Here is a 115,343-nt window from a genome sequence, read left to right as displayed (position 1 = left end):
GGCGGGCAGTTTCACCCGTTGCGTGCCGAAGGTGTCCTGAATCTCCAGTTCGCCGCCGTCGTAGTCCTCGGGTTCACTGAAAAACAGCGTGGCCGACAGATCGGTGCGCACCCGCTCGATGCTGCCTTTGGGCTGACGCACGGCGTTGTCGATGTGAAAGTCGAAACTGCCGCCCGCCGTGTAGCAGTTGAGTAACGGCGGGAATACTTTGTGCGGCAGCGCGGCGGACATGAACAGCGGATTTTTCCACAGCCGCTCGAGCATCGCTGCACCGATTTCCTTGGCCAGCGGATGGCCTTCCGGCAGTTGCAGATTGTGTTTGGCCTTGGCCGACTGATAGCCGGCGGTGATTTTGCCATCGGCCCAGTCCGCCTGCTCCAGCGCCTCGCGGATGCGCTGCACTTCTTCTTTGCCGAACAGGCCGGGGATGTGCAGCAGCATGGCGATCGTACCTGATGGTAAAGGGGTGCCAATGGTATTGATTCTTATTGGCTGTGTAAAACCCATGTGACGGATGAACCGCCAAAAACCGTAAGGTTAAATTGTAAAGAATGTAAATTCGTCTCGAATAACAATGTTTCGCAATTGATACGAATACCCGTTTACCCTATATTCCGCGACCTCAAATCCTTGGGGAGGGGAATAAAAATGTCACGTCAACACGCACAATTGCCGGTCAGTTCACCACGTTTGCTTGCTTCGGCCATTGGTGTCGCCATCACCGCCGGCTCTGCTGGGCACATGGTCTTCGCCGCGGAAAAGACCGACAGCAAAGCTTCCGGCAATGCCATCGCCCTGGACGCTACCGCCATCACCGGCGAAGCGCAGGACTCGACGTCCTACCAGGTCGAAAAAGCCTCCTCGCCCAAGTACACCGCGCCGCTGGTCGATACCCCGCGCTCGGTCACCGTCATCCCGCAACAGGTGCTCAAAGACACCGGCGCCCTGAACATGCAGGACGCGCTACGCACCGTTCCGGGCATCACCTTCGGTGCCGGTGAAGGTGGCAACCCGCAGGGTGACCGTCCGTTCATCCGCGGCTTCGACGCTCAAGGCGACACCTATCTCGACGGCGTGCGCGACACCGGTTCGCAGAGCCGCGAAATCTTCGCTGTGGAAAACATTGAAGTCAGCAAAGGCCCGAACTCGGCCATCGGCGGTCGTGGCGCAGCCGGCGGCAGCATCAACCTGGTGAGCAAGAAAGCGCATCTGGGCAACTCGTTCGACGGTGGTTTCACCTGGGGCTCCGACCAGACCCAGCGTTACACCCTGGACGGCAATTACCAGTTCAGCGACACCGCTGCCGGCCGCCTGAACCTGATGAGCCACGAGAGCAATGTCGCCGGTCGCGACAAGGTCGACTACGACCGTTGGGGTATCGCGCCGTCCCTGGCGTTTGGTCTGGGCACCGACACCCGGGTCAACCTCGACTACTACCATCTGGAAAGCAACGACACCCCGGACTCGGGCATTCCTTACACCATTCCGGCCGGTGGTTCGGCGGCACGTACCAAGTCCAACCCGGACAAGCCGTACGCCGGTGGCGATCACAGCAACTTCTACGGTCTGGATCGCGACTTCCGCAAGGGCCGCACCGACACCGCGACTTTCGCCATCGAGCATGACCTGAGCGACTCGCTGACCATCAAGAACACCCTGCGCCACGGCACCAGCATGCAGGATTACATCCTGACTCAGCCGGACGACAGCAAGGGCAACGTCAACAATGGCAGCGTCTGGCGTCGTGCGAACACGCGGGTCAGCAACACCGAGACCACCACCAACCAGACTGATCTGTTCGGCAATTTCTACGTCGCCGGTTTCAAGAACAGCTTCTCCACCGGTGTCGAATACACCCGCGAGGAAGGCCAGAAATCCTCGTACAACGTCAACACCGACACCACGCCGCGCACCAGCGCCGCGACCACCAATTGCACCCCGTCGATGATTGGCGCATCGAGCGGCTACAACTGCACCTCGCTGTCGAATCCGAACCCGAACGATCCGTGGAACGGCGCGATCTCGCGCAACTACGCCGGTACCGACACCAAGGCCAACACCTACGCGCTGTATGCGTTCGACACCCTGGAATTGTCCGAGCAGTGGCTGGTGAACATGGGCCTGCGTTACGACCACTTCGACACCGACTACAAGACCTACAACAACGCCGGCACCACCACCTCCAAAGGGGATGACACCAGCGAATTCGTCACCGGTCAGTTCGGCGTGGTCTACAAACCGGCACCGAACGGCAGCATCTACGCCTCCTACGCAACCTCCGCGACGCCTCCGGGCAACACCCTCGGCGAAGGCCAGGAAGGCAACCCGCTGGGCGGCACTCCGGACCGCAATGGCAACCTGCTCAAGAGCGACATGGAGCCGGAAACCACCAAGAACTACGAAATCGGTACCAAGTGGGATCTGCTGAACGATCGTCTGTCGCTGACCGCTGACATCTTCCGCACCGAGAAAGAAAACGCTCGCGTGCAAGTCGACACCACCTCTTACGAGAACGCCGGCAAGACCCGCGTGCAAGGTATCGAGCTGTCGGCCAGCGGCAAGATCACCGACAAGTGGCAAGTGTTCGCCGGTTACGCCTACATGGACAGCGAACAGGTGGACGGTGGTGACCTGCCGGCCAACAAGGCCAACAACGGTAACGAGTTGCCCAACACGCCGAAAAACAGCGCCAGCCTGTGGACCACTTATCAGGTCACGCCGAAGCTGACCCTCGGTGGCGGCGCGTTCTACGTCGACGACGTCTACGGCAGCGTGGCTAACACCACGATGGTCGATTCCTATGTCCGTTACGACGCGATGGCCGCCTACAAGCTGAGCAAGAACGTCGACCTGCAACTCAACGTGCAGAACCTGACCAACGAGGTCTACTACGACAAAGCCTTCTCGACGCACTTCGCCAATCAGGCGGCGGGCCGCACGGCATTGTTGAGCACCAACTTCCACTTCTGACCGATGTGGAAACCTGTGGGAGCGAGCCTGCTCGCGAAAGCGGTGGGTCAGTCAAGTAGAGGCTGACTGACACGACGCCTTCGCGAGCAGGCTCGCTCCCACACGGTCTGCGCCGCAAGGCTTGGCCCCGTTCATTCATGTGAACGGGGTTTTGTGCGTAATCAAAGAAGCTCTCGACAACCCACGGCATAATGCGCGCCGTGATGACAATTTTCGAACGGACAAGGCGAGCGACGTGTTGAAGAAAACCCTGTTCCAGTTGCACTGGTTTTTCGGCATCACTGCCGGGCTGGTGCTGGCCCTGATGGGCATTACCGGTGCCGCCTATTCGTTCCAGGACGAAATCCTGCGGGCGCTGAACCCGTCGGTGTTGCAGGTGGAAAAACAGGTCGCTGGCGTCCTGCCTCCAGTCGAGCTGGTGGAACACATCGAAGCGAACTCCGGCAAGAAAGTCGGCATGCTCTGGGTCGAGACCGACAGCGGCAACGCCGCACGCGTCTACTTCACCCCGCCCAAAGGCGAACGTCGCGGCGAGATGCGCTACTTCGATCCGTACACCGGCGAGTTCATGGGCGACGCGGTGGGCCAGGACTTTTTCGGTCTGATGCTGCAACTGCACCGCTTCCTCGCCATGGGCGATACCGGCCGCAACATCACCGGCGCCTGCACCCTGATCCTGCTGTTCTTCTGCCTCTCCGGGCTGTACCTGCGCTGGCCGCGCCAGTGGAACAGCTGGCGCGTGTGGCTGACCCTCGACTGGCAGAAAAAGGGCCGCAGCTTCAACTGGGATCTGCACTCGGTGGCCGGCACCTGGTGTCTGCTGGTGTATCTGCTGCTGGCGTTGACCGGGTTGTCCTGGTCGTACGAGTGGTACAACAAAGGTCTGACCAGACTGCTTTCCGATGCGCCGCAAAACGAGCGCATGCGCGGCGGTCGTGGCCCGGCGCCGGAAGGCCCGGCTCCCAGCGCTGACTACGCGGCGATGTGGAGCAGCATCTACAGCGCTGCCGGCCCGGGCCTGTCGGCGTATAACATCCGCATGCCGCCAATGGCCGGGCAACCGGCGACCGTGTTCTACCTGCTCGACAGTTCGCCGCATGATCGCGCGCTGAACCAGATCACCCTCGACCCGGCCACCGGCATCGTCAAACGTGTCGACCGCTACGCCGACAAGAGCTTCAAGGCACAGCTGTTGACCAGCATTTACGCACTGCACGTCGGCAGCTATTTCGGTCTGGCCGGACGGATCATCGTCACCCTCGCGGCGGTGTGCATGCCGCTGTTTTTCATCACCGGATGGCTGCTGTATCTGGACCGCCGGCGCAAGAAAAAACAGATTCAGGACGCACGCAAAGGTCTTCAGGCACCGGCCGGTGATGCACCGGCATGGCTGGTGGGTTTCGCCACTCAGAGTGGTTTCGCCGAACAACTGGCGTGGCAAACCGCCGGGCAATTACAGGCCGCCGGGTTGCCGGTGAAGGTGCAGCCGCTGGCGGACATCACCGCCGAGGAGCTGCGCGAATCGAGCAATGCGTTGTTCGTGGTCAGCACGTTCGGCGACGGCGAAGCACCGGACAGCGCACGCGGTTTCGAACGCAAAGTGCTGCGCAACGCTGCCAGCTTCGACGGCCTGAACTATGCGATGCTGGGCCTCGGCGATCGCCAGTACCCACACTTCTGCGGCTTCGCCCGACGCCTGCATCAGTGGCTCGGCGATCACGGCGGCAAGACCCTGTTCGCTCCGGTCGAAGTCGACAGCGGCGACCCGTACGCCCTGCGTCACTGGCAGACGCAGCTCGGCCTGATCACCGGACAAGCGCCGGTCGACACCTGGCAAGCGCCGAGCTACGACAACTGGACGCTGGTCAGCCGCGAACTGATGAACCCCGACAGCAGCGGCGCGCCGATTTACCTGTTGGGCCTGAAGGCGCCGAGTACCAGCAGCTGGCTGGCCGGGGATCTGGTAGAGGTGCTGCCACGCAATTGCGCGTGGGCGGTCGAACATTTCCTCGACGGCCTCGGCATTCGCGGCGAAACCCGCGTGACGATCAACGGCCTGGAAGAGCCGCTGGAAGTCGCCCTCGCCTCGCGCCAACTGCCCGAGCATCGCGCGCATCTGGTTGGCCTGCATGCGCAAGCGCTGGTGGATGCGATGGTGCCGCTGGCGATGCGCGAGTACTCGATTGCCTCGATTGCCGCTGACGGTGTGCTGGAGTTGATCGTGCGCCAGGAACAACACAGCGATGGCAACCTGGGCATCGGTTCCGGTTGGCTGACCGAACATGCCCCGGTCGGCGGCAGCATCAGCCTGCGCGTGCGGCGCAACAGTGGCTTCCACCTGCCAAACGAACCGGTGCCGATGATTCTGCTGGGCAACGGCACCGGCCTCGCCGGGCTGCGCAGCCTGCTCAAGGCACGCATCGCCGACGGTCAGCAGCGTCACTGGCTGCTGTTCGGCGAGCGCAATCGCGAGCACGATTTCCTCTGCCGCGCGGAGCTGGAAGAGTGGTTGATCAATGGCGATCTGGCGCGACTGGATCTGGCGTTTTCGCGGGATCAGGCGCAAAAGATTTACGTGCAGGATCGCCTGCGCGAATCCGCTGACGAACTGAAGAAATGGCTGGCTGACGGTGCGGTGATCTACATCTGCGGCAGCCTGCAGGGCATGGCCGCCGGCGTCGATCAGGCACTCAACGACATCCTCGGTACCACCGAAGTCGAACGTCTGATCGAACAGGGCCGCTATCGCCGCGACGTTTATTGACTCAGCCAAAGAGCCCCTCACCCTAACCCTCTCCCGGAGGGAGAGGGGACTGATTGGGGGATGCCGGATAAATACGCCGACCTGAAGGTGATGTACCGAATCCGTAATCGACTCGGTCTTTCAGGTCGATGTACAACTCGATACAACTCCGTAGGCTCCCTCTCCCCGAAAAAGAGGGGGCTGATTGGGGATGCCGAATTACGCCGCTATGAAGGTGATTCACCGAATCCATAATCGACTCGGTCTTTCAGGTCGATGTACAACTCGATACAACTCCGTAGGCTCCCTCTCCCTCCGGGAGAGGGCTGGGGTGAGGGTCCTCGTCTACAGTGAGATTTCCAGCCACTTCACAAGGATCGTGAAGCATGCAAAATCGCCTCACTCTCGCTCAGTTCGCCCGCCAGTTACGCAGCAGCCAAACCGATTGCGAACAATTACTCTGGCAAAAGCTTCGTTCACGCCAAGTCGCCAATCTGAAATTCCGCAGGCAGTTTCCATGTCCGCCCTATGTCCTGGATTTTTACTGCGTAGAGCTGAAACTGGCGATTGAGCTGGATGGGGGTCAACACTATGAAATAGCGGGCTTGATCCACGATCAACGTCGGACGCTTTTCCTGGAACGTCAGGGCATTGAAGTTGTGCGATTCAGTAATCTCGAAGTAATGCAGCAGATGGATGATGTACTGGAGCAAATCACAAGAATTGCCGCGAATCGAAAAACACCCTCACCCTCCAAGCGGTCCGACATTTCGGGAGGGCCGGGGTGAGGGTTGTTTTTGATCTTCAAACTGGCTGCAATTTCTGCTCGAAAACCGCTACCCCATTCAAATCTCGCAACACCACACTCATCTCCCCGCTCTGCCCTTCGATGTTCACCTCGCCAAAGAACTGAAACCCGGCAAACGGTGAAGCGTTCTGCGTCGGTGGTGCTTTCTGGAACACCACTTCCGGGCCAAAGGTCTTGTCCAGCGGATTAGGCCCGAAACTGCCGGCATTCAGCGGCCCGGCGACAAATTCCCAGAACGGTTCGAAATCCTGAAACGCCGCGCGATCCGGGTGGTAATGATGCGCCGCGCAGTAATGCACGTCCGCGGTCAGAAACACGAAATTGCGCACATGCTGCGCCCGCAGAAAACCGAGCAGTTCGGCGACTTCCAGCTCTCGTCCCTGAGCCGGGCCGGGATCACCGTTGGCCACCGCTTCCCAGCGTGCGACGCCCGGGCTGACCTCGCCGTCTGGAACGCCGAGGCCGATCGGCATGTCGGCGGCGATCACCTTCCACTGTGCCTTGGAGTGCTTCAAGCCACGCTTGAGCCAGTCCAGTTGTTCACGTCCCAAAAACGGTTTGGCCGCGCCAAGGTTGTCGTCGTTGGCCCCGCGATAGCTGCGCATGTCGAGCACGAACACGTCGAGCATCGGCCCGTAGCTGAGCTTGCGATAAATCCGCCCGCCGCCATCGGCCGCCTGCAAACGCATCGGCGAATATTCCAGCCAGGCCTTGCGCGCACGGCCGACCAGGGTGTGGATATCTTTCTCTTGATAACGCTCGTCAAGCTGCTTGCCCGGCGACCAGTTGTTGACCACTTCGTGGTCGTCCCACTGCCAGATCTGCGGTACTTCGGCGTTGAAGCGGCGAATGTTTTCATCCATCAGGTTGTAGCGGTAATTGCCGCGATAGTCGTCGAGGGTCTGCGCCACTTTGCTCTTGGCCTCGGTGGTGAGGTTGCGCCAGATCCGCCCGCCTTCGGTGGTCACTTGCGCCGGCACCGGGCCGTCGGCGTAGATGGTGTCGCCGCTGTGGATAAAGAAGTCCGGCAGGCGCAAGCGCATGGATTCGTAGATACGCATGCCACCGATGTCCGGGTTGATGCCAAAGCCCTGGCCGACGGTGTCACCGCTCCAGACGAAACGGATGTTGCGTCGCGCCTTCGGTGCGCTGCGCAAATGGCCGAGCCACGGCTCGCTGGCGACGCCGGATTGTGCGTCCTTGAAATACACCCGATAGAAAATCGCCTGATCGGCGGGCAGCCCGGTCAGTTCGACACGGGCAGTAAAGTCGGTGCGCGCATCGGCCAGCGTCGAGACGACACGGCGCGGGTGGCGAAACTGGCTGCGCGTGTCCCACTCGACCACCATCCGCGCCGGACGGTCGCTGCGGCTCCAGATCATCGCGCGGTCGCCTTGCAGGTCGCCGGACTGCACGCCGTCGGTGAGTTGCGGCCGATCCTTGACCGACGCGATCACTGCCGGCGCCAGCCCCGGCATCAGCAGCCCGGCACCGACAACCTGCATGACCCGTCGGCGACCAATGTTGAAATCGCTCATGCGTGTTCTCCCTGAAAAAAGGAAAACTTAAGCACGGCTATATGAACTCGCCATGACACCACTAACCATTGTGGGAGCGAGCCTGCTCGCGAAAGCGGTGTGCCAGTCAACATACATGTCGCTGGCAGATTGCATTCGCGAGCAGGCTCGCTCCCACAGGGAAATTTGCGTTGCCCGTCAAGCCTTCGCCGGTTCCAGCGCCAACTCAACGGCTTCCGGACGCTTGACCGTCGCATAGACAACAGCCGTCAACACACTCCCCGCAACAATCGCCAGCAGATACAACAACGCATGATTGATCGCATTCGGAATCGCCAGCACAAACAAGCCACCGTGCGGCGCCATCAGTTTGCAGCCGAAGTACATCGACAACGCGCCGGTCAATGCACCGCCGGCGATGCTCGCCGGAATCACCCGCAACGGGTCTTTGGCGGCAAACGGAATTGCCCCTTCAGAGATAAAGCACAGCCCCAGCACCAGCGCCGCTTTACCGGCCTCGCGCTCGGTCTGGGCGAACTTGCGGCGGGCGATGAAGGTGGCGATGCCAAGCCCAATGGGCGGCACCATGCCGGCAGCCATGGTTGCGGCCATCGGTGCATAACTCTGCGAAGCCAGCAGCCCCACCGAAAACGCATACGCGGCTTTGTTGATCGGCCCGCCGAGGTCGACGCACATCATGCCGCCGAGCAACACGCCGAGCAGAATCGCGTTGGTGGTGCCCATGCTGTCGAGGAAATGCGTCAGCGCCGCGAGCATCCCGGCGACCGGTTTACCCACCACGTAGATCATCACCAGACCGGTGAACAGGCTGGCGAACAACGGGATGATCAGAATCGGTTTCAGCGCTTCCAGACTCTGCGGCAACGCCACATAACGACTGATGGCCTTGGCCGCATAACCGGCGATGAAACCGGCGACGATCCCGCCGATGAACCCGGCGCCCAACGTGCTGGCGAGCAAACCACCAATCATCCCCGGTGCCAGGCCCGGACGGTCGGCGATCGAGTAGGCGATGTAACCGGCGAGCAGCGGCACCATCAGTTTGAACGCGGTCTCGCCGCCGATCTGCATCAGCGCTGCCGCCAGCGTGCCTTCTTCCTTGAACGCGGTGATGCCGAAGACGAAAGACAGCGCGATCATCAACCCACCGGCCACCACCATCGGCAGCATGAACGACACGCCCGTCAGCAGGTGTTTGTAAACGCCGGTTTTCTCTTGCTTGGCCGGCGCCTTGCCGTCGCTCGCAGCGCTCTCCACCTGAGCTTCGGCGAGGGCTTTTTTCAGCGTCGCTTCGGACTGTTTGAGGGCAATGCCGGTGCCGCAGCGATAGATTTTCTTGCCGGCAAAACGCTCGGTGGCGACTTCGATGTCCGCCGCCAACAACACCACGTCAGCCTCGGCAATCGCCCTCGCGCTGAGCGGGGTTTTCGCGCCCACCGAACCCTGGGTTTCGACGTGCAGTTCATAGCCCAGACGCTTGGCCGTCTGCTGCAACGCCTCGGCCGCCATGAAGGTGTGGGCAACCCCGGTCGGGCACGCAGTGATGGCGACGATGCGTGGCGCACGTGGCGCAGCGGCAACCGGGACGGCTTCGCTGGCGAGGTAAACTTCAGCCTCTTGCGCACCGCGACGCAGCACCGCTTCGACATCTTGCAGCGCTTGCGCCGGGGCGATGCGGAACACGCGCTTGCCGACGAAACGCGTCATGTCGATGTCACCAGTGGCCACCAGCAGCACCCACTCCGCCGCCTCAATGGTGGCGGCCGACAATTCACGTTCCGGGTGCGCCGCATCGACCACTTCAACGCTGGTGCTCCAGCCCTGACGCTGGGCCGCCGCGTCGAGCAGACGGGCGCACAGCACACTGGTGACCATGCCGTTCGGGCAGGCCGTGACAATGGCTAATTTCATGACAAACCCTCTTATTGTTCTGTCAGGGGACGCACGCGCACGCCCTGTTCGAGCCGCGCCAGTTGCGCCGCATCGTTGATGCCGAAGCCGATTTGCGTCACCGCCATCGCGGCAATCGCCGTGGCCGTGCGCAGGGTCTGCTCGGGCGTGTCGGCACTAAGCAGACCGTGGAGCATGCCGGCCAGCAGCGAATCGCCGGCCCCTACCGTGCTGGCGACCGTAACCTTCGGCGGCGTGGCATGCAGCGCCGAGCCGACACTGAACCAGTTCACACCGTCGGCACCGTGGGAGATCACCACGTGCTCGATGCCTTTGGCATGCAGGCACGCTGCAGCCTGGGCTTCGGCGGCGTGGGAGACCACATCGCAATCGAGCGCATCGGCGAGTTCTTCGGTGTTCGGTTTGATCAGCCACGGGCGTGCTTCAATGGCGGCGCGCAAGGCTTCGCCACTGCTGTCGAGGGCGACGTTCAGGCCGAGGCCGTTCAGGTGTTCGATCAACTCGCGCAACCACTGCGCACTGACGCCACGCGGCAGACTGCCGGCGACCACCACCGCATCATGCCCCGGAGCGATCCGCAGCAGACGCTCAAGCAACGCCTGCTGCGCCGCCGCATCGACCACTGGCCCCGGACCGTTGATGTCGGTGATGCGCCCGTCGTGCTCGGCGACCTTGATGTTGCTGCGCGTCTCCCCCGGCACACGGATGAAGGCGTCGACAAAACCGCGCTTGGCAAACAGGGTTTCGAAGGCTTGCAGATTGTCTTCGCCGAGAAAGCCGCTGACCGTCAGTTGATGCCCGAGGTCTGCGAGTACCTGGGCGACGTTCACGCCCTTGCCGGCGGCATGGGTGTGCATCTCGTCGCTGCGGTTGACCTGACCGGCCTCCAGGCGTGGCAACTCGACCGTGAGGTCCAGCGCCGGGTTGAGGGTCAGGGTGAGAATCTTGGCCATTACAGGGCCTCCACTAATGCACGCACTTCGTTTGCGCTGCCCACGGTGAGGGCTTGTTGAGCAAGGGTTTGCGCCTGGGGCAGGCTGAGTTCGCGGATGCGCGCCTTGACCTCGGCGATGCTGCGCCCGGACACGCTCAGCTCATCAACGCCGAGGCCGACCAGCACCGGCACCGCCAGCGGATCCGCCGCCAGCTCGCCGCACACACCGACCCATTTGCCATGGGCATGCGCAGCGCGCACGGTGATGTCGATCAGTTGCAGCACCGCCGGGTGCAGGCCGTCAGCCTGGGCCGAAAGCGTCGGGTGACCACGGTCGATGGCCAGGGTGTATTGCGTGAGGTCGTTGGTGCCGACGCTGAAAAAGTCGACTTCCTTGGCCAGCACCGGCGCCAGCAACGCAGCGGACGGCACCTCGATCATGATCCCCAGTTGCAAGTCCGCGACCGGGATCTCCGCACGCAGGCGTTCGGTCATGTCGCGGGCCTGACGCCACTCTTCAACGCTGCCGACCATCGGGAACATGATCCGCAACGGCCGGTTGTCCGCCGAACGCAGCAAGGCGCGCAACTGCGCTTCCATGACCTGCGGACGCTGCAGCGTCAGGCGAATGCCACGCACGCCGAGGAACGGGTTTTCTTCCTTGGCGATCGGCCAATACGGCAGTGGTTTGTCGCCACCGACATCAAGGGTGCGCACCACCAGCGGCCGACCGGCGAGGCCATCGAGAACGCGGCGGTATTCGGCTTCCTGAGTGGCTTCGTCCGGCGCCTGCGGGTGGGCCATGAAAATCAGTTCGGTGCGCAGCAGACCGATGCCTTCCGCGCCCTGCTCGACCGCAGCAGTGACACCGGCGCTTTCACCGATGTTGGCGAACACTTCCACGGCGTGACCGTCGCTGGTGTGCGCCGGTTGATGACGTTGCTCGGCGGCAGCCTTGAGGCGCTGCTCACGGGTGTCGCGTTCCTCGGCGGCACGTTGCAGGGTCGCGGCATCGGCGTCGACGTGCAGGCGACCGCGCTGGCCGTCGAGAAGCAACGGCGTGCCCGGTTCCAGCAGCAGCACCGCTGCGCCCGCACCGACCAGCGCCGGAATTCCGAGAGCACGGGCGACGATTGCACTGTGCGCGGTGGCGCCGCCGCGCGCGGTAAGAATCCCCGCTACCCGCGCCGGATCCAGCCGCGCCACGTCCGACGGGCCGACTTCGTCCATCACCAGAATGTACGGCTGCTCCGGCTCGTTCGGTGTCTGCACGCCGCAAAGTTGCGCCAGCACCCGGCGACCGATGTCCCGCAGATCCGCCGCCCGCTCGGCGAGCAACGCGTCCTGCAGCGATTCCTGTTGTCTGGCTGCCGCTTCGATCACCGCCATCCACGCCGCTTCGGCGCTTTCGCCCTGCTTGAGGCGAGTGTCGACTTCGTCGGTCAGTTCCGGGTCGTCGAGCATTTCCTGGTGAGTGATAAAGATCTCGCGGATGGCTTTGGCCTTGCTGCGTTCGATCAGGCCCTGAATGTCACGGCGCACATCGTTCAGCGCTTGCTTGAGACGTTCGCGCTCGATGGCGGCGGACTCGCCGCGCAACGGGTAATCAATGGCTTGCTGCACCTGAATGTGCGCCGGTCCAATGGCGATGCCCGGCGCGGCAGGGATCGCCTGCAACTGCGCACCGGACGCCGGGGCGATCAGCACCTCGGCAATATCGGTGATGACTTCGCGTTGCTGACTCACGGCCGGCAGCGGTTCGACTTCTTCACCGAGGCCTTCTTCGATAGCGGCCAGCAATGCAGGCAAGGCATCGGCGGCGATGCTCGGCTCGGCGATCAACTCCAGCACCTGACCACGCCGCGCACCGAGGCTCAGCAGTTTGCTCAGGCTTTTCACCGACACGGCGCTGTCCGCGCTGTCGACGATGCGCACACGGATTTCGCCGTCAAAACTCTTCGCCAGTTGCGCAAGGATCTTCGCCGGACGTGCATGCAGACCGTGGGCATTCGCCAGGGCAATACGCGCGCTCGGCCAGTCGGCGGGCAGTTCGCCACCGAGCACTTCGAGGACTTTGCGGCTGCTGGTAGCACGACCCAGTTCATGGCCGCGACCTTCAATCAACAACGCGCACAGACGTTCGAGCAGCGCCTGATGCGCCTCGCCCAAACTGGCCAGGCAGAACAGACCGCTGAGCGGCTGGCCGAGGTAACGCATCGGTTTGTCCGGGGTGACGAACGCCAGGCCCGGGCGCTTCACGGTTTGCTCGCTGTGCAGCCACCACAGGCCATCACCCAGCGGCAGCGCTTCGACTTGTTGCAGCACACCGGCAAAACCGTTGCTCACACAATCGGCCTGCCGCAGCAGTCGTGCGCCACGCCAGACCAGTTCTTCGAAATCGTCAGCCGACACGCCGAGGCCGATCATCTGCGCATCCAGCGCCAATTCCTGCGGCGCACCTTGCAGCAGTTTCAGCAGCGCTTCCGGCGAGCTGGCGCGGCGCAGGGCCTGGCCCAGATCGGTCTCGCCGAGGGCGCGGGTCAGCAGTTGCAGCAGGCGCAGGTGTTCGTCGGATTTGGCGGCGATGCCGATCGCCAGATACACGATCTGGCCATCACCCCAATCCACGCCCTCGGGAAACTGCATCAGCCGCACGCCAGTGGCGAACACCTGATCGCGGGTCTCGGGCGTACCGTGGGGGATGGCAATACCCTGGCCGAGAAAGGTCGAGCCCTGGGCTTCCCGGGCCTGCAAGCCGGCGAGGTAACCGTCGGCGACCAGGCCATCGGCCACCAGATGATTGGCGAGCAATTGCAGGGCGGCGGGTTTATCCACAGCCGATTGGCCCATGGATATCTGCTCTATAGTGAGCTCGAGCATGCGATCTCCTTTTTGGCACATGGATGCGCCAGGATATTGTTTTGAATGGTCACAGCTTAGGCGCTGGTCAGCCTGCTTTTCAGCGGCCGTTTTGGCGGTTTCACGGCAGAACCGGCCAAAGGCGTCTAAAACGTAGAAAATACGCTTGCTGAAACGTTTAATCTAGATTGATCGGCACGTTACTCGATAATGTCTCATCCTTGAAGTCCAACTTGTCGGATGCGCTGCGACAATAGTCGTCTGCCTGAATCGGGTAGGATTGGCGAAAATGTCGCGGCAAGCTCGAAAAAACAAGGAAATACCGGGTTGAAACTCAGTGATATCGCGCGGTTGGCCGGAGTGTCCGTGACCACCGCCAGCTACGTCATCAACGGCAAGGCCGAACAGCAACGCATCAGCAACGCCACGGTCGAGCGGGTGCGTGCGGTCGTCGAACAGCACGGCTTCACCCCCAATCCACAAGCGGCCGGGTTGCGCAGTCGGCACACCCGCACGTTGGGCTTTATTCTGCCGGATCTGGAAAACCCCAGTTATGCGCGGATCGCCAAACTGCTCGAGCAAGGCGCGCGGGCGCGGGGTTATCAGTTGCTGATCGCCAGCTCCGACGATGCGCCGGACAGCGAGCGCCAGTTGCTGCAACTGTTCAAGGCGCGCCGCTGCGATGCGCTGATCGTCGCCAGTTGCCTGCCGGCCGGTGACGACAGCTATCGCCAGTTGCAGGCCAAGGGTCTGCCGATCATCGCCATCGACCGGGTCATGGAACCCGAGCACTTCTGCTCGGTGATCAGTGACGACCGCGAAGCCAGCCTGCACCTGACTCAGAGCCTGCTCGATCCGCAGCCGAAACAGATCGTGCTGCTCGGTGCGCGCCCGGAGCTGAGCATCAGTCAGGAACGTGCGGCCGGCTTCAAGCAGGCACTGCTCGACTTCAAAGGCGAAGTGCTGATCGAGCACGCCGAGTCCTTCAGCCGCGAATGCGGCAAGCAACTGATGGAAGAACTCCTGCAACGTCTGGGGCATTTGCCGGATGCGCTGGTGACCACCTCCTACGTGCTGCTGCAGGGCGTGTTCGATGCGCTGCATGACTTCCCGCTCAAATCCCGTCCGCTGCGCCTGGGCACCTTCGGTGACACGCAGTTGCTGGACTTCCTGCCATTGCCGGTCAACGCCATGGCCCAGCAGCACCAGTTGATCGCCGACAAGGCGCTGGAGCTGGCGTTGGCTGCGGTTGAGCAAGCCGAATACAAGCCTGGCGTGCAGGCCATCGCGCGGACCTTCAAGCAGCGTATTCACCGGGACTGAGCCGTGGAGCTGATCGACAGCCACACCCACCTCGACTTCCCCGACTTCGACGCCGATCGCGCGGCGTTGCTCGCCGAAAGCCGCGCTCTCGGCGTGCGGCGGATGGTGCTGCTGGGGGTTTATCAGGGCAATTGGCAACGGCTGTGGGATCTGGTGCAGAGCGATGCCGACTTGTATGCAGCGTTCGGTCTGCATCCGGTGTACCTCGATCAGCATCGCCCCGAAGACCTGCGCGCACTCGGCGACTGGCTGACGCGGCTGCGCGGCCATCGGCAACTGTGTGCGGTGGGCGAGATCGGTCTGGATTACTTCATCGAAACCCTCGACCGCGAACGCCAGCAAGCGCTGTTCGAGGCGCAGCTGCAACTGGCGGCAGACTTCGATTTGCCGGCGCTGATCCACGTCCGCCGCAGCCACGCAGCCGTAATCGCCACGCTCAAGCGCTTCAAGCTCAAACGCGCCGGGATCATCCACGCCTTCGCCGGCAGCCGCGAAGAGGCACGCGAATACATCAAACTCGGGTTCAAACTGGGTCTGGGCGGCGCGCCAACCTGGCCGCAGGCGTTGCGCATGCATCGCGTGCTGGCGGAGTTGCCGCTGGCGTCGATCGTGCTGGAAACCGACTCACCGGACATGGCACCGGCGATGTTTCCCGGCGTACGCAATACACCGGCACACTTGCCGGCGATCTGTGCGGCGCTCGCCGAGTTGATGAACATCAGCCTGGAACAACTGGCCGCTGCCAGCACTGCCAACAGCTGCGAAGTATTCGGTTGGTAACACGCCTTCTGTAGGAGCTGCGGCACGCTGCGATCTTTTGCTCCTCGCCCTTAAACAAGATCAAAAGATCGCAGCCTCGTTTCACTCGGCAGCTCCTACAGTCGGTTCGCATGAGCTCTGACTGCGTCGAGGATCAGGGTCATGTGCTGACGGTGGTGAAAAAAACGCAGCAGCGCGAAGTACGCGAAAAGCACGATCAGTGAAGCGTTCAGTTGCTCAGTCACACTGAGCAAGCCGATCCATTCCATGACCAGCGCCACCAGCAATGCGGTGCACACGGTTACCGAAGCGCTGAAGCGCAGCAATCCCAGCGAATCGAGGGACTTGAAGCGTTTGATCTGTTTCGGGCAACGCAACTCCAGAGTTTTCTGGCAGTGCGCGCAAGTGAACGGTTCGTTGATTGCGATGGCGTTGAGCTGCCATGGCTTGAGTAACTGCGTGGTCTGGCAATGAGCACAACGGCCCTGGACTCCCAGGGTTGCAACGGACATGAGCGGCCTCCTCGACGCCATCAGCGGAACACGGATACTGGCTCATTAATGACGAAAAGCCAGCCGTCGGAAGAAAACAGGAATTGGCTTACGCACGTAAGTATCAATGCATTACAAAATGTTCTGACATCTGCCCTGCTCCCCCTGTTGGAATGAGCATGTAGTGAGGGGATTCATCCCCGATGGACTGCGCAGCAGTCCCTGATCACTTGCAGGCATGGGGGCGCGGCAGGATTCAGACGCGGAACGCACTGATCAGCTGTTTGAGTTCCACCACCTGCGCCGACAATGCCCGGCTGGCGTCCTCGGTCTGATGCGCACCTTGGGCCGTGCGTTCACCGGCGCGGTTGATCTCGACGATGTTCTGGTCGATGTCATGCGCGACGGCGGTCTGCTGCTCCACGGCAGCGGCGATCTGCTGGTTCTGATCGACGATCATGCCTACCGCACCCAAGATATTTTCCAACGCCTGCTGGACCTTTTCCGACTGCCCGACCGTGCCGTTGGCCATCTGATGGCTGACGCCCATGGCTTTCACCGCCGCACCCACGCCGCCATGCAGTTTGGCGATCATCTGTTCGATTTCCTCGGTCGATTGCTGAGTGCGTTTGGCCAACGTACGCACTTCGTCCGCCACCACCGCAAATCCTCGGCCCTGCTCGCCGGCACGGGCGGCTTCGATGGCCGCGTTAAGCGCCAGCAGATTGGTCTGCTCGGCAATGCTCTTGATCACTTCCAGCACGCGGCTGATCGACTGGCTGTCGCTGGCCAACTGATTGATCACCAGCACCGATTGGTCGATCTCGCTGGCCAGCGCAGCAATGCTGCCCTGCTGCGACTCCACCAGTGTGCGACCGCTGACGGTTTCATCGTTGACGCTGTGCGCGCTGCTCACCGCTGCCGCCGCGCTGCGTGCGACTTCCAGCGAGGTCGCCGACATCTGATTCATCGCGGTCGCGACTTGCTCGATCTGCGTGCGCTGCCCGGCCACCGCCTGATTGCTTTGCGCGGAGACGTTTTCCACCTGCCCGGCCTGGCGCTCGACCTCGGCCACGGTATGGCCGACCCGTTCGATCAAGTCGTGGATCTTCCTTACGGTGCCGTTGAACACCTCGCCCAGCTCGCCGAGTTCATCGCGGCTGCTGGCCTTGAAATTGACCGTCATGTCACCGGCCGCGACCTTGTCCATCATCGCGCCCAAACGCTTGAGCGTGGTGCGGGTCGAGGCGTAGAAACCCGCGTAGAGATAGAAAATCAGCACGAACACCACCGCCAGCGCCACCGCCTGCAACACCATGTGCGTGCGGTTTTGCGCCAGGCGCTGCTGCAGTTGGGTATCGAGAAATTTCAAGGTCGCGTCATTGAGCTGGTAGGTCTGCGCCATCAGCCCGGTGACTTGGTCGTAAAACACCTGCCACGGAGTATCGAGGGTCTCGGCCACCACGACTTTCGCTTCAAACAGTTCACTGGCCTGTTTGAGCGAGGTCTTGCTGCTGTCGGACGGCGCGCTGAGGCTGGCGCGCGCGGCGTTGCTGGAATCGAGGGCATCCTGCAATTTCAGTGCGTATTCGGCCTGGAGCTTTTCGATCTGCGCCAGCAACTCGTCGAAGCGGGTACTCGACGAGCTGTTGAGAAAGCCCTGCCCCAACGAATACGAGCCAATGGCCCGACCTTCGCCGAGGGTTTGGGTGACGCCCGGGGTAATGTTGGTGAGCAACTCGCTGAGCTGGCGGATGTCGCTCTGGTTGTCACGGCTCAAACCGGCCTGACTGGCGATGATCTGGCTGAAAATCTGCGCGTTGCCGAGCAGCTTGCCGATCATTGCGCTTTTGCTTTGCAGGGAGCTTTCCACCTGTTGGACCTTGAACGCGCTGATCATCTCATCGCGTTTGCCGTCGAACAGTTTGATCTGTTCGGGATCGTCAGTCATCGCCTGCAGACCTTGCAAGCGCGCCAGCACGGCTTGCTCCAGGCTGCTGATCTGCGCCTCGAGGTTGTCGGCCTTGCCCGACTGCCCGAGGACGACGTTGATCTGTACCAGATTGTTCAGGGTTTCCAGATCCCGGCGCAGGCTCAGGCTGCTGCCCAGCAGATCGAGGCTCTGCAATTCGACCCGGGTGCCCTGGAATTCGCGGTAGGAATCGCGCACCAGATAGAAATTGGTCACCAGCATCGGCACCAGGAACAGCACGCTGATCAGGCTGAACTTCATGCCGAAGCTCAGACGGTTCATCAGCGAGACGGCGGGATAGAGCAAGCTCTTCACTGGAAGTCTCCCTTGGTTTTTCTTGTTTTTATTGGCAGGCGCGGGGCGACAGCAGATAGCCACTATCGGGCGCTGTCTCTGTATAGCTCAAATCGGCGGGAGGTTTTGTAACTTAAGGTTAACGACTTCAGGGCGAGACAAAGACCACTGTGGCGAGGGAGCTTGCTCCCGCTGGGTGGCGAAGCCACCCTCGCTGTTCATCACTCACAACGTGTTTGTATGATTTGCGACTGCTGCGCAGCCGAGCGGGAGCAAGCTCCCTCGCCACAAAGTGTTTACTTGGATTTCTTAGTGAATCAGCACCGTCCACAAGGCAAACCCGGCATACCACAGCACCGCCGCGCGCAGCAGCAGTTCCCACAGGCAATCGAGGGTGTTGATACCTTCAGGGCCGACCACCGGCGGCGGGATCTCGCCTGCTGCCAGGCCGACCTTGTTGATCAGATGCGCGGCGCTGATGTTCCAGTTCAACAGCTCGTGCAACATCACCCGGCTGACCGCGACGAAGTTGCCGACCAGTGCAAGGCTGGCAGCCAGCAGGCGCACCGGCAACCAGTCAAAGGCGTGACGTAACTGGCCGGCACGTTCGGCGAGCGCCGGGTTCTGGCTGTTTTCTTCCGCCAATGCCAGCAAGCGATAAGCCAGCGCCGCGACCGGACCGAGCACGAAGTACCAGAAAATCACCGCGAAGAAGCTCTGATAGGCCTGCCACAGCAGGTGACGCTGGACCTGTTCCAGCAATTGCTCACCGCTGTCGGCACAGATATCCAGATCACGCTTGGCCACATGCGCGGCCGCTTGCAGGTCTTCACGCCGCCAGGCGTCACGGAACGGCCCGAGTCCTCCGAGCAGATCACCGCGGCCCAAGGCGTAAATCACTACCACCAAATGCACCGGCAAGGCCAGCAAGCCGTATGCGACGGGTTCCAGTACCAGCAGCAACAAGCCGAGCAGCGCCACCGGCAGCAACACCAGAATGGTCAGCACCAGCCACGGTCGATTCGATAATCGTGGGCTGCTTTCGAGTTTGTGCAGCTCGCGGATCCATCCGCCATCGCGTTGAACCCGATGGCGCAAGGCCGAGAACTTCTCGATCCAGACCGCCAGCAGTAACACCAGAAAACTCATTGTCCTTCCTCTTGTGCCAGGGCTGCGCGGTAACGCGCCCAGTCGAATGCCGGGCCAGGATCGGTCTTGCGCCCGGGTGCGATGTCGCTGTGCCCGCAGATACGGGCGCCGGTGATGGCCGGAAATGCGGTTTGCAGCTGACGCGTCAGCGTGATCAGCGCCTGATACTGCGCATCGGTAAAGGGCAGATCATCGGTGCCTTCGAGTTCGATGCCCACGGAAAAATCGTTACAGGTTTCCCGGCCTTCAAACTTCGACACGCCCGCATGCCACGCCCGCTCAAGACAGGAGACAAACTGGGTGACAGTGCCGTCACGTTCGATCAGAAAATGCGCCGAGACGCGCAAGTCGGCAATCCCTGCAAAATAGGGATGCTCGGTGACATCCAGACGATTCTGGAAAAATTCCTGCACCTTGCCGGTGGCGAACTGCGCCGGCGGCAGGCTGATGTTGTGGATCACCAACAGGGAGATTTCGCCCGCAGGGCGTTCATTGAAGTTGGGCGATGGGCAGACCTGCACCCCGTGACACCACCCGCTAACGGGATCCAACTGCATACCGATTCCTTCAACGCCGACTGTGTTGGCGCCCAGTATGCCGTGATCGGCCCCCGGCGCGCGATCACTTGCCGCGATTGAGGCGCCGCAGATTGCCGAGCACCGACTCCAGCGCCCGATCAAACAGCAAGGTGTCATCCAGCGCCCGCACCGCGCCCCGGCGGAATTCAAGGGCCAGGTCGATGCGGCTGCGCTCCAGCACTTTCATCCCGGTACGGTCGACAAACACGTATTTGCCGGTGGCTTCGATGACCGCCGCGAGCTTGCAGCGCAGGCTGTGCTCGTCGTCTTCCTGGAAGGCGACCCAACTGCCCAGACGCAGTTGCTCCACCTGACGCAGGCCGGGGTCGTCGTGCGCCAGGCCACTGGCATTCAGGCCGATCGCGCCCTCATCAGCGGCGCGCAGGGTAATGTGCTGCGACACTTCAACCAGCGCCGGCGCATCGGCCGGTGGCGGCTCGGATGAGGGCTCAAGCACCCGCACATGCAACGCTTCCAGCTCGCTGAAAAATTCGCTGGTGGCAAAGGGGTCGAACGCCGAACTGCTCAGGCCATCACGCAATGATTTGAGCAAACCGGGCACCAGCGCCAGCAATCGCAGACCGGCGTCCGCCTCATCATGACGCTGCACGCTCCAGATCAATTGTTCCATGGTCTGCACATCGGCCTGCCATTCAGCCGACTGGTCGCCATGCTTGAGGCACGTCAGCAGCAGCACTTTGCTCCACGCATCACGCACGAACATTACCACCGAAGGCGGCAGGACTTTCCCCAGCAGCGCCAGATTCAACACCTGCTCGACCCGCTGCCGGGCCAACTCGGTTTTCGCTCGCCCTTCCTCGGCGTCGCGCAAACGCTGCTCAAGCAATTCGCTGCGCCGCCGCTCATCGCTGGTGAAGGCGAGGAAGTCTGCGAGCAATTCGGAGAAGATCGCCGGGTCGTCAACGAACTCGGTGAGCAGGCGCTGCACCACTTGTTCGATGCGCAGATACAGGCTGTCACGCGCCTCGCCGCTGCAATCGCCCCAGCCCATGGCGGCATCGGCGATTTCATTGAGCAGGCGTCGCGCCGGGTGGCTGCCTCGGCTGAAGAAGCTTTTGTCGAGCACCGCCACTTTGAGCATCGGAATCTGCAGACGGGCGATCAACGCCTTGAGCGAATCCGGCAGGTTAGGGTCTTCGAGGATGCAGTCGAAGACCATCGCAATCAGGTTGATCACGTCTTCATCCGCACCGTCGACGATGCGCGATTTGCCGCTCCTGACGCTGACCCGTGTCAGCAATTGTTCGAGCTGGTTGCGCAGGTCGAAGTCATCCTGCGCCGCCAGCGCCGGGACGTATTGCTGCAGATGCGAGAGCAGGCGCAACAGATCGCGGGTACTGATCGGCTGCGTCGCGACGCTCGGCTCCAGGGTCGGCGCGACGCTGCCGCGCACGTGCAGGAGCAACTCCTGCAACGCGGCGAAAACTTCCTGTACGCCTTCGTCGGCGGGAGCCGGCTCGTCGCTTTCTTCGCTGCTGATGCTCGCTGCCGCACGCTCGATCGCGCGACGCGCAGGTGCCGGTTTCAACTCGGGCAACACGCCAGTGGCGACCAGCAATTGATTGGCCTCGGCGTACAACGGCTCGGTGTCGGCCAGTACGTAGCGTTCGAACAGTTTGAGCAAGATCAGCTTGACCTTGATCTCCACCCCCAGGTTGCGCCCGGCTTGCAGAAAAAACTCGCAGAGCATCGTCGGCCCGAGCGGGTTGTGCTGGTTGTCGAAATTCTTGCCCAGCAACACGTTGAGCCGCGCAGTCAGTTGATCGAGGGCAAAGCCGTCACGCTTGAGCACCCGACCGACCATGGTCTCGACCGCTACATTGCGCTCCATGTCGTCGGTGCGCGGTGCCGACTCTTCGAACATCAACGAATCGGGCAACGTGTGCTGAACGGGGTCGTACTGGATGAGGGCGACGAATGCTTCGAAAAATTGTTCGAGAAACCCGCGCTCGATGTTTTTGCGTTTGAGGCGCAGGTCGCGCATGGCTTCGAAAAAGATGTTCTGTTCGACATCGTTGCGCGCCCGGTCGGCCATTTCGAACAGGGTGTCGTCGGCGTTATCGAACAACTCCTGCAAACCATGGCGCAGTTGCTGGGCCGCCTTGTCGCGGACCTGAAGCAGAATCACAGGCAGGCGGGCGAGCGGCGAGTGATTCGCCTGATCGGTAGCGGCCTTGTGCAAAGGCACTACATTCCCGTCGTTGTGCATCCAAGCCTCCTGAAACGGTGATTCCACTGGGCAGTTACCGCGCAATTCCCTGTGGGAGCGGGCTTGCTCTCACATCAGCGTCAAAGCCATGACGTCAAATGCAAGGCGGATTATCTTGCAAAACTTGTCGCGGGCGCTATAGCCGTCAGGGTTTCCCCTATGCCTGCAACACCTTCCAGTGACCACGAGAAGCGCTGCTTTGCTCACAGAAAATCGACCAGTTGCAGTCTGCCACGCGCGTTCTCGCCTTGGGTTGGCTCTCGCCATGCCCCTATAATCGGCGCACTTAGTTTGTGGAGCCCGTTATGCCGAATCTACGTCTCGCCGATCTGACCGCCGAAATCGAAGCCAACGTGCGCCGCGCGTTGCTCGAAGACGTCGGCAGCGGCGACATCACCGCGCAACTGATCCCGGCCGAACGTCTGGCCAAAGCCACCATCATTACTCGTGACGACGCCGTCATCTGCGGCACGGCGTGGGTCGACACGGTGTTTCGCCAGCTCGATCCGCGCGTCGCGGTGCATTGGCAGGTGCGGGATGGCGAACGGGTCAAACCCAATCAGCCGCTGTTTCACCTGGAAGGCCCGGCGCGTTCGTTGCTGACGGGCGAGCGCAGCGCGCTGAACTTCCTGCAACTGCTGTCCGGCGTGGCGACGCGTGCGCAGTACCTGGCGGACTTCGTGGCGCAGACCCAGGTCAAGCTGCTGGATACCCGCAAGACCCTGCCGGGCCTGCGTCTGGCGCAGAAATACGCAGTGACCTGCGGCGGTTGCCACAACCACCGCATCGGCCTCTACGACGCGTTCCTGATCAAGGAAAACCACATCGCCGCCAGCGGCGGCATTGCGCAGGCCATCGCCGCCGCGCACAAGATCGCGCCGGGCAAACCGGTGGAAGTCGAAGTGGAAAGTCTGGAAGAGCTGAAAGAAGCGCTGACAGCCGGCGCCGACATCATCATGCTCGACGAGTTGAGCCTGGACGACATGCGCGAAGCCGTGCGCCTGAACGGCGGCAAGGCCAAACTGGAAGCCAGTGGCGGCATCAACGAAAGCACGCTGCTGCCGATCGCCGAGACTGGAGTGGATTACATCTCGATCGGTGCGATGACCAAGGATGTAAAAGCGGTAGACCTGTCGATGCGCCTCAGCCTCTGAGGCCCTCACGCCATAAAAAACGCCAGCCCGGTTAAGGCTGGCGTTTTTGTTTCAGACCACCAGATTGTTCATCTCGCAGTACTCTTCCCAATCGACGCCCAACACTTCGGCCGCCTCCTTGTGCAGTTCCAGACGCTTGGCCTCAAACGCTTCAGGGGTGCTGGTGTACTTGAGCGTCAACTCCCACGGCTGCAAGCCCTGAGATTCGGCTTCGTCCTCGAATGCCCACTGGATCTGGTCTTTCTGATCATCAGGACTCAGGTCCTTGATCTCTTCTTTAAGGTCCGGGACGTCCTGAATGTATTTTTCCAGCGCTAGTGCGTGACGTTGCTCTTGAGTTAATTCGGTCATGGCGTTCTCGCTGATCGTAAGAATGGAGGATGGATCTGGATCATCTAGGATCTCTCTGACGCGGATTGTCCGGCCTTCGGAACCATTCGGGATCATCTGAAAACTGCTAAGCGATGCTCATGCAGGCACCGAATATAGGACGTTTGCATGACGAATTACACGGCTCTTTACATCTCTCGCACAAAAACCTTGACCGGCGAGACATAAATCGCGGGATTGCGCGAGGGGATGGTGCCCGAGACAGGAATCGAACCTGCGACCTTCGCGTTACGAGTGCGCTGCTCTACCGGCTGAGCTACACGGGCGGTGGGCTAAACCTAGCACCGGTCTCGGGCTGCGGCAAATTTGAGCGTGTTTCTGCTGATTATCACTTGTGGCGAGGGAGCTTGCTCCCGCTGGGTTGCGCAGCGACCCCAACCTTTCTGAGGCTGATGTTTTCTACGACTGCTGCGCAGCCGGGCGGGAGCAAGCTCCCTCGCCACAAATGCGTTTATGGCAGACAAAAAAATGCCCCGCCGTTTTCACGGCGGGGCATTTTCATTGCGCTAAGGCTGTGGGCTGATTAAACGCCCGAAGCCTTGGCCGCTGCCACGTCTTTGATGGACAGCTTGATACGGCCGCGGTTGTCCACGTCCAGTACCAGCACTTCCACTTCCTGACCTTCTTTCAGGATGTCGGTGACTTTCTCTACGCGAGCGTCGCTCAGCATCGAGATGTGCACCAGACCGTCCTTGCCCGGCAGGATGTTGACGAATGCGCCGAAGTCGACGATGCGCTCAACCTTGCCGACGTAGATCTTGCCGATCTCGGCTTCTGCAGTGATGCTCAGAACGCGCTGACGAGCAGCTTCTGCGGCATCCTTGGTTTCGCCGAAGATCTTGATCGAACCGTCGTCTTCGATGTCGATCGAAGCCTTGGTTTCTTCGCAGATCGCACGGATGGTCGCGCCACCTTTACCGATAACGTCACGAATCTTGTCGGTGTCGATCTTCATCGCGATCATGGTCGGCGCGTTGGCCGACAGTTCGGTACGCGACTGGCCGATGATCTGGTTCATCTGGCCGAGGATGTTCAGGCGCGCTTCCAGGGCTTGGCCCAGAGCGATTTCCATGATTTCTTCGGTGATGCCCTTGATCTTGATGTCCATCTGCAGCGCAGTAACGCCTTTGGCGGTACCGGCTACTTTGAAGTCCATGTCGCCCAGGTGGTCTTCGTCACCCAGGATGTCGGTCAGGACGGCGAACTTCTCGCCTTCTTTAACCAGACCCATGGCGATACCGGCAACCGGCGCCTTCATTGGCACACCAGCGTCCATCAGGGCCAGGGAAGCGCCGCAAACAGAAGCCATCGAGCTCGAACCGTTGGATTCGGTGATTTCCGAAACCACACGGATGGTGTACGGGAACACGTCAGCGGCTGGCAGCATGGCCGAAACCGAACGACGGGCCAGACGGCCGTGACCGATTTCACGACGACCAGCGCCACCCATGCGACCACACTCGCCCACCGAGAACGGAGGGAAGTTGTAGTGCAGCATGAACGGGTCTTTTTTCTCGCCTTCCAGGGTGTCCAGCAGCTGTGCGTCACGGGCGGTACCCAGCGTCGCGACTACCAGAGCCTGGGTTTCGCCACGGGTGAACAGCGCCGAACCGTGAGTCTTCGGCAGCACGCCGACTTCGATGTTCAGCGGACGTACGGTGCGGGTGTCGCGGCCGTCGATACGTGGCTTGCCGTTAACGATGTTTTCGCGAACGGTGCGATATTCGATTTCACCGAAAGCGGCTTTGACGTCGGCAGCCGAAGGCTGGCCTTCTTCGCCGGACAGCTTGGCCACAACCTGGTCTTTCAGCTCGCCCAGACGTGCATAGCGGTCAGCCTTGACGGTGATGGTGTAAGCCTGGGAGATCGCTTCGCCGAACTCGGCACGGATCGCGCCCAGCAGTTCGGTAGCTTCCGGAGCAGGCGCCCAGGTCCAGGTTGGCTTGGCGGCTTCAGCGGCCAGTTCTTTGACGGCGTTGATCACCACCTGGAACTCGTCGTGAGCAAACAGTACCGCGCCCAGCATCTGGTCTTCGGTCAGCTCTTTGGCTTCCGATTCAACCATCAGTACGGCGTCGGAGGTACCGGCAACGACCATGTCCAGGCTCGAAGCAGCTTGCTGCTCGTAGGTCGGGTTCAGCAGGTAGCCGGTGCTTTCGTGGAAAGCGACGCGAGCGGCGCCAATCGGGCCGTCGAACGGAATACCCGAGATGGCCAGGGCAGCCGAGGTACCGATCATCGCAGCGATGTCCGGATCGGTCTTCTTGCTGGTGGAAACGACGGTGCAGACAACCTGCACTTCGTTCATGAAGCCTTCCGGGAACAGCGGACGGATCGGACGGTCGATCAGTCGGGAAGTCAGGGTTTCTTTCTCGGAAGGACGGCCTTCACGCTTGAAGAAACCGCCAGGGATCTTACCGGCAGCGTAAGTCTTTTCCTGGTAGTGAACGGACAGAGGGAAGAAGCCCTTGCCTGGATCGGCTTGCTTGGCACCGACTACGGTCACCAATACGCTGACGTCGTCGTCAACGGTGACCAATACTGCGCCGGAGGCCTGACGGGCGATACGGCCAGTCTCGAGGGTAACGGTCGACTGACCGAACTGGAATTTTTTGATTACCGGGTTCACGGTGTCCTACCTTCTTTGTGGCTCTTGGGGGAACTGGTTTCTTGCGAAATTCTTGGGCAATGTCGGGAATCGGCCCGCTGACTGTCCGGGTAAAACGGTAGTGCAGATAAAACTTGAGGCTGGGAGCCTGCCAGCCACCAGCGGAAAACCGCTGATGCCTGACAGACAACCAACCTCATAGCGCAATCGCTGATTAGCGACGCAGACCCAGGCGGCCGATCAGAGCGCTGTAACGGCTCAGATCTTTGCCTTTCAGGTAATCCAGCAGCTTGCGACGCTGGTTTACCATGCGGATCAGACCACGACGGGAGTGGTGGTCTTTACCGTTGGCCTTGAAGTGACCTTGCAGTTTGTTGATGTTGGCGGTCAGCAGTGCAACTTGCACTTCTGGCGAACCAGTATCACCAACAGCTTGCTGGTAGTCGGCAACGATTTGAGCTTTTTCTTGAACGTCGAGAGCCATGAGGCAATCCTTTTATCAGGAAACTGTTTCAAAAACAGTTTCAACAGGCCAGGGACAAATCCCTGTATCTATAAATGAGTAGTGACCGTGCCTGTTAACAGCCACACTCGTTCGGTCATTCTGACCGAATCAGTCGACGCGGCGCGATGCGCCCGTCTTCGCTCACTTCACCGATACCGATGAAGCGACCATTGTGATCCTGTACCCGTACCATGCCGAACTTCGGAGCATCCGGGGCACGTACCGGCTGGCCGTTGAGCCAGTAGAACGCACTCGCTTCGGAGAAGTGCAGCAGCGGCCAATCCTGCAGGCCGCTGTCCGATGGCATCAGGAAGCGGTCGACCGCTTCGTTGCCGCCTTCGGCATGTACCGCTTCCAGCTCTTCGAGGGTCACGGTCTGCGCCAGGGTGAAAGGCCCGGCCTGGGTACGCCGCAGTTCCGCGACGTACGCACCACAACCGAGTTGCTCACCGATATCCTCCACCAGGGTGCGGATATAGGTGCCCTTGCTGCAATCCACCGCAAGACGCGCAGTATCGCCTTCGAAGGCCAGCAATTCCAAGCGCGCAATAGTAACAGAACGCGGTTCGCGCTCCACTACTTCGCCTGCACGAGCCAGCTTGTACAACGGCTGACCGTCACGCTTGAGTGCCGAGTACATCGGCGGTATCTGACTGATTTGCCCGCGAAATTTCGGCAGAACCGCTTCGACATCGGCGCGACCAACGGTCACCGGGCGCTCCTGCAAAACCTCACCCTCGGCGTCCGCCGTGGTGGTGGTCTTGCCCAGTTGCGCCAGGGTTTCGTAACCCTTGTCGGAATCGAGCAGGTATTGCGAGAACTTCGTTGCCTCACCAAAGCACAGCGGCAAGACACCGGTGGCCAACGGGTCGAGGCTGCCGGTGTGACCGGCCTTCTCGGCGTTGAGCAACCAGCGAACCTTCTGCAACGCGGCGTTGGAGGTGAACCCCAGCGGCTTGTCGAGCAGGATGATACCGCTGACGTTACGACGGATACGTTTGACCTGAGCCACCGAATTACTCCTTGGTGTCTTCAGGTGCAGCAGCCACGTGCTGATTGTCCTCAGCCACGGCGCGCTCGATCAGGGCCGACAGGTGCGCGCCACGCACGACGCTTTCGTCGTAGTGGAAATGCAATTGCGGCACGCTGCGCAGCTTCATTTCACGGGCCAGTTGCATGCGCAGGAAGCCTGCGGCAGCGTTGAGCACCTTGATGCTTTGCGCGATGTCTTCGGCGTTGTCCTGACCCATCACGGTGATGAAGATCTTCGCGTGACCGACGTCACGACTGACTTCTACAGCGGTAATGGTGACCAGGCCGACGCGCGGGTCTTTGACTTCACGACGGATCAGTTGGGCCAGCTCACGCTGCATCTGATCGCCGATACGTTGGGTACGGCTGTATTCTTTTGCCATGATTTTGTTACCTGTTACTGCCCCACGGTGAAACCCGCAAGGTCTGAAAGCGGCAAACGCCCGGCCTGACAAAAGCCAGACCGGGCGTTGCGTTTAGAGTCCTGACGCCGTGGCGCGCATCTGCATGCGGCTCGGCGTGGCCCTTGAAGTGCGCGAGTCAGAGGCTGCGAGCAACCTGAACCTTCTCGAAGACTTCGATCTTGTCACCGACTTTGACGTCGTTGTAGCTCTTCACGCCGATACCGCATTCCATGCCGGCACGTACTTCCGAAGCGTCATCCTTGAAGCGGCGCAGGGATTCCAGCTCGCCTTCGAAGATAACGATGTCTTCACGCAGTACACGGATCGGACGGTTACGGTGCACAACACCTTCGATCACCATGCAACCGGCGATCGCGCCAAACTTCGGCGAACGGAACACGTCACGCACTTCGGCCACACCCAGGATGTTCTCGCGAACATCGCTGCCGAGCATGCCGGTCAGGGCTTTCTTGACGTCTTCGATGATGTCGTAGATCACGTTGTAGTAACGCATGTCCAGACCTTCCTGCTCGACGATCTTCCGTGCGCCAGCATCGGCACGCACGTTGAAGCCGAACAGTACAGCGTTGGAAGCCAGTGCCAGGTTGGCGTCGGACTCGGTGATACCACCGACACCGCCACCGACTACGCGCACTTGCACTTCGTCGTTGCCCAGGCCGTTCAGAGCGCCCTGCAAAGCTTCCAGCGAACCACGGACGTCGGATTTGAGGACGATGTTGAGCGTCTTCTTCTCTTCCTGGCCCATGTTTTCGAAGATATTTTCCAGCTTGCCGGCGTGAGCGCGAGCCAGTTTGACTTCGCGGAACTTGCCTTGACGGAACAGAGCCACTTCACGGGCTTTCTTCTCGTCGGCAACCACGCTCATCTCGTCGCCAGCGTCTGGCGTACCGTCAAGACCCAGGATTTCGACCGGAATGGCCGGACCTGCTTCCTTGATCGGCTTGCCGTTCTCGTCGAGCATGGCGCGCACGCGGCCATAGTTCGAGCCGACCAGCACCATGTCGCCTTGACGCAGCGTACCGTCCTGAACCAGCACGGTGGCCACCGGGCCACGGCCCTTGTCCAGACGCGATTCAACGACAACACCACGGCCAGGAGCCGATGGCGTCGCGGTCAGTTCGAGCACTTCGGCCTGCAGCAGAACGGCTTCGAGCAGTTCGTCAACGCCGGTACCCATTTTCGCCGAAACCGGTACGAATGGCGTGTCGCCGCCCCAGTCTTCGGAAGTCACGCCGTGAACCGACAGTTCGCTACGGATGCGATCGAGGTCGGCACCCGGCTTGTCGATCTTGTTCACCGCAACCACCAGAGGAACGCCAGCCGCCTGAGCGTGCTGAACAGCCTCGATGGTTTGCGGCATCACGCCGTCGTCCGCCGCAACCACCAGGATCACGATGTCGGTCGCCTTGGCACCACGGGCACGCATGGCGGTAAACGCCGCGTGACCCGGGGTGTCGAGGAACGTCACCATGCCACGGTCAGTTTCAACGTGGTATGCACCGATGTGCTGGGTAATGCCGCCGGCTTCGCCCGCTGCTACCTTGGCACGACGGATGTAGTCGAGCAGGGAAGTCTTACCGTGGTCAACGTGGCCCATTACGGTCACGACTGGCGCACGGGAAACTGCCTCGCCTTCAAACTTCAGGGACTCGGCCAGGGAGTCTTCCAGGGCGGTGTCGCTGACCAGGGTCACTTTGTGGCCCAGCTCTTCAGCGACCAGTTGAGCAGTTTCCTGATCGAGTACCTGGTTGATGGTCGCTGGAGTGCCCAGTTTGAACATGAACTTGATGATTTCAGCAGCCTTGACCGACATCTGCTGAGCGAGATCGCCAACAGTGATGGTTTCGCCGATCTTCACTTCACGCACGACAGGACCGGTAGGGTTCTGGAAACCGTGAGCGTTGCGTTTCTTCAGCTTGGCCTTGCCGCGACCACCACGACGGAAGCCGTCGCTTTCTTCGTCGGTTGTGCGTGGCGCCACACGTGGAGCCGGCGCTTTTTCTTTGACCGATGCGCGATGCGGAGCGTTTTTGCGCTCGCCGTCGCCGCCGCCACGACGACTGTTATCGTCGGCACGTGGCTTGTCCGGACGGCGCTGTTCGTCACGCTTGCGCGTGTCGGCAGCTGGCGCAGCAGCGACAACCGGTGCGGCTTCGCGCACAGGTTCAGCGACTGGCGCAGGTGCTGCAACAGCTTCGGCAGGAGCGCTCGGCGCAGCAGCAGGCTGGCGACGCGCTTCTTCTTCAGCGCGCTGCTTGGCTTCTTCTTCAGCCTTCTGACGGGCAGCATTTTCCACTGCGCGACGCTCTTCCAGTTCACGCTGGCGCTCGGCTTCGATTTCTTCCGGGCTACGCTGTACGAAAACCTTCTTCTTGCGAACTTCTACGCTGATGCTCTTGCTACCAGCCACACGCAGGGTGCTGGTGGTTTTACGCTGCAGCGTGATTTTGCGTGGTTCTTCCACTTTCGCCTTGTGGCTGCTTTTCAAGTGAGTCAGCAGGGATTGCTTCTCACTGTCAGTCACATGTTCTTCGGCGGCGGTGTGCGGCAGACCTGCCTCACGCATCTGCTGCAACAGGCGCTCTACCGGTGTTTTGACCTCATCGGCCAGTTGTTTCACCGTGACTTGCGTCATGCACTTCTCTCCTCAGGCCGCGCCTAATTACTCGAACCAGTGGGCTCGGGCGGCCATGATCAACTTGCCGGCACGATCATCGTCAATGCCGTCGATGTCGAGCAGGTCGTCAATAGACTGCTCGGCCAGGTCTTCGCGGGTAATTACGCCGCGCACCGCCAGTTCCATCGCCAAATCCTTGTCCATACCCTCAAGCGAGAGCAGGTCTTCGGCCGGATGGGCGTCTGCCAGCTTTTCCTCAGTAGCGATGGCTTTGGTCAACAAACGATCCTTGGCACGAGCGCGAAGCTCGTTGACGATGTCTTCGTCAAAGCCGTCGATGTTGAGCATTTCTTCCAACGGTACGTAGGCAATCTCTTCCAGGCTGGTGAAGCCTTCATCTACCAGCACCTGAGCCAGCTCCTCGTCGACTTCCAGCTCGTCGATGAAGTTGCGCAGGATGTCGCCGGTTTCTGCTTGTTGCTTAGCCTGGATGTCCGATTCGGTCATCACGTTCAGGGTCCAGCCTGTCAACTGGCTCGCCAGACGCACGTTCTGACCACCACGACCGATGGCCTGAGCCAGATTGTCTGCGCCAACGGCGATGTCCATGGCATGGGCATCTTCGTCAACGATAATGGCCGCCACTTCTGCCGGCGACATGGCATTGATCACGAACTGCGCCGGGTTATCGTCCCACAGGACGATGTCGACACGCTCGCCACCCAACTCGCCCGACACGGCCTGGACGCGCGAACCGCGCATACCGATGCACGCGCCCTGCGGGTCGATGCGTTTGTCCTTGGAGCGGACAGCGATCTTGGCACGCGAACCCGGATCACGGGACGCCGCCATGACTTCGATCAGGCCTTCGGCGATCTCCGGCACTTCGATGCGGAACAACTCGATCAGCATTTCCGGCGCGGTACGCGACAGGATCAGCTGCGGGCCGCGGTTCTCGGTGCGGATTTCCTTGAGCAGTGCACGCAGGCGCACACCGACACGGAAGGTTTCGCGAGAAATGATGTCTTCACGGGCCAGCAACGCTTCGGCGTTGTTGCCCAGATCGACGATCACGTTGTCGCGGGTGACTTTCTTCACGGTGCCGGAGATGATTTCTCCCAGGCGCTCGCGATAGGCGTCGACCACTTGAGCGCGCTCGGCTTCACGGACTTTCTGCACGATGACCTGTTTGGCGGTCTGTGCAGCAATGCGGCCGAACTCGATGGATTCGATCTTTTCTTCGACGACGTCGCCGACCTTGGCGCCCGGATGCGTTTCGGCAACCTTGCTTGGCCAGGTTTCGATCGCAGGATCGTCGAGATCATTTTCTTCGACGACTGTCCAGCGACGGAAAGTCTCGTAGGAACCGGTGTGGCGGTTAATTTCCACACGCAGGTCAACTTCGTCTTCAAAACGCTTTTTGGTAGCAGTGGCCAGAGCCAGCTCCAGCGCTTCAAAAATCACGCTTGCCGGTACGCCCTTTTCATTGGATACCGACTCAACAACCAGCAGTACTTCTTTGCTCATCGTACGCCTCGCCTTTCGCAAGCCATTGGATCCGCGGGATCCGCGTCTCAGTCAAAACTGGGAATAATGTTGGCCTTGTCGATCATATCGATCGGCAACAGGAACTCATGGTCTTCTACCTGCACCACGACGTCCTGTTCTTCTACACCGCGCAGAAGGCCCTGAAAGTTGCGTCGACCTTCAAAAGGCGAGCGCAGCTTGATCTTCACTTGTTCACCGGCAAATTTTGCAAACTGCTCAAGAGTGAACAGTGGGCGTTCCATGCCAGGCGAGGAAACTTCGAGGGTGTATTCAACGGAGATCGGATCTTCAACATCCAGGACACCGCTGATCTGACGGCTGACAATGGCGCAATCGTCCACCAGCACGCCACCCTCTTTATCGATATAAACACGCAACATCGAGTGACGACCCTGAGCCGAAAACTCGATACCCCAGCATTCATAGCCTAGGGCCACGACCACCGGGGCCAACAAGGCCTGCAACTCTTCTAGCTTGCTCGACACCTGAACCCCCTCGTGCATGTAAATGCATGCGCTGCAAAATAAAAAAATGGGCGAAACGCCCATCCTTGAAACGCCGTCGAACAGCGGCGCAGAAAGTATCCAGCTAACAAAAAGCCCCTGAAAAGGGGCTCCTTAAACTGGTTGCGGGGGCCGGATTTGAACCGACGACCTTCGGGTTATGAGCCCGACGAGCTACCAGACTGCTCCACCCCGCGACAAAGCTGGGGCGGAAGTATACGACCGATCCCTTATAGGGTCAATGTAACCTTCCACCTGCAAGAAAGCCCGCAACAGCGGGCTCTCCTGACTAATTGGTACCGAGAAGGGGACTCGAACCCCTACACCCTATGGGCACAACCACCTCAAGGTTGCGTGTCTACCAATTCCACCACCTCGGCAAAACTACGTTTGAAACTCTTCTTACTTCTGCTCTTGAGCTGGAGGTACGTCAGTCGCTGGAGTAGCCGACTTTTGCTCTTGAAGCACCGGGACATCATCAGAAGCCGGTTGTTGTTGCTTAGGTACTTCCAACACTGCTGGATCTGGCAAACCTGCTTGAGTCAGCTGATGAGCCTTCTCTTTAGCAAAGTAACCTAACCCCAAGCTGGTTATGAAGAAACCGGCGGCAAGTATAGCAGTAAACTTACTAAGAAAGGTAGAGGAACCTTGGCTTCCGAACACAGTATTTGAAGCACCTGCTCCGAAAGACGCGCCAGCGTCCGCACCCTTACCCTGCTGCAGCAAAACCAGAGCAACTACGCCCAATGCACCCAGCAGATGAAAAACGACTACGACTGTTTCCAGCATTTTTTCAGTTTCCCGCGGCGCGACAAATCGCACCGAACTCATCTGCATTCAGGGAAGCTCCACCAATGAGCCCCCCATCGATATCCGGCATGCCGAACAGTTCGACCGCATTGGCCGCCTTCACGCTGCCGCCGTATAGAAGCCGCACACCTCGCGCGACTTCAGAATTCTCTGCCGCCAACTGCTCACGAATGGCTTTATGCACATCCTGAGCCTGTTGCGGCGTTGCAGTCAGTCCGGTACCAATGGCCCAGACAGGCTCGTAAGCAATGACTGCCTTGGCAAAGGCACCAACACCCAGCTCCTCGATGATGCTGCCCAGCTGACGCCCGACAACCTCAAGAGTTTTTCCGCCTTCGCGCTGTTCGAGGGTCTCCCCTACACACAACACCGGAATCAAGCCACATGCCTGTGCCGCTGCGAACTTGCGATTCAGCATCCCGTCTCGCTCGCCCATTATCTGGCGGCGTTCGGAGTGCCCGACAAGCACCAGGGAACAACCTGCATCCACCAACTGACTAGGCGCAATCTCGCCAGTCAACGCACCTTGCATGGATTCCACCGCAGAATTCTGCGCACCGACCGAAATCGATTTACCTTTCAAGCCATCAATCACTTGATTGATATGCAAGCAAGGCGGGAATACCGCGACATCAACACCGCTTGGCAAGGCCAGATGACGAAGGCCGTTGATCAGCTCAGCGACGCTGGCGCGGGTACCGTGCATCTTCCAGTTACCAGCTACCATAGGGCGACGCATGCTGTACCTCGTCGGTCAAAGTGGGCGCAGATGTTACCCAACACAATCATGGCTGGCAAGCCGAATCAGGCAGAAACTTCAGTTACCAGTTTTGCCAGTTCTTCGGCGTAGCTGCGAACCTGAGTTTCGTCCTCGCCTTCGACCATCACACGCACCAATGGCTCTGTGCCGGACTTGCGCAGAAGCACCCGGCCACGACCCGCCATTGCCTCGGTTACACGCGCACTGGCTTCCTTGACAGCCGGATGCTCAAGCGGACTTTCGCCACCACCGAAGCGCACATTGATCAGTACCTGAGGGCACTTGCGCAAAGCCTGACGCGTTTGGGCAAGGCCTTCATTGCGGGTTTTCAGTGCCATCAGCACCTGCAACGCAGCAATGATTGCATCACCTGTAGTGGTGTGATTGAAGCAAACGACATGCCCCGAGTTCTCACCACCAACCAGCCAGTTACGCTCCAGCAACTCGGCGATCACATAACGGTCACCGACATTGGCTCGAATGAACGGTATCGAAAGATCCGCCAGTGCGAGCTCAAGCCCCAAATTACTCATCAGGGTACCGACTACCCCACCCTGCAACTTGCCACGCTCGTGCAAGTCACGCGCAATGATGAACAGCAGCTCGTCGCCATCGACAATGGCGCCCGTGTGATCGACCATCAACACCCGGTCACCGTCACCATCAAAGGCGACCCCCAGATCAGCGTGCTCGGCGAGAACAGCGGCCTGCAGCGGCCCCATATGGGTCGAACCGCAATTGTCATTGATGTTCAGACCATTGGGCTGAGCCGACAGCACGACCACTTCAGCGCCCAACTCACGAAAGACACTTGGAGCAACCTTGTAGGTCGCTCCGTGTGCGCAGTCGATCACAATTTTCAAACCGGAAAAGCTGGTACCGGTAGGCACACTGCTTTTACAGAATTCGATGTAGCGACCCGAAGCGTCGTTGATACGCGACACCTTGCCAATTTTGCTCGACTCAACCACGGTCATCGGGGTATCGAGCAATTCTTCGATCATCAGCTCCAACTCGTCAGGCAGCTTGGTGCCTTTACCCGAGAAGAACTTGATGCCGTTATCGTCATGCGGGTTATGTGAAGCACTGATCACGATCCCGGCTTCGGCTTGAAACGTGCGCGACAGATAGGCAATGGCGGGCGTCGGCATCGGACCGAGCAACATCACATCGGCGCCCGCCGACGTCAAACCTGCCTCAAGCGCCGATTCGAACATGTAGCCAGAGATTCGCGTGTCCTTGCCAACCAGCACCTTGCACGCGCCCATCTTGCGAAAGGCCATACCGGCCGCCCAGCCGAGCTTGAGCATGAAGTCCGGAGTGATCGGATATTCACCGACACGACCACGAATACCGTCAGTACCAAAGTATTTCTTGCTCATAAGTGCTCCATCATTCTTATTCGGCTGATTCCACGGCCGCGAGCATGCGCACCACGTCTACCGTTTCCGCCACATCATGGACGCGCAATATACGCGCTCCTTTAACCGACGCGAGTGCTGCGAGAGCCAGACCACCATAAAGACGCTCACCCACGGGGCGGTTCAATGCGTGGCCGATCATGCTTTTGCGTGAGACACCGACCAATAGCGGACGCCCCAGCGCATGCAGGGCTTCCATATGCTTGAACAAGCTTAGATTGTGCTGCAGGGTTTTCGCGAAACCGAAACCGGGATCAAGAATGATCCGTTCGGCAGGAATGCCCGCAGCCGCACATTGAGTCATGCGCTCTGCCAGAAACTCACCCACTTCCCGGGTAACGTCCTGATAATGCGGATTGTCCTGCATGTCACCCGGCTCGCCGAGCATGTGCATCAGGCAGACCGGCAACCCGGTCGCGGCTGCGGCATCCAGCGCGCCATCGCGGCGCAGCGAGCGCACATCATTGATCAACCCGGCACCCAGGCGCGCCGTTTCACGCATCACCGCTGGCGTCGAAGTATCGACCGAGATGACCACATCCAGCTCGCGATTGATCAACTCCACGATCGGAGCTACGCGCTCCAACTCTTCCAACGGCGAAACCGCTCGAGCGCCAGGCCGGGTCGATTCGCCGCCGACATCGATCAGCGTCGCACCAGCAGCCACCATGGCCTCGGCGTGACGCAAGGCCACGTCGAGCTGGTTGTACCGGCCACCGTCGGAAAAGGAATCGGGAGTGACATTGAGAATACCCATGACATGCGTCTGGGCCAAATCAAGAACCCGGTTGCCGCAAGGCAACCGGGTCAGGGACTGTACAGAAGTCATTTCAAACCTTAAACGTCAGCAGCCGGACCGCCGATCGGTGTTTCCGGACGCTCATCCTGAATCACCGGAGGCGGAGGCGTACCCGTGCCACCTGTCCAGTCACGCGGCTCACGTGGCGTACGACCCGCCATGATGTCGTCGATCTGCTCGGCATCAATGGTTTCGTACTTCATCAGCGCATCAGCCATGGCATCCAGCTTGTCACGGTTGTCCGTGAGGATCTGCTTGGCCGTGCCGTAACACTGGTCGATGATGCTGCGCACTTCGGAGTCGATAAGTTTGGCTGTCTCACCGGAGAAGCTGGCATTCTGACCACCACCACCGCGACCGAGGAACACTTCGCCCTCTTCTTCGGCGTACATCAGCGGACCGAGTTTTTCCGAAAGGCCCCACTTGGTCACCATGTTCCGCGCAATCTGACTGGCACGCATGATGTCGTTGGAAGCGCCGGTGGTCACACCATCGAAACCAAGGGTCATCTCTTCGGCGATACGGCCACCGTACAGCGAACAGATCTGGCTGATCAGCGCACGCTTGGACAGGCTGTAACGATCCTCTTCAGGCAGGAACATGGTCACGCCCAGCGCGCGACCACGGGGAATGATCGAAACCTTGTAGACCGGATCATGCTCAGGCACGACGCGACCAACGATCGCATGGCCTGCCTCGTGATAAGCGGTGTTCTGTTTCTCTTTCTCGGACATGACCATGGATTTGCGCTCGGCGCCCATCATGATCTTGTCTTTGGCCAATTCGAACTCTTTCATTTCAACGATGCGCTTGCCGCTACGTGCCGCGAACAGCGACGCTTCGTTGACCAGGTTGGCCAGATCCGCACCGGAGAAGCCCGGGGTACCACGCGCGATAACGGCCGGAGCCACATCATCACCCATTGGCACTTTACGCATGTGAACCTTGAGGATCTGCTCGCGACCGCGGATATCCGGCAAACCGACAACGACCTGACGGTCGAAACGGCCCGGACGCAGCAGCGCAGGGTCAAGTACGTCAGGACGGTTGGTGGCAGCGATCACAATGATGCCGTCATTCATTTCGAAGCCGTCCATCTCTACCAGCAACTGGTTGAGGGTCTGCTCACGCTCGTCGTGACCGCCGCCCATGCCGGCGCCACGGTGGCGACCGACGGCGTCGATTTCGTCAATGAAGATGATGCACGGCGCGTGCTTCTTGGCCTGCTCGAACATGTCGCGAACGCGGCTTGCACCGACACCCACAAACATTTCAACGAAGTCGGAACCGGAGATGGTGAAGAACGGCACTTTCGCTTCGCCGGCAATCGCCTTGGCCAGCAAGGTTTTACCGGTACCTGGAGGGCCGACCATCAATACGCCGCGAGGAATACGACCGCCGAGGCGCTGGAACTTGCCCGGATCACGCAGGAACTCAACCAGCTCACCAACTTCTTCCTTGGCTTCGTCGCAACCAGCAACGTCAGCCAGCGTGGTCTTCACCTGATCTTCGGAGAGCAGGCGTGCCTTGCTCTTGCCAAAGCTCATCGGTCCGCCCTTGCCGCCGGCACCGCCCTGCATCTGGCGCATGAAGAACATGAACACCGCGATGATCACCAGGATCGGGAAACTGGCCACCAGGAGTTGAGTCCAGATGCTTTGCTGTTCAGGCTGCTTGCCCTCAACCACAACGTGGTTGTCGACCAGGTCGCCGATCAGGCCATTGTCCTGGATCGCCGGACGAATGGTCTTGAAGCTGTCGCCATCGTTGCGCTTGCCGGTAATCACATAGCCGTCAACGGCTACGCGCTCGACCTTGCCATCCTTGACCTGCTGGATGAAGTCGGAATAGTTGAGGGTCTGCGGCTCGTTAGGGCTGGAGAAGTTGTTCATCACCGTCACGAGGACTGCCGCGATGATCAACCACAGGATCAGATTCTTTGCCATATCGTTCAATTAACTACCCTCTGAAGCAAGCTCCGCTACTGGCGCGCGCTTCGCATGATATTCACCGGCCTAACTTACTACATTACCTACAACTCTGGCAGGCGCCGTCTGTAACCCTTTGTGAAACACTTTCTACACAATATTCGCTTATGCACGCGGGGCAAAATACGAAAAACCTATCACCCTGCCAAAAAACCTCGTTTTACTCATTACCTCCACGGTAGCCCCAAGCCAGCATGTATTGCTCGCGGGAGCTGCCACGGGAGGAATCCGGCTTGATCATCTGGATCTTGTCGAACTTTTTCCGAGCATCCTTCAGGTAGACATCAAAACCTTCGCCCTGAAAGATCTTGATCACGAAATTGCCACCCGGCTTGAGTATCCGTTCCGCCAGATCAAGCGCCAGCTCACAAAGGAACATGGCTTTGGGCATGTCCACTTCAGGCGTACCACTCATATTGGGGGCCATATCGGAAATCACAAGGTCCACCTGTGAATTACCCACGGCTTCAAGGATTCGCGCGAGCACTTCGTCCTCGGTGAAGTCACCCTGAATGAAGGTCACGTCAGGGATGCTGTCCATCTTCAGGATGTCCGAAGCGATCAGTCGCCCCTGACCACCGATCAGTCGGCTGGTGACCTGTGACCAGCCGCCGGGCGCCGCGCCCAGGTCGACAACGCTCATGCCGGAACGGATCAGCTTGTATTTCTCCTGGATCTCCAGAAGCTTGTAACTCGCACGCGAGCGGTAGCCATCCTTCTGTGCCTGCTTCACATAAGGATCGTTGACATGTCGTTTCAGCCAACCAAGGCTTGTCTTGGAACGCGCCATTGGGCACCTCGATGATTAGGGTCGTGATTAATTGGGCGGATCCACGAACCCTCGGGTAAAATGGCCGCCATTTTACAGAATCCAGACGAAAGGGTCAGATTATGCCGCTCACTCCAGAGCAGAAGAAACAGTACAAATCCATTGGCCACCACCTGAAGCCGGTTTTGACGGTGGCGGACAACGGTCTGACTGAAGGTGTATTAGCCGAACTTGAACGCGCCTTGGCGGATCACGAGCTGATCAAGATCAAGCTCAACATCCTCGACCGCGAGTCGCGCCTGGCGCACATTGCAGAGTTGTGCAAGGTCGGCAAGGCTGACCTGGTGCAGGTCATCGGCAAGATGGCACTGGTTTATCGCAAGAACTTCAGCGTCAACAAGCAGCTGTCGAACGTTCATCGCTTCAAGTGATGACAAGGGTCAAGGGTGTGCTTCGCGCACCCTGCCACTCCATCCCGGTAGCGGCTGCAACACCAGCACCAGTCCAGAAAAGCCCAACAGCAGAAAACTGAATGCCTGCCAGCGCTGCGCTTGCGGCCAGCCGACATGCACGGCGACAAACATCGCACACGCATACAGTGCCATCAACAACACCTGCCCGCGAAAATCCCGCCACAGACTGGCAAGGCCCTCGGCCCGTACCAGCACCAAAGCCTGAAAAATCACGCAGGCAGCGGCAAAAATCACCACCGACACTTCGAACGCATCGGCAATCTCATCGATCAGCAACGGTGCCAGACCAATCTTGCCCAGCACCGGTCGCAAACCGAGGTGAATCAACCAGAAGCCGCCGACCCACAACATCTGGGTCAGCTGCCAAAGCATGGCGCCCGCACGTAGCGGGCGCCAGCCTTCAGATGTGACGGACTTCGACAATCTCGTACTCGATAACGCCACTCGGCGTTTTCACGGCGACCACGTCACCCTCTTCCTTGCCGATCAAGGCACGAGCCAAGGGCGAGCCGACCGAAATCTTTCCGAGTTTGAAGTCAGCCTCATCCTCACCCACGATGTGGTAAGCGACGCTTTCATCCGTCTCGACGTTGGCGATTTCGACAGTGGTACCGAAGATCACTTTGCCGGTGTGCGGAATGGTCGTGACATCGATGATGACCTGATTCTGGATCCGGCCTTCGATATCACGGATCCGCGCCTCGACCATGCCCTGCTGTTCGCGGGCGGCATGGTATTCAGCGTTTTCCTTCAGATCACCCAGCTCGCGAGCCGTACCGATGTCCTGGCTGAGCTTCGGACGAACGACCTTGGTCAGGTGAGCGTGTTCTTCTTCCAGGGCTTTTGCGCCCTGGACGGTCATTGGGTACTTGATCATGCCTTCAATCCTGCGTGTAGATCCTGCAAGCGGCGTACGGTCTTCTCGGGACCGAACTTCAGCGCTTCACAGATAGCCTCGCCCGCAGCAATGGTGGTGGTGCAGTAGATCTTGTGCTGCAGGGCATTACGACGAATGGAGTAGGAATCAGCGATCGACTGACGGCCTTCGGTGGTGTTGATGATCAGGGTGACTTCGTCATTCTTGATCATGTCGACCACGTGCGGACGACCCTCGGTCACCTTGTTCACGCGGCGCACTTTCAGGCCTGCAGCTTCGATCAGCTTGGCAGTACCGGCAGTGGCGACCACTTCGAAGCCCAAGTTGATCAGATCACGGGCCACGCCTGCAACCAGCGGCTTGTCATCGTCACGCACACTGATGAACGCGGTACCGCCGGTCGGCAGCACTTCGCTGGCGCCCATCTGGGCCTTGGCGAATGCTTCACCGAAAGTGTCGCCGACGCCCATCACTTCACCGGTGGACTTCATCTCCGGGCCGAGGATCGGGTCAACGCCAGGGAATTTGGCGAACGGGAACACCGCCTCTTTCACGCTGTAGAAGTTCGGGATGATTTCCTTGGTGAAGCCGATTTCCTTCAGCGTCTTACCGGCCATCACGCGAGCAGCGATCATTGCCAGGGAAACACCGATGCACTTGGACACGAACGGTACGGTACGGGAAGCGCGCGGGTTGACTTCGATGACGTAGATGTCCTCGCCCTGCAGCGCCAGTTGCACGTTCATCAGACCGACAACACCCAGTTCCAGGGCCATTTTCTTGACCTGTTCGCGCATCTCGTCCTGGATGTGCGCCGGCAGCGAGTACGGCGGCAGCGAGCACGCGGAGTCACCGGAGTGAACGCCTGCCTGCTCGATGTGCTGCATGATCGCGCCGATTACCACGTCTTTGCCGTCGCAGACCGCATCCACGTCCATCTCGATGGCGCAGTTGAGGAAGTGGTCGAGCAGCACCGGGCTGTCGTTGGACACTTGCACCGCATCACGCAGGTAGCGCTTGAGTTCATCTTCCTTGTAGACGATTTCCATCGCGCGGCCGCCCAGTACGTAGGACGGGCGCACCACCAGCGGATAACCGATTTTCGCGGCAGCGCGAACGGCTTCGTCTTCGCTGCGCACGGTGGCGTTTGGCGGCTGACGCAGGTTCAGGCGCTCAACCATTTGCTGGAAGCGCTCACGGTCTTCGGCACGGTCGATGGCATCAGGGCTGGTACCGATGATCGGCACGCCAGCGGCTTCGAGGGCACGCGCCAGTTTCAGCGGAGTCTGACCGCCGTACTGGACGATCACGCCTTTCGGCTTCTCGACGCGGCAGATTTCCAGCACGTCTTCCAGGGTTACCGGCTCGAAGTACAGACGGTCGGACGTGTCGTAGTCGGTGGAAACGGTTTCCGGGTTGCAGTTGACCATGATGGTTTCATAGCCGTCTTCGCGCAGTGCGAGGGCGGCGTGTACGCAGCAATAGTCGAACTCGATACCTTGGCCGATACGGTTCGGACCGCCACCCAGAATCATGATCTTGTCGCGACCGGACGGCGCGGCTTCGCACTCTTCCTCGTACGTCGAGTAGAGGTAAGCGGTGTCGGTGGCGAACTCGGCGGCGCACGTGTCAACGCGCTTGTAGACCGGGAACACTTCCAGTTTTTGACGGTGCGTACGCAGGTTCTTCTCGGTCACACCCAGCAGTTTGGCCAGACGCTGATCGGAGAAGCCTTTGCGCTTGAGCTTGAACATCAGGTCGCGGTCGATAGCGGACAGACCGAGGGTCTTGACCTTCTCTTCTTCCTTGATCAGATCTTCGATCTGCACCAGGAACCACGGGTCGATCATGTTCATGCCGAAAATGTCTTCGACGGTCATGCCGGCGCGGAATGCGTCCGCCACGTACCAGATACGCTCGGCGCCCGGCACGGTCAGCTCGCGCTTGAGGATGCTCATGCTTTCCGGGTTGCTCAGGTCGAGCTTCTCGTCCAGCCCGCAAACGCCCACTTCCAGACCGCGCAGGGCTTTCTGCAGGGATTCCTGGAAGGTGCGGCCGATGGCCATGACTTCACCGACCGACTTCATTTGCGTGGTCAGGCGTGCGTCAGCCTTGGCGAATTTCTCGAAGGCGAAACGTGGCAGCTTGGTCACAACGTAGTCGATCGACGGCTCGAAGGACGCCGGAGTCTTGCCGCCGGTGATGTCGTTCGACAGTTCGTCGAGGGTGTAGCCCACAGCCAGTTTGGCCGCGACCTTGGCAATCGGGAAACCGGTGGCTTTCGAAGCCAGTGCCGAGGAACGCGATACGCGCGGGTTCATCTCGATCACGACCATGCGGCCAGTGTCCGGGCAGATACCGAATTGCACGTTGGAGCCGCCGGTCTCGACGCCGATCTCGCGCAGTACCGCCAGCGAGGCGTTACGAAGGATCTGATATTCCTTGTCGGTCAGGGTCTGTGCCGGAGCAACGGTGATCGAGTCACCGGTGTGCACGCCCATCGGGTCGAAGTTCTCGATCGAGCAGACGATGATGCAGTTGTCCTTTTTGTCGCGGACAACTTCCATCTCATATTCTTTCCAGCCGATCAGCGATTCGTCGATCAGCAGCTCTTTGGTCGGCGACAGGTCCAGACCGCGGGCGCAGATTTCTTCGAACTCTTCACGGTTGTAGGCGATACCGCCGCCAGTACCACCCATGGTGAAGGACGGACGGATGATGCACGGGAAGCCCAGACGCTCGAGGACGGCGTTGGCTTCTTCCATGCTGTGGGCGATACCGGAACGCGGGCATTCCAGACCGATGGATTTCATGGCCTTGTCGAAACGCGAACGGTCTTCAGCCTTGTCGATGGTGTCGGCGTTTGCACCGATCATTTCCACGCCGAACTTTTCCAGAACGCCTTCGCGCTCCAGATCCAGGGCGCAGTTCAGTGCAGTCTGGCCGCCCATGGTTGGCAGCACCGCGTCAGGGCGCTCTTTTTCGATGATCTTGGCCACGGTCTGCCACTTGATCGGCTCGATGTACGTGGCGTCGGCCATGTCCGGGTCGGTCATGATGGTGGCCGGGTTGGAGTTCACCAGGATGACGCGGTAACCCTCTTCGCGCAGGGCTTTGCAGGCCTGGGCGCCGGAGTAGTCGAATTCACAGGCCTGGCCGATAACGATCGGGCCGGCGCCGAGAATCAGGATGCTTTTAATGTCTGTACGTTTTGGCATGGGTTTGTCACTCAAATCCGCAGGTCAGTCGGCAAGCCGTCTTGATCGATTTCTGAAGCCCTGAGGGGCGCCACCGGCGTCGGGGCCGCCCTCGAGGGCTTCTCGCTACAGTCTCAAGGCGAACGCTTAGCGTCGCTTGGCCATCTCGTTGATGAAGCGGTCGAACAGGGGCGCCACATCGTTCGGGCCCGGGCTCGCTTCAGGGTGGCCCTGGAAGCTGAACGCGCTCTTGTCGGTGCGCTCGATGCCTTGCAGGGTGCCGTCGAACAGCGATTTGTGGATCGCACGCACGTTGGCCGGCAGGGTCGCTTCGTCAACCGCGAAACCGTGGTTCTGGCTGGTGATCATCACGACGCCAGTGTCCAGATCCTGTACCGGGTGGTTGGCACCGTGGTGGCCATGGCCCATTTTCAGGGTCTTGGCGCCGGAGGCCAGAGCCAGCAGTTGGTGACCGAGGCAGATACCGAAGACCGGAATTTCGGTTTCCAGCACTTCCTTGATCGCTTTGATCGCGTAGTCGCAAGGTTCCGGGTCACCAGGGCCGTTGGACAGAAACACGCCGTCCGGCTTGAGTGCCAGCACGTCGGCAGCCGGGGTTTGCGCCGGCACCACGGTCACGCGGCAGCCGCGCTCGACCAGCATGCGCAGGATGTTCAGTTTGACGCCGTAGTCGTAGGCAACCACGTGATATGGCAGCTCGGACGCTTCGAGGGTCGCGTGGCTGTCAGTCTTCAAATCCCAGACAGTGGAGCGCCATTCGTACTTTTCCTTGGTGCTGACGACTTTCGCCAGATCCATGCCCTTCAGACCTGGAAAGCCCTGCGCGGCGGCAATTGCAGCTTCTTCGGAGATGTTGTCGCCGGCCATGATGCAGCCGTTCTGTGCGCCTTTTTCACGCAGGATGCGGGTCAGGCGGCGGGTGTCGATACCGGCGATTGCCACAACGTTGTTGGCTTTCAGGTAGTCGGACAGGGACATCGTGTTACGCCAGTTGCTCGCTACCAGCGGCAGGTCACGGATGACCAGGCCAGCGGACCATACGCGGTCGGACTCGGCATCTTCCGGCGTGGTGCCAGTGTTGCCGATGTGCGGGTAAGTCAGGGTAACGATCTGTTGGGCGTAGGAAGGATCGGTAAGGATTTCCTGATAGCCGGTCATTGCGGTGTTGAACACCACCTCACCAACGGTTTGACCGTCGGCTCCAATGGCTTCGCCGCGAAAAATGCTGCCATCAGCAAGGGCGAGTATGGCTGGCTTAGTCAAGAAGACCTCCCGTAAATAACGCATGAAAGGGCAATCGCAGGTTGTAAAAAAGCGGAGTGACGTATGGACACGTCACCCCGCTTCTTCACTGAATTATTCTGCGCGCTTTTAGTGGACACACTAAAGCTGTAGCTTACAGAAAAAGGCTTTTTTGGTCCACCGCTAAAGAGCCTAAAAGGCCGGAGAATGCGACAGGGCGTCGCGCGATGCAGAAAAACCAGCGCAAACCGGGCGTTTGCGCTGGGTAAAACCGTCAATCAATGCAGGTCGAGCACGTCTTGCATGTCATACAGACCCGGCTCGCGGCCATCCAGCCACAACGCCGCACGCACCGCACCCTTGGCGAATGTCATGCGACTGGAAGCCTTGTGCGTGATCTCCAGGCGCTCGCCTTCGCAGGCAAACAGCACGGTGTGATCACCGACCACGTCACCACCGCGAACGGTGGCGAAACCAATGGTTTCCCGCTCGCGCGCACCGGTGTGACCTTCACGACCATAGACCGCGACTTTCTGCAGATCACGATCCAGCGCATCGGCAATCACTTCACCCATGCGCAGCGCCGTGCCCGAAGGCGCGTCAATCTTGTGCCGGTGATGCGCTTCGATGATTTCGATGTCGGCATCGTCGCCCAACACCCGGGCAGTCATTTCGAGCAGCTTCAACGACAGGTTGACCCCGACGCTGAAGTTGGCCGCGAACACGATCGGAATATCCTTGCCCGCCTCGGCCAGCAGCTGCTTTTGCGCAGCGTCGAGCCCGGTGGTGCCGATGACCATGGCCTTGCCGGCCTTGCGACAGAACGCGAGGTTTTTCAACATCACTTCCGGCAGGGTGAAATCGATCAGCACGTCGAACTCTTCGGCCACCGATTCGAGGTTGCCGGACAACGGCACACCGATACGACCCAGCGAAGCCAGCTCACCGGCGTCCACCCCAATCAGCGTACTGCCGGGACGAACGATCGCCGCGGTCAGGCCGGTCAGCGGCGCGCGCTGTTGCACGGCCTCGACCAGAATCTTGCCCATGCGCCCGGCGGCGCCCATCACAGCTATACGTCGCATGCCGACTCCTTACAGATCGCCGAAGAAGCGCTTCACACCATCGAACCAACCAGTGGTTTTCGGCGAGTGGCTGTTGTCGTCCGCCAGCGAGCTGCGGAATTCCTCGAGCAATTCGCGCTGACGACGATTCAGATTGACCGGGGTCTCGACCGCTACACGGCACATCAAGTCGCCCGCACCACCGCCACGCACCGGCGCAACGCCTTTACCGCGCACGCGGAACTGCTTGCCGGTTTGGGTGCCTTCAGGGATTTTCAGTTTGACGCGACCGTCGAGGGTCGGGATTTCCAGCTCGCCGCCGAGCGCCGCATCAACAAAGCTGATCGGCACTTCGCAGAACAGGTGTTTGCCATCGCGCTGGAAGATGTCGTGCTCGCGCACGTTGATCACCACGTACAGGTCGCCGGTCGGGCCACCCTGGGTCCCCGCCTCGCCTTCGCCGGACAGACGAATGCGGTCGCCGGTGTCAACACCAGCCGGCACCTTGACCGACAGGGTCTTGTATTCTTCGACGCGACCGTCGCCGTGGCAGGAATCGCACGGATCGGAAATGATCTTGCCCTGGCCATGGCAGCGCGGGCAGGTCTGCTGCACCGAGAAGAAGCCCTGCTGCATGCGCACCTGACCAATGCCGCCGCAGGTCGGGCAGGTCGATGGCGACGAGCCTTTCTTCGCGCCGGAACCATCGCATGGCTTGCAATTGACCAGCGTCGGAACGCGGATATTCACGGTAGTGCCGCGCACCGCTTCTTCCAGATTCAGCTCCAGGGTGTAGCGCAGATCGCTGCCACGCTGAGCGCCACCACGGGAACCGCCGCGACCACCACCGAAGAAGTCACTGAAGACATCGCCAAAGATGTCCGAGAAATTCTGCCCGCCGAAACCGGCGCCACCGCCACCCATGCTTGGGTCGACGCCAGCATGACCGTACTGGTCGTACGCCGCGCGCTTGCTCGAATCGGACAATACTTCGTAGGCCTCGTTGGCCTCTTTGAACAGTTCTTCCGACGCTTTGTCATCGGGATTACGGTCCGGGTGGTGCTTCATCGCCAGGCGACGATAGGCCTTTTTCAGGTCTGCATCGCTTGAACCACGCTCTACACCCAATACTTCGTAATAGTCACGCTTTGCCATAAGTCTTTTGCACTCTTGAGGACGTTCGGCAAACCCCTCCTGAGGATGGCCAAACTCGTTGAGCCCCAATACAGGCCCGGACCCAACTCACGTCAATTCAACGATCCTGGTCTTTGTTTCTTGTGGTACTTGCGGCACGAAAAGCAGGAGCATTCCCGGCCATACCAACAGCACGCAAGGCTTGTCGCATGCTGTAAAAATTCACGTATTCCAGATACGCCAACGCGGGAGCAAGCTCCCGCGCGGCGACATCCTACCAGTCACCGCCGCAAGGCAGTCAACCGGCCGACCAACAACTTACTTGTGGTCTTTGACTTCTTCGAACTCGGCATCGACAACATCGTCAGCCTTTTCAGCTTTCTCGTCGTGCGGTGCCGCGCCTTCAGCAGGCTGAGCCTGTTCGGCGTACATCTTCTGGGCAACCGGAGCCGAGACTTTCGACAGCTCTTCGATCTTCGCTTCGATGGCAGCCTTGTCGTCGCCTTTCACAGCGGCTTCCAGTGCAACCACGGCAGCTTCGATCGCGGTCTTCTCTTCGGCGCTGACCTTGTCGCCCGCTTCGGTGACCATTTTGCGAGTCGAGTGAACCAGTGCGTCACCCTTGTTACGGGATTCAGCCAGCTCAGCGAACTTGCGGTCTTCCTCGGCGTTCAGCTCGGCGTCGCGAACCATCTTCTGAATTTCTTCATCCGACAGACCGGAGTTGGCCTTGATGGTGATCTTCTGCTCTTTACCGGTCGCCTTGTCTTTCGCGCCAACGTGCAGGATGCCGTTTGCGTCGATGTCGAAGGTCACTTCGATCTGCGGCACGCCACGTGGAGCTGGTGGAATGTCGGCCAGGTCGAATTTGCCCAGCGACTTGTTCTGCGCAGCTTGCTTACGCTCACCTTGCAGGACGTGAATGGTCACGGCGCCCTGGTTGTCGTCGGCAGTGGAGAACACTTGCGATTTCTTGGTAGGAATCGTGGTGTTTTTCTCGATCAGCGCGGTCATCACGCCACCCATGGTTTCGATACCCAGGGTCAGCGGGCTGACGTCGAGCAGCAGAACGTCTTTCACGTCACCGGCCAGAACGGCGCCCTGAATCGCAGCACCCATGGCAACCGCTTCGTCCGGGTTCACGTCTTTACGTGCTTCTTTACCGAAGAAGTCGGTCACCAGCTTCTGTACCAGCGGCATACGGGTCTGACCGCCGACCAGAATCACGTCGTTGATCGCGCCAACGTCGATACCGGCGTCTTTCATGGCGATGCGGCAAGGTTCGATGGTGCGCTGAACCAGGTCTTCAACCAGTGCTTCGAGCTTGGCACGCGAAATCTTCACGTTCAGGTGCTTAGGACCGGTGGCGTCTGCAGTGATGTACGGCAGGTTGACGTCGGTCGACTGCGCGGACGACAGCTCGATCTTGGCTTTCTCAGCGGCTTCTTTCAGGCGCTGCATGGCCAGCGGGTCACCTTTGAGGTTCATGCCGCTTTCTTTCTTGAATTCGTCAACGAGGTAGTCGATCAGACGAATGTCGAAGTCTTCACCGCCGAGGAAGGTGTCACCGTTGGTGGCCAACACTTCAAACTGGTGCTCGCCGTCAACTTCAGCGATCTCGATCACGGAAACGTCGAAAGTACCGCCACCCAGGTCATAAACGATCACGGTGTGATCGCCCTTGGCCTTGTCCATACCGTAAGCCAGAGCAGCCGCGGTTGGTTCGTTGATGATACGTTTAACGTCCAGACCGGCAATGCGGCCGGCGTCTTTGGTCGCCTGACGCTGGCTGTCGTTGAAGTAGGCCGGAACGGTGATCACCGCCTCGGTCACAGGCTCGCCGAGGTAGTCTTCGGCGGTCTTCTTCATCTTCTTCAGGATTTCAGCCGAGATTTGTGGCGGCGCCATTTTCTGGCCGTTCACTTCAACCCAGGCGTCGCCGTTGTCAGCCTTGGCGATTTTGTACGGGACCATCTTGATGTCTTTCTGTACGACTTCTTCGTCGAACTTGCGACCGATCAGACGCTTCACCGCGTACAGGGTGTTGTGCGGGTTGGTCACTGCCTGACGCTTGGCCGACTGACCAACGAGGATTTCACCATCGTTGGCGTAAGCGATGATCGACGGCGTGGTACGCGCGCCTTCGGCGTTTTCGATAACTTTGGCTACGCCGTTTTCCAGCACGGAGACGCAGGAGTTGGTAGTCCCCAGGTCGATACCGATAATTTTGCCCATGTTCACTCTCCCGAAACTTTGGATTTTGTTGCCGCAGCAGTGGTGGCTAACTGCGGTAATACTTAAACGCTTGACTTCTAAATGGGGGCCTTGCGGCTAATTTCAAGCCTTCTCGTCAATCGAAGGCGAAATTGGCGCCGGAGCCTTGCTGACCACAACCATGGCCGGACGCAACAGGCGACCGTTGAGCTGGTAGCCCTTCTGGAACACCTTCAGAACGCTGTTCGGTTCGACGTCGGCGCTTTCCTGCATGGCCATCGCCTGATGGTGAACGGCATTGAACGGTTCGCCATGCGGATCGATCGCTTCAAGCTGGTAACGCTTGAGGGTGTCGTGGAACATTTTCAGGGTCAGCTCGATGCCTTCGCGCATCGGACGGATGCTTTCGTCGTCCGGGCTCGACAGTTCGAGGCCGCGCTCCAGGCTGTCAACGATCGGCAGCAAGTCACCGGCGAACTTTTCCAGCGCAAACTTGTGCGCCTTCTCGACATCCTGCTCGGCACGACGGCGGACGTTCTGCAGATCGGCAGCTACGCGCAGCGACTGATCCTGCGCGGCGGCCAACTGCTCTTCGAGCACTTGTACACGGGTCGCCAGGTCGTCACCCGAAGTTTCGGGCGCCTGATTGGCTTCTGGATTTTGCGTATCTACTGTCTGTTCGTCAGCCATAGAATTCTCCTTTCAATTACGTCCGCGAGCTGTACTCGCGCTTCTGCCCCGATATATGGGGCCGCAAAATCAGGCTTCAAGGGCCTGCAATGATTAACCCTACAAAAAAGTGCTGCATTGTCATTCCTGCTCGGACTAAGCATTTGATCGGATCAAGCTAATCGAGCTAAGCGAGGGCATTGTCAGGCCGAAACAAAACACTGTATAAATAACCAGACCTAAAGCCTGGGAGCGGCCTTTATGCTGGTGCACCTGTCCGTACATAACTACGCCATCGTTGAACATCTCGATCTCGAACTTGATCGCGGGATGAGCGTGATCACAGGGGAAACCGGCGCCGGCAAGTCGATCATGCTCGACGCCCTGGGCCTGACCCTTGGCGACCGCGCCGACAGCGGCGTGGTTCGCCCGGGCGCCGACAAGGCCGACATTCTGGCCACCTTCGACCTGGTCGACATTCCCGAAGCCCATGCCTGGCTGGCCGAGCGCGACCTCGAAAACGACGGCCCTTGCATCCTGCGCCGGGTGATCACCGCCGAAGGCCGTTCGCGCGGCTATATCAATGGCACACCCTGCCCGCTCGGTGATCTCAAGGCCCTCGGCGAACTGCTGATCGATATCCACAGCCAGCACGAACACCAGTCCCTGCTGAAAACCGACACTCACCGACGCCTGCTTGACGAATATGCCGGCGCTACCGATCTGGCCCGTCAGGTGCAACTCGCCGCGCAGCGCTGGCGCCAGACCCGCCTGGAACTGGAGCGCCTCTCCAACTCGGGTGACGAGCAACGCGCGCGTCACCAATTGCTCAGCTACCAGCTCGAAGAACTGGAGAACCTCGGCCTCGGCGAAAACGAGCTGGAACAGCTAGAGCAGGAACACAAGAACCTGACCAACGCCGAAACCCTGCTTGGCATTTGTCGACAGGTGGTCGAGCAGTGCAGCGAAAGCGATTCCGGCAATGTACTGAATGCGCTGACCGCCAGCCTCAACCGCCTGTCGAGCGTGAACAGCTCGGTTGGCGCACTGGGCGAAGCCAGCAGCCTGCTGACCAGCGCGCAGATCCAGGTCGAAGAAGCCGTGGGCGAGCTCAACCGCTTCCTCGACAACTTCGATGCCGATCCGGCGCGCCTGCAGTATCTGGAAGAACGCCTCGACGCGATTTACACCCTGGCGCGCAAGCACCGGATCCAGCCAACCGAAGTCGCCGAGATGCAGCAGAAATTGCTCGATGAAATCGAGACATTGAATGCCAACGACGAATCCATCGAACGCCTGGGTGATGAACTGGCCTCTTATGCCCGCCATTATCAAGAGAAGGCCCGGGAGCTGAGCGACTTGCGCCATCAGGCCGCCAGCAGCCTCGCCAGCGCCGTGGAGCAAGAGATCCAGCGCTTGGGCATGCCGGGCGGACGCTTTACCATCGAGTTGCGCGCCAACACCAGCGACGAACTACAGCCCAACGGCCTGGAACAAGTCGAACTGCTGGTCAGCGCCAACCCCGGCCAGCCGCTCAAGGCGCTGGCCAAAGTAGCCTCCGGTGGCGAGCTGTCGCGGATCAGCCTGGCGATTCAGGTGATCACTGCGCAGACCTCACGGGTGCCAACCTTGGTATTCGACGAAGTGGACGTAGGCATCGGCGGGCCGACCGCCGAAATCGTTGGTCAGTTGTTGCGGCGTCTTGGCGATCGCGGCCAGGTGCTGACCGTGACGCATTTGCCGCAAGTGGCGGCGCAGGGTCATCAGCATTTATTTGTGCACAAGGTTCGCGGTGAACAGGCTACCCACACCGCCGTGTCCAAACTGAGCAAGAACGACCGTATAGAAGAAGTGGCGCGGATGCTGGGCGGCATCGACTTGACCAAAGAGTCCTTGGCTCACGCGAAAAAAATGGTCGTCACGGCAAAGGTTTAAGAACGGTAGAAAGCACGAAGGCGACCCTTGGGTCGCCTTCGTTCGTTTCGCGAACTTGAAATTCGCGCGACATGCTTACTTTTTCTTGCGTACGTACAGCACCAGATTGTGATCTACCAGATCAACACCGTGCTCCTCGGCAATTGCCTTCTGGAGCTTTTCGATTTCCGGACTGACGAATTCGACGACTTCACCGGTTTCCACGTTGACCATATGGTCGTGGTGGCCACCGTCGGCCAATTCGAATACCGCGTGGCCACCGTCGAAGTTGTGACGGACCACGAGGCCAGCAGCTTCGAACTGGGTCAGAACACGGTAAACCGTGGCCAGACCGACGTCCTCGCCTGCTTCCATCAACGCCTTGTAGACGTCTTCGGCACTCATGTGACGCTGCTCGGTAGAATCGAGCATTTGCAGGATCTTGACCCGTGGCAGGGTCACTTTGAGGCCGGCTTTGCGTAGTTCGCTATTTTCAACCATGGTCAGCTTTCTCGCGATGCTGCTTCGCAGCTTCTCTTAATGCGGGTATGATCGGCGTTTACGTTGTCCCAGCCAAGATAGTGGAAGTCGCCCACCGATGCAAAACACCAAGCTCTTGCTAACCAGTTTCACCTTTGTGGGACTGCTCGCACTCGCCGGTTGTTCATTCCCCGGGGTTTACAAAATCGACATCCAGCAGGGCAATGTCGTCACGCAGGACATGATAGACCAGTTACGCCCGGGAATGACCCGTCGGCAAGTACGGTTTATCATGGGTAACCCTCTGCTGACCGACACGTTCCATGCCGATCGCTGGGATTATCTGTACAGCCTGCAACCTGGTGGCGGTGAACGCCAGCAGGAGCGCGTGAGTGTCAACTTCAACTCCAACGACCAGCTTGTCAGCCTCTCCGGTGACTTCATGCCGGGCGTAAGCCGTGACGAAGCCATTCTCGGCAAGGACAGTGGCACCAGCGTGACCGCCCCTGCCGAAAACGCCGAGAAGCCGAAGCCGGAACAACCCGCCAAACCAGGCTCCTTGCTGGATTCGATCCAGAAGGACGTGGACGGTGTTGAAACCGTTCCGGTTCCGACGCCTGAGCCGCTGGACACCTCCCCGCAGTAATGCGCGAGGCAATAAAAAACCCGGAATTTCCGGGTTTTTTATTGCCTGCGATCTGGGCAGACTACTGATTTCGCGCTTTGGCCTCGGCAGCCTTGGCCGCCCGCAGGCGTCGCACCTCTTTCGGATCCGCCAGCAACGGCCGGTAGATCTCGATGCGCTCCCCCGCCTGAATCAAGCGACCCTGTGGATCAGCCACCACCTTGCCGAAGATCCCCAGCGGACAATCACTCAGATCCAGCTCCGGGAATTCATCGCCGATACCTGACTTGAGCACCGCCTCACGCACTGTCGTCCCTTCAGGGACGCGCAAACTGCGCAGAAGCTGACGATCCACGGCGGCATACACCACTTCAATCTCGATCACCGGATCAACCATGCATCTGCTTGGCACGCTGGCAGAACGCATCCACCAACGTATTCGCCGCCTGATTGAACAGCGGGCCGAGCGTCGCGCGCACCAGCGGGCCGGCGTAGTCGAAAGACAGGTCAAGACTGATCTTGCAGGCCTTCTCGTTCAACACCTTGAAGACCCAGACGCCATGCAGCTGATTGAACGGGCCTTCTTCCAGGTTCATCTCGATCGACTGCCCCGGCACCAGCGTATTGCGCGTGACGAAGTGCTGACTGAGGCCGCCCTTGGCCACGCCAACGCTGGCGCGCATGTGCTCGGGCGAGCTTTCCAGCACTTCGGCGGACGAGCACCATGGCAAGAATTCCGGGTAACGCGCGACGTCGTTGACCAGGTCGTAGAGGAATTGCGCCGGGTAGGGCAGCAACGCCGAACGTTGAATATGTGTCGTCATGTAAGCGTTACTTCCAGAGCTGAGCGGCAAACACTACAAGAATGCCGATAGGCGCCACGTAGCGCATCAAGAACAAGGACAGGGCAAACAGCGCCGGGTTACGAATCGACAACTCGTCACGCACCGCCTCACGCCCCATCACCCAACCGGCAAACAGCACGAAGCACAGGCCACCGAGCGGCAACATGATCCGCGAGGTGAAGAAGTCGATCACGCCGAAGAAGTCCAGACCGCCCGTCGCACCCCATTGATAGAGATGGAACAGCCCGCCTTCGTTCACGAAAAATTTGGCTTCCTTCCAGATATTGAAGGAGAAAACCGTACCCAGACCGACGAACCAGCAGATGAACGCCAGCCAGAAAGTCACCCAGCCACGGCTGATTTTCGTGCGTTCAACCAGATAGGCAACCATCGGTTCAAGCAAGGAAATCGCCGAGCTCCAGGCGGCAATCGCCACCAGCACAAAGAACACCACGCCCATCAACTGGCCGAAAACCACGTTACCGAAGGCAAATGGCAGACTGACAAACATCAGGCCCGGGCCTTCGCTAGGGTTCAAGCCGCCGGCGAACACAATCGGAAACAATGCCAGACCAGCCACCAGCGATACAAAGGTATCCAGCAGCGCGACACCGACCACGGTGCCAGAGAGCGAGGCTTCCTTGGTCATGTAAGCGCCGTAAATCATGATCGAACCCACACCCACGCTCAGGGAAAAGAACGCATGGCCCATGGCGGGCAGCAAGCCGTCGAGGACTTTTTCCGGATGGAAGTCGAACATGAAATGCACGCCTTCCATGAAATGCCCGGTAGTCATGCTGTAACCCAGCAATACCAACACCATGACGAACAGCAGCGGCATCATGATCCGCAGGCTGCGCTCCAGCCCGGCAACCACGCCTTTGGCGATCACTACGGCCGACAACAGCATGAAAACCGTGTGCCAAAGTGTCAGACGCCAGGGATCGGAGATCACATTGCCAAAATAAGCGCCGACCTGCTCCGCCGTAGCGCCCTGGAAGTCGCCGCGCCCCATGTCGATGATGTAATCCAGCGACCAGCCGCCGACCACACTATAGAAAGACAAGATCAGCAGCGCCGTGATCATCCCGGCAAACGCGCCCCATGACCACTTGCCCGAATGCCCGGCCTCCCGCGCCAACACCTTCAAGGCGTTCGCCGGACTCTGCCGTGCGCGACGGCCGATCAGGGTTTCAGCCAGCATGACCGGGATCCCGATCAATGCGATGCAGGCGAGAAACATCAGCACGAAGGCGCCGCCGCCGTAGACCCCGACCATGTAGGGGAATTTCCAGATGCTGCCCAGTCCCACGGCCGAACCGGTCGCGGCGAATATGAAAACCCAGCGGCTAGCCCAACTGCCGTGGACAGAAACCTTGTCTGTCGACATTGAATATCACGCCCAAGCGTTAGAAAAAGAGGCCGCATTGTCCGGGATTCACTCAACCTGCTCAAGCACGCAGCATCACCGTAGCCGAGGATCATTTATCTCCATATAATGCCGCCCCTATGGCTAAACAGAAGAAACACCCAACAGGGACCATCGCGCAGAACAAAAAGGCGCGACACGATTACTTCATCGAACATCGTTTCGAGGCTGGTCTGGTCCTGGCCGGCTGGGAAGTAAAAAGTCTGCGGGCAAGCAAGCTGCAACTGGTCGACAGTTACGTGCTGCTCAAGGACGGCGAAGCCTGGCTTCTCGGCAGTCACATCACGCCGTTGATGACCGCGAGCACCCACGTCATCGCCGATCCGACCCGCACCCGCAAACTGCTGCTGAACAAACGCGAGCTGGAAAAACTCGCCGCTGCCGTGCAACAGAAAGGCTACGCCTGCGTGTGCCTGTCCTTCTACTGGAGCAAGCACATGGTCAAGTGCGAGATTGCTCTGGGCAAGGGCAAGAAGGAATACGACAAGCGTGACACCGAGCGCGAACGCGACGCCGGACGAGAGCTGCAGCGCGCTGTGCGCAACAAGGGCAAGGAAGAATAATTTCTTCTGCCTGAAAAGATCGCAGCCTGCGGCAGCTCCTACAGGGAAAGACACATTCCTGTGTAGGAGCTGCCGAAGGCTGCGATCTTTTTGCTTCTAAAAGCTACATTCCCTTGCGCCGCTCCGCCCGAGCCATGCGCTGAACCTCCTGCCGCACCTCTTCCAGCACTTCCTGCACATACAGAATGTGTCGACTGGAAACCTCCCGCGCCTGCTCCGCCCGACCTTCGATAATCGCCAGATACAGCTCCCGGTGCTGAGAGATCAGCATGTCGCGGGTTTCCGTGCGCTGTTTGTACATGCCACCGATGTTGGTCACCACGTTGCGCTTGAGCAAATCGAAAAGCCCGCGAATGGTGTGCAGCAGCACCGCGTTGTGGCTGGCTTCGGCAATCGCCAGGTGAAACTTCGCGTCCGCCGCGCCCTCTTCCACCCGACTCACTTCGTCATGCCGGGTGTAGCAATCCTGCAGCTCGTTGAACGCTGCGGTCAGGCGCTCACGATCCACATCCGTAGCGCGCAATGCTGCGTAATAGGCACACGATGCCTCCAGAGTATGCCGAAACTCCAGCAAGTCGCGCTGCGCCTCGGGGTTGCTCTCCAGCAGCAATAGCAGGGGATCGCTGAAAGTCGATCCGAGGGTTTCCACCACGTAATTGCCGCCGCCCTGGCGACTGACCAGCAAACCTTTGGCCGCCAGTTTCTGAATCGCTTCGCGCAACGACGGACGCGATACGCCGAACTGCTCGGCCAAGGCGCGCTCGGCCGGAAGCCGTTCGCCGGACTTCAGCGTGCCCTCGAGGATCATCCCCTCGAGGCGCTCGACAATATCGTCAGACAAACGGCGCTGACGAATCTGATCAAACCCCATAACTCATTTCTCCACGATCCCGACCGCTCGCCGGGCTCTCTATTCTGGCCTATCGGCGCCCCGCCGACACCTGTCAGAGCACATTTTCCCGAGCGGATCAGATGCCTTCTGCACCGCTTATTCGACAAAAGTTTCAGGGCGACAAATTGACACACCGACATCAAGGCTTTTACCCTAGCCAACAGCGATTGTAAATTGGTATTACCAATTAACCAAGAACGCTGACAGTGCCTGACCAACAACAATTAGGGGCCACCCCATATGCAAACCTGGCAACAGCTCTATACCCCGCTCGGCAGTCTCGGCGTCTCCGCACTCGCGGCCGTCATTCCCATCGTTTTCTTCTTCCTGGCTCTGGCGGTGTTCCGCCTCAAGGGTCATGTGGCCGGCAGCATCACGCTCGCCCTGTCGATTGCCGTGGCGATTTTCGCCTTCCACATGCCGGTCGACATGGCTTTCGCCGCTGCCGGATACGGCTTTGCCTATGGTCTGTGGCCGATTGCCTGGATCATCGTCGCGGCGGTGTTCCTCTACAAACTGACGGTCAAGAGTGGTCAGTTCGAGGTCATTCGCAGCTCGGTGCTATCGATCACCGACGACCAGCGCTTGCAGGTGCTGCTGATCGGCTTCTGCTTCGGTGCGTTCCTCGAAGGTGCCGCCGGTTTCGGCGCGCCAGTGGCCATTACCGCCGCGCTGCTGGTCGGCCTCGGGTTCAATCCGCTGTACGCCGCCGGCCTGTGCCTGATTGCCAACACCGCGCCGGTCGCCTTCGGCGCCCTTGGGATTCCGATCATCGTGGCCGGCCAGGTCACCGGTATCGACGCGTTCAAGATCGGCGCAATGACCGGCCGCCAGCTACCACTGCTGTCGCTTTTCGTGCCGTTCTGGCTGGTGTTCATGATGGACGGCCTGCGTGGCGTGCGTGAAACCTGGCCGGCAGCACTGGTTGCAGGCCTGAGCTTCGCCGTGACCCAGTACTTCACCTCGAACTTCATCGGCCCGGAACTGCCGGACATCACCTCGGCCCTGGCCAGCCTGATTTCCCTGACCCTGTTCCTCAAAGTCTGGCAGCCAAAACGCGCCGCCGGTCAGCACATCGCCGGCGCCGTGTCGGCCTCGGTGGTAACCGCCAGCGCAGGCGGTTTCGGCCAGAAGCGCAGCACCGTGGCGTCGCCTTACAGCCTCTGGGAAATTTTCATCGCCTGGTCGCCGTTCCTGATCCTTACCGTGCTGGTAACCATCTGGACGCTGAAACCCTTCAAAGCCATGTTCGCCGCTGGCGGTTCGATGTACGCCTGGGTATTCAACTTCGCCATCCCGCACCTGGATCAACTGGTGATCAAGACCGCGCCGATCGTGGCCACGCCGACTGCGATTCCGGCGGTGTTCAAACTCGACCCGATTTCCGCGACCGGCACAGCGATCTTCTTCTCGGCATTGATCTCGATGCTGGTGCTGAAGATCAACTTCAAAACTGGTCTGACCACTTTGAAAGAGACCTTTTACGAACTGCGCTGGCCTATTCTGTCGATCGGCATGGTGCTGGCCTTCGCCTTCGTCACCAACTACTCCGGGATGTCTTCGACCATGGCGCTGGTCCTGGCCGCGACCGGCGCAGCCTTCCCGTTCTTCTCGCCGTTCCTCGGCTGGCTGGGCGTGTTCCTCACCGGCTCGGATACCTCGTCCAACGCCCTGTTCAGTTCGCTGCAGGCGACCACCGCACACCAGATCGGCGTCAACGACACCTTGCTGGTGGCGGCCAACACCAGCGGCGGCGTGACCGGCAAGATGATCTCGCCACAATCGATTGCCGTCGCCTGCGCTGCGACCGGGCTGGTGGGCAAGGAGTCGGATCTGTTCCGCTTCACCCTCAAGCACAGCCTATTCTTTGCGACGATTGTCGGCCTGATCACTTTGGCCCAGGCCTACTGGTTCACCGGCATGCTGGTGCACTAAACCTATAAACAAAACGGAAATAACCGACGCCGGCTGGTGATTCCGGCGTCAGCAATTCACCACCCGGTCTGTAAGGCTGCTGAAAGCAAGGCGCTTTATATTCAGCAGCCGCCACAGACGGATAACCGGGCCCACCCGGAGACACGCCTGATGAGCGAGCTTTTTTACAACGCAGTGCCCAACGCCACTCGCGTCGCACCGCCACTGCCCGAACCTCGGCAATACCCCAGCGAGAAACCGTCGCGGGTCTATCTGTTCGGCACGTGTGTGGTCGACCTGTTCTATCCCGAAGCCGGGATGGACGCAATCCACTTGCTGGAGCGTGAAGGGATCAAGGTCGAGTACCCGCAAGGGCAAAGCTGCTGCGGGCAACCGGCCTACACCTCGGGTTACACCGAGCAGGCGCGGTCGGTCGCGCGCGCGCAACTGGCGTTGTTTGCCGGGGATTATCCGGTGGTGGTGCCGTCGGGTTCCTGCGCGGGCATGCTGCGCGAGCATTACGCGGACTTGTTCAAGGACGAGCCGCAAACGTTGAAACAGGTACAGGCCCTCGCGGCCCGCACTTATGAACTGGCTGAGTTTCTGCTGTTTGTCTGCAAGGTGCAGCTCAAGGACAGCGGCGAACCGGTCAAAGTGGCGCTGCACACTTCGTGTTCGGCACGTCGCGAAATGAATACCCACCTGCACGGCCGCGAGCTGTTGGCGCAGTTGAGCAACGTGGAACGGGTCAACCATGACCACGAAAGCGAATGCTGTGGCTTCGGTGGGACATTCAGCGTCCGTATGCCAGACATTTCCGGCGCGATGGTGGCTGACAAGACCAAAGCGTTGAAGGATTCCGGCGCACACAAAGTGTTGAGCGCCGACTGTGGCTGTTTGATGAACATCAACGGCGCATTGGAGAAACAAAAGGAAGCGCTGCGCGGGCAACATCTCGCCAGCTTTCTGTGGCAACGAACCGGAGGTGCGCAATGAGCACCTCGACGATTATTCCTACGGTTGCCGTAGAAGAAGACTTCCGCACCCGGGCGCACAACGCCTTGGGTGATCAGCAGTTACGGAACAACTTCCGTACTGCCATGGATTCACTGATGACCAAGCGGGCAGCGGCGTTCAGCGATGCCCACGAAAGAGAACACTTGCGCGCCCTGGGCAACTCGATCAGGGCGCGTGCGCTCTCCAAGTTGCCCGACCTGCTCGAGCAACTGGAACAGAACCTGACCCGCAACGGTGTGACAGTGCACTGGGCGGAAACGGTGGACGAGGCCAATGGCATCGTCCTTTCGATCATCCGCGCTCACGAGGCGCGGCAAGTGATCAAGGGCAAATCGATGGTCAGCGAAGAGATGGAGATGAACCATTTCCTCGAGGCTCAAGGTGTTGAATGCCTGGAGTCCGACATGGGGGAATACATCGTCCAGCTCGACCACGAAAAGCCTTCACACATCATTATGCCGGCGATCCACAAGAATGCCGGTCAGGTCGCGTCCTTGTTCCACGACAAACTTGGCGTGGAGTACACCAAGGACGTTGACCAACTCATTCAGATCGGTCGCAGAGTCCTGCGGCAGAAATTCTTCGAAGCGGACATCGGCGTTTCCGGCGTCAACTTCGCCGTGGCCGAAACCGGCACCCTGCTGCTGGTGGAAAACGAAGGCAACGGGCGCATGACCACCACCGTGCCGCCGGTGCACATCGCGGTCACCGGCATCGAAAAGGTCGTGGAAAACCTGCGCGACGTGGTGCCGCTGTTGTCGCTGCTGACCCGCTCGGCGCTGGGCATTCCGATCACCACTTACGTCAACATGATCTCCGGCCCGCGCAAGGAACATGAACTCGATGGCCCGCAGGAAGTGCACCTGGTGCTGCTCGACAACGGTCGCAGCCAGGCCTTCGCCGACAGCGAACTGCGCCAGACCCTGAACTGCATCCGCTGTGGCGCGTGCATGAACCATTGCCCGGTCTACACCCGCGTCGGTGGTCACACCTACGGCGAGGTGTACCCGGGACCGATCGGCAAAATCATCACCCCGCACATGGTCGGTCTGGCGAAAGTCCCGGATCACCCGAGCGCTTCGTCGTTGTGCGGTGCCTGCGGTGAAGTGTGCCCGGTGAAAATTCCGATCCCTGCCCTGCTGCGGCGCCTGCGCGAAGAAAACGTCAAAGCCCCGGACAGTCCGCATCAAGTGATGCGCGGCCAAGGCAGCAAATATTCGCGCAAGGAACGTTTCATCTGGAACGCCTGGGCGAAACTCAACAGCTCGCCGACGCTGTATCGGTTGTTTGGTTTCTTCGCCACGCGCCTGCGTGCCCTGACCCCGAGCAATGTCGGCCCGTGGACGCAAAACCACAGCGCACCAAAACCCGCCGCCCGCTCACTGCACGACATGGCCCGCGAGCATCTGGCCAAACAGGGAGACCGCTGATGAGCGCCAAGCAAAATATCCTCGCCAAGCTGCGGAAAAGTCTGACCGGTGCCACACCGATTGCCGACGACTTCGACGTCGATCTGGTGACCCAGCCTTACACCTACAGCGCCGAGCAACGTATCCCGCAGCTGCGCAAACTGATGGAAGCGGTGCACACCGAAATCCATCTGACTACCGGCGCAGACTGGCCGGCGCTACTCGCGCAATTACTGCGTGACCGTCAGCTGCCGAGCCTGCTGATTGCACCGACGACGCCTCACGGGCAACGCGTCTCACAACACTGGGCGAACAATCCTGATCTGCCGACGCTGAAGTACTACAACCGGCCGATGGAGGAGTGGAAAGCCGAACTGTTCAACGACACTCCGGCCAGCCTGACCGGCACCCTCGGCGCCATCGCCGCCACCGGCAGCCTGATTCTCTGGCCAACCCGTGAAGAGCCGCGACTGATGAGCCTGGTGCCGCCGGTGCATTTCGCCCTGCTCAAGGCCAGCGAAATCCGCGACAACTTCTATCAGGTGCAACAGGAATTCGAGTGGGCCCAAGGCATGCCGACCAATGCGCTGCTGGTGTCCGGCCCGTCGAAAACCGCCGACATCGAACAAGTGTTGGCCTACGGCGCTCACGGCCCGAAAGACCTGGTGGTACTGATCCTGGAGGACCAATGACGCTTCCGGTGAATTTCCTGCGTGATGCGCAGCAACTGATTCCAGCGGAGCGCCGCTTCGACGATCCGCTGTCGACCTTGGCCTTCGGCACCGACGCCAGTTTTTATCGGCTGATTCCCAAACTGGTGATCCGCGTCGAGTCCGAAGATGAAGTGGTAGCGCTGCTGAAACTGGCCCAGCGCGATCAAGTCCCGGTGACCTTCCGCGCCGCCGGCACCAGTTTGTCCGGGCAAGCGATCAGCGATTCGGTGCTGATTGTGCTGGGGGATAACTGGAACGCTCGCGAGATTCGTGATCAAGGCCTGCAAATCCGCCTGCAGCCGGGCGTGATCGGCGCGCAGGCCAACGCGTGGCTGGCACCGTTCGGGCGCAAGATCGGCCCGGATCCGGCGTCAATCAACGCCTGCAAGATCGGCGGTATCGTCGCCAACAACGCCAGCGGCATGTGCTGCGGCACCGCGCAAAATACCTATCACACTCTCGCCGGAATTCGTCTGGTACTGGCCGACGGCAGCCGTCTCGACACCGAAGACGCCGCCAGCGTCGCCGCGTTTCGCGAAAGCCATGGCGATCTGCTGGAGCGCTTGGCGACGTTGGGCCGCGAGACCCGCGCCAATGCCGAACTGGCGGCGAAAATCCGCCACAAATACCGTCTGAAAAATACCACCGGCCTGTCACTCAACGCCTTGGTGGATTTCGACGAGCCTGTGGATATCTTGAGCCACCTGCTGGTCGGCTCCGAAGGCACGCTCGGTTTCATCAGTGCGGTGACCTACGACACGGTGATCGACCACCCGAACAAGGCCTCGGCGCTGATCGTGTTCCCGGATGTGGAAACCTGCTGCAACGCGGTCACCGTGCTGAAAAGCCAACCGGTGTCAGCGGTGGAACTGCTGGACCGACGCAGCCTGCGCTCGGTGCAAGACAAACCGGGCATGCCGGATTTCGTACAACACCTGTCGAACAATGCCTGCGCCCTGCTGATCGAATCCCGCGCCGCCTCTTCCACGTTGCTGCAGGAACAACTGGCGCAGATCATGGCTTCGCTGACCCGTTTCCCGGTGGAAAAACAGGTCGACTTCACTGAAGACCCGGCCGAGAACGCCAAGCTCTGGGCCATCCGCAAGGACACCTTTCCCGCCGTCGGTGCCGTGCGTAAAACCGGCACCACGGTGATCATCGAGGACGTGACCTTCCCGGTTGAGCAACTGGCGATCGGCGTCAACCGCCTGATCGAGCTGTTCGACAAACATGCCTACGACGAAGCGATCCTTTTCGGACACGCGCTGGAGGGCAATCTGCATTTCGTCTTCACCCAAGGCTTCAACAGTCCGGAAGAAGTCGCACGCTATCAGGCGTTCATGGACGACGTCGCGCAACTGGTGGCGGTGGAGTTTGGCGGCTCGCTCAAGGCTGAACACGGCACCGGTCGCAACATGGCGCCGTTCGTTGAGCTGGAATGGGGCAGCGATGCCTATCAGTTGATGTGGCAGCTCAAACGTCTGCTCGACCCCAACGGCATCCTCAACCCGGACGTGGTGCTCAGCGAAGATCCGCAGATCCACCTCAAGCACCTCAAGCCGCTGCCGGCGGCTGACGAGATTGTTGATAAATGCATCGAGTGCGGCTTCTGCGAACCGGTCTGCCCGTCGAAAGGCCTTACCCTCAGCCCGCGCCAGCGCATCGTCATCTGGCGTGACATTCAGGCGAAAAAACGCGCCGGCGTTGACACCACCGAGCTGGAAAAGGCCTACGAGTACCAAGGCATCGAGACCTGCGCCGCGACCGGTTTGTGCGCTCAGCGTTGCCCTGTGGACATCAATACCGGCGAACTGGTGAAAAAGCTTCGCGGCCGACACGCGACGCATCAGAAAACCGCTGACTGGATCGAAGGAAATTTCGCCAAGACCCTGCAAGGTGCACGTTTCACTTTGCACGTGGCCAATGGAGCACGGATGCTGCTGGGCGCACCGCGTCTGGCAAAACTGTCGGCAACCCTGACGCGTTTGTCCAAAGGCCAGGTGCCGCTGTGGACCAACGCGATGCCGCAACCGGAAAAAGCCATTCGCTTCAACCCGAGTGTGTCGGATGAGCGCCCGCGGGTGGTGTATCTGGCGGCGTGCGTATCGCGGGTGATGGGCCCGGCGGCGGGTGACAAGGAGCAGATGTCGCTGTACGACAAAACCCGTGGCCTACTGGAAAAGGCCGGTTACCAAGTGGTGATCCCGGACAATCAGGACAACCTCTGCTGCGGTCAGCCGTTTGCCTCCAAAGGTTACACCGAGCAAGCCGAACACAAGCGCCAAGAACTGATCAGTGCCCTCCTCCATGCCAGTCGTGGCGGGCTCGATCCGATCTATTGCGACACCAGCCCCTGCACCTTGCGTCTGGTGCAGGACGTGGGAAATGTTCGCCTGGATCTGTACGACCCGGTGCGCTTCATTCGTACGCATCTTCTCGATCGACTGGAGTTCACCCCGCAAGAGGCACCGATTGCGGTTCACGTGACCTGCAGCACCCAGCATCTGGGCGAGAGCCAGGCGCTGATCGATCTGGCGCGCAAATGCAGCAAAACCGTGGTGATTCCTGAAGGCATTCATTGTTGCGGGTTTGCCGGTGACAAGGGCTTCACCACCCCGGAGTTGAACAGCCATTCGCTGCGCACGCTTAAGGACACGGTGCAACATTGCAGCGAAGGCATTTCCACCAGCCGCACCTGTGAGATCGGCCTGACGCAACACGGCGGCATCGACTATCACGGGCTGGTCTATCTGGTGGATCGGGTGACCCGGGCCAAGGCCTGCTGAAGAAAAATAGAACCCTTGCGTGCGACCGTAGTCCACAGAACAGACCCCGAAAATCGGGGCTTTTCTTCCACTCGGTTGCCCGTCCTGACGGCCAGCGCAGTCTGGATCCCTCAGTTCAAGGAGATACACATGAAACGTTCTGTACTGTTAGGTCTGTTCGTTACTGCCTCGATGATGGCCTCCACTTCGTTCGCCGCTGACAAACCCGCCGACCTGTGCGATGCCAATATCCAGACCATCAACAATGCCAAGGGGCAGTTGTCAGCGAACCCGGAACTCAGTCAGCGTGCTGAGGCCAGTGTGAGCAAGGCACAGGCGCTGAAAGCCCAGGGCAAGATTGATGACTGCGTAGCGGAAACCTCGCAAACCATCATAGAACTGCGTAAATCCACCGGCACCAACAACTGATTCAAGGCCTCGGCCAACCTTCGGGTTGGCCTTGCCGGCCGTTTGGCGTACACTGCGCAGGCTTGTTGCCTCACCTGATGTACGAGGCAATGAGTTCGGGGCCGATTAGGATTCGACGCCGGTGACGAAACTTTAGGTGCATGCCGACTTGGTAACAGAAGTCGTAAATCCACTGTTGCAACTTCTTATAGTTGCCAATGACGACCAATACGGTGCTGCTCTCGCTGCTTAATTGCAGCTGACATGCACTCCTGGTGCCTTCGGGCCCAGCAATCATCAGGGGATGTCTGTAAACCCGAAATGATTGTCATATAGAACAGAATCGCCGTGCAGTACGTTGTGGACGAAGCGGCTAAAACTTACACAACTCGCCCAAAGCACCCTGCCCGTCGGGTCGCTGAGGGTTAACTTAATAGACACGGCTACGCATGTAGTACCGACAGCGGAGCACTGGCGGACGGGGGTTCAAATCCCCCCGGCTCCACCAACTCTCAACGACAAAGCCCGCCTAGTGCGGGCTTTGTCGCATCTGGACATCAGCCAAAACGGGCACACAAACCCACAGCCGCAGGCGATCAAACTCGACAACCCTGGCAATGCTCTGCCTACTCACAAAAAAGAACGACACGATGTCGTCCTTTTTCCAACCTGCATTCATCAAAATCAATGAGCCGCGCTGAGCAGATCCGGACGGCTGGAATTGAGCATTGCCTCACTGACCTTGCCTTGAATCGAGCAGGTAAACATCCCCTTGCTGCCAGTCGTCAGCTCTTGCGGAGCAGGCTCGATCAGAAACACGCGCTCGGCACTGTCGACAACCAGCTTGCCCGCCGTTGCGGATGGGTCTTCCGGCTGCCAGTTGGATTTGCCGTTGGACCAGATTTCCGCGCGTGCGTAGAGTCCCTGCGACATGTCCATACGCGGCCCACCCGCTTTTTCCAACTGGGTGTGGAGTTCATTCGGCGTCTGCTTGGCGTAGAACCCCCAACTGATGATGCGAGTGCCCATCAGGTCTGTATCTTCGGCGTAGAAGCCGGTCAACGACATGCCGTCAATTTCGACCGGCTTGGCGAACATCCAGCGCTGCCCCATATCGCTCTTGGTGCCGCCGGACAATTTGATCTGGCCATTTTCGACAGTGCTCGGCACCAGATCCTTGAACAAAGGTGATTGCACGACTGCCAGGGAGTGATCGTCACAAGCGGCAAACGACGCCACCGGCGAAGGTGCAGCGGCAACGCTGAAAGCAGAAAAAAGGGCCGCAATGGGCAACAACAGGAAAATTGGTTTCATGGAATGACTCGAATGAAATACTGAAGAAATCGACAGAGACGATATCACAATGACATCAATCGACAGACTTCAGAGTTTCAATCAATGCCCATGCCGATGATGCACATCCGGAAAATGCGCATGACTGTGCCGCATCGGCGTATGCACATGCGGATGACTATGCGGCTCCACCCCATCCCATTCAAACCCATGCGTATGTTGATGATGCTCATCGTGTATATGCCGATGATCGTGCTCAAGCCGTTCGTGCTGATGTTCATGAACATGGTTTTCCATCAGATGAATCCATACGCCCACGGCCATTAACGCTGCTGCGAGCAGCAACATCAGCGATATCGATTCGCCCAGCAGCAGAATCGAGATGCCTGCGCCGAGGAACGGTGCGGTGGAAAAGTAGGCGCCAGTGCGTGCGCTGCCGAGGCCGCGCAGGGCGAGGACGAACATTACCAGGCTGACGCCGTAGCCGAGAAAGCCGACCAGCATGATCGGCACTAGCGAGGTGGCGGCGGGTAGTTGGCTGTCGATGATCAGGGCCAATGTGCAGTTGACCAGACCGGCCACGAGGCCTTTGCTGCCGGCGATGAACAGTGCGTCCGAGGCCGAGACTTTACGGGTCAGGTTGTTGTCGATGGCCCAGCAAAAGCAGGCGAAAGCCACGGCCAGCGGCCCGGTCCAGTCTTGCGCCGAGACGGCCTCTTGTGGCCAGGACAGCACGACGCCACCGGCGACGATGGCGAGCATGCCGATCACGATTCGTCGGTCGGCGTTTTCCTTGAACACCACCCACGCCAGCAGCGCCGTGAGCACGGATTCGAGGTTGAGCATCAGTGAAGCGCTCGCGCCGGACGTTCGGGTCAGACCGAACATCAGCGCCACTGGCGCCAGCACGCCGCCGAAGCCGATGGCGCCAATCAGCCATGGCCATTCACCGGTGCCGAGCCCGGAAGGTTTCCAGCCACGATCGCGGGCAAAACGCAGAACGGTCAAACCCAGACCACTGCCGAGATAGAGCAACCCGGCGAGCAGAATCGGCGAAATCTGTACCCCCAGCAGTTTGGCGAGGGGCGTACTGGCGCCAAACAGCGCTGCCGCAATCAATGCGTAGAGAACGCTCATATTCATGCCGGGATCACTCGCTGGGGCCGATGGAATACCAGCCAGCATCATGGCAAAACTCAGGTGAGAATTATGTGAACAACTGATTCGTGTCAGGGAACACGGCCTCTGGCACGTGCTCAAATCCAGCAACATTTAATCCGCGCAATCTCTGGGCGATCGCTCGATGCAGCTTCTATGCTGCGAACATCGAGATGCAATGGAGTTGAAGATGAAGACTTGGATCGCCGCCGCGCTGACAGCGCTGATTTGCCTGTCCGTCCATGCGGCCGACGCCCCCACTGTGCGCGTCGAACCGATCGCGTTCACACCCGCTGCCGACAGCGTCCAGCGCAAACAGTCGATCACGGGTGACCAGACGGCGGAGTACCGGTTCAACGCCAAGGCCGGCCAGATGCTGACCGTCGACTTCAAGCCCTCCAACACCTCCGCTTACTTCAACATCGCTGCCAAGGGGGCCGATTACGCGCTGTTCAATGGCTCGATCATGGGCAATCACTTCCTCGGCACATTGCCCACCGATGGCGAGTACACGGTTCAGGTCTACCTCATGCGCAACGCCGCACGACGTAATGAAGTGGCCAACTACGAGCTGGCGCTGAGGCTGGTCAATGGCGATGCCATCAGCCGTCAGCCACCATTCGATCAGACGCTGGAATTGCAGGGCATTGCCTTTCACGTCAGCACTGAACAGGTCGATGGCAAACCCACTTTGCACATCGCTCCCAAGGGGCTGGAGATCGACAATACGGTCATCATTCAGGCCCTTAGCGGTGAGGTGGTACGCGCCGAAGTCGCCGATCTCAACAACGACGGCTCCCCTGAACTCTATGTGTTCACCCGCTCGCCCGGACGCGGCATGCCGGGCGAACTGATCGCCTATTCGGCCAACAACAAGAAATCCCTGAGCGAAATCTACTTGCCTCCGGTCAGCGACAACCCGAAAACCGCGGAGGGCTATCAGGGCGAGGACTCGTTTGCCGTGGTGGAAAACAGGCTTGTGCAACGCTTCCCGGTGTATGACAGCGCCGACGCGGGTGCGGGTCGTACGGGGAAGATGCGTCAGGTTCAGTACACGTTGGTGGCGGGTGAAGCCGGGTGGATTTTACGCAAGGACAAGGTCACGGAGTTCTGAAATGACCGGGTTCGTTACGGCCGGCGGATAACCCCCTGAACCACTTCTACACTCACACCGCCCCCACTGCCACGACGAGCCCCCATGACCACCCTCCAAACCCGCATGAAGCAAGGCAAGGACGCCCGCAAGCAATGCTCGCGCAGCACCCACGCCACCACCGGAAAAATGAGCCGCGATCCGATTCCGCTGATCAAAGCGTCGAGTCAGGGCCGCGTCGCTTCGCTGGTGGAGTTGCGTTACGGACGAATGCTGGTGTCGCCCTTCACGTTCTTCCGTGGCAACGCGCTGCTGCAGGCGCATGATCTGTCGAGCACCGAGAACATGGGGCTGGTCGGGCCGATCTGTGGGGATGCACACTTGATGAACTTCGGCGGGTTCGCCACTCCGGAGCGCAATCTGTTGTTTAGCGTCAATGATTTCGACGAGGCGCATCCCGGGCCCTGGGAATGGGACGTGAAGCGGCTGGCGGCGAGTTTTGTGGTGGCGGCGCGGGATTTGCGCCATGGCGAGTCGGTTGAGGAAGAGGTCTGTCGGCAGATGGTCGGTGCCTATCAGGCGACGATGCTGGAGTGTGCCGAACAGAGTGCGCTGGAAACCTGGTACGAATCGATCAAGTACGAAGACTTGCTCGATCAGGCGCGCAAGAGTGCGTTGGAGCATGTGCAGCGTGCCGTCGATAAAGCCGAACGGCGCACCCATGCCGAGTTGCTGCCGAAAATCAGTGAGCGCGACGCCAATGGGCGATTGGTCATTCGTGACGATTTGCCGGAGATTTTCCACCTGCACAAGAACACTACGCTGCTCGACGCCGACGATGACTGGTTGCGGCTGGCAGACTGGCGGCCGTTGTTCGATACATTCATGCGTGACTATCGCACCACGCTGCAGGCTGACCGGCGGGAATTGCTCTCGCGGTTTCACGTGCAGGATCTGGCGTTCAAAGTGGTGGGTGTCGGCAGTGTGGGCACCCGATGTCTGGTGGCGCTGCTGACCGACGATCAGGAATTTCCGTTGTTTCTGCAGTTCAAGGAGGCGCGGCGCTCGGTGCTCGCCGACTATGTGAAGACCAAGTCCCGCACGCGTCATGAAGGCCAACGGGTGGTCGAGGGGCAGCGCTTGATGCAGTCGGCGAGCGATCTGTTTCTGGGCTGGACCACCGGCCCCCACGGTCGGCATTTTTATGTGCGGCAATTGCGCGACATGAAGATCTCCGCCGAACTGGAAAACTTCGACGCCGAAACCTTCGCTGCCTATGCCCGGGTCTGCGGTCGCGCACTGGCCCGCGCCCACGCCAAAGCCTCGGGCAATGCGGCGGTCATCAGCGGCTATATCGGCAAGGGCGATGCCTTGGCCGACGCCCTGTTCAAATACGCCCGCAGTTACACCGCGCAGAACGAACGCGACTTCGAACGTTTTCAGCAGGCTTGCCGCAAGGGCCGGCTGCAGGCACGTTCGGAAGCCGATTTTGCAGCGGATCACTTGCCTTGATGCGTTACAGAGCGGTCGCTGCCGAGATGAATTTTTCTTCACTGCTCAGGCTCGATCAACACGGTACAGTCCGCTCGCTCATTCAAGAAACTACGGTTCGCCCGCGCTCTCCCGCGGGCTTTTTTTTGCTTGGCATTTGCTGCCGAAGCGATACACCCAAGTGTCCTGCATGCCGTGCTGCTGCGATTGCCGCGCCTGTGGGTGAACCCTGATCAGCGCAAACCCCGCCGCTTCAGCCAGACGCTGACTGCGGGTGTTGGCCGACGAAGTGGTCAGGTAAAAGGTGCACTCAGGCAGGCGCCTGACCAGTTGCTGGAGCACTTCGCGCATGTAGCCCTTGCCGGCAAACGCGCTGTTGGCCCAATAACCGACGACATAACGCTTGCGTCGACGCGGCACGAGGCCGATGCAGCCAACGACGGCTTGTCCGTCTTCAGTCACGATGAATAAGCGCCGCTCACCGGTCTCACTGGCGAAATCATCGCGCGCTTGCAGCATGGACGACAGCGCCCGCTCCTCACTGGTGTGTTCAACCGCCCACTCGAGAAAAGGCGCATGCTCGCGGTAACTGGCGTTCAGCGCCTCCCGCACCGGGGTAACCAGCGCCGGGGCCGGCGACTGAACACGCAGCGCAAACCCATTTACCGTCAATGCAAATTCCATTGCTTGTTCCTCCAACCCCAGAAATGCCGCAGTCGATAACCCTGTGCACTCCACCAAAGAAATTTACAGAGCGCCAGCGCGGTTTGTTTTTTTCCATCTCCTAGGCAATCCTGTCCCTCGACCCTGCCCACCGGAGCGCCCGATGTCACTGCTGAGCCTGCCCTGCCAACGCCTGACGCTCGCCATCCTCGCCCCGGAACAGGCCGAACTGGAAAGTGACTTCTACGCACGCAACCAGCGCCATCTCGCCCCGTGGTCGCCGATTCGCACTACCGAGTACTTTTCCAGCGAGCAGATTCGCCGACGCCTTGAAGTTCAGGCCAGTGCCTACGAGGCCGGGCTGGCGATGCATTTCGCCCTGCTGACGCCGGACGGCCAGCAGATGATCGGCGCATGCAACTTCAGCGGGATCATTCGCGGTGCGTTTCAGGCCTGTTATCTGGGTTATCACATTGACCACGCGCATCAGGGTCAGGGTTTGATGCAGGAAGGCCTGGAGGCCGGCATCGGCTACATGTTCGACACGCAGAACCTGCACCGGATCATGGCCAACTACATACCCGGCAACGAGCGCAGTGCGCGCTTGCTGGAGCGTCTGGGTTTCGAGCGCGAGGGCTACGCCAAGGCCTACCTGAACATCGCCGGGCGCTGGCAGGACCATGTGCTGACGGCGCTGGTCAATCCGGTGTTCGAGGCGCCGGAAAAGCGTTGGTCACGACAACTGGCGTGAGTTTCACAATTTGTTAAGCATTGGCGAAGTATGCTCAAGGCTCCTGCCCTTTCCGGTTGCCTGAAATCCATGCCGCGTGCCGCCACTTCGCTGTTTCTACTCGCCGCCCTGCTGTTTTTTTTCGCTTTGGGTAACCACCAGCTGCAAGGCTCCACCGAGGCTCGGGTCGCCGGGATCGCCATGGAGATGCACCTGGACGATGACTGGGTGACGCCGCGCCTGTTCGGCGAACCGTTTCTGGAAAAACCACCGCTGAGCCTGTGGCTGGACGCCGGCGCCATGCGCGTGTTTGGCGTTTCGCCGTGGGCGGTGCGGCTGGCGTCGGCGGTGGCCGGTTTGCTCAGCGTGATGCTGCTGTACGGCATGCTGCGCCGCTTCGGACGGCCGAAAGCGCTGGCCTGGACGGCGGGGATATTGCTGGCGACCATGGCCAGTTACTGGAGCAACGTGCGTGGAGTCGGCGAGGATGCGCTGCTGGCGCTCGGCGTAACCACGGCGTTGCTGGCGTTCTTTCAGGCGCAACGCGCACCGAACGCGGCTAACTCGCTGCTGTTTATCGTCGGCATCGCCATCGCCACGCTGAGCAAGGGCGTGCTGGGACTGGCGATGCCCGGCGTGGTGATTTTCGCCTACCTGCTGGCGGACAACCTGATCGACAGACGCCTGAAGATCGGCGCGTGGCTGCGTCCCGGCCTGCTCACGGCGGTGGGCCTGATTCCCCTGCTGATCTGGCTCGTCGTGCTTTATCAGCGCGGTGGCTCGCACGCCGTCGCTGAAGTGCTGCTGACCAATAGCGTCGGTCGCTTCAGCGGCTCGTTCGTCGAGGCCGGGCATTACGAGCCGTTCTATTACTACCTGGCCAAACTGCCGGAAGCGTTCCTGCCGTGGAACATTCTGGTCTACCTGGGCCTGTGGCATTTCCGCAAGGAGCTGAAGGCCAACCGTTACTTGCTGTTTTTCAGCCTGTGGATCGTCGCGCAGTTCATCATGCTGACCCTCGCTTCCAGCAAACGCACGGTATACCTGATGTCGATGACCCCGGCGGCGGCGGTGATCGCCGCCGAGTATGCGCGCGTGCTCTTCGAGCGCTTGCAGGCCCGCGAAACCGCCGACCGCTTTATCGGAAAAGTCGCCCGTCATCGTCAGGCAGTTGCTGCCGGTTTGCTCACGGTGGTGATCGCCAGCTACCTCGGCGCGGCCCAGTGGGCCTTGCCCAACGCTGATAAAGAACTGTCGTTCCTGCCGCTGACTGACCATATTCAGAGCCTGCAAGCCAACGGTCAGCAGGTCGCGCTGTTCCAGGCCAACGAGCGGGTCGGCGGCGCCAGCGTGTTCTACACCCAACGTGTGCTCAAGGGACTGGACACCGACGTGCAACTGCATGACTTCCTCAGTGCCTCGCCCTCGAACGTCGCGGTGATCTCGGCGGACAGCGAACCCGTCGCACCACTCAAAGTGCTGAAGACCATGATGGTCGGGCGCCAGGCGTACTACTTCGTCGGCTACTGACGTCCTTCGCGCCAGCCAATAAAAAACCCGCCGTCACTGGCGGGTTTTGTTTGGGCCGACGCTTTGCCCACCTCAGTTCATCGAGTGCTCACTGAATGCCAGTCGGAGGCTTCGATGAAGCCAAGCACGCGCGGGGCCGCTTTGTTCGCAGCGGAAACAAACAGCGAGGAGCCATAGCCCGGGTCCGAAACCGGCGAATTCAGATCCTTTTCCAGCTCCGCCATGCATTCGCTGTGGGTCACCAGAATCAGATTGCGCCCCGCGAGCTTGTGCGCCAGCGCTTCCTGCAGGATGTGGCCCTTGCAGCTGATCAGCCAGTCTTCGCCGGAGGCCGCGCGATTGAACATGTAACCGGCGGTCTGCACCGTGCGCAGCATCGGGCTGTTGTAGATATCGGCATTATTCAGGCCCAAATGCTCGAACTGTGCGCCGACACCGACCGCGACACTGCGCGAGCGGTCGGTGATGCCGTCATCACCGCTCAGGCACGGCGCCGGCGAGTGATCGCAGCGCTCGACGTGACGCACCAGCACAATCATCTCGCCCTTGGCCCACCCGGCCGCCAGCGCGCGGGCGCCGGACACATTGCCGTGGGCCAGGTCAGGCACCGCCGCCGGGGCGAGCAGCCACAGGGTCAGCGGGATCACCAGCAGCGACGCACCGAGCACCACCCACGTGTTGCGATCGCGGGCCAGCTTACTCAGGGAAATCGAGCGTTTGCCGCCGAACAGACTCAGTCTCAATTCCACATCGGGCCGCCTCGTCGGCATCCATCACAGTCAATACGATGCGGCGAGGGTAGAGAAGCGGGCGTAAGTGGCGAGTGAAACGCATGTGAAAAAAGTCTTGAAACGCCCTTGTTACAAATTCCGTCGGACAAAATCCTTTCAGCTCTCGTGTTTGCGGCCGATACAAACCTGCTAACCCCCTTGCTGGCTCAAAAAAACAACAATCTTCCAGCCTGACCGACGATCAAGTAGCTCTACGTTCCTGGAGGAATTGTGATGAATAGCTGGTTCGGCAACATCAGCGTGAACATGAAATTGGGTCTGGGCTTCGGCCTGGTCCTGGCCCTGACCTGCGTACTGGCCCTGACTGGCTGGACCAGCCTCGGCGGTCTGATCGACCGCAGCAACTGGATGAGCGACATCACCCAGCTCAATGCCGGCCTGACCAAGCTGCGCGTGGTGCGCCTGCAATACATGCTGACCAACGGCGACGAAACCGCCGCGCAGAATGTGCAAACCACCCTCGAAAGCTTCGCCGCGCAACAACAAGCGCTGATCAACAAGTTCAAGAGCCCGGAAAACGTCAAACTGCTGAAAGAGCAGGCCGCGACCATCGCCGAATACCAGACTTCGCTGAACAAGATGCGCAACGCCTACCGCACCGGCAACAGCGCCCGCGACGTGATGGGCAGCAACGCCGAGACCGCTTACAACCTGATCGAAGCGATCAGCAAGCGCGTGCAGCAAATGGACATGAGCGAGCAGCGCTTCGAGCAGTTCCAGGCCATCACCCAGGCCAAGGAAGCGTTCATCCTCGCGCGCTATGAAGTGCGCGGCTACACCGCCACCACCAACGCCGAAACCGAGCAGAAAGCCGTCGGCCAACTGAACGTGGCCATCGACAGCCTCAAGCAACTGAACGTGCATTTCGCCGCGACCCAGCAAGACGCTCTGCATCAGCTGGAAACCGCCCTGACCAACTACCGCAGCGCGTTGCAGGCCTACAAGAACGCCAACAGTGAAGCGGTGCAGGCGCGTAAGGAGATGACCGATCAAGGTGCGGCCATCGTCACCACCAGCGAGCAGCTGTACCAGATCCAGCTCGACCGTCGCGACATCGAAAGCGCCCAGGCCCGTACGCTCCAGCTGATCAGCACCCTGCTGGCGCTGCTGGTCGGCGTGATTGCCGCGGTGATCATCACCCGTCAGATCACCCGTCCGCTGCAGGAAACCCTGGCCGTGGTCGAGCGCATTGCCAGCGGCGACCTGACCCAGAACGTCACCGTCACCCGCCGCGACGAACTCGGCGTGCTGCAACAAGGCATCGCGCGCATGGGCGTGACCCTGCGCGACCTGATCAGCGGTATCCGCGACGGCGTCACCCAGATCGCCAGCGCTGCCGAAGAACTCTCGGCCGTGACCGAGCAGACCAGCGCCGGCGTGAACAGCCAGAAGGTCGAGACCGATCAGGTGGCCACCGCCATGCACGAGATGACTGCCACCGTGCAGGAAGTCGCGCGCAACGCCGAAGAAGCTTCGCAAGCCGCAGCGGCCGCTGACGGCGAAGCCCGTGAAGGCGACAAGGTGGTGAATGAAGCCATCGCCCAGATCGAGCGCCTGGCCAGCGAAGTGGTGCGTTCCACTGAAGCCATGAGCGTGCTGCAACAGGAAAGCGACAAGATCGGCAGCGTCATGGACGTGATCAAGGCCGTGGCCGAGCAGACCAACCTGCTGGCACTCAACGCAGCGATTGAAGCCGCGCGTGCCGGTGAAGCCGGCCGTGGGTTTGCCGTGGTCGCCGACGAAGTCCGTGGCCTGGCGCAACGCACGCAGAAATCCACCGAAGAAATCGAAGGCCTGGTCGCCGGTCTGCAGAACGGCACCCAGCAAGTGGCTGCCGTGATGAACAACAGCCGCGCCCTGACCGACAGCAGCGTGGCCCTGACCCGCAAGGCTGGCGACTCCCTGGAAAACATCACCCGCACGGTGTCGAACATCCAGTCGATGAACCAGCAGATCGCCGCCGCGGCCGAGCAGCAAAGCGCCGTGGCCGAAGAAATCAGCCGCAGCATCATCAACGTGCGCGACGTGTCGGAACAGACCGCCGCCGCCAGCGATGAAACCGCAGCGTCGAGCGTTGAACTGGCGCGCCTGGGCGGTCAGTTGCAGCAGATGGTCAGCCACTTCCGCGTCTGATCTTCACCTCTGCGTTGAACGGAAGATCGATTCGCGAGCAGGCTCGCTCCCACAGGTAATGCGTTGAACACAGATCATGTGAACAACGCCAATCCCCTGTAGGAGCGAGCCTGCTCGCGATGGCGCCAGTCCAGTCAGCCCATACTCACTGCCCCACCGCTCACACCTCCCACGGATTCATCACTTCCACTCCCGAGAACCGAAAGTCCTTCACGTTACGGGTGGCGATTGCCGCGCCATGAGCCCGGCAAATTGCGGCTATCTGAGCATCAGCCATCGACACCGCCCGCCCCTTTGCTTCGCAATCTGCGACGAGTGCCGCGTACTCGACAGCGGCATGCGCATCGAACGGCAAAATGCGTCCGGCGAAATCCTCTTCGAACATTGCCATCGCATGGGCTTGAAGATTCTGTTTGCGCTTGCCTGAGGGAAGTCGGGAGATGCCGTGGAGTATCTCAGCCACCGTTATCGCACTGATGGCCAGATCCATGGCGGGCTGCGCATCAACCCAGGCCAGCACTCTGGCTTCAGGTTCGATACGCATGAACTCTGAAAGCACGTTGGTATCGAGCACTATCATTCAGAAAAATCCACCCCGGTGGCTTTCTCTGAGCGCTCCGGCAATTCAAGTTCAACTCCGCCGTTTGCACTGAACCTGCTGCGTATCCGGCTTCCAAGTCCGCCGGCGCGATCAACTGTTGCCAAGGCTCGACCGAGAATCAGGCGCGCCTCTTCTTCCATGGAGTGTCCGTTGTGTGCTGCGGTGATACGCAACTGTTCCTTGAGCTTTTCGTCAAGGTTTCGAATGGTGATGCTGGCCATGACGTCTCCTGCAATCAATGAAATCATTGATTGCAGGCTAGCACATCCGTTCTGGCTCACACCGGGGAATCTTCCGAACGGCCATTCTCATTGCAGCAGATGGTCAGCCATATCCGCGTCTGATTTCAGTCAGCGCCAAAGCGTAAATCCAATCGCGGGCTTGCCCGCGATGGCGTCCGACCAGTCAACCCAATGGCAACGACAACCCGCCTTGTGTAGGAGCTGCCGCAGGCTGCGATCTTTTAATCTTGTTTTTAAAATCAAAGTCAAAAGATCGCAGCCTTCGGCAGCTCCTACAGAGGTTGTGATACGCCTCTAGCGCGTCCCGCGCTGGCGCAACGCCGACGGCATGAAATACGCGTCTTCCGGCACCGGTTGCGAGAAGTCCACGGTGGAGGCTTCTTCGTTGTCGAGGTTCTGCACGTAGTAACGGCGGGCCTGCAGGTCGTGAAACACGTCCAGTGCGCTCCAGGTGGTTGGCAGGTCGTAGAAGTTTTTCAGGTACGCCATCGACACCCGCCACAACTCCCCGCGCCCATCGTATTGATCGACCAGCGCCGCGCCCCAGCTGTCCTCGTCGAGGAACAGCACGCGTTTGGAATAGACATGTCGCGCGCCCGGTTTGAGGTTACCTTCGACCACCCACACACGGTGCAGCTCATAGCGGGTGAATTGCGGGTTGAGGTGGCCCGGGGTCAGCAGTTGCGCGTACTTCACCTCGGGACTGCCGACCTTGTAGTTGTTATAGGGGATGTAGATTTCCTGCTTGCCCTTGAGCTTCCAGTCGTAGCGGTCCGGCGCGCCGTTGAACAGGTCAGTGTCGTCGGCGGTGCGCAGGCCATCGGATGAGGCGATCGGCGTGTCGTAGGCGAGGTTCGGCGCGCGGCGCACGCGGCGTTGGCCGGCGTCGTAGACCCAGGCCTGACGCGGATCCTTGAGCTGATCGAGCATCTCGTGCACCAGCGCCGCGCCACCGGCCAACCGCGCCGGGCTTTTCACAAAAGCGAGGTAGTAGAACAGGATGTTTTTCAGGTCGGCGTACTGCCCGCCCGGACGATAAAAATTGAACAGCGCTTCTTGCTGTGAGGTGACCAGGGCAAAGCTGCCGTTGCGCTGCACCGGGGCTTCGGACGCACGACGCACCACGTAGATCCCGCGATAACGGGTGATGTGGTTCCACAGCACTTCGATGCCGTCCTTGGGCACCGGGAACGGCACGCCGCCGTAGGCATCGGCGAACCCGCTGCCGCCCTCCAGCAGCTTGGCTGAGGTCGCATTCTTCAACGTGTTGTCATACAGCCATTGCGGCGCCGAACCGGAACGGCGCGATGGATAGACCGGCATCTGGAACGTGTCGGGATAGCTGTTGAACAACGCAATCTGACCGGGACTGAGGTGGGCCTTGTACTGCTCCAGATTGGCCTTGGTGATGGTGAACAGTGGCTTGTCTGCAGCGTAGGGATCCGGGTGATGCTGGCCCGGTTTGTACCCGGCCGGCGCCTGGGTGATGCCGCCGGTCCAGGCCGGAATGCTGCCGGCAGCGTTGCCGGCACGCTCGGCGCCCATGGGCGTGAGGGTGGTTTTCAGTTGTTCGGCTTGTTGTGGGGTGATGGCGGCGAGGGCGCTGCCGGCGGTGAGGCCCAGAACCAGCGCCAGCGAAATCCGGGTCATGCTTGAAGTGTGAAACATGATCTTCTCCAAAGTACAAAAACCTGTGGGAGCGAGCCTGCTCGCGAAAGCGGTGTATCAGTCGACATCAATGTTGAAGGTGCCTGCCTCTTCGCGAGCAGGCTCGCTCCCACAGGGGGGATGCGGTGTTGCTGAAATCTCGTGTAGTCCTTTAAAGGAAATACTTGAGGTTGAACCCGACGTTGTCGCGGTCGCGAATCCCGTTGTTCTGCCCGCCGCCCCAGAAGTTGGTGTATTGCACCTCGGCTTCGAGCTTGTTCTGGTAGTTGGCCTTGATCCCCAATGTGTAAGCCTTGCGCCCGTCGATGGTGTTGCCGGCCTGATAGCTGTTGCCCTTGAAGTCGTCCTTGTAGACGACGTACGGCGAGACGTTGACCCCGGCGTACACATCGTTCCAGGTGCCGTTGAACATCACCGTGTAGCTGTAGGAGTTGCGATTGACCTGATCGTCGCGATCGCCGCCGGACACATAAGAGGTGTTGCCGGTACCGGCGTAATAGCGCGTGCTGCCGTCATAGGCGGTGTATTGCAGGCTGCTGCCGCGCAGGTGTTCGGAGGCCAGTTCGAAGATGCCGAACATCGAGTCGAACGACAGCGTCGGGCCGAAGTTGTAGATGCTGCCCAGCGAGGTGTTGAACGCCTCCACGCGCTCGGCGTTGTTGATCTCGCTGTCGAGGGTGACCATCTGCCCGCCGACGTTGACGGGCTTGCCGGTCACCGCCACAGCGGCACCGTTGGCCAGGTCGCCGATCAGATCGTTGGTGGCAGCGACACCGATCGGCAGGTTCGGTCGATAGGCGATCTCGCCGAACACCGAAGCCTGGCCCAAAGTGGTGTTGAAGCTGAAACCATACATGCGGATGTCTTCGGCATAACGCCGATGCGCCTGAATGTTGCCCATCACATCGGCCGTCGCCAGACCGTTGGCCAGCGCCCCGGCCTGACTGCCGGCGACGGTGGAGAGCATGTTGGTCAGGGCATTCATGTCGATGCCCTTGTAGCCACCGAGGTCAGCGGCGATGGTCGGTTCCTTGGCGTGGTAGTTGACCAGGTACAGGCCGAACTCGGTGCTGTTGAGCGCCTCGGCGATGTAGCGAAACGCAAAGCCAAACTGGCCATCGTTGCGTGCGTTGTAGTCCTTGCCGATCGACGCCACTTTCAGCGTATTGCCGTAGGCCGGTGTCACGCCGTTGGCGTACAGGCCCGTGCTTTTCAGCGTCGGGCCGAGCAACGGGTTATTGCCCAGTGCGCTGTACAGCCCGATGACGTTGCCGAACCCCGGCACCGGGGTGTCGAGCGCAGTGCCGCTGAAGTTGTTGTAACCGGTGTTGCCGCCATCGGCGAACAGGTCGGTCTGCGAGTAAAACGTGCCGACCGGGTCGATGCGGGTTTCCTTCCAGTTGGTCTGGTAGAAGCTCTCCATAGTCAACGAATCGGTCAGGCCGATGTTGAAGCTCACGGCCTCCACCGGCATCAGCACCTCCTTGACCTCGGCGCCCGGCAAGCGGTACTTGGCGGCGTCCACCGGGTTGGTGGTGTTGACACCACCGCGATAGAAAATCCCCTCGCCCCAGTTGAACACCTGACGCCCGACCCGCGCAGTCACCGGCATCTGCGCCACGTCCCAGTTACCGTAGACATAGGCGTCGAGCATCTCGATCCGGCTGCCGGCGATGTCGCGGGTCTGGCTGGTAAAGCGATCATCCTGCGGGTAGCTCTGGCTTGGCTGCGCCGGGTTGTTGTTACGGTAGTAATCGTTGCGCTTGTCCATCAACTGGGTGTCGTAGAACGCCGTGCCGCGCAGAAACATCCCGTAATTCTGATAGTTGGCTTCCAGTTCCGAAGTGATCTTGTACACCTCGGAAACCAGCCCGGTATCGAAGTTGCGGTTGCCGTCGTTGGTGTTGACGTCGTCGTTGTTCTTGTCGCGGCCCTGCACCCGCCACAAACGGCCATAGGACAGGGTCGTGTCGATCGATCCGGTGACTTGATTGTCCAGCACGCTGAACTCGGCAGCCTGCACCGCATCCACCGCACAGAGTTGCAGCAGCCCCGCCAGGCCGACACCGGGCAGTGCCACGCCGCTGAGGCGCAATCGAGTGTTGATCATGGGTTCCTCCTTGTTCTTATTGTTTTTTGCGTGACCGCGATGGCTACGGTGTGAGTCCCGCACGGACATAAATCCGGCTGTGCGCGCCGAAATGGCCGAGCAGTTTGAACAGCTGCTGATTGAGTGCCGGATGCTCGAACGTCTCGCGCTGCAGTTGATTGCCACTGCTGAAATCACTGGTCACCGGGGCCGTCTCCAGCCATTGGCCGATGGCTTCATCGAACGCCGCCGAGTCCTCGACCGACTCGGCGCTGACCACGTCGCGCAAGTAGTCCACCGAGTACGGCGGATACTGTTGGTCTTGAGCGACATCGGCGTAGGCCGCGAGCATCGGATGCGCCTGACCGGCGCGCAGTACGCGGCGCAGCCAGGTCGATTGATACTTCTCGACTTCCATATGGCGCGTGGCGACCCGTTCGATGGAGGCTTTTTTATCGTCGGCAAAACCGGCCAGCGCCTTGCCCTCCAGCAACAACAGACTCGGCAGTTCGACCCCGGGCAACGGCTTGGCGTGATACGGCTGGGTCAAGTCCTGCACGTGGTGCACGCCCCAACCCAGGAACCGATAGCCCCAGTAAGGATGGCCAGTGGCGAACGCCAGACGCGCCAGGCCCAGGTACTGATAGGCGCGCCAGTCCGGCCAACTGCGCTGAAGAAATCCAGCAGCGGCATACACCACCGCGCTTTCATGGAAGAAGCCCATGTGGAACGGCGCCTGCGAGCTGTACTGGAAACGATCATCGCCAAACGGCTGCGGGCCGAAGCCGTACCGCGCGCCGACCTCGCCGGGGTTGTCGCTGAACAGGTTGATGTCGTGACCGTAATCCGGCTCGTCGGCGGCGCTTGCCAGCACGGCCAGCGGCGCGACGTTCTCGCCATCCGCCACGCGAATGAAACGCTGACGATTCCATGGCGAAAGCGTCTGCTCGACCATCACCTGATCGGCACTGAGATGTTCGCGTTCGGGCAGGTCTTGGCCCGGCAGCGGCTGAATGACCATCGCCAGATGAATGCGCGGATTGAGTCGCAACGCGGTGAGAAAATCGTGGCGCAGATCGTCACTCGGTACGGCGGGCAGCTTTAGATTGTCGGGGCGCGGCGGGTACTGGGTGAAGTGTTCACGGGCGAAGCTTTCCTGTTGCTCCAGCAGCGCGACCACGGCCGGATATTGCTCGGCGAGAAAACGCTCTAGCGGCTCAACCTCAACCGCTGGCGCATCGCGCAGCGCCGGCAGTGCCTGCAACGCCAGATAGCTGCCGACCGTGTGGTTCGACCAGCCCCACGCCGTCGGGGCTGTTGCACAAAGCAGCAACAGGAGAAAGGTCAGCTTCATTGCTTTTAATTCTTATTGGAGGTGCTGTGGGGGTTGAGCCTAACAACCACCTCCGGCGCTGACACTGTCCGATCTCACCAGAAAAGTTCTCCGATAGCGCCATTTCAGGCTCACCGTCCATCCGTGTAGGAGCTGCCGAAGGCTGCGATCTTTTGACTTTGATTCTTTAAAAACAAGATCAAAAGATCGCAGCCTTCGGCAGCTCCTACAGGGGATTTCCAGTGTCTGGTTACGCGGGGTAACCGGTGATTGTGCGGATGCTCTGATACAACGGTTTGAGCTGGCGATACATGCGCAGGTACACCTCTTTGTACAAGCGCTCATAGACCTGCTGCGCCTCGGGTTGCGGGGTGAATACCGTCCCGACGCGGGTCATTGCCGTTATCGCTGCCGGGTAATCCGCATACACCCCCAACCCCACCGCACAACAGATCGCCGCGCCCAGCCCCGACGCTTCATACACATGCGGGCGCTCCGCCGGCAGACCAAAGATATTCGCCGTCAGCTGCATCGCCGCATCACTCTGCGAACCGCCACCGGCCACCCGCAGACGCTTGACCGACACCTTCGAGCGCTTCTCGATGTTCTCCAGTCCCTGGCGCAACGCATACGCCAGCCCTTCCAGAATCGCCCGGTAAATGTGCGCGCGGGTGTGCACGTCGCCGAAGCCGATCATCGCGCCTTTGGCTTCAACGCCCGGCTCACGAATTCCCGGCGACCAGTAGGGTTGCAGCATCAGCCCCATCGATCCCGGCGGCACCGCGTTGACCAGCGCATCGAACAGTTGCTCGGGTTCAATGCCCTGCTCTTGCGCCTGCTGCATTTCGCGCAGACCGAACTCGTTCTTGAACCAGCTGACCATCCAGTAACCGCGATAAATCATCACCTCGCAGTTGTACTGGTCGGGCACCGCCGAGGGGTACGGCGGAATCAACGGGACGATTTCCAGATAGCGCGAGCGGGTGCTGGTGATGGTCGCGGTGGTGCCGTAGGACAGGCACACGGTGCTCGCATCGACCACGCCTGAACCGACCACTTCGCAGGCCTTGTCAGCGCCGGCAGCAATCAGCGGCAAACCTTCGGGAATGCCGGTATGGCGAGCGGCTTCGGCGGTGATATAGCCGAGGGTTTCGCCAGGTTTGAGCAAGGTCGGCAATTGCTCCGGGCGCACCGCCAGCGCCTGCCATTTCCAGTCGCTGGGCGCGGCCCATTTCAGACGTTTGAAGTCGAACGGCAGGTAACCGACGCAGCAACCCACCGAGTCGACAAAGCGCCCACACAGGCGATGGGTGAGAAAGCCCGAGAGCAGCAAAAACTTGTCGGTCGCCGCCCAGACTTCAGGCTGGTGTCTGGCGATCCAGTTGGCCTCGGCCTGCGCGCGAAAGTAATCCACGGTGGCCTGTGCGCCGACCAGTTTGAACAGCCAGCCCCACGGCCCTTTGATCCCGCCCTCGACTTCGCTCTGACGCTGATCGAGCCACAGAATCGCCGGGCGCAGCGGCTTGCCCTGAGCATCGACGTTGATCACCGTGCCGCGCTGAGTGGTCAGCGACACCCCGGCAATCTGCGAGCGATCAATCCCGGTTTGCGCCCATACCTGCTGACAGGCTTCGCCGAGTTTCGCCCAGTAATATTGCGGGTCCTGCTCGGCCCAGCCCGGTTGCGTCGAGTAGTACGCCTGCAACTCGACCTTGCCTTTACCGAGCAGATTGCCCTGCAAATCGAAGAGCAACGCGCGCACGCTCTGAGTGCCGTTGTCGATCGCCAGCAGGTAGCGCTTGTTCGAGTGGTTATGCATGGCGCTCTCTTCAAGGGGCATCAAGGCGTGCCATCCGGCAGACCGTGGTGACGTTGCCACAACGCCAAGTAACGCTGTAGTTCTTGCTGCCAGCGTGCATCGTCCCAGCCCAGCCTTGGCTGGCAGAGTTGGCGGATGGCAGCGAATTGTTCTTCGCCACCGCGTGCCAGCAATAAGCCCAGCCGGGTACGACGCAGCAACAGATCATCGAGGTGCAGCACCATTTCCGCCTCACAGGCGAAGGCCAATTCGGCCCACAAGGTGTCAGTGTTGCCGACCGTTTCGTGGCCCGACTCGGCGATCAGTTGCGCCAGTCGTGGCAGATCACGGCCGTGCCTGCCGGCCAGCCGTCGCCACTGTTGCGGGCTGAGTCCGGGAATGGTCAGCGGCGGCACGGCTGCGAAAACCGGCGCAGCATCATCTTCGAAAGCGCGGCCAAGCATGTCGGCACAGGCCTTGAGCACTTCGATGGCTTGCGGGCGAAACGTCGTCAGTTTGCCGCCGGCCAACGTGACACAACCCGGCTCCTGCCACAGCACATGTTCACGGGTTTCATTCGACGGCTTGCCTTGCTGTGCACCCGCCGCGCTGCCCACCACCGGACGCACGCCGGACCAGGTCGACAGCACATCGCTCGCCGTCACTTCGGCACCTGGAAATTGTTGCGTGCAGGCCGCCAGCAGGTAGTCGAGTTCTTCGGTGCTGATGCTCGCGCTCTGATCCAGATCCTCACGATGATCGAGATCCGTAGTGCCAACCACCGTCGCCCCTTCCCACGGAAAAACGAACACCGGCCGCCGGTCGCGCGCATGCAGAAACGTGAGGGCCTGCGCCACTGGCAAACGCCAGCCCGGCAGCAGCAGATGACTGCCGCGCAATGGCCGCAGTTGTCGCGGAGCCTCGGGCAAACGCAGGCGCTCAGCCCATGCCCCGGTCGCCACCGCCAGCACGCCGCAACGCAATTGCCGCGCCCCACCCGCCTTACAGTCCTCGATCTGCACCCCACACACCCGGCCTTCTTCGCGCAGCAAATGTTCGACGCGCACCCCGTTGAGCACCACTGCGCCATCGGCCCGCGCTTCACTCAACACGCGCATCACCAGCCGTGCATCATCGGTCAGCGCATCGACAAAACAGGTGCCACCGAGCAGCCGGGTTTCCTTCACCCCCGGCGCGAGAAACCGCAGTTGCTGCGCGTCGTGAAAACGATGGCTGCGTCGCCCGGCCAACGCGTCGTACACCGACAACAAACCACCGAGCACACGCGGCCCGGGAAAGCCGCCGCGATAGTGCGGCATCAGGAAACTCATCGGCTCCACCAGCCCCGGCGCTTCGTCGAGCAGGCGCTGGCGCTCGCGCACCGAATCGCGGGTCAGGCGCCACTGGCCCTTGGCGATGTAACGCAAACCGCCGTGAACCATTTTCGACGACCGGCTGGAGGTGCCCCAGGCGAAATCCCGTTGTTCCAGCAGCAGACAACGCCAACCGCGCCGCGCCGCTTCGCGCAGAATGCCGGCACCGCTGATGCCGCCGCCGATGACGATCAGGTCCCAGCTTGCGTCGGCCAATGTCGGCAAGGTTTGCTGGCGCCATGCGGCGTTCCAGTTCGGGTGCATGATCGTCACTCCGGCAACAGCGTGCCGGGGTTTAGGCGCCCGGCCGGATCGAAGTGCCTGCTCAGCGCCTGCAAGGTGTCCATCGCCAGCGCGCCTTTTTCGCGCGGCAGGTACGGCGCGTGATCCTTGCCGACCCCATGCTGGTGGCTGATGGTGCCGTGGTTGTCGACGATGGTCTGGCTGGCCGCATGCTTGAGTGCCTGCCAGCGCGCCAGCGTCGCCGGATAATCCGCCGCCGGGCGAAACACGTAAGTGGTGTAGATGCTCGAACCTTCGCCGTAAACGTGGGACAGATGGGTGAACACATGCACCCGCTCGCCCTGCGCCGCCAGCGCGTCACGCAGGCTGTTTTCGATCAGGTTGAGCAGATTGTCGACATTGCTCCAGTCGGTGGCGGTTTCCAGGGTGTCGGCCACGTAACCGGCGTTCCACAGATTCTCGCGCAGGTAAGGGAAACGGAAGCGGTTCTGCGCCCATTTCTTGCCGAGCAAGGTGCCGGTGAACACGCCGCCGAAGGCTTTCAGATGCTGCCGCGCCTGGCTCAGCGACAGCGCGTTTTGCCGACGGTTGCCGGTCACGCCGAAGGTCAGCAGGCACTTGCCTTCACCGGCACCGCGCAGGTTCAGATACTTTTCCAGCCAGGCGATCTGCTGCGGATGCCCGGCCAGCGCCAGTTGGGTTTCGGTCTCCACCGCGTTCGACAGGCGCAGCATCGACAACGGCACCCGCGCCTGGGCCAATTGGCGGATCGCTTGCAGCGCCTTGCTCCAACTGGGCAGGAACACCCCGTAAAAACGCTCATCGGCCGGCAGCGGACTGACCCGCACTTTGACCTCGGAAATGATCCCGAAACGGCCCTCGCAACCGAGCACCACTTCGCGTAGATCAGGCCCCGCCGCCGAAGCTGGGAACGTCGGAATTTCCAAGGGCCCGGCGAAAGTTTCCAGGGTGCCGCCAGCGAACAACTGCTCGATACGCCCGTAGCGCAACGACTGCTGACCACTGGAGCGACTGGCGACCCATCCGCCCAGCGTCGACAACTCCCACGACTGCGGGAAATGCCCCAGCGTGTAGCCGCGAGCGCGCAGCTGACTTTCCACCTGCGGGCCACTGGCGCCGGGGCCGAACGTCGCCAGTTGGCTCTGCTCGTCGAGGTCGATCAGACGATTCATCCGCGCCAGCGACACGGTCACCACCGGCCGCGTCGAATCCGGCGGGTTGATGTGCCCGGCCACCGACGTGCCGCCGCCGTAGGGAATCAGGCACAGGTCCTGTTGATGCGCGAGCGACAGCAATTGGCGGATCTGCTCGGCGGTCTCCGGAAACGCCACCGCGTCCGGATAGTTGCCCAGCGCGCCTTCGCGCAGCGCCAGCCAGTCCGGCAAACTCTGGCCCCGAGCGTGCAGCAGACGATCATGGGCATCAACGCTGTAAAAGGCGTGCGCCGCCAGCCGTGAGACCGGCACCCGCGCCAATGCTGCCTCCAGCGTCGCATCGGGCAGCGCGCGCCCGGCCCCCAACCGTTCATGGAGAAAACTCGCACCCTGGGCCGGCAGTTCGACCACCGTGGTTGCATCTCCCCAGCCGTTCCAGCGTCGCATGCGTGTGTCCTTCTTATGCAGTCTGATCAGTGATATTGCAGGCCTCCATACTAGTCAGCGGCCAAAAAGTGTCACGGTCGCATCCGGCCAGTTCGAGTAGCCAATTGAGTCAAACGTCGCGCAAGTGCCAGCCATTTACTTTAGTCGGGGTTTCAAATTACCTTTCAGGCATTCATTCGCTCACGCAGGCCTTGATCAAGGGATTCGGATCATGCAATCGCTCGGCTTCACCTCGGTTCCGCCGCTGCTCAAATACGTGCGCCATGCCGAGCAACTGGGCATGGCCATCGAGCCGGCGTTGGCCGCTGCCGGTTTGCAGGCGCAGCAACTGAGCGACAACAGCCTGCGCCTGCCGGGCGAAACCCATGAGCGCCTGCTCGATTATTTCTGCGAGCACTCGGGCGATCCGCTGTTTGGTCTCAACGCCGCGAACTTCGTCCTGCCCAATTCCTGGAGCGTGCTCGGTTACATCACCATGAACTGCGCGACCCTGGGCGATGCGATGAGCCGGATCATGCCGTTCGAAAAACTGGTGGGCGACATGGGCGTCAGCCGCGCCGAAGTGCAGGACGGCCACGTGCATCTGATCTGGACTTGCCGCTACGAGCGCCCGCGCATCCGCCGGCATCTGGTGGAAAACGTCCTCGGCTCGTGGCTGCAATACGCGCGCTGGATCGCCGACACGCAGATGTCGCCCGCCGCCGTGTGGCTGGAACATCCGTGCCCGCCAGACGCCAGCCAGGCGCAGTACGAAGCGTTTTTCGATTGCCCGGTGCTGTTCGAGCAGGCGTATTCGGCGCTGATCGTGCCGCTGGCGTATCTGCAATTACCGCTGCGCCAGGCCGATGCGCAATTGCTGCGCACCCTGGAAGAACATGCGATGGGGTTGATGGCGACGCTGGAGGATGCGTCGCTGGAGCAGCGGGTCAAAAGCATCCTGCGTCAGCTGCTCAAGGAAGGCTTGCCGCGCAAGGAACAGGTGGCCGAGCAGCTCGCGGTGTCGGTGCGCACGTTGCAGCGTCAGTTGCATCAGGCGGGGACGTCGTATCAGCAGATTCTCGACGATTTGCGCCAAGAGCTGGCGGAGCATTATTTGCTCAACAGTACGTTGCCGATTCAGGACATTGCGCAGTATCTGGGGTTTACCGAGCCGCGCTCTTTTCACCGAACCTTCAAGAGCCGGCGCGGGATGCCGCCGGGGGAGTTTCGGCAGATGCATCGGGGGTGACGCCGCCGGCCTCTTCGCGAGCAGGCTCGCTCCCACAGTGGATCTTCAGTGAATGCAGATTTTGTGTACGACATAACCCCCCTGTGGGAGCGAGCCTGCTCGCGAAGGCGTCAGTCGCCTCACCTCAATCCGACAGACAAATCCTCCGCTCCTGTAGTGCAATAAACACTTTCCAGCACGCCTGTTTAAAGACACTCAGTGTTACGGCTCACCACCCTACAAATCCTTGCGCCGCTGCCTACGGCTAAGCCAGAATCCGCCGGCTTGTGCGCCCCGGAGGCCGTCGGTAACTTGAGTCCGTCACTGATTTCCAGTGATCGGGTTTAGTAGCCCGAGGTTTTTGGGGCGTATCGCTCATCAGACAGTCAGGTCTTGCCTGAACGTTATGGTGGCTGTGCGCAGGGCGCCCTCGGGCGCGCCGGTTTCCCAGATCCCCGGTCTACTAACCTGCGTACGGCTGCCTCCATTTCTTTTAGTAGGGAAACGGCGGCCAGCCCTCAATGAGGATCTGGCATATGTTCAAAGTAACACCCAACCCGCCGCCCACCGACGCGGCCTCCCCCTACGAATCCCCCGAATCAAAGAAATTCCACGAAGCCGCCGAGCGCGCCCTCGACCACTACCTCGGCCCACCGAGGCCCGCGATCCTGGCCACCCCGTACCAGCCCAATCGTCTCTACATGGCCAATCCGGCCAGCGGCACCGAACCGTTGCTGGCCGATGCCTGCGAATCCCTCGGCTCGGCCACCGTGATGCTCAACGACTTCGCCGGGCTGCTTGAAGGCTCGCACCGCAAGACCCTGCAAGGCATCGCGCAAGTGGTGATGGTGGCGGAGATCGCCGTCAACCGAGTGCTGGATAAATTAGTGCCGACCGAATAACGAAAAAGCCCGCAGCCAGACCTTAGTGGTTTGGCCACGGGCTTTTTTGTATGGCTCGACTCAGACACTGATCGCGTTGGTAAACACCAGTCGATTGCCAAACGGATCGGCAATGGTCATGTCCTGACTGCCCCACGGCATCGCCTGAATCTGTGGGTGCGAGAACTTGTAATCCTTGGCCTGCAACTGCTGCTGAAACGCCTCCAGTTCGTCGGTCTCGATGCGCAACGCCGAACCCGGCGTCGCGTCGCCATAATGCTCGGACAGGTGCAGCACGCATTCGCCACGGGACACCTGCAGATACAGCGGGAAATTCGCTTCGAAACGGTGCTGCCAGTCGATCTTGAAGCCAAGGAAGTCGACGTAAAATTCCAACGCCTTGGCTTCATCGAAGATCCGCAGGATCGGGGTGGTTTTGCCGAAGCTCATGGGGTGCTCCCTGACTGGTTGGCCCAAGAGTGTAGCCGGGCTGGATCTCAGCAATTCGGCTTGGTTTCGACATTCTTTAATCTCAGAGTGCCACTATGAGACGCAGATCAAAAGATCGCAGCCTTCGGCAGCTCCTACAGGGGCTTTGCAATCAATGAAACCCTTCGCGCAAATCGCCCTGCCGCGCCAGAAACCGCCCTTCCCGGCGACCGTTCGCCTGTCCGTCGCGATAGCTCAACGCGCCATTGACCCACACCCCCTCAATCCCCTGCGCCGCCCGTTGCGGATCAGTGAAATCCGCCACATCGCGCACCGTCAAAGGATCGAACAGCACCAGATCCGCCCAATAGCCTTCACGAATCTCGCCGCGCTCTTTCAAGCCAAACCGCGCCGCTGACAGACCGGTCATCTTGTGTACCGCCGTGTGCAGCGGAAACAGCCCGACATCACGACTGAAATGGCCGAGCACTCGTGGGAAAGCGCCCCACAGGCGTGGGTGCGGGAACGGGTCCTCCGGCAGTCCGTCAGAGCCGACCATCGACAGTGGATGCGCGAGGATTTTTCGTACATCCGCCTCGTCCATGCCGTAGTACACCGCGCCCGCCGGTTGCAGGCGTTTGGCGGCGTCGAGCAGTGGCACGCTCCATTCGGCAGCGATGTCGATCAGGTCGCGGCCGCTGACCTCGGGGTGCGGCGTCGACCAGGTGATGGTGATGCGATGGGCATCGGTGACTTGCTTCAGATCCAGCGTCGAAGAGCTCGCCGCGTAGGGATAGCAATCGCAGCCCACATGCTGGGTTTTCGCCGCGGCCTCCAGCGCCGCGAGCAGCTGCGGACTACGCCCCCAGTTACCCACACCGGCGCATTTGAGGTGGGAAATGATCACCGGGGACTGCGAGTGACGGCCGATGCTGAACGCTTCGTCCATCGCCTCCAGCACCGGCTCGAATTCACTGCGCAGATGGGTGGTGTACACCGCGCCGAACGCGGTCAGTTCTTCGGTCAGTTGCTTCACTTCATCGGTGGAAGCGTTGAAGGCGCTGGCGTAGGCCAGGCCTGTGGATAAACCGAGCGCGCCAGCCTCAAGGCTTTCACGCAATTGCTCACGCATGGCGGCGATTTCGTCTGGCGTGGCGGTGCGCAACAGATCGTCGAGATGATTGCTGCGCAGCGCGGTGTGACCGACCAGTGAGGCGACGTTCAGCGTGGTGTTCGCCGCTTCGACGGCGGCGCGGTAATCGCTGAAACGTGGATAGACGAATGCGGCGGCTGTGCCGAGCAGGTTCATAGGGTCCGGTGGATTGCCTTTGAGACTGACCGGCGAGGCGCTGATCCCGCAGTTGCCGACGATCACCGTGGTCACGCCCTGGCTGAGTTTGGGCAGCATCTGCGGCTGGCGGATGACCACGGTGTCGTCGTGGGTGTGCACGTCGATAAAACCCGGGGCGAGCACGCGGCCGGCGGCGTCGATTTCTTCCGTGGCGCGGGCATCGTGCAAGTCGCCAATGCGTTCGATGCGCCCGTTGAGAATCGCCACATCGGCGCGGTAGCCGGGGGTGTTGCTGCCATCGATGACGGTGGCGTTGCGGATCAGCGTGTCGTACTGCATGTCAGTCTCCCAGCGGCAGGTGATCGTCGCCGCCACGGTATTCGTCGAGGGCGAGTTTGATCCGCCGCAGACGCTCTTGATTGTCTTCAGGATTGGCCAGCGCCAGCTCGGTCGCAAGCACATCGATGGCGAGCAACATGCCGTAGCGCGCCGCCGTCGGTTTGTAGATGAACGAAGTTTCCGCGCCTTGCAGCGGCAGAACGATGTCGGCCAGTTCGGCCAGCGGCGAGTCGGCGCGGGTGATGGCCAGAATGCGTGCGCCGTAGTTGCGCGCCAGTTCGACAGTTTCCAAAAGCTCCGGGGTGATGCCGGTCAGCGAGCAGACGATCAGCACGTGCTCGGCATTGAGGCTGGCAGCGGTGACGCGCATCATCACCGCGTCGTGGCACACCGCAATCGGGTAGCCGAGGCGCACCAGGCGTACCTGCAATTCATCGCTGCACAGGGTCGAGCAACCGCCCATGCCGAACGCATGAATCATCCGCGCCTGGCCGAGCATTTTCACCGCGTCGGCGAAGCGTGATTCGTCAAACCCGGCCAGATGCTGGCGCAGCGTGGTTTCGATATCGCCGACAATCTGCCCGTAGAACGCCGACTGTTCAGGGGTACCCGCCGGGTCGAGAAAACGGCTGCCAACGCCGCTGGCCTGGGCCAGTTGCAGGCGCAGATCGCGCAGGTCGCGGCAGCCCACCGTACGGGCAAAACGCGACAGCGTGGCGGTGCTGACTTCGGCCCGTTGCGCGAGGTGTTCGAGGCTGGCGCTCGCGGCAAAACCGACGTCGTCCAGCATCAGCCGGGCGATGCGGCCTTCGCCGGCGCTGAAGGAGTCCTGATGAGCGCGGATCTGATAAAGGATGTCCATGGCGGCGGGCTCCGGTTACAGCAGGTAAGAAAGGCCGACGGTCAAAGCGAAAGCGACCAGCGAGATCAGGGTCTCAAGCACGGTCCAGGTCTTGAACGTCTGCGCGACCGTCATGTTGAAGTATTCCTTGATCAACCAGAAGCCGCCGTCGTTGACGTGGGAAAAGATCACCGAGCCGGCGCCGGTCGCCAGCACCAGCAATTCCGGGTGTGGATAACCCAGACCGATGGCGACCGGCGCAACCACGCCGGATGCGGTGGTCATCGCCACGGTGGCCGAGCCGGTGGCCACCCGCATCAACGCGGCGAACAGCCAGCCCATGATCAGCGGCGACAGGTGAAATTCGTGGGCCAGCCCGACAATCTGATCGGTGACCCCAGCGTCCACCAGAATCCGGTTCAGACCACCGCCGGCGCCGACCAGCAAGGTGATACTGGCGGTCGGCGCCAGGCACTCGTTGGTGAATTTGAGGATCGATTCACGGTTGAAACCCTGAGCGATGCCCAACGTCCAGAAACTCAGCAAGGTCGCCAGCAACAGTGCGATCACCGAGTTGCCGATGAACAACAGAAACTGATTGAAACCGCTGCCCGGCGTGGAGATCAGGTTGGCCCAGCCACCGATCAGCATCAGCACCACCGGCAATAGAATGGTCGCCATGGTGATGCCGAAACCCGGCAGCCTGTCGCGCGGTTCGCGGTCGAGAAATTGTTTTTCCAGCGGGTTATCCGCCGGCAGTTGAATGCGCGGCACGATGAATTTGGCGTACAGCGGACCGGCGATGATTGCGGTGGGAATACCGACGGCAATCGCATACAGCAAGGTCTGCCCGACTGAGGCCTGATACGCCTGCACCGCGAGCATCGCCGCCGGGTGCGGCGGCACCAGCGCATGCACCACCGACAGGCCGGCAACCATCGGCAGGCCGACCATCAGAATCGATACGCCCACCCGCCGCGCCACGGTGAAGGCGATGGGTACCAGCAACACAAAACCGACCTCGAAGAACAGCGGCAGGCCGACCAGAAACGCGATGCAAACCATCGCCCAGTGCGCGTTCTTCTCGCCGAACTTCTCGATCAGGGTGCGGGCCATCTGCTCCGCGCCGCCGGACTCGGCCATCATCTTGCCGAGCATCGTCCCCAGCGCCACCACCAGCGCAATATGCCCCAGCGTCTTGCCCACGCCGGCCTCATACGCCCCCACCACGCCCGACGGCGGCATTCCCGCTACCAGCGCCAGACCGATGGAAATCAGGGTGATGACAATGAACGGATTGAGCCGGTAACGGGCGATCAGCACGATCAAGGCACTGATGGCGACGGCGGCGTACATCAGCAGCCAATAGCCGAAGGAAGGCGTCATGCGGTAATCCTCGAAAGGGTCACGTTCGAATGGGTTGTGAAACTCATAAATCATTTCGAGATCGAGTTTTCAAACGCCATGAAAGTAATTTTCGTGGAGAGGTAAGGCGTGTCGCTGTTGGATATGTCTTGTCGCGATTAATGAAAATCGCGGGGCGGGATTTACATGGCTTTTTGGTGAACGAGAAACCAATGTGGGAGCGAGCTTGCTCGCGAAGGCGGCGTCACATTCAACATCTCTGCCGACTGATCCACCGCTTTCGCGAGCAGGCTCGCTCCCACAGTTGATTGCATTCCTTCAGTCAGAATCCGTTCTATTTGTGGGAGCGAGCCTGCTCGCGAAAGGCATGATGCGGTGCAACGGGATTCACACCATCTCGTTACGAATCCACTCCACCACCGACGTACGCTTTGGCGCCCAGCCCAGCAGTTCACGAGCGTGTTTGCCGCGTACGCGGCTGTTGGAGCCGAGCCCGTAGTTGGCCATTTCGTAGCCCCATTCGGCTTCGGCGTCTTGCAGTGGCCAGTCTTGTGGCTGGCCCAGATTCAACGCCTGCGCCATGGCAGTGGTCATGTCGATGAACGAGGCTTCGCCACTTTCGACGAAGTAGAAGGTGCCCGGTACGTTTTTGGTCAGTGCCAGCAGGTACAGGGCGACGACGTCTTCGATGTGCACGTTGGACCAGATGTTCTGGCCAGTGCCGACATGCCGCACCACACCGCTTTTGCGTGCTTGTTTGAGCAGACGCGGCAACTGCACGCTGTCGCGCTTGACGCCCAGGCTGTGGCCGTAGATCAGGGTGTTGCAGATCACTGCCGAGTTCACGCCGTCCTGTGCGGCGGCGAGGATCAGGTTGTCGATCGCCACGCGCGCCGCCTTGTCGACGGTGGGCGCCGGCAGATTGTCTTCGTAGTAGATGACGTCACTGGACTTGCCGCCCGAGGCATCGCCGACGATGCTCGAACCGCTGGTGTGCAGGAACAGTTTGTGCGAGCCGCGCAAGGCGTCGAGCAACGCTTCGACCGCGCCGCGATGGTCGCTGCTGGCGGCGTTGATCACCGCATCGGCGGCGCGGGCCTGTTCAGCCAGCAATGTGCTGTCTTCGAGGGTGCCGATCACCGGAGTGATGCCCAAAGCTTTCAGCTCATCGGCCTGCTCGGCGCTGCGCACCAGGCCGGTGACAGAGTGCCCAGCCCGGACCAGACCGGTGGCGATGGAACCGCCGATAAAACCGGCAGCACCGGTGATGAATACGTTCATGGAGAAACTCCCTGCGTGAATAAGTGATGCAGCGAGTATCGACCGGTCACTCCGATGGAAAAACCCGCCCTCGCCCAAATCACTGTTGCGCAGGGATCACGAATCAACCCTTGAAATCAGCACTGGCGTAAGCCGCAAGCTTGCTCTGGATGAAGTCGAGAAAGCACTGAATGCGCAGCGCCAACTGCGAGTTACGGTAGTACACCGCGTTGATCGGCTGGCGATAGCCGCTGTTGTATTCCGCCAGCAGCACCTTGAGGCGCCCGGCGCGAATGTCGTCGATGGTCATGAAGTGCGACAGGCAGGCAATGCCCTGCCCCTCCAGCGCGAGATGGCGCACGGTCTCACCGCTGGAGGCGCTGATGGCCGGAGTGATCGGCCAACGGTCACCGTGCACGTAACGCAGCGGCCACTGATTGAGGCCTTCGTTGTGGGTGAAACCGAGCAGGGCGTGGTCGCTCAAGTCGGCGACCTGCTGCGGCGCGCCGTGCTGCTCCAGATACGCCGGACTGGCGACGATCAGCAGCGGGCTGCAACCCAGTGAGCGCGCATGCAACGTCGAGTCGGCCAGGGTGCCGATGCGGATCGCGACGTCGGTGCTTTGTTCCAGCAAGTCAATGATCAGATCATTGCTGTTGAGTTCAAGCTGGATGTCCGGGTACAACCTGCGGAACTCGTCGATGTAGGGCACGATGGCGTGCAGCATGAACGGCGACGCAGCGTTGATCCGCAGACGTCCGGACGGGGTTTGCTGGCGTGAGGACAGACGCTCTTCGAGCGCATCCATCTGGTCGAGAATCAGCTTGGCCTGCTCGAAGAAATACTTGCCCTCCTCGGTCAGGTCCATGCGCCGCGTGGTGCGGTTGATCAGCGTGGTGTCGAGCTTGGCTTCGAGCCGCGACAACGTGCGGCTGACCGCCGACGGCGTCTGCCCGACCTGTTCGGCGGCGGCGGAAATCGAACCGCACTCGATCACGCAGACGAAAATCTGCAACTCATCGGATCTGGCTTTCACGGGTGTCCTCTTTGAAATCGCCAAGATCGCAGCCTTCGGCAGCTCCTACAGTGAACTGCATTCCCCTGTAGGAGCTGCCGCAGGCTGCGATCTTTTGCTCTTACCGCCGATAGTAGCCCGAAACCATTCAAGCCTTGAGACCAAACACCTGTTTCAGATGCTGCTCATACCGCGCCACATCATTCTCGATGTTCGGCCGCTTCATCACATCGACACAGAGGAACGTCGGCAATCCGGTCATGCCCAAAAACTCGTTGGCCTTGTGGAACGGGAAATACACCGCATCCACACCCTTGGCTTCAAAGAAATCGCTCGGGTCATCAAACGCCTGCTGCGGTGCGTTCCAGGTCAGCGACAGCATGTATTGCTTGCCCTGAATCAGGCCGCCGCTGCCGTACTTCTGCGACGCATCGGAACGGGTCCGGCCATCGCTGGCATAGAGGCTGCCATGGCCTTCGGTGAAGACTTCGTCGAGGTACTTTTTCACCGTCCACGGCGCGCCCATCCACCAGCCCGGCATCTGATAAATGATCACATCGGCCCAGAGGAATTTAGCCACTTCTTCGGCGACGTCGTAACCCTCATCGATGAACGTGGTTTTGACATCCAGGCCACCACGATCCAGCACGCTCAGTGCAGTTTCGTGCAGGGTCGCGTTGTAACGACCGTCGGAATGGGCGAATTTCTTGCCGCCATTGAGCAACAACACTTTTTTCATCAGAACGCCTCGCGCAGCCATTGGGCTGGAGAAAGATGGGAAAACGAATGGCGGCAGGTTAACCACCCATCTCGCGCGGAATAAGCCGCGTCGGCGCAAAATACATTTGATCAAAAAGCACGAATGGAACACAGATTGTTGCAATAGCATTGGCAGCCATCTGCATTTGAGGAGTTGTTCTGATGAGTGAACGCCACGGTTTCATCCTGCACGCCAAGACCCGACCGGAGAAAGCCGAGGCCTTCGAAGCGCTGTTTCGCGCCTATGTCGAGCCGAGCCGCGCCGAGCCGGGCTGCATCGAGTACCACATGCTGCGCGATAAGGAAGACCCGACGCTGTTCATCTTCTACGAGATCTGGGAAAGCCAGGCGCACCTCGACGTGCACTCGAACCTGCCGCACATGCGCGAGTTTTTCGACAACCGCATGACGTACCTGGAGCGCGATTTCGATATCCGGCGGATCGACATGCTCAGCGCGTCGTCGGCTAGCCGCTGATCAGCAAATGGGCGCCGAGTGCGCCCAGTCCGATAAAGAACACCCGCTTGAACAGCACGGCGCTGATGCGCTGCCGCAGCCATTGGCCGAACCCCATGCCCAGCATCGCGGGAATCAGCACCAGCAGCGACGCACTTAATTCGCCACTGCCCAGTGCGCCGTGCCAGAACAAGCCGCCCGCCAGCGCCAGGGTCGAGACGGTGAACGACAGGCCCAGCGCCTGCACCAGTTCATCGCGCTGCAAACCCAGCGCCTGCAGGTACGGCACCGCCGGTATCACGAACACGCCGGTGGCCGAAGTGATGACTCCGGTGATCAGCCCGCACAGCGGGCCGAGCCACGGCTCATGCCGGGGATTGATCTGCAGGGTCGGCAGCAGCAACCCGCTCAACGCATACAGCAGCAACGCCGCGCCCAAGCCGCGCACCACCCAATGCCCGCCCGCCATGCCGATCGACAACGTGCCGACGGCGGTACCGAGGAAGATCATCAGCAGCAGCGGCCACAGGCGTTTGATCAGCCCTTTCAGATGCCCGCCAAAGGCCAGTTGCCAGACATTAGTCAGCGTCGCCGGAATGATCAGCAACGCGGCTGCCTGAGATGGGGCCATAGCCAGACCCAGCAGCCCCATCGCGACAGTGGGCAAGCCGAGACCGATTACCCCTTTGACCAGACCGGCCATGATGAAGGTGGCAATGACCAGCAACGATAAGGCCAGGCCGAGGTTTTGATAGAAGTCTGCGAGTGCGTTCATGGCGCTACTGTGCGCCTTGGCGGGTGCGCTGAAAATCTGCCATATACTGAGGCTGCCTCTTTCGATACAAGAGGCTGAAGACTTGATTGATATTTCTGGCCTCATCGCTGGCAAGCCAGCTCCCACAAGTTTCAGTGTGGATTACAGATTTTGTGCACAACACACATCCTGTGGGAGCTGGCTTGCCAGCGATAGGACCATCCCCAGACACCAGAAAAACCAGAGGCTGCCTGATGCACTTCGACCTCACCGACCTGCGCCTCTACCTGCACATCCTCGACAGCGGCAACATCACCGCCGGCGCCGCCCGCAGTCATCTGTCGCTGGCCGCCGCCAGTGCGCGTATCCGGGCCATGGAGGCTTCACTCGGCACCGAGTTCCTGCAGCGCGGGCGCCGTGGCGTGAGCCCGACGCCGGCCGGCAAGGCGCTGGCGCAACATGCGCGCGTCCTCCTGCAACAGTCCGAACGCATGCAGCAGGATCTGGCGGATTACGCCCAAGGCGTCAAAGGCCAGGTACGGTTGCTGTGCAACACCACCGCGATCACTGAATACCTGCCGGAAGTGCTGGCGGACTTTTTGTGCGAGCATCCCAACCTCGACATCGATCTGCAGGAATTGCCCAGCGCGCGCATCACTCATGCCTTGCGCCAAGGCGCGGCGGACCTTGGGATTGTGTCCGACGCCGTCGATACCACCGACCTGCAGACCCTGCCATTTCGTGCCGATCCGCTGGTGCTGATCCTCCCCCTCGACCACCCATTGTCTGACGCTGCGCCAGTCCGTTTCAGCGACGCCCTGCCGCATGACTTTGTCGGACTGCGCGCCGACAGTGCGCTGGCGGTGTACCTGGAAGAACAAGCGCTGCACAGCGGCTCGCGGATGCAGATCCGCATCCGCGCCGACGGATTCGACGGGGTGCTACGCATGGTCGCCCGAGGTGCCGGGCTGGCAATTGTGCCGCTGGCCGCTGTCGAGCGAACCGCGTTGCGGTCATTCAAATGGGTTGCGCTCAATGAAGCATGGGCACGCCGCACGCTCATGCTGTGCGCCCGAGATTTCGCTACGTTGCCGAATTACGCCCGCGCGTTGTTACACGCGCTCACTGATCCGCGCGTTTCTGAGCAGTTCGATGTCGAGCACAGACAACTGAACGGCGAGCAGGCGCTATAGGGTTCGACTTCAAATCCCTCTGCCCGGAGTTCCCATGACCGCGACCGCCCCCATCACCGTTCTGCGCGACACCCACCCGCTGCCGGTACTCGATGCCTGCAAATGGGAAAAACTCGAAGGTGACCCGCACACCGTCAACCTCAACGCCTACACCAGCGAAGACGGCAGCAAGATCATGGGCACCTGGATCTGCACCCCGGGCAAGTGGCGGGTCGACTACGTGAAGTGGGAGTACTGCCACTTCCAGGAAGGTTATTGCATCATCACCCCGGACGGCATGGCGCCGATTCACCTGCGTGCCGGCGACATCTTCGTGGTTGAGCCGGGGATGAAAGGCACTTGGGAAGTGGTCGAGACCGTACGCAAATATTTTGTCTTTGCCTGACAAGCAAAAGATCGCAGCCTTCGGCAGCTCCTACATGGGCAAGATGTACACCCTGTAGGAGCTGCCGAAGGCTGCGATCTTTTTTGCCTCCCATAAAAAGCCCAGGAAACCACCTGTGGCGAGGGAGCTTGCTCCCGCTCGGCTGCGCAGCAGTCGTAAATTCAGAAAGCGCGTTTACCAGGTTTAGGTCTGCCATGCAGACCAGCGGGAGCAAGCTCCCTCGCCACAAAAGCCCTCCCCCACAATTTGATGCCTGGTTACTGTGGCTTGCGATAGCTGTTGATAATCGCCGAGAAGTCCTTCCCCCCGTCCCCGCGCTGGCTCATCGCCTGATACAACTGCTGCGCCACCGCGCCGAGCACCACCGGTTGATGCGCCTGACGCGCCGCTTCGGTGGCCAGCCCCAGATCCTTGAGCATCAGCTCGGCACCGAAACCACCGGTGTAACCGCGTGAGGCCGGCGCCGTTTCGACGATGCCCGGCCACGGGTTGTACATTTCCGAACTCCAGCAACGCCCGGTGGAGCTATTGATGATCCCGGCCAGCACCGAGGTGTCGATCCCAAGTGCATCGCCCAGCGCCATCGCTTCGCTGACACCGACCATCGAAATCGCCAGCAGCAGGTTGTTGCAGATCTTGGCGATTTGCCCGGTGCCGACTTCGCCGCAATGCACGATGTTGCGGCCCATCTGCGCCAGCACCGGCTGCAGGGTGGCAAACAGTTCCGGGGTGGCGCCGACCATGAAGGTCAGCGTGCCGGCGGTCGCGCCGCCAGTGCCGCCGGAGACCGGTGCATCGGCCATGGCCACGCCTTGTTTGGCGGCAGCGGCGGCCACATCGCGGGCGGTCTGCGGATCAATGGTGCTGCAATCCACCGCCGGCACGCCTTTGCCGATACCGGCCAGCACACCGTCCTCACCGAGCCAGACGCTGCGCACATGCACCGCGGCCGGGAGCATGGTGATCACCAGCTCGGCGTCTTGCGCCGCTTCACGGGCCGAGGCGCGGATGGTGCCGCCCAGTTGCTCCAGCTCCGCCAGCACAGTCTTGTTCAGGTCCACCAGATTCAGCGAATGGCCGGCCTTGATCAGGTTGCGCGCCATCGGCGCGCCCATGTTGCCCAGACCGATAAATGCGATTTTCATGACCAGTCCTCAGCGCAGGTTGATGGTGGTGTTCACGCCGTCGTTGACGCTGTCGTCATCGAACCAGCGCGCCGTGACCGTTTTGGTCTGGGTGTAGAACTGCACCACTTGCTTGCCATACGGGCCGAGGTCGCCGAGTTTCGAACCGCGCGAGCCGGTGAAGCTGAAGAACGGCACCGGCACCGGAATCGGGATGTTGATGCCGACCTGGCCGACGTCGATTTCCGTCTGGAATTTGCGCGCCGCTGCACCGCTCTGGGTAAACAGGCCCGTGCCGTTGCCGAAGGGGTTGGCGTTGACCAACGCAATGGCCTGATCAAGGGTGTCGACTTCCAGCACCACCAGCACCGGGCCGAAGATTTCCTGGGTGTAGATCTGCATGTCGGTGGTCACGCCCGAGAACAGGGTCGGACCGACGAAGTTGCCTTGCTCGTAGCCCGGCACCTTGATGTCGCGACCATCAAGTTCCAGCTTGGCGCCTTCTTTGATGCCGCTTTCGATCAGATCGAGAATCCGCGCCTTGGCTTTCTTCGAGATCACCGGGCCGACATCGGTGCCCGGCTCGCTGCCGGCGTTGACCTTGAGTTTCTGCGCCAGTGCTTTCAGGTCCGGCAGCCATTGTTTCGCGGCACCGACCAGTACCACCACCGAAGTGGCCATGCAACGCTGCCCGGCGGCACCGAAACCGGCGCCGACCAAGGCATTCAGCGCCTGCTCGCGATTGGCGTCCGGCAGCACCACGGCGTGGTTCTTCGCGCCCATCATCGATTGCACGCGTTTGCCGTGCTTGCCAGCCAGGTCATAAACGTGAGTACCGACCGCCGTCGAACCAACGAACGACACCGCTTTGATGTCCTTGTGGGTGCACAGACCATCAACCACGTCTTTACCGCCGTGTACCACGTTGAGCACACCCGCCGGAACGCCGGCTTCAATCGCCAGCTCCACCAGGAGCATGGTCGACAGCGGGTCCTGCTCCGAAGGTTTCAAGACGAAGGTGTTGCCGCAGGCGATCGCCATCGGGAACATCCACAGCGGAATCATCGCCGGGAAGTTGAACGGGGTGATGCCGGCGCACACGCCGATCGGCTGGCGCAGGGTGTAGGTATCGACGCCGCCCGCCACGTTTTCGGCGAACTCGCCCATTTGCAGGGTGCCGATGGAACAGGCGTGTTCGACCACTTCCAGGCCACGGAAAATATCGCCCTCGGCGTCGGCAATGGTCTTGCCCTGCTCGGCGCTCAGCACCACGGCGATGCGTTTGGAGTGCTCGCGGATCAGTGCCTGCAGCTTGAGCATGATGCGCATCCGCGCGCCGATCGGGGTCAGTTTCCAGGTCTGGAAGGCGCGGTGTGCGGCACGGATGGCGGCATCGACTTCAGCAGCGGTGGCGAACGGTACTTTGGCCAGCACTTGCTGGGTCGCCGGGTTGACGATGTCGTGCCACTCGGTGGTCTGCGATTCGACCCACTCGCCGTCGATCAGCAGCTTGACCTTCTGGACCGTGGTTTCGTTGGGCGTAAGCGATGCGTTCATGCTGGTCTCCGAAACTTGTTTTTATCGTAGGAGCCAAGGCGAAAGGTTCGCCTTGAGATGAGGCGTGTGTCACGAGTTGGTTGTCGGACTGTTTTTGGAGTATAGATGTGCAAACTTCTAATAAGAACGCACATATAAGCCCGTCCATCATGCAAAAAAACATCACCTCCCTGGGGTCGCTGAACTGGGACGACCTGAAGTTTTTCCTCGAAGTCGCCCGCACCCGCAAGGCCAGCACCGCGGCCAAACGCCTGGCCGTCGATTACACCACGGTGTCGCGGCGCATCAGCTCGCTGGAAGCGGCGCTGGGTACATTGCTGTTCGAAAAATCGCGCACCAGCGGTTTTGTCCTGACCACTGAAGGCCAGCGTTTGCTGGGCTATGCCGAGTCGATTGAAAGCACCTTGCACATGGCCTGCGAGCAGGTCTCCGGCTCCGGTGTGGCACTGTCGGGCCATGTGCGCATGGGCTGCACCGAAGGTTTCGGCAGCTTTTTCATCACCCCACAGCTGAGCCATTTCGTCGACGATTACCCGGCAATCTCGGTAGACATCCTGCCGCTGCCGCACTTCATCAGCCTGTCCAAACGCGAAGCCGATATCGTCATTGCCCTGGAGCGCCCGGAGCACGGCCCGTACGTGTGCTGCAAACTCTGCGACTACCGCTTGCAGCTGTACGCGACTCAGGACTACCTCGACCAACACCCACCGATCCGCCGCCCGGCCGATTTGGGCAAGCATCAATTCATCAGTTATGTGGATGACCTGGCGTTCAGCTCGGAGCTGCTGTACCTGGCGAACGTGCTGCCCGGCGCCAGCGCGAACCTGCGCAGCACCAGCGTGATCGCGCAGTTCGTCGCAGCGCAGCAAGGGCGTTCACTGGCAATTCTGCCGTGCTTCCTCGCGGCCCAGGATCCGCGCCTGCTGCCGGTGCTGCCCGAAGAAATCGACATCACCCGGCAGTTCTGGATGTACTGCCGGGAGGATCTGAGGAAGTTAAAGCGGATCACCCTGTTGTGGGATTACATCCGTGAGGTGACCGAGCGTAATCAGGGTCTACTGATGGGGCAGACCCGCGAGATGCGGTTTGCCGATTAATCGGCGCTGACCACAATCGACACCCGACGATTCTCGGTACGTCCGGCGGCAGTACTGTTGGACGCCACCGGCTCGCTGCTGCCCAGGCCTCGCAACTGGATGTTCTCTTCCTTCATGCCGACGGTGGTCAGCACTTTGGCCACACTCTTGGCCCGGCGCAGCGACAATTGCTGGTTATAGGTCTCTTTGCCCGAGGCGTCGGTATGACCGTCGACCCGTACGCGTTCAATACCGACCCCCACCAGCGCCTTGCCGATGCGTTCGACGATTTCGGTGCTTTGCGCGTTCAAGCTTTCGATATCGCTGCCAAACAGCACTTTGCCTGACAGGCCAAACTCCCAGCCTTCGTCGGTTGCCTCGAAGCCTTGTTGTTTGAGGACGGCGATCTGCGCCGGGGTCAGGCCTTTTTGTGGTGCGGTCTGGCAGCCGGTCAGCGCCAGTACGGCGATCATCAGCAAGGCGGAAAACAATCGAGCGGGAAGTGTGAACACGGGAATCAGCTCCTGGTTTGCAGATTGACAACCGGGCTCTCCGACCCGGCAGTGAATTGAGCACCACGCGACAGGCGTTTGGCCTGGTACATCGCCGCGTCGGCGGCGTTGAGCAAGGCACCTGGCGTGGCACCATGATCAGGGAAAACCGCAATGCCGATACTGAGCGACGTCACCACACTGGTATCGCCCGGCAGCGCGATGGGCATGTCCATGCTGTCGAGAATCTTGTCGGCAATACGCTCGGCATCTTCGACCTTATGCAGCGGCGCAAGCAGCACGGCAAACTCATCGCCGCCGAGCCGCGCCACCAGATCCTCTTCACGCAGCTGCGCGCGGATCCGATTGGCGACCGCCACCAGCACGGCATCGCCGGCGGCGTGGCCGAAGTTGTCGTTGATGCCTTTGAAACGGTCACTGTCGAGAAACAACACCGCTACCCGCTCGTTGAGTTTGCCGGCATTACGCAGGGCACGAATCAATCGGCCCTCGAAAAACGCCCGGTTCGGCAAGCCGGTGAGGCTGTCGTGGCTGGCCTGGTGGGCGAGGGTCTCGTTCTCGCTCTGCAGGTGGGTTTGCCAGGATTCGAGTTCGTCGAGCAAAGCATTGAAGTCGTTGCCCAGATTATCCAGTTCGGCAATCTGCGCCGGCGGTACCCGTCGATCCAGCGCGCGCTCGCTGCGCGCGGCGTGGGCCACCGCGGCGAGGCTACGCAGTGGTCCGGTAATACCGCGTAATTGTCGACGCGCGAGATAGAGCGCGACCCAGGCACTGATGGCGGTACACAGGATGATCCCTGCCAGACCGCTCAGCAAAAAGCGCATGAGACTGCCGCCATGACCGACCAGCAGAATGTGACCGATTTCGCGCTCCTGATGCACAATCGACAGCCTGACCGGCTTTTCCAGAACGGTACGCGTGATCTGCATTTCCAATTCGGTGAACAAGCCGTTCTCCGGCCGCTGCCAACGCGCCAGCACCTGACCTTGCGCATCGAACACCTGCGCGTCCGCCACCTCTTCGGTGGACGCAATCAAGGCCAGCGCTTCAGTCGCGGCGGCCTTGTCGTTGAACACTACCGCTGCTTCCACGGTGTAGCTGATCGAGCGCGCAATGAGCTGCAGGTTGTGATCGGCGTACACCCGCAGCGCAAGAACGCCCAACAGGGTCAGCGATACGCTGGCCATCGTCACGGCTACCAGCGCCACAATCAAATGTCCACGGCCAATGACCGATCCCAGCGTCGGGCGGCTTCCGGAACGGAACAGTTTCATGGCGCCGCCGGTTTGCGACGCGACAATTGCAGTACGCTCGGGTGGATGCGTACACCGCTGCGCGCGACAGAGTCGAGGTTGACCTCGAAGGACACCTGTTCATCGCCGACGCGCAGGCAGAACAGGCTGCCCACCGTGCACTGATCGCCCCCTTCGCTGATGCTCAACACCGGATGGCCGATCAATGACGTGAACAGCCGACTGCGTTCATCTGCGGTGAGTTTGCCGATGTACACCGCATCGCATTCGCTGACGATCGCCGGGTTGTCGGCCAGCAGTCGGCGCACAGCGACCGGACGACCGGTGGCTTGCGTAGTGCCTTTGACCAGGTCATCGGTGTATTCGGTGGGGCCGACGATGCACAGGCGCAATTGTGCGGGTTCCACCGGCCAGCGCGCGTAACTGAGGATGCCCAGCACAACCTGCGTCACCGACAGGGCGCGCTGCTCGGCCATGCCCACCGGCGTCTGTGCCTGCGCCATGGCGGCGCCGGTCAGCAAACAGAGCAGACCGACAAGCAATGCGTGCTTGCAGCGAACCACGCGCTCTGTCGCCCAGACAGCCACCTTCATGCAGGGATTCTCTTGGATCGTACCGAAATGATGCCGCAACGATAGCACAGCGCAGTAACACCAGCGAGACAGCAGCTGCTGACCAGATGGTCAATAATCGGCACCGAACATCAGGTTATTTCATTCCCGAACCTCGCCACCTTCTTCCAGTTCCAGCATCAATCCGCTCAGGCGCTTGACCTTGCGCTGCACCGCCTCTTCAAACACGCCGGCCCGGGGCTCGATCAAAGTGAACCAGTGTTTGGCCCGGGTAATACCGGTATAGATCAATTCCTTGGTCAACACCGGATTCAAAGCGTCCGGCAGGATCAGCGCGGTGTGGGCGAACTCGGAGCCCTGGGATTTGTGCACCGTCATCGCGTACACCGTTTCCACATCGTTGAGCCGGCTCGGCAGCACGAAACGCACACCGCCCTGCCCGTCGTTACGCGGAAAGGCAACGCGCAGTACCGGTCTGCCAGCTTCGGGGCCTTCGCGCTCGGGCAACTTGAGGGCGATGCCAATATCGCCGTTCATCAGACCCAGACCGTAATCGTTGCGCGTCATCAGCACCGGCCGGCCTTCGTACCATTGCTGGTCATGCTCGATCAGGCGTGCCTTGACCAGCGTTTCGGTGATCCGCAGATTCAACCCTTCAACGCCCCAAGGCCCCTTGCGCACGGCACATAACAACTGGAAGGTGTCAAACGCCTGCAGCACCGCCCGCGCCCAGTTGATCCAGTCTGGATGCTCCAGCGGTCTGCCTGCTGGCGGGCGTTGTTCGCGCAGGATGTTCAGATAGTGGCGATAACCCTTTGGACCTTCCCCATGACCGTCGAGCAGCAGCCGCTCGAACGTGTGATCGTGTTCGCCCTTGAGCGGCAGGGAAAACACGTCATCATAGTGACCGGCCGCCAGCAACTGGCGCGCCTCCTCCGGCAACTGCTGATTGACCCGCCGCGCCAGCTGACCGATGCCGCTGCCTTCACCGAAGCGTCGGGAATGGCGCAACATCACCAGTTGCTGAGCCAAAGGATGCGAGCCGTCGTGGTCCTCGTGCAGGCCACTGTCCTGTAATGACTCACCACTGACCGACTCCAGCCACCGCCGGGTCTGCGGGTTGTACCAGCCTGCCTCGGCATCGCGGCACAGATCGCCGAGCACCGCCCCCGCCTCTACGGAGGCGAGTTGATCCTTGTCACCGAGCAACACCAGACGCGCATGCGCCGGCAACGCATCGAGCAGGTTAGCCATCATTTCCAGGTCGATCATGGAAGCTTCATCGACCACCAGCACATCCAGCGGCAAGCGGTTGCCGGCATGGTGGCGGAAATGTCGGGTGCCGGGCCGACTGCCCAACAAACGATGGACAGTGGTCACGTCGCAGGGGATCTTCTCGCGCACGTCTTCGGTGACTTGCAGCGACTGCACTTGCTGGCTGATGGACTCGGTCAACCGCGCAGCAGCCTTGCCCGTGGGCGCCGCCAGACGAATGCGCAACGGCTGACCGGCTTCCACCGCCGGCGCCTGAAGCAGCGCGAGCAGACGCACCACCGTGGTGGTTTTGCCAGTTCCCGGGCCGCCCGTGATGATGCTGAAGGCTCCCCGAGTGGCAAGCGCGCAGGCGAGTTTCTGCCAGTCGATCACTGCTCCCGGCCTGGCGGGGCCGAACAATTCATCGAGACGCTGGGGCAAGTCATCCGGCGGCGTTTCGCCTTGGGCCAGACGTGTGCGTAACGCCGCATCGATACGCCGCTCATAGGCCCAGTAGCGCCGCAGGTACAGACGCTTGCCGGACAGCACCAACGGTCGCTGATGCGCCGCTTCGCTATTGTCCGCAGCCAGTGCAACCAGAGCGCTGCTCGCCAGCACCTTGCACCAATGGGCGCCATCCAGCGTTTCAAGCAACTGCGACGGCAGGAGCAAGACATCACTTTGCTCATCGCCTTCAGGAGGTAAAGACAGGGCGAAATCCGGGGCCTTGAGGGTTTCGAACAGGTCGAGGCAGACATGTCCGTGACCCAGTTGATGGCTGGTCAGTGCGGCAGCGAGCAACACCAGTGGATCGGACTGGGGTGCGAGTTCGTACAGAAAACCGATAAAGGCCTTGTCCAGCGAACGAAGCCAGCCTCGCTCGACCCAGCGATCAAGCAAGATCAGCAGATCCGAGGCACTGGTCAGTGGCGCCAGGCTCGACGGGTTGTCGATAGCCGATGACAGATCGGCGAAGGTTCGGTTCATAACAGGACTCCCTGTTCCCATGCGGGTTCGGCCTTGGGTTCCGGCTTACCCTGGAACAGGCGATCCAGGCGCTCGATCAGTTCGCGCGGCGGCCGCGCAAAATACACCCCGCGACTGTCTGCCCGGGTCCCGCGCAGGAACACATACAAGGCACCACCGACATGCCGATCGTAATCGTAGTCAGGCAACCGCGCCTTCAGTTGTCGATGCAACGCCAGCAGATACAACACGTATTGCAGGTCATAACGGTTGTCGAGGATCGAGCGCTCCATGGCTTGCTCGGTATAGGCTGCATCGTCGACACCCAGCCAGTTGGATTTGTAGTCGGCCACGTAGTAGCGCCCTTCATGTTCGAAGGTCAGGTCGATGAAGCCTTTGAACATGCCGTTGAGCTGTACTGGCTCGGCGGCCACTCGTGCCACACCGTTGTGAGTGTACTGGCGCACCCACTCATCGAGTTTGAGAACATCAACCTTGTGGCTGGCGAACCAGAACTCCATCTCGACGCGGTACTGTTTGAGTTGCTCGAGAACCACCGGAGGCTGTCCGCTACCTGTTGGCAGCGACGACTTGAGCAAGTGTTGCAGCCAATCACTCAGGGTGGTGATCCAACCCTCCCAACCACGCAGGTTGCAGCGCCGGCCAATCGCATCCTTGAGCGTTTCAAAAGGAACGGCAAAACCTTCGTCTCCGGCCCATTCGAGCAGACCATGAAGAAAGGTTCCCGGATTCGGACCGCGAGGAAAACGATGAATATCGGCGCCACCGGCGACGATCTCGCGTGGCGCATCCGGGTCGAGACGCTCATCATCAAACAGCTTTTGCGCTTGTGGACTGTCCGGCGCCTCATCGCTGCCCACGCTCAACACGTCACTGATGCGCAAAGCACTGTAGGAGGCAATCCACCAGTTTTCGCTGGCCTTGCGCTTGGGCACCAATGTAGCGCTGAGGATCGCTTCGTTACGCTCGGGCCGGTAGATCTCCTGAGTGGCTTGAGGCAACTCCCCCAAACTGATGGCCGCGCAGTTCTGCTGCAAATCCTGCAGCCAGCGGCTCAGACCGGTTGACTCATCCAGCCTTGCGCCTCCACCCAGCAGATAGCCAAGCGCCGAAAGATGAAGCACCGAACCGTTGTTATTACCGCGCTTGAGGTCCGTGACACCCAGCCAGCAGGCATGCTGTGCGCGAGTCAGGGCGACGTAGAGCAGACGCAGGTCCTCGGCCAGACGCTCGTCATCCGCCAGGGCGATCAATTCGGCGGTCGGCTTCAGTGTCACCTGGGCTTTGCCGGAGGCATCGTGGTAATGCAGCGGCAAGCGACTGCCATCCACCGGTTTTGCCGAGCAGATGAACGGCAGGAACACCAGTGGATACTCAAGCCCCTTGGACTTGTGAATGGTCACGACCTTGACCAGTTGCTCGTCACTCTCCAGACGCAATATCTGCTCTTCGCCGGCCTGACCAGACAACGCCAGAAGCTCGGCCAGATGACGAATCAGCGCTTGCTCGCCATCAAGCTCAGCGGCAGCCTGCTGCATCAGTTCCGACAAGTGCAAAAGGTTGGTCAGTACCCGCTCGCCATCACTGCGTGCGATCAGGGTCTGCGGCAGGTGAAAGTCGTGCAGCAGGCGCCGTAACATCGGCAACACACCTTGCTTGCGCCACAGTTCGCGATAGCCACGAAACTGCATGACCCGGGCTTCCCAGACCAACTCGTCCTGATTCAATCGTTCCAGTTCAGCCAGCGGCAGATTGAGGGTGATGCTGGCCAGCGCAGCCTTCAGAGAGCGCTCGACATCCGGCTCCGCGCAGGCCTTGAGCCAGGAGAGCAGGTCATGCGCTTCCTGGGCGGCGAACACCGAGTCCTTGTCCGACAGGTAAACGCTGCGCACGCCACGGGCCGCGAGTTCTGCGCGTACGGCTTGGGCCTCTTTGCCGTCGCGTACCAGAATCGCAATGTCAGAGGGTCGCAAGCCTCTGAAGTCTTCTCCGTCGCGGACAAATCCCGCCGCACCGGTTTGCCCGCCATTGAGCAACGCGGTGATTTCGCTGGCACAGGCCGCCGCCAACTGCTGGCGATAGACCGCCCCTGACAGCGGCTGGTCCGTCGACAGGTGCCAGACATTCAGTGCCGCGACATCGTGCCCCGCAATCTGCAGCCGCTCTTTACGCCCCTGAGACTCAACAGGCTGGAACGGCACCGGATTTTCCCCGGTTTTTTCCCGAAACAAAAACGCGCCGCGTCCCTGCTCGCGGGACTCGGCGCGTTCGAATACGTGATTGACCGCGTTGACCATGCCATGGCTGGAGCGGAAGTTGGTGCCCAGCGTATGCAGGCGGCCGGCAGTGGCCTGACGCGCACGCAGGTAGGTGTAGATATCGGCGCCACGGAACGCGTAGATCGCCTGCTTGGGGTCACCGATCAGGAACAGGCCGGTATCCGGACTGTTGTCCTCGATGCGGTAGATGCTCTCGAAAATCCGGTATTGCACCGGGTCGGTGTCCTGAAACTCATCGATCAGAGCAACCGGAAACTGCTCGCGGATCACCGCAGCAAGGCGCTCGCCGCTGTCGGATTGCAACGCCGCATCGAGGCGCAACAGCATGTCGTCGAACCCCATTTCCGCACGACGACGCTTCTCTTCCTCAAAACGCGCGCCCACCCATCTCGCCGCATGTTGCAATACGGCGGCATCGGGGGTGGGAAGCGCGTCGAGGCTCGACTTGAGCCCCGGCATCGCGTCGAGACCCGGATGACTCGGTGCCTGCCCCTTCCAGGCTTCGGCCATTCCGTCAGGGGTCAATCGGGTGAAACCGGTGCCGATGTCCAGTTGCTCCATGGCCTCGTCTTCGGCCCACGCCTTGAGTTTCTCGAACCAGGGCTCGAAGTAGCGCGCCTGCATCTTGCGTCCGTCGACGGCTTTGCTCGCAACGCCTTCGTGACAGATCACCAGCAGCTCATCGGCCCACTGACGCCACGGCATCTTCAGCTCGAGCAACGCGGCACGCCGTTCTTGCAGACACTCATTGATCAATTCTGCAGGGGCCTTGCCGTCATCACTGTCGCGCTCACTGCCAAACAGGCCGCGCACTCGTGGCAACAACGCTGCCGGCCCGCCCCAGTTAGCGCGAACCCAGTTCAGCGCGTCGCCCTGCATCGGGTAACAGAACAGTCGCCAGTAATCGCGCAGTACTTCACCGAGCAGATCGCTGTGATCGGTTTCCAGGGACTGGGTAAACAGGCTGCCGCTGTCGAACGCGTGTTCGCGCAGCATGCGCTGGCACCAACTGTGGATGGTGGAGACGGCCGCTTCGTCCATCCATTGCGCGGCGATGTCCAGGCGATTGGCGCAACCGGGCCATTGTGCCGGGTCAAACTGCTCGCGCAGCTCGGCAATCAAGCCATCCGGCGCCGGGGTTTCTTCACGGAAAAACCGCGCAGCCTCGGCCAGCCGCGTACGGATTCTTTCACGCAGCTCCTTGGTGGCGGCATCGGTGAAGGTCACCACAAGAATCTGCGGGGGCAGCAATTCACGGCCGAAGCCGCTCGATTCGCCGCCGTGGCCAAGGATCAGCCGCAGATAGAGAGCAGAAATGGTAAAGGTCTTGCCGGTACCCGCACTGGCTTCGATGAGTTGACTGCCGTGCAGTGGGAAGGCCAGAGCCAGCGGTGTTTTGGTACTCATGCGCGTGCCCCTTCGCTGGCCAACGAGCGCCATGGCGCTTCAAACAGGGGGCGATACAACGCGTCGCACCAACCGGAGAATGTTTCGTCGGCACTCAATGCGTCAAAGTCAGCGAATTGGCGTGACAGCGCAGGGCTTTCACGGCGCTCACCTTCACTGGTCTGGCCGTCGCCTTCGTAGGCTTTTCTGGCAGCCGCCTCAGCCTTGAGCGGATCAGTCTGCGCAAGCCAGGCGAAGGCCGTCTTGACCGCGATCGGCAGCGGCTGGCGCATGCCGGCCTGCCAGGCGAGCAGCAGATCACCCAGAAAACGAACCGCTCGGTCCTTCTCCGTCGGCTCAAGCAGCAGCGTATCGTCACTCGCCACCAGTGCCGTGGTTAGGATAAGTCCGCTGGCGCAGGCCACCAGGTGATTGACCCACGGCTTGATCAACCGATGCCATTTTCGACTTTTGATCGAGCCGATGCTGTTGGGAATGGTCGTGACCGACAACACGCCACCGTCAGCGCGTTGATGCAAACCGGCGAGCCAGCCTTCAACACGCACGCCCTGCAACTCAAGACTGACCGGGAGCGCGCTGGTCAATGGTGTCGGCCATAACGCCAGAAGGTGTTGGTAACGTTGCAGCAAGTCAGGTAACGGCTCGATCAACTCTCGTTGCAGGCATTCGCCGAAGCCGGCCATGGGCAGCAATCCGCTGTTTTGCAAACGCCGCGCCTGATCTTCGAGTGCCCGATCGATATTGTCGGGCTGCCGGAGTGCGGCCTCGAGCAGGCTCTCGCTCAGTGTGTAACGTTGCAATGCGTCCAGCACGAACGGTTCTTCGTCAGCCAAGGGCGCCTCGGCGGCCTCAAAGTACACTTTGAGTCGCTGCGTGAAAAAGTGCCGGACCGGATTGCGCAGGAAATCCTGCAGAAGGGCCAGACTCAGCGGCTCCTCCTGAACATAAGGCGCGAGTAGCTCCGCTTCGTGTTGTGGCTCATGCATCTGGTGCAAAACCTGCCATTCACGGGCATAACTGAATAGTTGGTCGCCTTCATGGAAATAGCGCGAGCTGAACGGTTGCAGGGGATGTTCCTCGGTCATGGCGTGCAACAATTCCTGGTGCTCATCGAGCGACCGCCAGCCACTGGCGAGGTGATCGCGCAACTGGCCGATCAGCACGGAAGCAGGCCGTTCACTATTGTCTCGAATACTGCGTCCGACCCAACTGATGTACAGCTGATTTCGCGCAGACAGCAGCGCCTCGAGCAACAGATAGCGATCATCCTCACGTCGGGAACGGTCCCCGGGCCGGTAATCGCTGCCCATGAGGTCAAAATCAAGTGGAGGTTGCGCCCGGGGATAATCGCCATCGTTCATCCCCAGCAAACAGACGAGCTTGAACGGGATCGCCCGCATGGGCATCAGTGTGCAAAAATTTACCGCGCCGGCCAGAAAGCGCTGGGACAGACGCCCCTGATCCAGCCCCGCAAGCCAGGCTTCGCGAACCACCGTCAGCGGCAATTCATCGACCAACCCAACGGATTCACAGGTCTGCAGCCAGGTTTCGCGCAACTCCTCAAGTTGCGTGAGCAGATAATCGTCGTGCTCGTTACTGGCCTTGAAAAACAGCTGCATCAGGATTTGCAGACGCAGGCCCCACACCTTGGGCTGAGCGACTTGAGTGAGTTCGTGATGGGCCAGTTCCAATGCATCGAGCAGGGCAACCAGCGGACCGATCAACGCAGCATCCAGACCACCGATTTCATCGTAGGGTTCGATACCGGCACAGGCGCTGGAGCTGCCAACTGCGTACCCCAGCAACATCCGCCGCAAACCGAAATGCCAGCTGTTCTGTTCGAGCTCATCCGGCAAGCCCAGGCCGGCACGTTGCCCGGCGTTCATTCCCCAGCGCACGCCTGCTCCTTCGATCCAGCGATGCAGAGTAGGCAAATCACGCTCTTGTACGCCAAATCGGGCGCGCAACGCAGGGACGTCGAGCAGATCGAGGATCTCGCTCACCGGGAAACGACTATCGGGCAGCTTCAGCAGGTGCTCGACAGCAATCAGCAACGGATCGCGGCCCCGCTGGCCCTGGTCGGCCAAGGTAAATGGAATGAAGCGTGGATCATGTCGATCCAGTTGTCCGAACACCGCCCGGATATGCGGCGCATAGCTGTCGATGTCCGGCACCATCACAATTACATCTCGTGGGCGCAGATCTGGATTGGCGCTGAAGCGTGCGAGTAACTGATCGTGAAGGATTTCCACTTCGCGCTGGGCACTGTGGGCTATGTGGAAGCGGATCGACCCATCCTGCGTCAAGTCAACGGCAGGCCAGCGCTCACGCGTTTCATTGAGTGGCCGCAACTCGAGGATGTCGTCCTGAAGTTGGTTGAGCATGTTATGTGGCTGATTTTCGCTGAACAGATCAATGCGCCCGTCACGAAACGCCGCGCGATAGCTGTTGGGGTCATCGTAACTGTCGAGCAGGTTGATATAGTCGCGGCATTGCTTGCCCCAGGCGGCGAGCAGCGGATGAGCATGTTGGTGCAACGTTTCAGGATCGAGTACGACCGGCATGCCGTTCTTGCGGCTCTGACGCTTGTATTGATGACGCAGCAGATCCTTGTCGGCGACGATATCGGCCCAGTGGTGTCGGCAAGGGTTGTGTACACACAACAGCACCTGACTGAAACGTGCGAGTCCGGCCAACGCTTCAAGCACCTGGGCGGGCAACGAGGATATACCGAACACGATCACCCGCGAGGGTAGTCCTGCTGGTGCATGTTCGAGGGAATTTATGCACTCGATAAATCGTTGATGAACACCGGCGCGGCTCTGGGCCATGCCTTGCTCACCGACATCTTCCAAAAGAGCACGCCACAGTTCAGCCTGCCAGCAACTGACTGGAGGCAGTGGCTTTATCTCGCCTCGAACATTACGTAACTGATGCCGGCCCTCGGCCCAATCTTCGAGCCAGTCGGCCCGATACACCTGATATTGGTCAAACAGGTCTGCCAGGCGCTCGGACAACTGGTAGCGCTTGCGCAAGTCGGTGTCATGGGTGAGGAAGCGTTGTAGCGGTTCGAAATGGGGGCGATCAATCACTTGCGGCAACAGGCGCATCAGCCGCCAGGTCAGGGGAGCTTTGTCGAGCAGGGATGTGGCGGGGATTTCGTCTCGGCCCAACACCATACGGTAGAGCTGCCACATGAAACTGCCTGGAAGCTGCACATCGATGGCAGCGGCTATTCCGCAACCACCGAGATCGTCCTCTTCAGGATCTTCTGCCAATGCCAGCTTGAGCCATTGGGCGATACCGTTGCTTTGGACCAGAGCGATTTCATTCTCCAAGGGAGCCAATGGGTATCGCCGCATGATGCTGACCACCAGGCTGCGCAGCTCGTCCAGGCTATTGCTCTGGACCACCATGAATGCAGCGTTGAGGGACGAGGCGTCCGGCATAAAAGCTTCCTTGGAAAAGTACAAAAGCCAAGGCAGAACCTTAGCACTGTCGGCAGGCTGTGACAGCCGGAAGGGCCTACCGCATGCTGTAGGA

At 60.4% G+C, this 115,343-nt stretch carries 92 protein-coding genes, 3 tRNA genes, 1 other RNA gene and 1 pseudogene (1 of these 97 running past the window's edge); 29 read left to right on the top strand and 68 right to left on the bottom strand.

The window, feature by feature from the left end; translation table 11 throughout:
• Window positions 1–441: the 5' portion of a Fe2+-dependent dioxygenase gene (locus ACM6HV_RS24970; protein ID WP_145597307.1), read on the bottom strand. It extends 240 nt beyond the left edge of the window; the window shows 441 of its 681 coding nt (coding positions 1–441); the start codon lies at window positions 439–441; its stop codon lies beyond the left edge, outside the window.
• 207 nt (window positions 442–648) lie between these two features.
• Here ACM6HV_RS24970 and ACM6HV_RS24965 point away from each other — a divergent pair, with 207 nt between their 5' ends.
• The 3 genes from ACM6HV_RS24965 (at window position 649) to ACM6HV_RS24955 (ending at window position 6,501) form a co-directional block, all read left to right on the top strand.
• Window positions 649–2,970: a TonB-dependent receptor gene (locus ACM6HV_RS24965; protein ID WP_182403838.1), complete on the top strand. Its 2,322-nt coding sequence runs from the start codon at window positions 649–651 to the stop codon at window positions 2,968–2,970.
• Window positions 2,971–3,205: 235 nt separating this feature from the next.
• Window positions 3,206–5,734, top strand: a complete 2,529-nt coding sequence (locus tag ACM6HV_RS24960; RefSeq protein ID WP_414905543.1) for a PepSY domain-containing protein — start codon at window positions 3,206–3,208, stop codon at window positions 5,732–5,734.
• Between the two features lie 365 nt (window positions 5,735–6,099).
• Window positions 6,100–6,501: an endonuclease domain-containing protein gene (locus ACM6HV_RS24955; protein ID WP_003221578.1), complete on the top strand. Its 402-nt coding sequence runs from the start codon at window positions 6,100–6,102 to the stop codon at window positions 6,499–6,501.
• A 16-nt stretch (window positions 6,502–6,517) separates the two neighbouring features.
• Here the strand turns inward: ACM6HV_RS24955 and ACM6HV_RS24950 are convergent, their stop codons facing one another.
• The 4 genes from ACM6HV_RS24950 to ptsP all read right to left on the bottom strand — a co-directional run bounded on the left by ACM6HV_RS24950 (window position 6,518) and on the right by ptsP (window position 13,784).
• On the bottom strand, window positions 6,518–8,059 hold the full coding sequence (locus ACM6HV_RS24950) for an alkaline phosphatase D family protein (protein ID WP_108181652.1): 1,542 nt from the start codon (window positions 8,057–8,059) through the stop codon (window positions 6,518–6,520).
• A gap of 177 nt (window positions 8,060–8,236) precedes the next feature.
• The gene (locus ACM6HV_RS24945) at window positions 8,237–9,970 is read right to left on the bottom strand and encodes a PTS fructose-like transporter subunit IIB (RefSeq protein ID WP_414905542.1); all 1,734 of its coding nucleotides are present in this window, start codon (window positions 9,968–9,970) and stop codon (window positions 8,237–8,239) included.
• A gap of 11 nt (window positions 9,971–9,981) precedes the next feature.
• Window positions 9,982–10,923, bottom strand: coding sequence for a 1-phosphofructokinase (pfkB, locus tag ACM6HV_RS24940; RefSeq protein ID WP_414905541.1), 942 nt, complete (start codon window positions 10,921–10,923; stop codon window positions 9,982–9,984).
• Window positions 10,923–13,784: a phosphoenolpyruvate--protein phosphotransferase gene (gene ptsP, locus ACM6HV_RS24935; protein ID WP_414905540.1), complete on the bottom strand. Its 2,862-nt coding sequence runs from the start codon at window positions 13,782–13,784 to the stop codon at window positions 10,923–10,925. Before ptsP ends, pfkB begins: the two co-directional genes overlap by 1 nt.
• Before the next feature lie 306 nt (window positions 13,785–14,090).
• On the opposite strand from ptsP, the gene cra reads away from it, so the two are divergent.
• Together cra and ACM6HV_RS24925 are read left to right on the top strand one after the other, a co-directional pair.
• Window positions 14,091–15,086 carry a catabolite repressor/activator gene (gene cra, locus ACM6HV_RS24930; protein WP_131671431.1) on the top strand — a complete coding sequence of 332 codons (996 nt, stop codon included), beginning with the start codon at window positions 14,091–14,093 and terminating at the stop codon, window positions 15,084–15,086.
• 3 nt (window positions 15,087–15,089) lie between these two features.
• Complete coding sequence (locus ACM6HV_RS24925; protein ID WP_145597292.1) at window positions 15,090–15,866, top strand: TatD family hydrolase; 777 nt, start codon at window positions 15,090–15,092, stop codon at window positions 15,864–15,866.
• 95 nt (window positions 15,867–15,961) lie between these two features.
• Here ACM6HV_RS24925 and ACM6HV_RS24920 read toward each other — a convergent pair whose 3' ends face one another.
• The 5 genes from ACM6HV_RS24920 to ACM6HV_RS24900 form a co-directional block, all read right to left on the bottom strand.
• Window positions 15,962–16,357, bottom strand: a complete 396-nt coding sequence (locus ACM6HV_RS24920; protein ID WP_414905539.1) for a hypothetical protein — start codon at window positions 16,355–16,357, stop codon at window positions 15,962–15,964.
• Between the two features lie 235 nt (window positions 16,358–16,592).
• Entirely contained in the window at window positions 16,593–18,623 is a 2,031-nt protein-coding gene (locus ACM6HV_RS24915) for a methyl-accepting chemotaxis protein (protein ID WP_414905538.1), read from the bottom strand.
• Between the two features lie 288 nt (window positions 18,624–18,911).
• On the bottom strand, window positions 18,912–19,751 hold the full coding sequence (gene ampE, locus ACM6HV_RS24910) for a regulatory signaling modulator protein AmpE (RefSeq protein ID WP_414905537.1): 840 nt from the start codon (window positions 19,749–19,751) through the stop codon (window positions 18,912–18,914).
• Window positions 19,748–20,308: a 1,6-anhydro-N-acetylmuramyl-L-alanine amidase AmpD gene (gene ampD / locus ACM6HV_RS24905; RefSeq protein WP_414905536.1), complete on the bottom strand. Its 561-nt coding sequence runs from the start codon at window positions 20,306–20,308 to the stop codon at window positions 19,748–19,750. Before ampD ends, ampE begins: the two co-directional genes overlap by 4 nt.
• Window positions 20,309–20,372: 64 nt before the next feature.
• Window positions 20,373–22,559, bottom strand: a complete 2,187-nt coding sequence (locus ACM6HV_RS24900; RefSeq protein WP_414905535.1) for a DUF1631 domain-containing protein — start codon at window positions 22,557–22,559, stop codon at window positions 20,373–20,375.
• A gap of 305 nt (window positions 22,560–22,864) precedes the next feature.
• Between ACM6HV_RS24900 and nadC the strand changes: the two genes are divergently transcribed.
• Window positions 22,865–23,713 (top strand): carboxylating nicotinate-nucleotide diphosphorylase, encoded by an 849-nt coding sequence (gene nadC, locus ACM6HV_RS24895; protein ID WP_095139818.1) that lies wholly within the window; start codon window positions 22,865–22,867, stop codon window positions 23,711–23,713.
• Between the two features lie 51 nt (window positions 23,714–23,764).
• On the opposite strand, the gene ACM6HV_RS24890 is transcribed toward nadC, so the two are convergent.
• From ACM6HV_RS24890 to rlmE, 17 genes are all read right to left on the bottom strand, one after another.
• Complete coding sequence (locus ACM6HV_RS24890) at window positions 23,765–24,064, bottom strand: DUF6388 family protein (protein ID WP_414905534.1); 300 nt, start codon at window positions 24,062–24,064, stop codon at window positions 23,765–23,767.
• A 229-nt stretch (window positions 24,065–24,293) separates the two neighbouring features.
• Window positions 24,294–24,369, bottom strand: a tRNA-Thr gene (locus tag ACM6HV_RS24885).
• A 257-nt stretch (window positions 24,370–24,626) separates the two neighbouring features.
• A complete protein-coding gene (pnp, locus tag ACM6HV_RS24880; protein ID WP_007961443.1) occupies window positions 24,627–26,732 on the bottom strand; it encodes a polyribonucleotide nucleotidyltransferase in 2,106 nt (701 codons plus the stop codon).
• Window positions 26,733–26,925: 193 nt separating this feature from the next.
• A complete protein-coding gene (gene rpsO, locus ACM6HV_RS24875; RefSeq protein ID WP_003221553.1) occupies window positions 26,926–27,195 on the bottom strand; it encodes a 30S ribosomal protein S15 in 270 nt (89 codons plus the stop codon).
• 115 nt (window positions 27,196–27,310) lie between these two features.
• Complete coding sequence (truB, locus tag ACM6HV_RS24870) at window positions 27,311–28,228, bottom strand: tRNA pseudouridine(55) synthase TruB (RefSeq protein WP_024011571.1); 918 nt, start codon at window positions 28,226–28,228, stop codon at window positions 27,311–27,313.
• Window positions 28,229–28,232: 4 nt separating this feature from the next.
• Entirely contained in the window at window positions 28,233–28,631 is a 399-nt protein-coding gene (gene rbfA, locus ACM6HV_RS24865; RefSeq protein WP_007961438.1) for a 30S ribosome-binding factor RbfA, read from the bottom strand.
• Between the two features lie 157 nt (window positions 28,632–28,788).
• Window positions 28,789–31,308 (bottom strand): translation initiation factor IF-2, encoded by a 2,520-nt coding sequence (infB, locus tag ACM6HV_RS24860; protein WP_041066807.1) that lies wholly within the window; start codon window positions 31,306–31,308, stop codon window positions 28,789–28,791.
• Between the two features lie 27 nt (window positions 31,309–31,335).
• Complete coding sequence (gene nusA, locus ACM6HV_RS24855) at window positions 31,336–32,817, bottom strand: transcription termination factor NusA (protein ID WP_003221546.1); 1,482 nt, start codon at window positions 32,815–32,817, stop codon at window positions 31,336–31,338.
• A gap of 47 nt (window positions 32,818–32,864) precedes the next feature.
• Window positions 32,865–33,323 (bottom strand): ribosome maturation factor RimP, encoded by a 459-nt coding sequence (rimP, locus tag ACM6HV_RS24850; RefSeq protein WP_007973115.1) that lies wholly within the window; start codon window positions 33,321–33,323, stop codon window positions 32,865–32,867.
• Window positions 33,324–33,461: 138 nt separating this feature from the next.
• Window positions 33,462–33,538, bottom strand: a tRNA-Met gene (locus ACM6HV_RS24845).
• Between the two features lie 97 nt (window positions 33,539–33,635).
• Window positions 33,636–33,721, bottom strand: a tRNA-Leu gene (locus ACM6HV_RS24840).
• A 22-nt stretch (window positions 33,722–33,743) separates the two neighbouring features.
• Entirely contained in the window at window positions 33,744–34,130 is a 387-nt protein-coding gene (gene secG, locus ACM6HV_RS24835; protein WP_027610782.1) for a preprotein translocase subunit SecG, read from the bottom strand.
• Window positions 34,131–34,134: 4 nt separating this feature from the next.
• Complete coding sequence (gene tpiA, locus ACM6HV_RS24830) at window positions 34,135–34,890, bottom strand: triose-phosphate isomerase (protein WP_145597276.1); 756 nt, start codon at window positions 34,888–34,890, stop codon at window positions 34,135–34,137.
• A 65-nt stretch (window positions 34,891–34,955) separates the two neighbouring features.
• The gene (gene glmM / locus ACM6HV_RS24825; RefSeq protein ID WP_414905533.1) at window positions 34,956–36,293 is read right to left on the bottom strand and encodes a phosphoglucosamine mutase; all 1,338 of its coding nucleotides are present in this window, start codon (window positions 36,291–36,293) and stop codon (window positions 34,956–34,958) included.
• A 16-nt stretch (window positions 36,294–36,309) separates the two neighbouring features.
• A complete protein-coding gene (gene folP, locus ACM6HV_RS24820) occupies window positions 36,310–37,161 on the bottom strand; it encodes a dihydropteroate synthase (RefSeq protein WP_027610780.1) in 852 nt (283 codons plus the stop codon).
• 8 nt (window positions 37,162–37,169) lie between these two features.
• On the bottom strand, window positions 37,170–39,077 hold the full coding sequence (gene ftsH / locus ACM6HV_RS24815; RefSeq protein WP_027610779.1) for an ATP-dependent zinc metalloprotease FtsH: 1,908 nt from the start codon (window positions 39,075–39,077) through the stop codon (window positions 37,170–37,172).
• Between the two features lie 202 nt (window positions 39,078–39,279).
• Window positions 39,280–39,909 (bottom strand): 23S rRNA (uridine(2552)-2'-O)-methyltransferase RlmE, encoded by a 630-nt coding sequence (gene rlmE, locus ACM6HV_RS24810; RefSeq protein WP_414905532.1) that lies wholly within the window; start codon window positions 39,907–39,909, stop codon window positions 39,280–39,282.
• Window positions 39,910–40,010: 101 nt separating this feature from the next.
• Here rlmE and ACM6HV_RS24805 point away from each other — a divergent pair, with 101 nt between their 5' ends.
• Window positions 40,011–40,319, top strand: coding sequence for a YhbY family RNA-binding protein (locus ACM6HV_RS24805; protein ID WP_003221534.1), 309 nt, complete (start codon window positions 40,011–40,013; stop codon window positions 40,317–40,319).
• 9 nt (window positions 40,320–40,328) lie between these two features.
• Here ACM6HV_RS24805 and ACM6HV_RS24800 read toward each other — a convergent pair whose 3' ends face one another.
• From ACM6HV_RS24800 to grpE, 8 genes are all read right to left on the bottom strand, one after another.
• Window positions 40,329–40,733 (bottom strand): MFS transporter, encoded by a 405-nt coding sequence (locus tag ACM6HV_RS24800; RefSeq protein ID WP_145597268.1) that lies wholly within the window; start codon window positions 40,731–40,733, stop codon window positions 40,329–40,331.
• 28 nt (window positions 40,734–40,761) lie between these two features.
• Entirely contained in the window at window positions 40,762–41,238 is a 477-nt protein-coding gene (greA, locus tag ACM6HV_RS24795) for a transcription elongation factor GreA (RefSeq protein ID WP_041066788.1), read from the bottom strand.
• Entirely contained in the window at window positions 41,235–44,456 is a 3,222-nt protein-coding gene (gene carB / locus ACM6HV_RS24790) for a carbamoyl-phosphate synthase large subunit (protein ID WP_047291165.1), read from the bottom strand. The genes greA and carB overlap by 4 nt, the downstream gene beginning before the upstream one ends.
• A gap of 126 nt (window positions 44,457–44,582) precedes the next feature.
• Window positions 44,583–45,719 (bottom strand): glutamine-hydrolyzing carbamoyl-phosphate synthase small subunit, encoded by a 1,137-nt coding sequence (gene carA / locus ACM6HV_RS24785; protein ID WP_047291163.1) that lies wholly within the window; start codon window positions 45,717–45,719, stop codon window positions 44,583–44,585.
• Window positions 45,720–45,976: 257 nt separating this feature from the next.
• Window positions 45,977–46,783: a 4-hydroxy-tetrahydrodipicolinate reductase gene (dapB, locus tag ACM6HV_RS24780; RefSeq protein WP_003221523.1), complete on the bottom strand. Its 807-nt coding sequence runs from the start codon at window positions 46,781–46,783 to the stop codon at window positions 45,977–45,979.
• 9 nt (window positions 46,784–46,792) lie between these two features.
• Window positions 46,793–47,917, bottom strand: coding sequence for a molecular chaperone DnaJ (dnaJ, locus tag ACM6HV_RS24775; RefSeq protein ID WP_003221522.1), 1,125 nt, complete (start codon window positions 47,915–47,917; stop codon window positions 46,793–46,795).
• A gap of 297 nt (window positions 47,918–48,214) precedes the next feature.
• The gene (gene dnaK, locus ACM6HV_RS24770) at window positions 48,215–50,131 is read right to left on the bottom strand and encodes a molecular chaperone DnaK (RefSeq protein ID WP_003221521.1); all 1,917 of its coding nucleotides are present in this window, start codon (window positions 50,129–50,131) and stop codon (window positions 48,215–48,217) included.
• Between the two features lie 102 nt (window positions 50,132–50,233).
• On the bottom strand, window positions 50,234–50,800 hold the full coding sequence (grpE, locus tag ACM6HV_RS24765; protein WP_007961425.1) for a nucleotide exchange factor GrpE: 567 nt from the start codon (window positions 50,798–50,800) through the stop codon (window positions 50,234–50,236).
• A gap of 240 nt (window positions 50,801–51,040) precedes the next feature.
• Here grpE and recN point away from each other — a divergent pair, with 240 nt between their 5' ends.
• Window positions 51,041–52,714, top strand: coding sequence for a DNA repair protein RecN (gene recN, locus ACM6HV_RS24760; RefSeq protein WP_414905531.1), 1,674 nt, complete (start codon window positions 51,041–51,043; stop codon window positions 52,712–52,714).
• Window positions 52,715–52,789: 75 nt separating this feature from the next.
• Here the strand turns inward: recN and fur are convergent, their stop codons facing one another.
• The gene (gene fur, locus ACM6HV_RS24755; protein WP_003221515.1) at window positions 52,790–53,194 is read right to left on the bottom strand and encodes a ferric iron uptake transcriptional regulator; all 405 of its coding nucleotides are present in this window, start codon (window positions 53,192–53,194) and stop codon (window positions 52,790–52,792) included.
• 97 nt (window positions 53,195–53,291) lie between these two features.
• Between fur and ACM6HV_RS24750 the strand changes: the two genes are divergently transcribed.
• A complete protein-coding gene (locus ACM6HV_RS24750) occupies window positions 53,292–53,819 on the top strand; it encodes an outer membrane protein assembly factor BamE (protein WP_027610774.1) in 528 nt (175 codons plus the stop codon).
• Between the two features lie 61 nt (window positions 53,820–53,880).
• On the opposite strand, the gene ACM6HV_RS24745 is transcribed toward ACM6HV_RS24750, so the two are convergent.
• Genes ACM6HV_RS24745 through ACM6HV_RS24735 form a run of 3 tightly spaced genes read right to left on the bottom strand, consistent with a single transcriptional unit; the run spans window position 53,881 to window position 56,033 of the window.
• On the bottom strand, window positions 53,881–54,195 hold the full coding sequence (locus ACM6HV_RS24745; RefSeq protein WP_414905530.1) for an RnfH family protein: 315 nt from the start codon (window positions 54,193–54,195) through the stop codon (window positions 53,881–53,883).
• On the bottom strand, window positions 54,188–54,622 hold the full coding sequence (locus tag ACM6HV_RS24740; RefSeq protein WP_016986510.1) for a type II toxin-antitoxin system RatA family toxin: 435 nt from the start codon (window positions 54,620–54,622) through the stop codon (window positions 54,188–54,190). Before ACM6HV_RS24740 ends, ACM6HV_RS24745 begins: the two co-directional genes overlap by 8 nt.
• Before the next feature lie 7 nt (window positions 54,623–54,629).
• Window positions 54,630–56,033 carry a sodium-dependent transporter gene (locus ACM6HV_RS24735; protein WP_041066764.1) on the bottom strand — a complete coding sequence of 468 codons (1,404 nt, stop codon included), beginning with the start codon at window positions 56,031–56,033 and terminating at the stop codon, window positions 54,630–54,632.
• A gap of 119 nt (window positions 56,034–56,152) precedes the next feature.
• Between ACM6HV_RS24735 and smpB the strand changes: the two genes are divergently transcribed.
• A complete protein-coding gene (gene smpB, locus ACM6HV_RS24730; RefSeq protein ID WP_003221505.1) occupies window positions 56,153–56,635 on the top strand; it encodes an SsrA-binding protein SmpB in 483 nt (160 codons plus the stop codon).
• 103 nt (window positions 56,636–56,738) lie between these two features.
• Here the strand turns inward: smpB and ACM6HV_RS24725 are convergent, their stop codons facing one another.
• Window positions 56,739–57,506 carry a GntR family transcriptional regulator gene (locus ACM6HV_RS24725; RefSeq protein ID WP_025110467.1) on the bottom strand — a complete coding sequence of 256 codons (768 nt, stop codon included), beginning with the start codon at window positions 57,504–57,506 and terminating at the stop codon, window positions 56,739–56,741.
• Window positions 57,507–57,767: 261 nt separating this feature from the next.
• Here ACM6HV_RS24725 and ACM6HV_RS24720 point away from each other — a divergent pair, with 261 nt between their 5' ends.
• The 7 genes from ACM6HV_RS24720 (at window position 57,768) to ssrA (ending at window position 66,261) form a co-directional block, all read left to right on the top strand.
• Window positions 57,768–59,462 carry a lactate permease LctP family transporter gene (locus ACM6HV_RS24720; protein ID WP_027610771.1) on the top strand — a complete coding sequence of 565 codons (1,695 nt, stop codon included), beginning with the start codon at window positions 57,768–57,770 and terminating at the stop codon, window positions 59,460–59,462.
• 150 nt (window positions 59,463–59,612) lie between these two features.
• Entirely contained in the window at window positions 59,613–60,437 is an 825-nt protein-coding gene (locus tag ACM6HV_RS24715) for a (Fe-S)-binding protein (RefSeq protein WP_145597252.1), read from the top strand.
• Window positions 60,434–61,888, top strand: a complete 1,455-nt coding sequence (locus ACM6HV_RS24710) for a LutB/LldF family L-lactate oxidation iron-sulfur protein (RefSeq protein WP_003221499.1) — start codon at window positions 60,434–60,436, stop codon at window positions 61,886–61,888. The genes ACM6HV_RS24715 and ACM6HV_RS24710 overlap by 4 nt, the downstream gene beginning before the upstream one ends.
• On the top strand, window positions 61,888–62,559 hold the full coding sequence (locus ACM6HV_RS24705; protein ID WP_414905529.1) for a LutC/YkgG family protein: 672 nt from the start codon (window positions 61,888–61,890) through the stop codon (window positions 62,557–62,559). The genes ACM6HV_RS24710 and ACM6HV_RS24705 overlap by 1 nt, the downstream gene beginning before the upstream one ends.
• Entirely contained in the window at window positions 62,556–65,366 is a 2,811-nt protein-coding gene (locus ACM6HV_RS24700; RefSeq protein ID WP_414905528.1) for an FAD-binding and (Fe-S)-binding domain-containing protein, read from the top strand. Before ACM6HV_RS24705 ends, ACM6HV_RS24700 begins: the two co-directional genes overlap by 4 nt.
• 129 nt (window positions 65,367–65,495) lie before the next feature.
• Window positions 65,496–65,774, top strand: coding sequence for a hypothetical protein (locus ACM6HV_RS24695; protein WP_007961392.1), 279 nt, complete (start codon window positions 65,496–65,498; stop codon window positions 65,772–65,774).
• A gap of 97 nt (window positions 65,775–65,871) precedes the next feature.
• Window positions 65,872–66,261: a transfer-messenger RNA gene (gene ssrA / locus ACM6HV_RS24690) on the top strand.
• Window positions 66,262–66,437: 176 nt separating this feature from the next.
• Here ssrA and ACM6HV_RS24685 read toward each other — a convergent pair.
• The gene (locus tag ACM6HV_RS24685) at window positions 66,438–67,115 is read right to left on the bottom strand and encodes a hypothetical protein (protein WP_414905527.1); all 678 of its coding nucleotides are present in this window, start codon (window positions 67,113–67,115) and stop codon (window positions 66,438–66,440) included.
• Window positions 67,116–67,148: 33 nt separating this feature from the next.
• Window positions 67,149–68,189, bottom strand: coding sequence for an EamA family transporter (locus ACM6HV_RS24680; RefSeq protein ID WP_414905526.1), 1,041 nt, complete (start codon window positions 68,187–68,189; stop codon window positions 67,149–67,151).
• Between the two features lie 205 nt (window positions 68,190–68,394).
• On the opposite strand from ACM6HV_RS24680, the gene ACM6HV_RS24675 reads away from it, so the two are divergent.
• On the top strand, window positions 68,395–69,318 hold the full coding sequence (locus ACM6HV_RS24675) for a PliI family lysozyme inhibitor of I-type lysozyme (protein WP_414905525.1): 924 nt from the start codon (window positions 68,395–68,397) through the stop codon (window positions 69,316–69,318).
• An 84-nt stretch (window positions 69,319–69,402) separates the two neighbouring features.
• Window positions 69,403–70,809, top strand: a complete 1,407-nt coding sequence (locus ACM6HV_RS24670; protein WP_414905524.1) for a DUF2252 domain-containing protein — start codon at window positions 69,403–69,405, stop codon at window positions 70,807–70,809.
• Window positions 70,810–70,899: 90 nt separating this feature from the next.
• Here ACM6HV_RS24670 and ACM6HV_RS24665 read toward each other — a convergent pair whose 3' ends face one another.
• Window positions 70,900–71,472, bottom strand: coding sequence for a GNAT family N-acetyltransferase (locus tag ACM6HV_RS24665; protein WP_414905523.1), 573 nt, complete (start codon window positions 71,470–71,472; stop codon window positions 70,900–70,902).
• A gap of 142 nt (window positions 71,473–71,614) precedes the next feature.
• On the opposite strand from ACM6HV_RS24665, the gene rimJ reads away from it, so the two are divergent.
• Window positions 71,615–72,202 (top strand): ribosomal protein S5-alanine N-acetyltransferase, encoded by a 588-nt coding sequence (gene rimJ / locus ACM6HV_RS24660; protein WP_414905522.1) that lies wholly within the window; start codon window positions 71,615–71,617, stop codon window positions 72,200–72,202.
• Between the two features lie 30 nt (window positions 72,203–72,232).
• Complete coding sequence (locus ACM6HV_RS24655) at window positions 72,233–73,711, top strand: ArnT family glycosyltransferase (RefSeq protein WP_414905521.1); 1,479 nt, start codon at window positions 72,233–72,235, stop codon at window positions 73,709–73,711.
• Between the two features lie 77 nt (window positions 73,712–73,788).
• Here the strand turns inward: ACM6HV_RS24655 and ACM6HV_RS24650 are convergent, their stop codons facing one another.
• The gene (locus tag ACM6HV_RS24650) at window positions 73,789–74,460 is read right to left on the bottom strand and encodes a histidine phosphatase family protein (protein WP_414905520.1); all 672 of its coding nucleotides are present in this window, start codon (window positions 74,458–74,460) and stop codon (window positions 73,789–73,791) included.
• 255 nt (window positions 74,461–74,715) lie between these two features.
• Between ACM6HV_RS24650 and ACM6HV_RS24645 the strand changes: the two are divergent.
• A pseudogene (locus ACM6HV_RS24645) lies at window positions 74,716–75,729 on the top strand (methyl-accepting chemotaxis protein); the annotation flags it as partial.
• 42 nt (window positions 75,730–75,771) lie between these two features.
• Entirely contained in the window at window positions 75,772–76,635 is an 864-nt protein-coding gene (locus tag ACM6HV_RS24640; protein WP_371260362.1) for a methyl-accepting chemotaxis protein, read from the top strand.
• Between the two features lie 160 nt (window positions 76,636–76,795).
• On the opposite strand, the gene ACM6HV_RS24635 is transcribed toward ACM6HV_RS24640, so the two are convergent.
• From ACM6HV_RS24635 to ACM6HV_RS24600, 8 genes are all read right to left on the bottom strand, one after another.
• Window positions 76,796–77,215, bottom strand: coding sequence for a type II toxin-antitoxin system VapC family toxin (locus ACM6HV_RS24635; RefSeq protein WP_414905519.1), 420 nt, complete (start codon window positions 77,213–77,215; stop codon window positions 76,796–76,798).
• On the bottom strand, window positions 77,212–77,457 hold the full coding sequence (locus ACM6HV_RS24630; RefSeq protein ID WP_098967122.1) for a FitA-like ribbon-helix-helix domain-containing protein: 246 nt from the start codon (window positions 77,455–77,457) through the stop codon (window positions 77,212–77,214). The genes ACM6HV_RS24635 and ACM6HV_RS24630 overlap by 4 nt, the downstream gene beginning before the upstream one ends.
• Window positions 77,458–77,772: 315 nt before the next feature.
• Entirely contained in the window at window positions 77,773–79,146 is a 1,374-nt protein-coding gene (locus ACM6HV_RS24625; RefSeq protein ID WP_414905518.1) for a DUF1329 domain-containing protein, read from the bottom strand.
• Window positions 79,147–79,297: 151 nt separating this feature from the next.
• Entirely contained in the window at window positions 79,298–81,256 is a 1,959-nt protein-coding gene (locus tag ACM6HV_RS24620) for a DUF1302 domain-containing protein (RefSeq protein ID WP_414905517.1), read from the bottom strand.
• Window positions 81,257–81,299: 43 nt separating this feature from the next.
• The gene (locus tag ACM6HV_RS24615) at window positions 81,300–82,589 is read right to left on the bottom strand and encodes a phospholipase (protein WP_414905516.1); all 1,290 of its coding nucleotides are present in this window, start codon (window positions 82,587–82,589) and stop codon (window positions 81,300–81,302) included.
• A gap of 229 nt (window positions 82,590–82,818) precedes the next feature.
• Window positions 82,819–84,387: an FGGY-family carbohydrate kinase gene (locus tag ACM6HV_RS24610; RefSeq protein ID WP_414905515.1), complete on the bottom strand. Its 1,569-nt coding sequence runs from the start codon at window positions 84,385–84,387 to the stop codon at window positions 82,819–82,821.
• A 20-nt stretch (window positions 84,388–84,407) separates the two neighbouring features.
• Complete coding sequence (locus ACM6HV_RS24605; RefSeq protein ID WP_414905514.1) at window positions 84,408–86,003, bottom strand: glycerol-3-phosphate dehydrogenase/oxidase; 1,596 nt, start codon at window positions 86,001–86,003, stop codon at window positions 84,408–84,410.
• Window positions 86,004–86,008: 5 nt separating this feature from the next.
• The gene (locus ACM6HV_RS24600) at window positions 86,009–87,604 is read right to left on the bottom strand and encodes an FAD-binding oxidoreductase (RefSeq protein ID WP_414905513.1); all 1,596 of its coding nucleotides are present in this window, start codon (window positions 87,602–87,604) and stop codon (window positions 86,009–86,011) included.
• A 211-nt stretch (window positions 87,605–87,815) separates the two neighbouring features.
• Here ACM6HV_RS24600 and ACM6HV_RS24595 point away from each other — a divergent pair, with 211 nt between their 5' ends.
• A complete protein-coding gene (locus tag ACM6HV_RS24595; RefSeq protein WP_131671405.1) occupies window positions 87,816–88,832 on the top strand; it encodes an AraC family transcriptional regulator in 1,017 nt (338 codons plus the stop codon).
• Between the two features lie 515 nt (window positions 88,833–89,347).
• The gene (locus ACM6HV_RS24590; RefSeq protein ID WP_414905512.1) at window positions 89,348–89,713 is read left to right on the top strand and encodes a DUF6124 family protein; all 366 of its coding nucleotides are present in this window, start codon (window positions 89,348–89,350) and stop codon (window positions 89,711–89,713) included.
• 60 nt (window positions 89,714–89,773) lie between these two features.
• Here ACM6HV_RS24590 and ACM6HV_RS24585 read toward each other — a convergent pair whose 3' ends face one another.
• From ACM6HV_RS24585 to ACM6HV_RS24555, 7 genes are all read right to left on the bottom strand, one after another.
• Window positions 89,774–90,142: a glyoxalase superfamily protein gene (locus tag ACM6HV_RS24585; RefSeq protein WP_414905511.1), complete on the bottom strand. Its 369-nt coding sequence runs from the start codon at window positions 90,140–90,142 to the stop codon at window positions 89,774–89,776.
• 151 nt (window positions 90,143–90,293) lie between these two features.
• Window positions 90,294–91,751, bottom strand: coding sequence for an N-acyl-D-amino-acid deacylase family protein (locus tag ACM6HV_RS24580; protein WP_414905510.1), 1,458 nt, complete (start codon window positions 91,749–91,751; stop codon window positions 90,294–90,296).
• Window position 91,752: 1 nt separating this feature from the next.
• Window positions 91,753–92,613, bottom strand: a complete 861-nt coding sequence (locus tag ACM6HV_RS24575; RefSeq protein WP_414905509.1) for a MurR/RpiR family transcriptional regulator — start codon at window positions 92,611–92,613, stop codon at window positions 91,753–91,755.
• 15 nt (window positions 92,614–92,628) lie between these two features.
• A complete protein-coding gene (locus tag ACM6HV_RS24570; protein WP_414905508.1) occupies window positions 92,629–93,978 on the bottom strand; it encodes a GntP family permease in 1,350 nt (449 codons plus the stop codon).
• A gap of 366 nt (window positions 93,979–94,344) precedes the next feature.
• A complete protein-coding gene (locus ACM6HV_RS24565; RefSeq protein ID WP_414905507.1) occupies window positions 94,345–95,238 on the bottom strand; it encodes an NAD-dependent epimerase/dehydratase family protein in 894 nt (297 codons plus the stop codon).
• Window positions 95,239–95,341: 103 nt separating this feature from the next.
• Window positions 95,342–96,253 carry a LysR substrate-binding domain-containing protein gene (locus ACM6HV_RS24560; RefSeq protein WP_414905506.1) on the bottom strand — a complete coding sequence of 304 codons (912 nt, stop codon included), beginning with the start codon at window positions 96,251–96,253 and terminating at the stop codon, window positions 95,342–95,344.
• Between the two features lie 127 nt (window positions 96,254–96,380).
• The gene (locus tag ACM6HV_RS24555; protein ID WP_414905505.1) at window positions 96,381–96,971 is read right to left on the bottom strand and encodes an NAD(P)H-dependent oxidoreductase; all 591 of its coding nucleotides are present in this window, start codon (window positions 96,969–96,971) and stop codon (window positions 96,381–96,383) included.
• 182 nt (window positions 96,972–97,153) lie between these two features.
• Here ACM6HV_RS24555 and ACM6HV_RS24550 point away from each other — a divergent pair, with 182 nt between their 5' ends.
• Window positions 97,154–97,468, top strand: a complete 315-nt coding sequence (locus ACM6HV_RS24550; protein ID WP_027614144.1) for a putative quinol monooxygenase — start codon at window positions 97,154–97,156, stop codon at window positions 97,466–97,468.
• Here the strand turns inward: ACM6HV_RS24550 and ACM6HV_RS24545 are convergent.
• Window positions 97,458–98,222: a sulfite exporter TauE/SafE family protein gene (locus ACM6HV_RS24545; protein ID WP_414905504.1), complete on the bottom strand. Its 765-nt coding sequence runs from the start codon at window positions 98,220–98,222 to the stop codon at window positions 97,458–97,460. The genes ACM6HV_RS24550 and ACM6HV_RS24545 overlap by 11 nt on opposite strands.
• 233 nt (window positions 98,223–98,455) lie before the next feature.
• Between ACM6HV_RS24545 and ACM6HV_RS24540 the strand changes: the two genes are divergently transcribed.
• Window positions 98,456–99,394, top strand: coding sequence for a LysR family transcriptional regulator (locus ACM6HV_RS24540; protein ID WP_414905503.1), 939 nt, complete (start codon window positions 98,456–98,458; stop codon window positions 99,392–99,394).
• Window positions 99,395–99,428: 34 nt separating this feature from the next.
• Window positions 99,429–99,779, top strand: a complete 351-nt coding sequence (locus ACM6HV_RS24535; RefSeq protein ID WP_003221437.1) for a cupin domain-containing protein — start codon at window positions 99,429–99,431, stop codon at window positions 99,777–99,779.
• Between the two features lie 257 nt (window positions 99,780–100,036).
• Here the strand turns inward: ACM6HV_RS24535 and mmsB are convergent, their stop codons facing one another.
• Window positions 100,037–100,924 carry a 3-hydroxyisobutyrate dehydrogenase gene (mmsB, locus tag ACM6HV_RS24530; RefSeq protein ID WP_414905502.1) on the bottom strand — a complete coding sequence of 296 codons (888 nt, stop codon included), beginning with the start codon at window positions 100,922–100,924 and terminating at the stop codon, window positions 100,037–100,039.
• A gap of 9 nt (window positions 100,925–100,933) precedes the next feature.
• Window positions 100,934–102,460: a CoA-acylating methylmalonate-semialdehyde dehydrogenase gene (locus ACM6HV_RS24525; protein WP_239778682.1), complete on the bottom strand. Its 1,527-nt coding sequence runs from the start codon at window positions 102,458–102,460 to the stop codon at window positions 100,934–100,936.
• A 149-nt stretch (window positions 102,461–102,609) separates the two neighbouring features.
• Here ACM6HV_RS24525 and ACM6HV_RS24520 point away from each other — a divergent pair, with 149 nt between their 5' ends.
• Window positions 102,610–103,557, top strand: coding sequence for a LysR family transcriptional regulator (locus tag ACM6HV_RS24520; protein ID WP_414905624.1), 948 nt, complete (start codon window positions 102,610–102,612; stop codon window positions 103,555–103,557).
• Here the strand turns inward: ACM6HV_RS24520 and ACM6HV_RS24515 are convergent.
• The 6 genes from ACM6HV_RS24515 to recC all read right to left on the bottom strand — a co-directional run bounded on the left by ACM6HV_RS24515 (window position 103,554) and on the right by recC (window position 115,249).
• A complete protein-coding gene (locus tag ACM6HV_RS24515; protein WP_174377346.1) occupies window positions 103,554–104,009 on the bottom strand; it encodes an OmpA family protein in 456 nt (151 codons plus the stop codon). The two genes, ACM6HV_RS24520 and ACM6HV_RS24515, sit on opposite strands and share 4 nt — an antisense overlap.
• A 44-nt stretch (window positions 104,010–104,053) precedes the next feature.
• A complete protein-coding gene (locus tag ACM6HV_RS24510) occupies window positions 104,054–105,322 on the bottom strand; it encodes a diguanylate cyclase domain-containing protein (RefSeq protein ID WP_414905501.1) in 1,269 nt (422 codons plus the stop codon).
• Complete coding sequence (locus ACM6HV_RS24505) at window positions 105,319–105,894, bottom strand: YfiR family protein (protein WP_414905500.1); 576 nt, start codon at window positions 105,892–105,894, stop codon at window positions 105,319–105,321. The genes ACM6HV_RS24510 and ACM6HV_RS24505 overlap by 4 nt, the downstream gene beginning before the upstream one ends.
• Before the next feature lie 120 nt (window positions 105,895–106,014).
• Complete coding sequence (gene recD / locus ACM6HV_RS24500; protein ID WP_414905499.1) at window positions 106,015–108,114, bottom strand: exodeoxyribonuclease V subunit alpha; 2,100 nt, start codon at window positions 108,112–108,114, stop codon at window positions 106,015–106,017.
• On the bottom strand, window positions 108,111–111,800 hold the full coding sequence (recB, locus tag ACM6HV_RS24495; RefSeq protein ID WP_414905498.1) for an exodeoxyribonuclease V subunit beta: 3,690 nt from the start codon (window positions 111,798–111,800) through the stop codon (window positions 108,111–108,113). Before recB ends, recD begins: the two co-directional genes overlap by 4 nt.
• Window positions 111,797–115,249, bottom strand: a complete 3,453-nt coding sequence (gene recC, locus ACM6HV_RS24490; protein ID WP_414905497.1) for an exodeoxyribonuclease V subunit gamma — start codon at window positions 115,247–115,249, stop codon at window positions 111,797–111,799. Before recC ends, recB begins: the two co-directional genes overlap by 4 nt.
• Window positions 115,250–115,343: the final 94 nt, after the last annotated feature.

It is taken from the genome of Pseudomonas sp. IT-P260 (genome assembly GCF_949768395.1).
Lineage (GTDB): Bacteria > Pseudomonadota > Gammaproteobacteria > Pseudomonadales > Pseudomonadaceae > Aquipseudomonas > Aquipseudomonas parakoreensis.
The sequence above is the reverse complement of the archived record's forward strand: the minus strand, read 5'-3'. Positions and strand labels throughout refer to the sequence as shown.

Coding starts and splice junctions, on each gene's coding strand:
- ACM6HV_RS24720 (WP_027610771.1), top strand. CDS start 57,768: ATGCAAACCTGGCAACAGCTCTATACCCCGCTCGGCAGTCTCGGCGTC.
- ACM6HV_RS24510 (WP_414905501.1), bottom strand. CDS start 105,322: ATGAAACTGTTCCGTTCCGGAAGCCGCCCGACGCTGGGATCGGTCATT.
- ACM6HV_RS24675 (WP_414905525.1), top strand. CDS start 68,395: ATGAAGACTTGGATCGCCGCCGCGCTGACAGCGCTGATTTGCCTGTCC.
- ACM6HV_RS24740 (WP_016986510.1), bottom strand. CDS start 54,622: ATGACGACACATATTCAACGTTCGGCGTTGCTGCCCTACCCGGCGCAA.
- ACM6HV_RS24655 (WP_414905521.1), top strand. CDS start 72,233: ATGCTCAAGGCTCCTGCCCTTTCCGGTTGCCTGAAATCCATGCCGCGT.
- ACM6HV_RS24570 (WP_414905508.1), bottom strand. CDS start 93,978: ATGACGCCTTCCTTCGGCTATTGGCTGCTGATGTACGCCGCCGTCGCC.
- ACM6HV_RS24535 (WP_003221437.1), top strand. CDS start 99,429: ATGACCGCGACCGCCCCCATCACCGTTCTGCGCGACACCCACCCGCTG.
- ACM6HV_RS24710 (WP_003221499.1), top strand. CDS start 60,434: ATGAGCACCTCGACGATTATTCCTACGGTTGCCGTAGAAGAAGACTTC.
- ACM6HV_RS24665 (WP_414905523.1), bottom strand. CDS start 71,472: ATGGAATTTGCATTGACGGTAAATGGGTTTGCGCTGCGTGTTCAGTCG.
- infB (WP_041066807.1), bottom strand. CDS start 31,308: ATGACGCAAGTCACGGTGAAACAACTGGCCGATGAGGTCAAAACACCG.
- ptsP (WP_414905540.1), bottom strand. CDS start 13,784: ATGCTCGAGCTCACTATAGAGCAGATATCCATGGGCCAATCGGCTGTG.
- ACM6HV_RS24805 (WP_003221534.1), top strand. CDS start 40,011: ATGCCGCTCACTCCAGAGCAGAAGAAACAGTACAAATCCATTGGCCAC.
- ACM6HV_RS24580 (WP_414905510.1), bottom strand. CDS start 91,751: ATGCAGTACGACACGCTGATCCGCAACGCCACCGTCATCGATGGCAGC.
- ACM6HV_RS24735 (WP_041066764.1), bottom strand. CDS start 56,033: ATGTCGACAGACAAGGTTTCTGTCCACGGCAGTTGGGCTAGCCGCTGG.
- ACM6HV_RS24670 (WP_414905524.1), top strand. CDS start 69,403: ATGACCACCCTCCAAACCCGCATGAAGCAAGGCAAGGACGCCCGCAAG.
- pfkB (WP_414905541.1), bottom strand. CDS start 10,923: ATGGCCAAGATTCTCACCCTGACCCTCAACCCGGCGCTGGACCTCACG.
- ACM6HV_RS24630 (WP_098967122.1), bottom strand. CDS start 77,457: ATGGCCAGCATCACCATTCGAAACCTTGACGAAAAGCTCAAGGAACAG.
- ampD (WP_414905536.1), bottom strand. CDS start 20,308: ATGCAGTTGGATCCCGTTAGCGGGTGGTGTCACGGGGTGCAGGTCTGC.
- recD (WP_414905499.1), bottom strand. CDS start 108,114: ATGAACCGAACCTTCGCCGATCTGTCATCGGCTATCGACAACCCGTCG.
- ACM6HV_RS24680 (WP_414905526.1), bottom strand. CDS start 68,189: ATGAATATGAGCGTTCTCTACGCATTGATTGCGGCAGCGCTGTTTGGC.
- rbfA (WP_007961438.1), bottom strand. CDS start 28,631: ATGGCAAAAGAATACAGCCGTACCCAACGTATCGGCGATCAGATGCAG.
- ACM6HV_RS24585 (WP_414905511.1), bottom strand. CDS start 90,142: ATGAGCTTCGGCAAAACCACCCCGATCCTGCGGATCTTCGATGAAGCC.
- dnaJ (WP_003221522.1), bottom strand. CDS start 47,917: ATGGCAAAGCGTGACTATTACGAAGTATTGGGTGTAGAGCGTGGTTCA.
- ACM6HV_RS24590 (WP_414905512.1), top strand. CDS start 89,348: ATGTTCAAAGTAACACCCAACCCGCCGCCCACCGACGCGGCCTCCCCC.
- ACM6HV_RS24635 (WP_414905519.1), bottom strand. CDS start 77,215: ATGATAGTGCTCGATACCAACGTGCTTTCAGAGTTCATGCGTATCGAA.
- greA (WP_041066788.1), bottom strand. CDS start 41,238: ATGATCAAGTACCCAATGACCGTCCAGGGCGCAAAAGCCCTGGAAGAA.
- ACM6HV_RS24945 (WP_414905542.1), bottom strand. CDS start 9,970: ATGAAATTAGCCATTGTCACGGCCTGCCCGAACGGCATGGTCACCAGT.
- ACM6HV_RS24700 (WP_414905528.1), top strand. CDS start 62,556: ATGACGCTTCCGGTGAATTTCCTGCGTGATGCGCAGCAACTGATTCCA.
- ACM6HV_RS24920 (WP_414905539.1), bottom strand. CDS start 16,357: ATGTCCGTTGCAACCCTGGGAGTCCAGGGCCGTTGTGCTCATTGCCAG.
- ACM6HV_RS24950 (WP_108181652.1), bottom strand. CDS start 8,059: ATGAGCGATTTCAACATTGGTCGCCGACGGGTCATGCAGGTTGTCGGT.
- recC (WP_414905497.1), bottom strand. CDS start 115,249: ATGCCGGACGCCTCGTCCCTCAACGCTGCATTCATGGTGGTCCAGAGC.
- ftsH (WP_027610779.1), bottom strand. CDS start 39,077: ATGGCAAAGAATCTGATCCTGTGGTTGATCATCGCGGCAGTCCTCGTG.
- grpE (WP_007961425.1), bottom strand. CDS start 50,800: ATGGCTGACGAACAGACAGTAGATACGCAAAATCCAGAAGCCAATCAG.
- ACM6HV_RS24750 (WP_027610774.1), top strand. CDS start 53,292: ATGCAAAACACCAAGCTCTTGCTAACCAGTTTCACCTTTGTGGGACTG.
- ACM6HV_RS24515 (WP_174377346.1), bottom strand. CDS start 104,009: ATGATCGCCGTACTGGCGCTGACCGGCTGCCAGACCGCACCACAAAAA.
- carB (WP_047291165.1), bottom strand. CDS start 44,456: ATGCCAAAACGTACAGACATTAAAAGCATCCTGATTCTCGGCGCCGGC.
- dapB (WP_003221523.1), bottom strand. CDS start 46,783: ATGCGACGTATAGCTGTGATGGGCGCCGCCGGGCGCATGGGCAAGATT.
- recB (WP_414905498.1), bottom strand. CDS start 111,800: ATGAGTACCAAAACACCGCTGGCTCTGGCCTTCCCACTGCACGGCAGT.
- fur (WP_003221515.1), bottom strand. CDS start 53,194: ATGGTTGAAAATAGCGAACTACGCAAAGCCGGCCTCAAAGTGACCCTG.
- folP (WP_027610780.1), bottom strand. CDS start 37,161: ATGACTTCTGTACAGTCCCTGACCCGGTTGCCTTGCGGCAACCGGGTT.
- ACM6HV_RS24505 (WP_414905500.1), bottom strand. CDS start 105,894: ATGAAGGTGGCTGTCTGGGCGACAGAGCGCGTGGTTCGCTGCAAGCAC.
- ACM6HV_RS24555 (WP_414905505.1), bottom strand. CDS start 96,971: ATGAAAAAAGTGTTGTTGCTCAATGGCGGCAAGAAATTCGCCCATTCC.
- ACM6HV_RS24640 (WP_371260362.1), top strand. CDS start 75,772: ATGGGCGTGACCCTGCGCGACCTGATCAGCGGTATCCGCGACGGCGTC.
- ACM6HV_RS24965 (WP_182403838.1), top strand. CDS start 649: ATGTCACGTCAACACGCACAATTGCCGGTCAGTTCACCACGTTTGCTT.
- ACM6HV_RS24525 (WP_239778682.1), bottom strand. CDS start 102,460: ATGAACGCATCGCTTACGCCCAACGAAACCACGGTCCAGAAGGTCAAG.
- ACM6HV_RS24595 (WP_131671405.1), top strand. CDS start 87,816: ATGCAATCGCTCGGCTTCACCTCGGTTCCGCCGCTGCTCAAATACGTG.
- ACM6HV_RS24800 (WP_145597268.1), bottom strand. CDS start 40,733: ATGCTTTGGCAGCTGACCCAGATGTTGTGGGTCGGCGGCTTCTGGTTG.
- nusA (WP_003221546.1), bottom strand. CDS start 32,817: ATGAGCAAAGAAGTACTGCTGGTTGTTGAGTCGGTATCCAATGAAAAG.
- secG (WP_027610782.1), bottom strand. CDS start 34,130: ATGCTGGAAACAGTCGTAGTCGTTTTTCATCTGCTGGGTGCATTGGGC.
- glmM (WP_414905533.1), bottom strand. CDS start 36,293: ATGAGCAAGAAATACTTTGGTACTGACGGTATTCGTGGTCGTGTCGGT.
- ACM6HV_RS24705 (WP_414905529.1), top strand. CDS start 61,888: ATGAGCGCCAAGCAAAATATCCTCGCCAAGCTGCGGAAAAGTCTGACC.
- nadC (WP_095139818.1), top strand. CDS start 22,865: ATGCCGAATCTACGTCTCGCCGATCTGACCGCCGAAATCGAAGCCAAC.
- ACM6HV_RS24600 (WP_414905513.1), bottom strand. CDS start 87,604: ATGCGACGCTGGAACGGCTGGGGAGATGCAACCACGGTGGTCGAACTG.
- ACM6HV_RS24605 (WP_414905514.1), bottom strand. CDS start 86,003: ATGCACCCGAACTGGAACGCCGCATGGCGCCAGCAAACCTTGCCGACA.
- ACM6HV_RS24715 (WP_145597252.1), top strand. CDS start 59,613: ATGAGCGAGCTTTTTTACAACGCAGTGCCCAACGCCACTCGCGTCGCA.
- ACM6HV_RS24550 (WP_027614144.1), top strand. CDS start 97,154: ATGAGTGAACGCCACGGTTTCATCCTGCACGCCAAGACCCGACCGGAG.
- ACM6HV_RS24615 (WP_414905516.1), bottom strand. CDS start 82,589: ATGAAGCTGACCTTTCTCCTGTTGCTGCTTTGTGCAACAGCCCCGACG.
- ACM6HV_RS24520 (WP_414905624.1), top strand. CDS start 102,610: ATGCAAAAAAACATCACCTCCCTGGGGTCGCTGAACTGGGACGACCTG.
- ampE (WP_414905537.1), bottom strand. CDS start 19,751: ATGAGTTTTCTGGTGTTACTGCTGGCGGTCTGGATCGAGAAGTTCTCG.
- mmsB (WP_414905502.1), bottom strand. CDS start 100,924: ATGAAAATCGCATTTATCGGTCTGGGCAACATGGGCGCGCCGATGGCG.
- ACM6HV_RS24575 (WP_414905509.1), bottom strand. CDS start 92,613: ATGGACATCCTTTATCAGATCCGCGCTCATCAGGACTCCTTCAGCGCC.
- ACM6HV_RS24610 (WP_414905515.1), bottom strand. CDS start 84,387: ATGCATAACCACTCGAACAAGCGCTACCTGCTGGCGATCGACAACGGC.
- tpiA (WP_145597276.1), bottom strand. CDS start 34,890: ATGCGTCGCCCTATGGTAGCTGGTAACTGGAAGATGCACGGTACCCGC.
- rpsO (WP_003221553.1), bottom strand. CDS start 27,195: ATGGCTCTCGACGTTCAAGAAAAAGCTCAAATCGTTGCCGACTACCAG.
- ACM6HV_RS24625 (WP_414905518.1), bottom strand. CDS start 79,146: ATGTTTCACACTTCAAGCATGACCCGGATTTCGCTGGCGCTGGTTCTG.
- ACM6HV_RS24565 (WP_414905507.1), bottom strand. CDS start 95,238: ATGAACGTATTCATCACCGGTGCTGCCGGTTTTATCGGCGGTTCCATC.
- rlmE (WP_414905532.1), bottom strand. CDS start 39,909: ATGGCGCGTTCCAAGACAAGCCTTGGTTGGCTGAAACGACATGTCAAC.
- recN (WP_414905531.1), top strand. CDS start 51,041: ATGCTGGTGCACCTGTCCGTACATAACTACGCCATCGTTGAACATCTC.
- ACM6HV_RS24620 (WP_414905517.1), bottom strand. CDS start 81,256: ATGATCAACACTCGATTGCGCCTCAGCGGCGTGGCACTGCCCGGTGTC.
- ACM6HV_RS24890 (WP_414905534.1), bottom strand. CDS start 24,064: ATGACCGAATTAACTCAAGAGCAACGTCACGCACTAGCGCTGGAAAAA.
- smpB (WP_003221505.1), top strand. CDS start 56,153: ATGGCTAAACAGAAGAAACACCCAACAGGGACCATCGCGCAGAACAAA.
- ACM6HV_RS24745 (WP_414905530.1), bottom strand. CDS start 54,195: ATGGTTGATCCGGTGATCGAGATTGAAGTGGTGTATGCCGCCGTGGAT.
- dnaK (WP_003221521.1), bottom strand. CDS start 50,131: ATGGGCAAAATTATCGGTATCGACCTGGGGACTACCAACTCCTGCGTC.
- ACM6HV_RS24695 (WP_007961392.1), top strand. CDS start 65,496: ATGAAACGTTCTGTACTGTTAGGTCTGTTCGTTACTGCCTCGATGATG.
- ACM6HV_RS24540 (WP_414905503.1), top strand. CDS start 98,456: ATGCACTTCGACCTCACCGACCTGCGCCTCTACCTGCACATCCTCGAC.
- ACM6HV_RS24725 (WP_025110467.1), bottom strand. CDS start 57,506: ATGGGGTTTGATCAGATTCGTCAGCGCCGTTTGTCTGACGATATTGTC.
- ACM6HV_RS24545 (WP_414905504.1), bottom strand. CDS start 98,222: ATGAACGCACTCGCAGACTTCTATCAAAACCTCGGCCTGGCCTTATCG.
- ACM6HV_RS24955 (WP_003221578.1), top strand. CDS start 6,100: ATGCAAAATCGCCTCACTCTCGCTCAGTTCGCCCGCCAGTTACGCAGC.
- rimJ (WP_414905522.1), top strand. CDS start 71,615: ATGTCACTGCTGAGCCTGCCCTGCCAACGCCTGACGCTCGCCATCCTC.
- ACM6HV_RS24900 (WP_414905535.1), bottom strand. CDS start 22,559: ATGCACAACGACGGGAATGTAGTGCCTTTGCACAAGGCCGCTACCGAT.